90 protein-coding genes, 1 rRNA gene, 1 pseudogene and 1 riboswitch are annotated in these 109,555 nt (G+C 72.0%); of the genes and pseudogenes, 38 read left to right on the forward strand and 54 right to left on the reverse strand.

The genetic code is table 11. From position 1 onward, the window contains the following. The 4 genes from ACIRSU_RS13065 to thyX all read right to left on the reverse strand — a co-directional run. Nucleotides 1-87 (reverse strand): 16S ribosomal RNA (locus ACIRSU_RS13065); the annotation flags it as partial. A gap of 514 nt (nucleotides 88-601) precedes the next feature. Next, nucleotides 602-2,287, reverse strand: coding sequence for a ribonuclease J (locus tag ACIRSU_RS13070; protein WP_403791518.1), 1,686 nt, complete (start codon nucleotides 2,285-2,287; stop codon nucleotides 602-604). 110 nt (nucleotides 2,288-2,397) lie between these two features. Further along, on the reverse strand, nucleotides 2,398-3,297 hold the full coding sequence (gene dapA, locus ACIRSU_RS13075) for a 4-hydroxy-tetrahydrodipicolinate synthase (protein ID WP_403791520.1): 900 nt from the start codon (nucleotides 3,295-3,297) through the stop codon (nucleotides 2,398-2,400). Between the two features lie 203 nt (nucleotides 3,298-3,500). Beyond that, nucleotides 3,501-4,241, reverse strand: coding sequence for an FAD-dependent thymidylate synthase (gene thyX, locus ACIRSU_RS13080; protein ID WP_403791522.1), 741 nt, complete (start codon nucleotides 4,239-4,241; stop codon nucleotides 3,501-3,503). A gap of 165 nt (nucleotides 4,242-4,406) precedes the next feature. Between thyX and ACIRSU_RS13085 the strand changes: the two genes are divergently transcribed. Both ACIRSU_RS13085 and ACIRSU_RS13090 read left to right on the forward strand, forming a co-directional pair. After that, complete coding sequence (locus ACIRSU_RS13085; protein ID WP_403791524.1) at nucleotides 4,407-4,646, forward strand: hypothetical protein; 240 nt, start codon at nucleotides 4,407-4,409, stop codon at nucleotides 4,644-4,646. 53 nt (nucleotides 4,647-4,699) lie between these two features. Further along, entirely contained in the window at nucleotides 4,700-5,281 is a 582-nt protein-coding gene (locus tag ACIRSU_RS13090) for a hypothetical protein (protein WP_403791526.1), read from the forward strand. A 31-nt stretch (nucleotides 5,282-5,312) separates the two neighbouring features. Here ACIRSU_RS13090 and ACIRSU_RS13095 read toward each other — a convergent pair whose 3' ends face one another. The 6 genes from ACIRSU_RS13095 to eccD all read right to left on the reverse strand — a co-directional run bounded on the left by ACIRSU_RS13095 (nucleotide 5,313) and on the right by eccD (nucleotide 12,380). Further along, complete coding sequence (locus ACIRSU_RS13095) at nucleotides 5,313-5,753, reverse strand: hypothetical protein (protein ID WP_403791528.1); 441 nt, start codon at nucleotides 5,751-5,753, stop codon at nucleotides 5,313-5,315. A 5-nt stretch (nucleotides 5,754-5,758) separates the two neighbouring features. Further along, complete coding sequence (gene dapB / locus ACIRSU_RS13100; RefSeq protein ID WP_403791530.1) at nucleotides 5,759-6,511, reverse strand: 4-hydroxy-tetrahydrodipicolinate reductase; 753 nt, start codon at nucleotides 6,509-6,511, stop codon at nucleotides 5,759-5,761. A gap of 42 nt (nucleotides 6,512-6,553) precedes the next feature. Next, a complete protein-coding gene (locus ACIRSU_RS13105) occupies nucleotides 6,554-7,933 on the reverse strand; it encodes a M16 family metallopeptidase (protein ID WP_403791532.1) in 1,380 nt (459 codons plus the stop codon). Continuing rightward, on the reverse strand, nucleotides 7,930-10,140 hold the full coding sequence (locus tag ACIRSU_RS13110) for a polyribonucleotide nucleotidyltransferase (RefSeq protein WP_403791534.1): 2,211 nt from the start codon (nucleotides 10,138-10,140) through the stop codon (nucleotides 7,930-7,932). The genes ACIRSU_RS13105 and ACIRSU_RS13110 overlap by 4 nt, the downstream gene beginning before the upstream one ends. Nucleotides 10,141-10,412: 272 nt before the next feature. Beyond that, nucleotides 10,413-10,703: a 30S ribosomal protein S15 gene (rpsO, locus tag ACIRSU_RS13115; protein WP_389209153.1), complete on the reverse strand. Its 291-nt coding sequence runs from the start codon at nucleotides 10,701-10,703 to the stop codon at nucleotides 10,413-10,415. 201 nt (nucleotides 10,704-10,904) lie between these two features. After that, a complete protein-coding gene (gene eccD / locus ACIRSU_RS13120; protein ID WP_403791536.1) occupies nucleotides 10,905-12,380 on the reverse strand; it encodes a type VII secretion integral membrane protein EccD in 1,476 nt (491 codons plus the stop codon). Nucleotides 12,381-12,551: 171 nt separating this feature from the next. Between eccD and eccCa the strand changes: the two genes are divergently transcribed. The 8 genes from eccCa (at nucleotide 12,552) to ACIRSU_RS13160 (ending at nucleotide 22,558) form a co-directional block, all read left to right on the forward strand. Then, the gene (gene eccCa, locus ACIRSU_RS13125) at nucleotides 12,552-16,502 is read left to right on the forward strand and encodes a type VII secretion protein EccCa (protein WP_403791538.1); all 3,951 of its coding nucleotides are present in this window, start codon (nucleotides 12,552-12,554) and stop codon (nucleotides 16,500-16,502) included. 126 nt (nucleotides 16,503-16,628) lie between these two features. Next, on the forward strand, nucleotides 16,629-17,318 hold the full coding sequence (locus tag ACIRSU_RS13130) for a hypothetical protein (RefSeq protein WP_403791540.1): 690 nt from the start codon (nucleotides 16,629-16,631) through the stop codon (nucleotides 17,316-17,318). 7 nt (nucleotides 17,319-17,325) lie between these two features. After that, nucleotides 17,326-17,736, forward strand: a complete 411-nt coding sequence (locus ACIRSU_RS13135; protein ID WP_403791542.1) for a hypothetical protein — start codon at nucleotides 17,326-17,328, stop codon at nucleotides 17,734-17,736. A 22-nt stretch (nucleotides 17,737-17,758) separates the two neighbouring features. After that, nucleotides 17,759-19,930, forward strand: a complete 2,172-nt coding sequence (locus ACIRSU_RS13140; RefSeq protein ID WP_403791544.1) for a hypothetical protein — start codon at nucleotides 17,759-17,761, stop codon at nucleotides 19,928-19,930. Continuing rightward, nucleotides 19,899-20,567, forward strand: a complete 669-nt coding sequence (locus ACIRSU_RS13145) for a hypothetical protein (protein WP_403791545.1) — start codon at nucleotides 19,899-19,901, stop codon at nucleotides 20,565-20,567. The genes ACIRSU_RS13140 and ACIRSU_RS13145 overlap by 32 nt, the downstream gene beginning before the upstream one ends. A 246-nt stretch (nucleotides 20,568-20,813) precedes the next feature. Continuing rightward, the gene (locus tag ACIRSU_RS13150) at nucleotides 20,814-21,326 is read left to right on the forward strand and encodes a hypothetical protein (RefSeq protein WP_403791547.1); all 513 of its coding nucleotides are present in this window, start codon (nucleotides 20,814-20,816) and stop codon (nucleotides 21,324-21,326) included. A gap of 145 nt (nucleotides 21,327-21,471) precedes the next feature. Then, the gene (locus ACIRSU_RS13155) at nucleotides 21,472-22,179 is read left to right on the forward strand and encodes a hypothetical protein (RefSeq protein ID WP_403791549.1); all 708 of its coding nucleotides are present in this window, start codon (nucleotides 21,472-21,474) and stop codon (nucleotides 22,177-22,179) included. A gap of 145 nt (nucleotides 22,180-22,324) precedes the next feature. Next, a complete protein-coding gene (locus ACIRSU_RS13160; RefSeq protein ID WP_389209133.1) occupies nucleotides 22,325-22,558 on the forward strand; it encodes a DUF397 domain-containing protein in 234 nt (77 codons plus the stop codon). Between the two features lie 65 nt (nucleotides 22,559-22,623). Here the strand turns inward: ACIRSU_RS13160 and ACIRSU_RS13165 are convergent, their stop codons facing one another. The 7 genes from ACIRSU_RS13165 to eccB all read right to left on the reverse strand — a co-directional run bounded on the left by ACIRSU_RS13165 (nucleotide 22,624) and on the right by eccB (nucleotide 29,361). After that, nucleotides 22,624-22,932 carry a WXG100 family type VII secretion target gene (locus ACIRSU_RS13165; RefSeq protein ID WP_403791550.1) on the reverse strand — a complete coding sequence of 103 codons (309 nt, stop codon included), beginning with the start codon at nucleotides 22,930-22,932 and terminating at the stop codon, nucleotides 22,624-22,626. A gap of 20 nt (nucleotides 22,933-22,952) precedes the next feature. Then, nucleotides 22,953-23,282: a hypothetical protein gene (locus ACIRSU_RS13170; protein WP_403791551.1), complete on the reverse strand. Its 330-nt coding sequence runs from the start codon at nucleotides 23,280-23,282 to the stop codon at nucleotides 22,953-22,955. Between the two features lie 31 nt (nucleotides 23,283-23,313). Further along, nucleotides 23,314-24,480, reverse strand: coding sequence for a S8 family serine peptidase (locus tag ACIRSU_RS13175; protein ID WP_403791553.1), 1,167 nt, complete (start codon nucleotides 24,478-24,480; stop codon nucleotides 23,314-23,316). 67 nt (nucleotides 24,481-24,547) lie between these two features. Next, on the reverse strand, nucleotides 24,548-25,939 hold the full coding sequence (locus ACIRSU_RS13180) for a hypothetical protein (protein WP_403791555.1): 1,392 nt from the start codon (nucleotides 25,937-25,939) through the stop codon (nucleotides 24,548-24,550). Nucleotides 25,940-25,957: 18 nt separating this feature from the next. Beyond that, nucleotides 25,958-26,428 (reverse strand): hypothetical protein, encoded by a 471-nt coding sequence (locus tag ACIRSU_RS13185; protein ID WP_403791557.1) that lies wholly within the window; start codon nucleotides 26,426-26,428, stop codon nucleotides 25,958-25,960. Between the two features lie 99 nt (nucleotides 26,429-26,527). Further along, a complete protein-coding gene (gene mycP / locus ACIRSU_RS13190) occupies nucleotides 26,528-27,757 on the reverse strand; it encodes a type VII secretion-associated serine protease mycosin (RefSeq protein WP_403792521.1) in 1,230 nt (409 codons plus the stop codon). Nucleotides 27,758-27,813: 56 nt separating this feature from the next. Continuing rightward, nucleotides 27,814-29,361 (reverse strand): type VII secretion protein EccB, encoded by a 1,548-nt coding sequence (eccB, locus tag ACIRSU_RS13195; protein WP_403791558.1) that lies wholly within the window; start codon nucleotides 29,359-29,361, stop codon nucleotides 27,814-27,816. A 212-nt stretch (nucleotides 29,362-29,573) separates the two neighbouring features. Here eccB and eccE point away from each other — a divergent pair, with 212 nt between their 5' ends. From eccE to ACIRSU_RS13235, 8 genes are all read left to right on the forward strand, one after another. Further along, nucleotides 29,574-30,923: a type VII secretion protein EccE gene (eccE, locus tag ACIRSU_RS13200; RefSeq protein WP_403791560.1), complete on the forward strand. Its 1,350-nt coding sequence runs from the start codon at nucleotides 29,574-29,576 to the stop codon at nucleotides 30,921-30,923. 248 nt (nucleotides 30,924-31,171) lie between these two features. Then, the gene (locus ACIRSU_RS13205) at nucleotides 31,172-31,984 is read left to right on the forward strand and encodes a hypothetical protein (protein ID WP_403792523.1); all 813 of its coding nucleotides are present in this window, start codon (nucleotides 31,172-31,174) and stop codon (nucleotides 31,982-31,984) included. A gap of 252 nt (nucleotides 31,985-32,236) precedes the next feature. Beyond that, nucleotides 32,237-35,647, forward strand: coding sequence for an SCO5717 family growth-regulating ATPase (locus tag ACIRSU_RS13210; protein WP_403791561.1), 3,411 nt, complete (start codon nucleotides 32,237-32,239; stop codon nucleotides 35,645-35,647). Between the two features lie 191 nt (nucleotides 35,648-35,838). After that, complete coding sequence (locus ACIRSU_RS13215) at nucleotides 35,839-37,695, forward strand: ABC transporter substrate-binding protein (protein WP_403792525.1); 1,857 nt, start codon at nucleotides 35,839-35,841, stop codon at nucleotides 37,693-37,695. A gap of 78 nt (nucleotides 37,696-37,773) precedes the next feature. Continuing rightward, nucleotides 37,774-38,817 carry an ABC transporter permease gene (locus tag ACIRSU_RS13220; RefSeq protein WP_403792527.1) on the forward strand — a complete coding sequence of 348 codons (1,044 nt, stop codon included), beginning with the start codon at nucleotides 37,774-37,776 and terminating at the stop codon, nucleotides 38,815-38,817. Further along, entirely contained in the window at nucleotides 38,814-39,758 is a 945-nt protein-coding gene (locus tag ACIRSU_RS13225) for an ABC transporter permease (RefSeq protein WP_403791563.1), read from the forward strand. The genes ACIRSU_RS13220 and ACIRSU_RS13225 overlap by 4 nt, the downstream gene beginning before the upstream one ends. Then, nucleotides 39,704-40,729 (forward strand): ABC transporter ATP-binding protein, encoded by a 1,026-nt coding sequence (locus ACIRSU_RS13230; protein WP_403791565.1) that lies wholly within the window; start codon nucleotides 39,704-39,706, stop codon nucleotides 40,727-40,729. Before ACIRSU_RS13225 ends, ACIRSU_RS13230 begins: the two co-directional genes overlap by 55 nt. Beyond that, the gene (locus tag ACIRSU_RS13235; RefSeq protein WP_403791566.1) at nucleotides 40,726-41,715 is read left to right on the forward strand and encodes an oligopeptide/dipeptide ABC transporter ATP-binding protein; all 990 of its coding nucleotides are present in this window, start codon (nucleotides 40,726-40,728) and stop codon (nucleotides 41,713-41,715) included. The genes ACIRSU_RS13230 and ACIRSU_RS13235 overlap by 4 nt, the downstream gene beginning before the upstream one ends. Before the next feature lie 53 nt (nucleotides 41,716-41,768). Here ACIRSU_RS13235 and ACIRSU_RS13240 read toward each other — a convergent pair whose 3' ends face one another. The 8 genes from ACIRSU_RS13240 to rimP all read right to left on the reverse strand — a co-directional run bounded on the left by ACIRSU_RS13240 (nucleotide 41,769) and on the right by rimP (nucleotide 53,331). Continuing rightward, complete coding sequence (locus ACIRSU_RS13240) at nucleotides 41,769-42,734, reverse strand: bifunctional riboflavin kinase/FAD synthetase (protein WP_403792529.1); 966 nt, start codon at nucleotides 42,732-42,734, stop codon at nucleotides 41,769-41,771. 3,645 nt (nucleotides 42,735-46,379) lie between these two features. Further along, complete coding sequence (truB, locus tag ACIRSU_RS13245) at nucleotides 46,380-47,279, reverse strand: tRNA pseudouridine(55) synthase TruB (protein WP_403791568.1); 900 nt, start codon at nucleotides 47,277-47,279, stop codon at nucleotides 46,380-46,382. Further along, nucleotides 47,276-47,716, reverse strand: a complete 441-nt coding sequence (gene rbfA / locus ACIRSU_RS13250) for a 30S ribosome-binding factor RbfA (RefSeq protein WP_403791570.1) — start codon at nucleotides 47,714-47,716, stop codon at nucleotides 47,276-47,278. The genes truB and rbfA overlap by 4 nt, the downstream gene beginning before the upstream one ends. A 29-nt stretch (nucleotides 47,717-47,745) precedes the next feature. After that, entirely contained in the window at nucleotides 47,746-48,039 is a 294-nt protein-coding gene (locus tag ACIRSU_RS13255) for a DUF503 domain-containing protein (RefSeq protein ID WP_403791572.1), read from the reverse strand. 155 nt (nucleotides 48,040-48,194) lie between these two features. Next, a complete protein-coding gene (gene infB, locus ACIRSU_RS13260; protein WP_403791574.1) occupies nucleotides 48,195-51,269 on the reverse strand; it encodes a translation initiation factor IF-2 in 3,075 nt (1,024 codons plus the stop codon). A gap of 148 nt (nucleotides 51,270-51,417) precedes the next feature. Further along, nucleotides 51,418-51,699: a YlxR family protein gene (locus ACIRSU_RS13265; RefSeq protein ID WP_403791576.1), complete on the reverse strand. Its 282-nt coding sequence runs from the start codon at nucleotides 51,697-51,699 to the stop codon at nucleotides 51,418-51,420. A 118-nt stretch (nucleotides 51,700-51,817) separates the two neighbouring features. After that, nucleotides 51,818-52,831: a transcription termination factor NusA gene (gene nusA / locus ACIRSU_RS13270; protein WP_403791578.1), complete on the reverse strand. Its 1,014-nt coding sequence runs from the start codon at nucleotides 52,829-52,831 to the stop codon at nucleotides 51,818-51,820. Nucleotides 52,832-52,833: 2 nt separating this feature from the next. Then, nucleotides 52,834-53,331 carry a ribosome maturation factor RimP gene (gene rimP, locus ACIRSU_RS13275; protein ID WP_403791580.1) on the reverse strand — a complete coding sequence of 166 codons (498 nt, stop codon included), beginning with the start codon at nucleotides 53,329-53,331 and terminating at the stop codon, nucleotides 52,834-52,836. A gap of 155 nt (nucleotides 53,332-53,486) precedes the next feature. On the opposite strand from rimP, the gene ACIRSU_RS13280 reads away from it, so the two are divergent. The 4 genes from ACIRSU_RS13280 to ACIRSU_RS13295 all read left to right on the forward strand — a co-directional run bounded on the left by ACIRSU_RS13280 (nucleotide 53,487) and on the right by ACIRSU_RS13295 (nucleotide 56,413). Continuing rightward, a complete protein-coding gene (locus ACIRSU_RS13280; RefSeq protein WP_403791582.1) occupies nucleotides 53,487-54,038 on the forward strand; it encodes a hypothetical protein in 552 nt (183 codons plus the stop codon). Then, entirely contained in the window at nucleotides 54,035-54,463 is a 429-nt protein-coding gene (locus ACIRSU_RS13285) for a ferritin-like domain-containing protein (RefSeq protein WP_403791584.1), read from the forward strand. The genes ACIRSU_RS13280 and ACIRSU_RS13285 overlap by 4 nt, the downstream gene beginning before the upstream one ends. Before the next feature lie 25 nt (nucleotides 54,464-54,488). Further along, nucleotides 54,489-55,382, forward strand: coding sequence for an aminoglycoside phosphotransferase family protein (locus ACIRSU_RS13290; RefSeq protein WP_403791586.1), 894 nt, complete (start codon nucleotides 54,489-54,491; stop codon nucleotides 55,380-55,382). Between the two features lie 80 nt (nucleotides 55,383-55,462). Beyond that, complete coding sequence (locus ACIRSU_RS13295) at nucleotides 55,463-56,413, forward strand: slipin family protein (RefSeq protein WP_403791588.1); 951 nt, start codon at nucleotides 55,463-55,465, stop codon at nucleotides 56,411-56,413. A 64-nt stretch (nucleotides 56,414-56,477) separates the two neighbouring features. Here the strand turns inward: ACIRSU_RS13295 and ACIRSU_RS13300 are convergent, their stop codons facing one another. From ACIRSU_RS13300 to ACIRSU_RS13335, 8 genes are all read right to left on the reverse strand, one after another. Beyond that, the gene (locus ACIRSU_RS13300) at nucleotides 56,478-58,178 is read right to left on the reverse strand and encodes a proline--tRNA ligase (protein ID WP_403791589.1); all 1,701 of its coding nucleotides are present in this window, start codon (nucleotides 58,176-58,178) and stop codon (nucleotides 56,478-56,480) included. A 69-nt stretch (nucleotides 58,179-58,247) separates the two neighbouring features. Next, on the reverse strand, nucleotides 58,248-58,790 hold the full coding sequence (locus ACIRSU_RS13305; RefSeq protein WP_403791591.1) for a GNAT family N-acetyltransferase: 543 nt from the start codon (nucleotides 58,788-58,790) through the stop codon (nucleotides 58,248-58,250). 54 nt (nucleotides 58,791-58,844) lie between these two features. Further along, nucleotides 58,845-59,687: a GNAT family N-acetyltransferase gene (locus ACIRSU_RS13310; protein WP_403792530.1), complete on the reverse strand. Its 843-nt coding sequence runs from the start codon at nucleotides 59,685-59,687 to the stop codon at nucleotides 58,845-58,847. 129 nt (nucleotides 59,688-59,816) lie between these two features. Next, on the reverse strand, nucleotides 59,817-60,974 hold the full coding sequence (gene ispG, locus ACIRSU_RS13315) for a flavodoxin-dependent (E)-4-hydroxy-3-methylbut-2-enyl-diphosphate synthase (RefSeq protein WP_403791592.1): 1,158 nt from the start codon (nucleotides 60,972-60,974) through the stop codon (nucleotides 59,817-59,819). Nucleotides 60,975-61,099: 125 nt separating this feature from the next. Further along, the gene (locus ACIRSU_RS13320; protein WP_403791594.1) at nucleotides 61,100-62,404 is read right to left on the reverse strand and encodes a M50 family metallopeptidase; all 1,305 of its coding nucleotides are present in this window, start codon (nucleotides 62,402-62,404) and stop codon (nucleotides 61,100-61,102) included. Beyond that, on the reverse strand, nucleotides 62,401-63,651 hold the full coding sequence (dxr, locus tag ACIRSU_RS13325) for a 1-deoxy-D-xylulose-5-phosphate reductoisomerase (RefSeq protein ID WP_403791596.1): 1,251 nt from the start codon (nucleotides 63,649-63,651) through the stop codon (nucleotides 62,401-62,403). The genes ACIRSU_RS13320 and dxr overlap by 4 nt, the downstream gene beginning before the upstream one ends. A 33-nt stretch (nucleotides 63,652-63,684) precedes the next feature. Then, nucleotides 63,685-64,938, reverse strand: coding sequence for a 3-phosphoshikimate 1-carboxyvinyltransferase (gene aroA / locus ACIRSU_RS13330; RefSeq protein ID WP_403791598.1), 1,254 nt, complete (start codon nucleotides 64,936-64,938; stop codon nucleotides 63,685-63,687). Nucleotides 64,939-65,037: 99 nt separating this feature from the next. Beyond that, nucleotides 65,038-66,966, reverse strand: coding sequence for an acyl-CoA dehydrogenase family protein (locus ACIRSU_RS13335; RefSeq protein ID WP_403791600.1), 1,929 nt, complete (start codon nucleotides 66,964-66,966; stop codon nucleotides 65,038-65,040). A 114-nt stretch (nucleotides 66,967-67,080) separates the two neighbouring features. On the opposite strand from ACIRSU_RS13335, the gene ACIRSU_RS13340 reads away from it, so the two are divergent. Continuing rightward, the gene (locus tag ACIRSU_RS13340) at nucleotides 67,081-67,383 is read left to right on the forward strand and encodes a putative quinol monooxygenase (RefSeq protein ID WP_403791602.1); all 303 of its coding nucleotides are present in this window, start codon (nucleotides 67,081-67,083) and stop codon (nucleotides 67,381-67,383) included. Between the two features lie 105 nt (nucleotides 67,384-67,488). On the opposite strand, the gene ACIRSU_RS13345 is transcribed toward ACIRSU_RS13340, so the two are convergent. The 4 genes from ACIRSU_RS13345 to ACIRSU_RS13360 form a co-directional block, all read right to left on the reverse strand. Then, nucleotides 67,489-68,934 carry an aldehyde dehydrogenase family protein gene (locus ACIRSU_RS13345; RefSeq protein ID WP_403791603.1) on the reverse strand — a complete coding sequence of 482 codons (1,446 nt, stop codon included), beginning with the start codon at nucleotides 68,932-68,934 and terminating at the stop codon, nucleotides 67,489-67,491. A 236-nt stretch (nucleotides 68,935-69,170) separates the two neighbouring features. Further along, nucleotides 69,171-70,133 carry an EamA family transporter gene (locus ACIRSU_RS13350; protein ID WP_403791605.1) on the reverse strand — a complete coding sequence of 321 codons (963 nt, stop codon included), beginning with the start codon at nucleotides 70,131-70,133 and terminating at the stop codon, nucleotides 69,171-69,173. A 90-nt stretch (nucleotides 70,134-70,223) separates the two neighbouring features. Continuing rightward, on the reverse strand, nucleotides 70,224-71,795 hold the full coding sequence (locus ACIRSU_RS13355) for a PucR family transcriptional regulator (RefSeq protein WP_403791607.1): 1,572 nt from the start codon (nucleotides 71,793-71,795) through the stop codon (nucleotides 70,224-70,226). Between the two features lie 92 nt (nucleotides 71,796-71,887). Then, nucleotides 71,888-74,707 (reverse strand): ATP/GTP-binding protein, encoded by a 2,820-nt coding sequence (locus tag ACIRSU_RS13360; protein WP_403791609.1) that lies wholly within the window; start codon nucleotides 74,705-74,707, stop codon nucleotides 71,888-71,890. 276 nt (nucleotides 74,708-74,983) lie between these two features. On the opposite strand from ACIRSU_RS13360, the gene gabT reads away from it, so the two are divergent. Further along, nucleotides 74,984-76,318 carry a 4-aminobutyrate--2-oxoglutarate transaminase gene (gabT, locus tag ACIRSU_RS13365; RefSeq protein WP_403791611.1) on the forward strand — a complete coding sequence of 445 codons (1,335 nt, stop codon included), beginning with the start codon at nucleotides 74,984-74,986 and terminating at the stop codon, nucleotides 76,316-76,318. A gap of 109 nt (nucleotides 76,319-76,427) precedes the next feature. Beyond that, nucleotides 76,428-77,162, forward strand: a complete 735-nt coding sequence (locus tag ACIRSU_RS13370) for a phosphatase PAP2 family protein (RefSeq protein ID WP_403791613.1) — start codon at nucleotides 76,428-76,430, stop codon at nucleotides 77,160-77,162. On the opposite strand, the gene ACIRSU_RS13375 is transcribed toward ACIRSU_RS13370, so the two are convergent. From ACIRSU_RS13375 to ACIRSU_RS13410, 8 genes are all read right to left on the reverse strand, one after another. Next, a complete protein-coding gene (locus ACIRSU_RS13375) occupies nucleotides 77,128-78,933 on the reverse strand; it encodes a chitinase (RefSeq protein ID WP_403791615.1) in 1,806 nt (601 codons plus the stop codon). The genes ACIRSU_RS13370 and ACIRSU_RS13375 overlap by 35 nt on opposite strands. An 86-nt stretch (nucleotides 78,934-79,019) precedes the next feature. After that, entirely contained in the window at nucleotides 79,020-79,514 is a 495-nt protein-coding gene (locus ACIRSU_RS13380) for a hypothetical protein (RefSeq protein ID WP_403791617.1), read from the reverse strand. A gap of 125 nt (nucleotides 79,515-79,639) precedes the next feature. Further along, nucleotides 79,640-81,067, reverse strand: a complete 1,428-nt coding sequence (locus tag ACIRSU_RS13385) for an NAD(P)/FAD-dependent oxidoreductase (protein WP_403791618.1) — start codon at nucleotides 81,065-81,067, stop codon at nucleotides 79,640-79,642. 54 nt (nucleotides 81,068-81,121) lie between these two features. Further along, nucleotides 81,122-81,916 carry an ABC transporter permease gene (locus ACIRSU_RS13390; RefSeq protein ID WP_403791620.1) on the reverse strand — a complete coding sequence of 265 codons (795 nt, stop codon included), beginning with the start codon at nucleotides 81,914-81,916 and terminating at the stop codon, nucleotides 81,122-81,124. Further along, nucleotides 81,916-82,848, reverse strand: coding sequence for an ABC transporter permease (locus tag ACIRSU_RS13395; RefSeq protein ID WP_403791622.1), 933 nt, complete (start codon nucleotides 82,846-82,848; stop codon nucleotides 81,916-81,918). Before ACIRSU_RS13395 ends, ACIRSU_RS13390 begins: the two co-directional genes overlap by 1 nt. Continuing rightward, nucleotides 82,845-84,014: an ABC transporter ATP-binding protein gene (locus ACIRSU_RS13400; RefSeq protein ID WP_403791624.1), complete on the reverse strand. Its 1,170-nt coding sequence runs from the start codon at nucleotides 84,012-84,014 to the stop codon at nucleotides 82,845-82,847. Before ACIRSU_RS13400 ends, ACIRSU_RS13395 begins: the two co-directional genes overlap by 4 nt. Before the next feature lie 50 nt (nucleotides 84,015-84,064). After that, on the reverse strand, nucleotides 84,065-85,312 hold the full coding sequence (locus tag ACIRSU_RS13405; RefSeq protein ID WP_403791626.1) for a spermidine/putrescine ABC transporter substrate-binding protein: 1,248 nt from the start codon (nucleotides 85,310-85,312) through the stop codon (nucleotides 84,065-84,067). Nucleotides 85,313-85,385: 73 nt separating this feature from the next. After that, nucleotides 85,386-86,903 (reverse strand): gamma-aminobutyraldehyde dehydrogenase, encoded by a 1,518-nt coding sequence (locus ACIRSU_RS13410; protein ID WP_403791627.1) that lies wholly within the window; start codon nucleotides 86,901-86,903, stop codon nucleotides 85,386-85,388. Nucleotides 86,904-87,078: 175 nt separating this feature from the next. Here ACIRSU_RS13410 and ACIRSU_RS13415 point away from each other — a divergent pair, with 175 nt between their 5' ends. Next, entirely contained in the window at nucleotides 87,079-87,621 is a 543-nt protein-coding gene (locus ACIRSU_RS13415; protein ID WP_403791630.1) for an NADAR family protein, read from the forward strand. A 24-nt stretch (nucleotides 87,622-87,645) separates the two neighbouring features. Here the strand turns inward: ACIRSU_RS13415 and ACIRSU_RS13420 are convergent, their stop codons facing one another. Continuing rightward, nucleotides 87,646-88,302: a DUF4190 domain-containing protein gene (locus ACIRSU_RS13420; RefSeq protein WP_403791632.1), complete on the reverse strand. Its 657-nt coding sequence runs from the start codon at nucleotides 88,300-88,302 to the stop codon at nucleotides 87,646-87,648. 85 nt (nucleotides 88,303-88,387) lie between these two features. Between ACIRSU_RS13420 and ACIRSU_RS13425 the strand changes: the two genes are divergently transcribed. From ACIRSU_RS13425 to ACIRSU_RS13445, 5 genes and pseudogenes are all read left to right on the forward strand, one after another. Then, complete coding sequence (locus ACIRSU_RS13425) at nucleotides 88,388-89,413, forward strand: adenosine deaminase (RefSeq protein WP_403791634.1); 1,026 nt, start codon at nucleotides 88,388-88,390, stop codon at nucleotides 89,411-89,413. Nucleotides 89,414-89,450: 37 nt separating this feature from the next. Next, on the forward strand, nucleotides 89,451-90,167 hold the full coding sequence (locus tag ACIRSU_RS13430; RefSeq protein ID WP_403791636.1) for a glycerophosphodiester phosphodiesterase: 717 nt from the start codon (nucleotides 89,451-89,453) through the stop codon (nucleotides 90,165-90,167). Nucleotides 90,168-90,298: 131 nt separating this feature from the next. Continuing rightward, nucleotides 90,299-91,345: a sensor histidine kinase gene (locus ACIRSU_RS13435; RefSeq protein WP_403792532.1), complete on the forward strand. Its 1,047-nt coding sequence runs from the start codon at nucleotides 90,299-90,301 to the stop codon at nucleotides 91,343-91,345. Beyond that, nucleotides 91,342-92,048: pseudogene (locus ACIRSU_RS13440) on the forward strand (response regulator); the annotation flags it as partial. The gene ACIRSU_RS13435 and the pseudogene ACIRSU_RS13440, both read left to right, overlap by 4 nt. Before the next feature lie 102 nt (nucleotides 92,049-92,150). Beyond that, nucleotides 92,151-93,326: a serine hydrolase domain-containing protein gene (locus ACIRSU_RS13445; protein WP_403792534.1), complete on the forward strand. Its 1,176-nt coding sequence runs from the start codon at nucleotides 92,151-92,153 to the stop codon at nucleotides 93,324-93,326. Here ACIRSU_RS13445 and ACIRSU_RS13450 read toward each other — a convergent pair. The 4 genes from ACIRSU_RS13450 to ACIRSU_RS13465 form a co-directional block, all read right to left on the reverse strand. Beyond that, entirely contained in the window at nucleotides 93,292-93,828 is a 537-nt protein-coding gene (locus tag ACIRSU_RS13450) for a hypothetical protein (RefSeq protein WP_403791637.1), read from the reverse strand. The two genes, ACIRSU_RS13445 and ACIRSU_RS13450, sit on opposite strands and share 35 nt — an antisense overlap. Nucleotides 93,829-93,904: 76 nt before the next feature. Then, a complete protein-coding gene (locus ACIRSU_RS13455) occupies nucleotides 93,905-94,468 on the reverse strand; it encodes an HXXEE domain-containing protein (protein ID WP_403791639.1) in 564 nt (187 codons plus the stop codon). A gap of 11 nt (nucleotides 94,469-94,479) precedes the next feature. After that, on the reverse strand, nucleotides 94,480-95,643 hold the full coding sequence (locus ACIRSU_RS13460; RefSeq protein WP_403792536.1) for a PotD/PotF family extracellular solute-binding protein: 1,164 nt from the start codon (nucleotides 95,641-95,643) through the stop codon (nucleotides 94,480-94,482). Between the two features lie 149 nt (nucleotides 95,644-95,792). Next, the gene (locus tag ACIRSU_RS13465; protein WP_403791641.1) at nucleotides 95,793-97,229 is read right to left on the reverse strand and encodes a gamma-aminobutyraldehyde dehydrogenase; all 1,437 of its coding nucleotides are present in this window, start codon (nucleotides 97,227-97,229) and stop codon (nucleotides 95,793-95,795) included. 206 nt (nucleotides 97,230-97,435) lie between these two features. Between ACIRSU_RS13465 and ACIRSU_RS13470 the strand changes: the two genes are divergently transcribed. The 6 genes from ACIRSU_RS13470 (at nucleotide 97,436) to ACIRSU_RS13495 (ending at nucleotide 103,432) form a co-directional block, all read left to right on the forward strand. Next, complete coding sequence (locus ACIRSU_RS13470) at nucleotides 97,436-97,927, forward strand: Lrp/AsnC family transcriptional regulator (RefSeq protein ID WP_403791643.1); 492 nt, start codon at nucleotides 97,436-97,438, stop codon at nucleotides 97,925-97,927. Beyond that, nucleotides 97,912-99,291 (forward strand): aspartate aminotransferase family protein, encoded by a 1,380-nt coding sequence (locus ACIRSU_RS13475; protein ID WP_403791645.1) that lies wholly within the window; start codon nucleotides 97,912-97,914, stop codon nucleotides 99,289-99,291. The genes ACIRSU_RS13470 and ACIRSU_RS13475 overlap by 16 nt, the downstream gene beginning before the upstream one ends. Nucleotides 99,292-99,504: 213 nt before the next feature. Then, nucleotides 99,505-100,245 (forward strand): ABC transporter ATP-binding protein, encoded by a 741-nt coding sequence (locus tag ACIRSU_RS13480; protein ID WP_403791648.1) that lies wholly within the window; start codon nucleotides 99,505-99,507, stop codon nucleotides 100,243-100,245. Beyond that, nucleotides 100,227-101,312 carry a hypothetical protein gene (locus tag ACIRSU_RS13485; protein ID WP_403791650.1) on the forward strand — a complete coding sequence of 362 codons (1,086 nt, stop codon included), beginning with the start codon at nucleotides 100,227-100,229 and terminating at the stop codon, nucleotides 101,310-101,312. The genes ACIRSU_RS13480 and ACIRSU_RS13485 overlap by 19 nt, the downstream gene beginning before the upstream one ends. A gap of 102 nt (nucleotides 101,313-101,414) precedes the next feature. Further along, on the forward strand, nucleotides 101,415-102,407 hold the full coding sequence (locus ACIRSU_RS13490) for a hypothetical protein (protein WP_403791652.1): 993 nt from the start codon (nucleotides 101,415-101,417) through the stop codon (nucleotides 102,405-102,407). After that, complete coding sequence (locus tag ACIRSU_RS13495; protein WP_403791654.1) at nucleotides 102,404-103,432, forward strand: hypothetical protein; 1,029 nt, start codon at nucleotides 102,404-102,406, stop codon at nucleotides 103,430-103,432. Before ACIRSU_RS13490 ends, ACIRSU_RS13495 begins: the two co-directional genes overlap by 4 nt. Here ACIRSU_RS13495 and ACIRSU_RS13500 read toward each other — a convergent pair. From ACIRSU_RS13500 to rlmN, 4 genes are all read right to left on the reverse strand, one after another. Beyond that, entirely contained in the window at nucleotides 103,429-104,451 is a 1,023-nt protein-coding gene (locus ACIRSU_RS13500) for an ABC transporter ATP-binding protein (RefSeq protein ID WP_403791655.1), read from the reverse strand. The two genes, ACIRSU_RS13495 and ACIRSU_RS13500, sit on opposite strands and share 4 nt — an antisense overlap. Then, nucleotides 104,451-106,064: an ABC transporter permease gene (locus ACIRSU_RS13505; RefSeq protein ID WP_403792537.1), complete on the reverse strand. Its 1,614-nt coding sequence runs from the start codon at nucleotides 106,062-106,064 to the stop codon at nucleotides 104,451-104,453. Before ACIRSU_RS13505 ends, ACIRSU_RS13500 begins: the two co-directional genes overlap by 1 nt. Nucleotides 106,065-106,102: 38 nt before the next feature. After that, nucleotides 106,103-107,176, reverse strand: a complete 1,074-nt coding sequence (locus ACIRSU_RS13510; protein WP_403792539.1) for a thiamine ABC transporter substrate binding subunit — start codon at nucleotides 107,174-107,176, stop codon at nucleotides 106,103-106,105. A gap of 97 nt (nucleotides 107,177-107,273) precedes the next feature. Beyond that, nucleotides 107,274-107,383, reverse strand: a riboswitch (TPP riboswitch). A 29-nt stretch (nucleotides 107,384-107,412) separates the two neighbouring features. Continuing rightward, nucleotides 107,413-108,519 (reverse strand): 23S rRNA (adenine(2503)-C(2))-methyltransferase RlmN, encoded by a 1,107-nt coding sequence (gene rlmN, locus ACIRSU_RS13515; RefSeq protein ID WP_403791657.1) that lies wholly within the window; start codon nucleotides 108,517-108,519, stop codon nucleotides 107,413-107,415. Nucleotides 108,520-108,657: 138 nt separating this feature from the next. On the opposite strand from rlmN, the gene ACIRSU_RS13520 reads away from it, so the two are divergent. Next, nucleotides 108,658-109,368, forward strand: coding sequence for a hypothetical protein (locus tag ACIRSU_RS13520; protein WP_403791659.1), 711 nt, complete (start codon nucleotides 108,658-108,660; stop codon nucleotides 109,366-109,368). Nucleotides 109,369-109,555 lie beyond the last annotated feature (187 nt).

A 109,555-nucleotide genomic window follows, 5' to 3' on the forward strand; every position in this document is an offset into this window, starting at 1 on the left:
CCACCCCGAAGGGCTTCATCGTTCGACTTGCATGTGTTAAGCACGCCGCCAGCGTTCGTCCTGAGCCAGGATCAAACTCTCCGTGAATGTTTACCCGTAATCGGGTCGACACCACGAGAGCGGAACAGTCAGACCGGAATATGGCCGACTGTTCACAGCGTCCTCGCTGTGCGCCACCCACAAGGGGTGGACTTTTTCAAAGGAACCTCGACCATCCGAAGATGGACGGGGTATCAACTAATCTGGCGTTGATTTTTGGCACGCTGTTGAGTTCTCAAGGTGCGGACGCTTCCTTTGTACTCACCCTCGCGGGCTTTCCTCCGGGCGCTTCCTTCGTTTCCGACTCTATCAGATCTTTCCGATCCGATTTCCTCGGTGCTTTCCGGTCCCGCTTTCCCGACTTTCGTCGTTCTTTCGGGGCCTTCCGGCGCTCTCCGACTTTATCAGAAGTTCTGAGTCGGATTTCCCGCCCTTCGGTTTCACTCTCCCGGCACACGGTGGTGCCCGGGGCTTCCCCTCTGGCGGAGCCGTAAACGTACTGGAGGGGGGCGCCCCGATGCAAATCGAGGCGCCCCCCTCCGTCCTACGGGCCGACGGTCCGTCAGACCTCCACGACCACCGGGAGGATCATCGGGCGGCGGCGGTAGGTGTCGGAGACCCACTTGCCGACCGTGCGGCGGATCAGCTGCTGGAGCTGGTGCGGCTCGACCACGCCGTCCTGGGCGGACTTGTTCAGGGCCTGGTCGATCTTCGGGAGCACCGCGTCGAAGGCGGAGTCCTCGATGCCGGAGCCGCGGGCGTGGACGTGCGGGCCGCCCACGATCTTGCCGGTGGAGGCGTCCACGACCAGGTAGACCGAGATGATGCCCTCCTCACCGAGGATCCGGCGGTCCTTCAGGGAGGCGTCGGTGACGTCGCCGACCGAGAGGCCGTCCACGTACACGTAACCCGCCTGGACCTTGCCGGTGATCCGGGCGCGGCCGTCGATCAGGTCTACGACGACGCCGTCCTCGGCGATGACGATGTGGTCCTTGGGGATACCCGTCATCGCGCCGAGCTCGGCGTTGGCGCGCAGGTGGCGCCATTCGCCGTGGACAGGCATGAGGTTCTTCGGCTTGCAGATGTTGTAGAAGTACAGCAGCTCGCCGGCCGAGGCGTGGCCCGAGACGTGGACCTTGGCGTTGCCCTTGTGGACGACGTTGGCGCCCCAGCGGGTCAGGCCGTTGATCACGCGGTAGACCGCGTTCTCGTTGCCCGGGATGAGCGAGGACGCCAGGATCACGGTGTCACCGGGGACGATCCGGATCTGGTGGTCGCGGTTGGCCATCCGGGACAGGGCGGCCATGGGCTCGCCCTGGGAGCCCGTACAGACCAGCACGACCTCGTCGTCCGGCAGGTCGTCGAGGCTCTTGACGTCGACGACGAGGCCGGCGGGGACGCGCAGGTAGCCCAGGTCACGGGCGATGCCCATGTTGCGGACCATGGAGCGGCCGACGAAGGCGACCCGGCGGCCGTACTCGTGGGCGGCGTCCAGGATCTGCTGGATGCGGTGCACGTGGCTGGCGAAGCTGGCCACGATGATGCGCTTCTGGGCGTTCGCGAAGACGTTGCGCAGCACGTTCGAGATGTCGCGCTCGTGTGCCGTGAAGCCCGGGACCTCGGCGTTCGTCGAGTCCGTGAGCAGGAGGTCGATGCCCTCCTCGCTCAGCCGCGCGAACGCGTGCAGGTCCGTGAGGCGGTTGTCCAGCGGGAGCTGGTCCATCTTGAAGTCGCCGGTGTGGACCACCATGCCCGCGGGGGTGCGGATGGCGACCGCCAGGGCGTCCGGAATGGAGTGGTTGACGGCGATGAACTCGCAGTCGAAGGGGCCGAAGCGCTCGCGGTTCCCCTCGGCCACCTCGAGGGTGTACGGGCGGATCCGGTGCTCCTGGAGCTTCGCCTCGATGAGCGCGAGGGTCAGCTTGGAGCCGATGAGCGGGATGTCCTGCTTCATGCGGAGCAGGTACGGCACGGCACCGATGTGGTCCTCGTGGCCGTGGGTCAGGACGATGCCCTCGATGTCGTCGAGGCGGTCCTTGATGGTGGTGAAGTCGGGCAGGATCAGATCGACGCCCGGCTGCTCCTCTTCGGGGAAGAGGACGCCGCAGTCGACGATCAGGAGGCGGCCGTCGTATTCGAAGACCGTCATGTTCCGGCCGATCTCACCGAGCCCACCGAGCGGGGTGACGCGGAGGCCGCCCTTGGCGAGCTTCGGAGGGGCGCCGAGTTCGGGATGCGGATGGCTCAAAAGTCTCTCCTCACCACACGCGCCACGTACCGCTCGGGCACGTGGCGCGCATGACAATCGTGCACTTGCTGTCGTTTTCAGTTACGGGTGTTCAGTTATGAAGTCTGGTGTCAGAGCTCTACCCCGCCGGCGGCCAGGTCGACCTTGAGCTGGGCGGTCTCCTCGGCGGAGAGCTCGACGAGCGGCAGCCGCAGCGGGCCGGCCGGGAGGCCCTGGAGGGCGAGGGCGGCCTTGGTGGTCATGACGCCCTGGGTGCGGAACATGCCGGTGAAGACCGGGAGCAGCCGCTGGTGGATCTCGGTGGCCTTCTGGACGTCGCCGGCCAGGTAGGCGTCGACCATGGTGCGCAGCTCGGGGGCGACGACGTGGCCGACGACCGAGACGAAGCCGCAGGCGCCGACCGAGAGCAGCGGCAGGTTGAGCATGTCGTCGCCGGAGTACCAGGCGAGTCCCGACCGGGCGATGGCCCAGCTGGCGCGGCCGAGATCGCCCTTGGCGTCCTTGTTGGCGACGATCCGGGGGTGCTCGGCGAGCCGGACGATGGTCTCGGTGTCGATCGGGACGCCGCTGCGGCCGGGGATGTCGTAGAGCATCACCGGGAGCTCGGTGGCGTCGGCGATGGCCGAGAAGTGCCGGTACAGGCCCTCCTGCGGGGGCTTGTTGTAGTACGGGGTGACGGCGAGCAGGCCGTGCGCGCCGTCGCGCTCCGCCGTACGGGCGAGCTCGAGGGTGTGGTGGGTGTCGTTGGTTCCGATGCCGGCGACGACGTGGGCGCGGTCGCCGACCGCCTCCAGTACGGCCCGTACGAGCTGCGATTTCTCCGCGTCGGTGGTGGTCGGGGACTCGCCGGTGGTGCCGTTGACGATCAGGCCGTCGTTGCCCGCGTCGACGAGATGGGTGGCGAGTCGCTGGGCGCCGTCGAGGTCGAGTGCGCCGTCCGCCGTGAAGGGCGTGACCATGGCGGTGAGGACCCGCCCGAAGGGGGTCTGCGGAGTGGAGATCGGAGCCATGGGTAACACGCTACTCGCTGCTCAGCGCCGGGTGTCCCCTCGGGGGACGCGATAAAGGGAGCCCGGCACTGCCTGCTCGGGGGTTCAAGCAGTGCCGGGTCCGTTTGATCAGCCTAGATGAACTTCACGAAACGTCGCAATACGGACACTTCGCTCGCGAACTTCGTACTTTTGTGCGTGGCGACGTGTGCGTTGCTACGGAGCTACGGAGCCACCCGGCCGTTCTTGTTGAAGGCGGCGTAGGTCAGCGGCATCAGCCGGGCCCACTGCTCCTCCATCTTCTCGCCGACCATCTCGATCTCCCGCTGCGGGAAGGACGGCACGGCGGCGAGCTCGTGCTGCGTGCGCAGGCCGAGGAAGTGCATCAGCGAGCGCGCGTTGCAGGTCGCGTACATCGAGGAGTAAAGGCCCACCGGGAGGACCGAACGGGCGACCTCGCGGGCGACGCCGGCGGCCAGCATCTCCTGGTACGTCCCGTACGCCTGGCGGTACGAGTCCTCCATGGCCCGGCTGGTGAGCTCGTGCTGCGCCTGGGTGCCCTCGACGAAGACGTACTTGCCCGGGCGGCCCTCCTGGACCAGCTTGCGCGAGGTGTCGGGGACGTAGAAGACCGGCTCCAGCTCCCTGTAGCGGCCCGACTCCTCGTTGTACGACCAGCCCACCCGGTGCCGCATGAACTCGCGGAACACGAAGATCGGGGCGCTGATGAAGAAGGTCATCGAGTTGTGCTCGAACGGGCTGCCGTGGCGGTCCCGCATCAGGTAGTTGATCAGGCCCTTCGAGCGCTCCGGGTCCTTCTGGAGCTCCTCCAGGGACTGCTCGCCGGCCGTGGACACCCGAGCCGCCCAGAGGACGTCGGAGTCGGCCGCCGCGCTCTTGACCAGCTCAACGGTGACGTCGCTCCGTAGTTCGATCTTGACGTTCTCTGCAGGGGTGTCGGTCACCGGCGGTCCTTCCAGTCAGTGCGGGTGGCGTCGTCCACTCTAACGACGTCCTCCCTGAGGATGAGATTCGGCCGCTTTGATGAAAAAACGGCACCTAAGCGCCGCTTCCGTCGTCTGTAGAGAAGACAGGCACCTTTCAGCATCGAATCCCAGGAGAGTGGCCCCATGCCCAGCCGGCGAGAAGCCGTACCGTTCGCGTTCGTCGCGGAGTCCGACAGCTTCCGCAGTAACGTCACTCCGCCGCCGCGGGAGCGGCTCAGGCCCGGCCAGGTCCTGGGCCGTACGCTGATCGGACTGACCGTGGTCGCCGGCCTCGTGGGTTCCCTCGTCCTCGGTATGCCGTCCCTGGACTCCCAGCACGCGAACGGGCACCAGCAGCAGTCCGAGGCTTCCGACGGGCGCTGAGGTAGCCTCACCGGGCACAGCCCACCGAACGTGCTTGTGAGTGAGGACCCGTCGTGCCCCTGCCCTTTCTGACGGCCGACCGTGATTTCGGCGCCGACGACGTCGCCCTGCCGTTCGACGACCACGACGTGTGGCGTCGGCCGTACCGGCCCGGGCCGTGGCGGGTGGGGATCGCCGCGCTGGCGCTGCTGCTCGCCTCGTTCGTGCTGATCGCGGCCGTCGTCATCGCCGCCGCCGGCGCGCTGGGCGGGGCCGGGCTCACCTTCGGGTTCGCCGCGATCATCATCTGCAGCGCGCTGCGCCTGCTGCGCATGGGTGTCTGGGTGAGCCGGGCGGGCCTGCGGCAGGTCTCCTTCCTGAGGACGCGGACCGTGCCGTGGCGGCAGGCCGCCGCGGTGCGCACCGCCCAGCAGCCGGTGCGCTGGCTGGGACTCCCCCGCACGGTCCAGGGCCAGGCCCTCGTCCTCGTACGCCGCGACGGTGAGCAGACCCCGCTGCTCACCGATCACAACGCCGACTTCCTCTCCCGCGTCGAGGCGTTCGACCGCGCCGCGGACACGGTCGAGGCCTGGAGCGCCGAGTACGGCGAGCACGCGGAGCAGGCGGAGAGCCCGGCGTACGCCGGAGCGCGCTGACCCCGGCGTACGGCCGCCCCCGGCGTACGGCTCAGGCCGCCTCGTGCAGCGCGATCGCGCGCTGCATGGCCTGGCGGGCCCGCGGGGTGTCGCGGGCGTCGTGGTAGGCCACCGCGAGGCGGAACCAGCAGCGCCAGTCGTCCGGTGAGTCCTCCGTCTCGGCCTTGCGCCGGGCGAAGACCTCGTCGGCCGAGTCGCGGTCGATGCGGCCGCCCTCCGTGCGCTTCAGCTCGTCGACGGGCAGGCCGCCCTCGGCCTCGAGCAGCGCGGCCAGCCGGTTCGCGCGGCGCGCGAAGCGGGTGTTCTTCCAGAGGAACCAGGCGCCCACCACCGGCAGCACGAAGGCGACGGCACCCATGCCCATCGCCGCCGGCTCGCCGGTCAGCAGCAGCAGGACGCCCTCCATCCCCACCACGCCGAAGACGAGGACGAGGACGGTGGCCAGGAAGACGTACGTGATCTTTCCGCCCATGACCGTCAGCCCAGGTCCAGGAAGTGTTCCAGGCCGAAGGTGAGGCCCGGGGTGGTCACGACGCGGCGGGCGCCGAGCAGGATGCCCGGCATGAAGCTGGAGTGGTGCAGCGAGTCGTGCCGCACGGTGAGGGTCTCGCCCTCGCCGCCGAGCAGCACCTCCTGGTGGGCGAGCAGACCCGAGAGGCGTACGGAGTGCACCCGGACGCCGTCCACGTCGGCGCCGCGGGCGCCCTCCAGGCCCTGCGTGGTGTTGTCCGGCTGGGCGCCGAGGCCGGCCTGGGCGCGGGCGGCGGCGATCAGCTGGGCGGTGCGGGTGGCGGTGCCGGAGGGGGCGTCCACCTTGTGCGGGTGGTGCAGCTCGACGACCTCGACGGACTCGAAGTACGGGGCCGCGAGCTGCGCGAACTTCATGGTGAGGACCGCGCCGATGGAGAAGTTCGGCGCGATCAGCACACCGGTCTGCGGGGACTGGTCGAGCCAGCCCCCGAGCTGCGCGAGGCGCTCCTCGGTCCAGCCGGTGGTCCCGACGACCGCGTGGATGCCGTGGCGCACGCAGAAGTCGAGGTTGCCCATGACCGAGCCGGGGGTGGTCAGCTCGACGGCGACCTGGGCATCCGCCTCGACGAGGGACTCCAGCTTGTCGCCGCGGCCGAGGGCGGCGACCAGTTCCATGTCCTCGGCGGCCTCGACGGCCCTGACCGCCTCGGAGCCGATGCGGCCCTGGGCTCCGAGGACCGCCACGCGCAGCTTGCTCATCTGATTCCTTAGGTGCGGGACTTGGGTGCGGGAACGGGGTGCTCAGGCGACCACGGAGTGGAGGCGGTCGGCCTGCTTGTCCTTCAGCGGTCCTATCACCGAGAGCGAGGGCCGCTGCTCCAGTACATCGCGGGCCACCGCGCGCACTTCCTCGGGGGTGACGGCGGCGATGGTGGCCAGCATGTCGTCGACCGACATCTGGGTGCCCCAGCACAGCTCGCTCTTGCCGATGCGGTTCATCAGCGCGCCGGTGTCCTCCAGGCCGAGCACGGTGGAGCCGGAGAGCTGGCCGACGGCACGGGCGATCTCCTCGTCGGTGAGCCCGTCGGAGGCCACCTTCTCGAGCTCGTCCCGGCAGATCTTCAGCACGTCGTGGACCTGGCTGGGCCGGCAGCCCGCGTACACGCCGAAGAGGCCGCAGTCCGCGAAGCCGGAGGTGTACGAGTACACGCTGTAGGCCAGGCCGCGCTTCTCCCGTACCTCCTGGAAGAGGCGGGAGGACATGCCGCCGCCGAGGGCGGTGTTCAGCACGCCGAGCGCCCAGCGGCGCTCGTCGGCGCGGGCCAGGCCCGGCATGCCGAGCACCACGTGTGCCTGCTCCGTCTTGCGGCCGAGGACCTCGACCCTTCCGGCCGTCCTGATCGTGCGGTGTCCGTCGCGCGGGGCGACGGGGACGGCGGCGGTACGGGTGAGGGCACCGGCCTTCTCGAAGGCGCGGCGGACCTGGCGTACCACCGTGGCGTGGTCGACGTTGCCGGCGGCGGCGACGACCAGGTGGGTCGGGTCGTAGTGCTTCTTGTAGAAGCGGGCGATCCGGCCGCGGTCGAGGGCGCTGACGGTCTCGACGGTGCCGAGGACCGGGCGGCCCAGCGGGGTGTCGCCGAACATCGTCTTCGCGAACAGGTCGTGGACCACGTCGCCGGGGTCGTCCTCGGTCATCGCGATCTCTTCGAGGATCGCGCCGCGCTCGACGTTGACGTCCTCTTCGAGGATGAGCGAGCCGGTGAGCATGTCGCAGACGACGTCGATCGCCAGCGGCAGGTCGGTGTCGAGGACCCGGGCGTAGTAGCAGGTGTACTCCTTCGCCGTGAAGGCGTTCATCTCGCCGCCGACCGCGTCGATCGCGGCGGAGATGTCGAGGGCGGACCGCTTCGCGGTGCCCTTGAAGAGGAGGTGCTCCAGGTAGTGGGTGGCGCCGTTGAGCGCCGGGGTCTCGTCGCGGGAGCCGACGTGCGCCCAGATGCCGAAGGTGGCGGAGCGCACCGAGGGCAGGGTCTCGGTGACGATGCGGAGGCCGCCGGGGAGCGTCGTGCGGCGGACCGTGCCGATGCCGTCGCGGCCCGGGAGAAGCGTTTGGGTACGGGCGACGGCCCGCCCCTCGGAGGAGGGGCGGGCCGTCGTCGCGGAACTGCGGGACGTCACTGGTCGGCAGCGTCCTTCTCAGTCTCCTCGCCCTCGATCACGGGGATCAGGGAGAGCTTGCCGCGCTGGTCGATCTCGGCGATCTCGACCTGCACCTTGGCGCCGACCGCGAGCACGTCCTCGACGTTCTCCACGCGCTTGCCACCGGCGAGCTTGCGGATCTGCGAGATGTGCAGCAGGCCGTCCTTGCCCGGCATGAGGGAGACGAAGGCACCGAAGGTGGTGGTCTTGACGACCGTACCCAGGTAGCGCTCGCCGACCTCCGGCATGGTCGGGTTGGCGATGCCGTTGATCGTGGCGCGGGCGGCCTCGGCCTGCGAGCCGACCTGGGCACCGATGTAGATGGTGCCGTCGTCCTCGATCGTGATCTCGGCGCCGGTGTCCTCCTGGATCTGGTTGATCATCTTGCCCTTGGGGCCGATGACCTCGCCGATCTTGTCCACGGGGATCTTCACGGTGATGATCCGCGGGGCGTTCGGGGACATCTCGTCCGGCGTGTCGATCGCTTCCATCATCACGTCGAGGATGTGGAGGCGGGCGTCGCGGGCCTGCTTGAGGGCCGCGGCCAGGACGGAGGCCGGGATGCCGTCCAGCTTGGTGTCGAGCTGGAGGGCGGTGACGAACTCCTTCGTACCGGCGACCTTGAAGTCCATGTCGCCGAAGGCGTCCTCCGCACCGAGGATGTCGGTGAGGGCGACGTAGTGCGTCTTGCCGTCGATCTCCTGGGAGATCAGGCCCATGGCGATACCGGCGACGGGGGCCTTGAGCGGCACACCGGCGTTCAGCAGCGACATGGTGGAGGCGCAGACCGAGCCCATGGACGTCGAACCGTTGGAGCCGAGGGCCTCGGACACCTGGCGGATCGCGTAGGGGAACTCCTCGCGGGTCGGGAGGACCGGCACGATCGCGCGCTCGGCGAGCGCGCCGTGGCCGATCTCGCGGCGCTTCGGGGAGCCGACGCGGCCGGTCTCGCCGACGGAGTACGGCGGGAAGTTGTAGTTGTGCATGTAGCGCTTGCGGGTCACCGGGGAGAGGGTGTCCAGCTGCTGCTCCATGCGGAGCATGTTGAGGGTGGTGACGCCCAGGATCTGGGTCTCGCCACGCTCGAACAGCGCCGAGCCGTGCACGCGCGGGATGGCCTCGACCTCGGCGGCGAGGGTACGGATGTCCGTGATCCCGCGGCCGTCGATGCGGACCTTGTCCTTGATGACGCGCTCGCGCACCAGGGCCTTGGTCAGGCTGCGGTAGGCGGCGGAGATCTCCTTCTCGCGGCCCTCGAAGGCCGGGAGGAGCTTCTCGGCGGCGATCTCCTTGACGCGGTCCAGCTCGGCCTCGCGGTCCTGCTTGCCCGCGATGGTCAGCGCCTGGGAGAGCTCGCCCTTGACGGCGGCCGCGAGGGCCTCGTACACGTCGTCCTGGTAGTCCAGGAAGACCGGGAACTCGCCCTGGGGCTTGGCGGCCTTGGCGGCGAGGTCCGACTGGGCCTTGCAGAGGACCTTGATGAACGGCTTCGCGGCCTCGAGGCCGGCGGCGACGATCTCCTCGGTCGGCGCCTCGGCGCCGCCCTTGACGAGGGCGATGGTCTGCTCGGTGGCCTCGGCCTCGACCATCATGATCGCGACGTCGCCGTCCTCCAGGACGCGGCCCGCGACGACCATGTCGAAGACGGCGTCCTCGAGCTCGGTGTGCGTCGGGAACGCGACCCACTGGCCCTTGATCAGGGCGACGCGGACGCCGCCGATCGGGCCGGAGAAGGGCAGGCCGGCCAGCTGGGTGGACGCGGACGCGGCGTTGATCGCGACGACGTCGTACAGGTGGTCGGGGTTGAGCGCCATGATCGTGGCGACGACCTGGATCTCGTTGCGCAGGCCCTTCTTGAAGGACGGGCGCAGCGGGCGGTCGATCAGGCGGCAGGTGAGGATCGCGTCCTCGGAGGGGCGGCCCTCACGGCGGAAGAAGGAGCCGGGGATCTTGCCGGCGGCGTACATCCGCTCCTCGACGTCCACCGTGAGCGGGAAGAAGTCGAGCTGGTCCTTGGGCTTCTTCGACGCGGTGGTCGCGGAGAGGACCATCGTGTCGTCGTCCAGGTACGCGACGGCGGAGCCGGCGGCCTGGCGGGCCAGGCGGCCCGTCTCGAAGCGGATGGTGCGGGTGCCGAAGGCGCCGTTGTCGATGACGGCCTCGGCGTAGTGGGTCTCGTTCTCCACTAGCGGTTTCTCCTACGTGTTCGTCTTTGCGTCCGCGGACCCGTGTGGTCCGGGACGGTGCGGGAGAAGCACTGTGATGGCGGGCCGGTCTTCGATCGAAGCCTCCGGGAGCACTGCCCGGGGACCACTACCGAGGACCGGCGGCGGGCCGGCTGCTTCTCGCGCGTTGATGTGGCGTTGTGCGACCAGACTAAGGTCCGGTGGCACCTTCGCGCACGTACAGCAAAGGGAGCGGCCCCCTGAAAGTGGGAACCGCTCCCTTCACGGCGTCCTTACTTGGCACCGCCGGCCGCACCGCGGCGGATGCCGAGGCGGTCGACCAGCGCACGGAAGCGCTGGATGTCCTTCTTGGCCAGGTACTGCAGCAGACGGCGGCGCTGACCGACCAGGATCAGCAGACCACGACGGGAGTGGTGGTCGTGCTTGTGGGCCTTGAGGTGCTCGGTCAGGTCCGAGATGCGGCGGGACAGCATCGCGACCTGGACCTCGGGGGAGCCGGTGTCGCCCTCCTTGGTGCCGAACTCGGCCATGATCTGCTTCTTGACGGCGGCGTCGAGAGCCACGCGGATCTCCTCTTGGTTCGTGCGCCCACGAGTGCCCCTGGTCTAGGTCTCAGGGGAAACTTCCGTGACTCGGGAGCGAAGGTCCGATGAGCGCTGCTTCCAGAGGTTCGAAGCTTCCGGGAGCGCGTACACAAACGGCCGTCACACAGCGTACCAGCTCGCCTCGGGGTGCCGGAGGGCGCCCTTCGTACGGGCCCGGGCTCAGCCGGTGAGCGAGCGGGCCCGCATGAAGACGTCGAGGACGGCGAGGCACAGCGGGACCAGCGCGAGCAGGACGAAGCCCTCGGTGAGGTCGAGCAGCCTCCCCCAGAAGGGTGACAGGCCCTTGCGCGGGATGATCAGGCCGATCGCGGTGACGAGGGCGGCACCGGCGGCGACGGCCGCGGTGAGCCAGATCGTACGGATGTCGAGGCCGCCGCGGTCCCCGTACATCACGAGGTCCGCGACCAGGTCGGTCGGCGGGTTCAGGGAGAGGCCCAGGATCAGCAGGGCGATCGCGGCGAGGCCGGCCACCAGGACGCAGGCGACCTGCGAGGTGTAGCGGAAGAGGCGGGCGCGCAGCAGCATCGCGAGGCCTGCGGCGAGGGCGAGGAGCTGGCCCCAGACGTTCCCGGCGAAGCCGAGCACGGCGCAGGAGCCGACGACGACGGCCGCGCAGCCGCCGACCAGGCCGAGCAGCATCTCGTGGCCGCGGCGGGCCTGCAGCGCGATCCGCTCGGCGTCGACGGGCTGGGCCTCGGCGAGCACGGGCTGGTGCGGGTCGGCGGCGAAGTCGTCGTCGGTGGCGCTGCGCGGGGAGGCGTAGCCGATGGGGAGGCGGGCGAAGCGGGCCGAGAGGCCGGGCAGGAAGGCGACCAGGCCGATGGCGGCGGGCACGCAGACGGCGGCGGTCTCGGTGGCGGACGCCTCGGTGAGGATCGCGGCGAAGGTGGCGAGGGTGCCGACGGTGGCCAGGAAGGTCGCGGCGACGAAGGGGGCGTCGCCGCTCGGGGTGAGCGCGACGAGGGTGACGGCGGCGACCAGGACGGTGACGCAGCCGAGCAGGAACTGGAGCCGGCCGGGGCCGTGGCCGGCCTCGGGGGCGATGATCCCGGAGCCGGCGATGAGCAGCAGCGGCAGCGCGCCGAGGCCGAGGGCGACGGCGGTGGCCCGGTCCCCGTACACCCGGGCGCGGACGCCGGCGAAGGCGGTGAGGAGCACGCCGGCGGCGCCCGCGATGATGCCGGGGAGGCTGTGCATGTCGTGGCGGACCGGGTCGGCGAACCAGAGCACGAAGCCCATGAGGACGAGCAGCAGCACCGCGCCGACGAGTCCGGCGCCGCGCAGCAGCTCGTCGCTCCACAGGTGCCGGTCGCGGGTGACGGCGGAGGCGACGGCGTCCGAGACGTCGTCGAAGACGGCGGGCGGCAGGGACTCGGCGAACGGGCGCAGGCTGAGCACCTCGCCGTCGAGGACCTGCTGGGCGGCGAGCGTGCGGGCGCCGTCGAGGACGGTGCCGTCGCGGCGGACGAGGTGGTAGCCGGTGGGGGCGCCGGCCGGCTGGGTCTGTCCGGTGAGCCGCAGGATCTCCGGGTAGACGTCGGCGACGGCGATGTCCTCGGGGAGTGCCACGTCGATGCGGCTGTCCGGCGCCACGACGGTGACGCGGCAGAAGCCGGTCGCTGCGGTCGTACTCACGTTTCTGGACCCCCTGATTCGCGGTTGCGCACGGTGCGGGTCACCCTACCGGGGTCCTGTGTCAGTGGCTGCAAGTAGGATCCTTTGCTCTCGGGGGGAGACCGTCGCGAACGGGGCGCCGGTGCGGAAGCTCCCTCACGAGCCCGCCCGTAACGAGGGATTGATGCGCCGGTGAGCCAGATCGTCGTCAAACGCCCGCCGAGGTCCCTTCCTCCGGAAGTCCCCAGCGAGGAACTGGTCCTGGAGTCGCCGCCGGAACTGCCGCGGGGGCAGCAGGAGTCCGCGCTGATGCAGCTTCTGCCGATGCTCGGCATGGGCTCCTCGGTGGTGTTCTTCTTCATGACGCCGTCCCCGATCATGAAGATCATGGGCACGCTGATGCTGGCGTCGACGGTCGGCATGGCGATCGCCCAGTTCGTCAGATTCCGCCGGGGTGCGCAGGGGCAAATGGCCGATGTCCGGCGGGACTACCTCAAATACCTCGCCCAGACGCGGCGTGCGGTGCGGCGCACCGCGCGCAAGCAGCGCGACGCGCAGCTGTATCTGCACCCGGCGCCCGAGCAGTTGTGGTCGGTGGTCGCCGAGGGCTCGCGGGTCTGGGAGCGGCGGGTCGGCGACAACGACTTCGCGCAGGCGCGGATCGGGCTCGGCGCCCAGCAGTTGGCGACGCCGCTGGTGGCGCCGGACACGGCTCCGGTGGACGAGCTTGAGCCGCTGTGCGCGGGCGCGATGCAGCAGTTCCTGGCGGTGCACGGCACGCTGGACGGGCTGCCGATGGCCGTGTCGCTGCGGGCCTTCTACCACGTGACGGTGTCCGGCGACCCGGAGGCGGCGCAGTCCGCGGCGCGCGGTCTGGTGGCCCAACTGGTCACGCTGCACTCCCCCGACGACCTGATGGTGGCCGTGGTGGCGGCGCGGGGCGCGCAGGAGCGCTGGGACTGGACGAAGTGGCTGCCGCACACGCAGGTGCCGGGCGCGGTCGACGGGGCCGGCACGAAGCGCCTGTTCGGCGACGACCTGGGCGAGCTGGAACAGCTGCTCCGGTCCCGGCTGGACGGGCGGCCGCGGTTCAGCCGGGACAGCCAGCCGGTCCTGGACCAGCCGCACGTGGTGGTCGTCCTCGACGGCGGGATGGTGCCGCCGGACTCGCTGTTCGCGGCGGCCGAGGGGCTGCAGGGCGTGACCATCGTCGAGGTGGTGTCGGGCGAGCTCGACGAGCCGCGCGGCGGTCTGTCGGTGGTCGTGCGGCCCGGGCGGCTGCGCCTGGAGTCGGGCGGCGGTTTCGCGTACGAGGGCGTGCCGGACGTCATGTCGCTCCAGGCCGCCGAGGCGCTGGCCCGGCAGCTGGCGCCGCTGCGGATGGGCGGCGGGGACGGCGACGAACCGCTGCTCGCCAACCTGGACTTCACCGATCTGCTGAACCTGGGCGACGCGGCGTCGGTGGACGTGGCGCGCACCTGGCGGCCGAGGTCGGTCGCGGAGCGGCTGCGGGTGCCGATCGGCGTCGGCGAGGACGGCGGGCCGGTCATGCTGGACCTGAAGGAGGCCGCGCAGGAGGGCATGGGCCCGCACGGCCTGTGCGTGGGCGCGACCGGTTCCGGCAAGTCGGAGCTGCTGCGCACGCTGGTCCTCGGCCTCGCGGTGACGCACTCCTCGGAGACGCTGAACTTCGTCCTCGCGGACTTCAAGGGCGGCGCGACCTTCGCCGGCATGTCGCAGATGCCGCACGTGGCGGCGGTCATCACCAACCTGGCGGACGACCTGACACTGGTCGACCGCATGGGTGACGCGATCCGCGGCGAGCTGCAGCGGCGCCAGGAGCTGCTGCGCTCCGCGGGCAACTACGCCAACATCCACGACTACGAGAAGGCGCGGGCGGCCGGCGCTCCCCTGGAGCCGCTGGCCTCGCTCGTCCTGGTCATCGACGAGTTCTCCGAACTGCTCACCGCCAAGCCTGACTTCATCGACATGTTCATCCAGATCGGCCGCATCGGCCGCTCCCTGGGTGTGCACCTGCTGCTCGCCTCGCAGCGCCTGGAGGAGGGCAAGCTGCGCGGCCTCGACACGTACCTCTCGTACCGGATCGGTCTGCGGACCTTCTCGGCGGCGGAGTCGCGCACGGCGATCGGTGTGCCGGACGCCTACCATCTGCCGTCGGTGCCGGGTTCGGGCTATCTGAAGTTCGGTACGGACGAGATGACCCGCTTCAAGGCGGCGTACGTCTCCGGCACGTACCGCACCGGCGGGCCGCGTCTCGAGGCCGGGAACATGCCGATCGAGCGGCGTCCGGCGCTGTTCACGGCGTCGCCGGTGCCGGTGGTGTACGCGGCGCCGGACCCGGCGTACCTGACGGCGCAGCGCTCCGAGGAGGACGACGCACTCGCGGACACCGTCCTCGACGTGATCGTGCGCCGCCTGGAGGGGCAGGGCGTGCCGGCCCACCAGGTGTGGCTGCCGCCGCTCGACCAGGCGCCGTCGCTCGACCAGCTCCTGCCGGGGCTCGCGCAGACGGCGGACCGCGGGCTCACGGCGACCGAGTACACCCGGCCGGGCGGGCTCACCGTGCCGCTGGGCCTCATCGACAAGCCGTTCGAGCAGCGGCGTGAGGTGCTGTACCGGGACTTCTCCGGCGCGGCGGGCCACATGATGGTGGTCGGCGGTCCGCAGTCCGGCAAGTCGACCCTGATGCGGGCGCTGATCTCGTCGTTCGCGCTCACCCACACCCCGGCCGAGGTGCAGTTCTACTGCCTGGACTTCGGCGGCGGCGGCCTGTCCGCGATCGCGGAGCTGCCGCACGTCGGCGGGGTCGCGTCCCGGCTCGATCCGGAGCGGGTGCGGCGCACGGTCGCCGAGGTGCTCGGCGTGCTCAACCGGCGTGAGGAGTTCTTCCGTTCGCAGAACATCGACTCCATCGCCACCTACCGGCGCAAGCGGGCGGCCGGCGAACTGCCGTCGGAGGCCTGGGGCGACGTCTTCCTGGTCATCGACGGCTGGGGCGGCTTCAAGAACGAGTACGAGGGTCTGGAGGCGTCCGTCGCGGACATCGCCTCCCGCGGCCTCGGCTACGGCATCCACGTCGTCATCACCGCCGCCCGCTACATGGAGGTGCGCGCCGCCCTCAAGGACCAGATGCTGGGGCGTCTGGAGCTGCGGCTCGGTGACGTCATGGACTCCGAGTTCGACCGCAAGGTCGCGGCGAACGTGCCGACGGGCGTGCCCGGGCGCGGCCAGGTCCCGGAGAAGCTGCACTTCATGGGCGCGCTGCCGCGCATCGACGGATCGAGCTCGGCGGGCGACCTCGCGGAGGGCACGGCGGCCTTCGTCGAGGCCGTGCGCAGCGCCTGGCACGGGCCGTCGACCCCGCCCGTACGGCTCCTGCCGCACAAGCTGTCGGCGGACCGGCTGCCGAAGGGCTTCGAGTTCCCGCAGCACGGCATCGCGATCGGCATCGACGAGACGCGCCTGGAGCCGGTGTTCATCAACTTCGACACCGACCCGTTCTTCCTGATCTTCGGCGAGAGCGAGTCCGGCAAGACCAACCTGCTGCGGCTCATCGCCAAGCAGATCGGCGAGCGCTACTCGCCCGACGAGGCCAAGCTCGTCGTCGGCGACTACCGGCGGTCGCTGCTCGGCAGCCTGCCGGAGGAGCACCTCCTGGAGTACGCGCCGATGGCGGGCGCCATGCAGATGCACATGGAGGCCCTGTCGGGCGTCTTCGCACGGCGCCAGCCGCCGCAGGACGTGACGCCGCAGCAGCTGCGCGACCGCAGCTGGTGGTCGGGCCCGCAGGTCTTCATCATCGTGGACGACTACGACCTGGTCGCGACGAGCGCCGGCAACCCGCTGGCCCCGCTCGCCGAATTCCTCCCCTTCGCCCGTGACACGGGCGTCCGCTTCATCATCGCCCGCAACAGCGCGGGCGCCTCGCGCTCGATGTACGAGGCGTTCATGCAGCGCATCAAGGAACTGGGCGCGCAGGGCGTGGTCCTGTCCGGCGACCCCTCGGAGGGCGACCTGCTGGGCAACGCGCGGCCGCGGCCGATGCCGGCGGGGCGTGGCCTGTTCGTGTCGCGGCGGGGTCAGGCGTCGCTGGTGCAGACGGGGCAGATGCCGAAGGAGTGAGGCGGGGCGGTGGTGGGCGGCGTCGGGGAGCGGCGCCGCCCACCACCGTGAGCACAAGGGTCGAGGCGGTCGAAACGCGGTCGACGAGCCAGGACGTGACGAGACGAACGGGAGGGCGGACAGGCCATGAGAGTGCGCTTGCGCGCCTGGGGCGTGTGCGCTGCGGCGGCGGTCGTCGCGACGGCGCTGACCGGATGCGGCGCGGTCGGGGACGCGAACGACGCGATGCGTTCCTCGTCCTTCCACTCCTCCGGTGGCACGACGGCGTTCGCCGGCGGGTGGCAGGAGATGTGGTGGAACCCCGACCAGGGGCTGCGCGTCAAGGCCACGTGGGTCGGCGGCTCGGGCGAGATGTACTGCAAGGACGGCACGACGTACACCGGTGCCGCGCTCCTCGCCCGGGCCCTGGGCGAGAAGGGCGAGCGGGTCACGGTGCCGGACCGGCTGGCGGGGACGTACGTGACCTCCGAGCTGCCCGACGGTGCCGACTGCGACACGTACTTCAGGATCCCCGACCAGGCCGAACGCGCTTCCGAACGCGACCGCACCCTTCACGGCCGGGGCACCGAGGCCTTCACCGTCGAGGCGGCGGCCGACGCGTCGGACACGGCGTCCGGCACGTCCTCCGACACGTCCTCCGACACGTACTACGTGGAGAGCGACACCTCACGCCTCGTCCTGCTGGAGTCGACGCGGAACGGGCGCCACAGCACGACGACGTACGACTCCTTCGGGGGAGAGTTCACGATCACGTTGCCGGCGGCGGAACGGACGATGCCGCTGGAGGAGTTCCGTAGCCAGGTCACGGGAGGCTGAGATCACCATGGGATTCGACGACGAGTGGAACCGGCACAAGACCGTCGCGAGCACGCGGCTCAACCAGCTGCCCTCGGACCCCGGCGGAGGCGGCGGCGCCCCCGACCTGGCGACGACGCCGGCGAAGAAGAAGAAGGCCGCGGGCATCATCGAGACCGACATACAGCCCGGCGTGACGTCGGCGGCGGACGCCGCGGACGAGGGCACCAACGGTGCCGTCGCCGAGTTCAAGGGCTGGGACACCGCGGCGGGCCTGAAGCAGGCCCACGAGCACTGGGACAGCCAGGTCAAGCGGCTGATGGCCCGGCTCGACTCGGAGAAGAAGGCGCTGCGCGGCGCGTCGACGCTGTTCAAGAACAACGACTTCGAGACGGGCTTCAGCTTCGCCCCGACGCAGTCGAAGGTGTCGGGACTGTAGGGCGGAAGAGGGGGACATCGCGATGCCGACGTACCAGGAGATCATGCAGACCGACCTCGGCAAGCTGAGCACGGCCGCCGACGGCTGGAAGAGCATGGCCGAGAAGTTCAAGAAGGTCGAGGACCTGTACGAGAAGGAGGTCCAGGGCGTCGCCACGGACAACCCGCTGTGGACCGGCCAGGCCCAGCAGGTCAGCGCCACGAACTTCGCGATCACCCGCAAGGAGCTCGACTCGGCGCAGAAGGAGGCGCTCGCCATGGAGTCGCTGCTCCGCGACGCCCACGGCACCTTCACCGAGCTCAAGGGGCGGGTGAAGGCGGCGGTCGACGAGGCGATCGCCGCCGGCATGAAGGTCTCCGAGTACGGCAACGCGAGCTACGACTTCAGCAAGGTCGACGCCCAGGAGGCCAACGCCATCCGGCACGACCCCGATCTCCACGAGACGGAGCTGTCGTACACGCGCAAGATCAGCGACGCGGTCAAGGCGGTCACCGACTTCGACGCCGACGTGAAGGTCGCTCTGCTCAACGCCTCCGGCGCGGACGGCAGCGCGCCGCTCGGCTTCAACTCCAAGCCCGTCAACGACGTCGAGGCCGTCGAGGCGCTCAAGCTCTCGGAGAAGGTCCGCGACGGCAAGGCGTCGAAGGAGGAGCTGGAGCACTACCGCGACATCCTCGCCCACAACTCCAAGGACCCGCACTTCAGCGAGGCTTACCTGGACGGCCTGGGCGCCAAGGACACGCTGAAGATCGCGGACCGGATGAACCTGGCGGCGAACGAGCGCGGCATCCCGGCCGACCAGAAGAAGCTCTACGAGTCGATCAACGCGGGCCTCGCGGACACGATCGCCTCGGGCACGAAGGACCCGGACAGCTACGCGTACCGCCCGTTCGTCAACGGCCTGAAGGAGCTGGGCGGCCAGAACCTGGCCAGCAACACCCAGCCGACGCTGGGCTACCAGATGCTCGTGACGCTGATGGAAGCGGGCGAGCCGAAGGGCTTCGGCAAGGAGTTCCTGAACGAGATCGGCGACGACATGATCTCGATCGAGAAGAAGAAGCCCGAGGTCTGGCTCCACTTCTTCGACGGCCGGCGCCCGAACATCGTGCACGACCCGCTCGACGGCCTGCTCGACATCATGAGCAAGGACCCCGCCGACGCCGAGTACTTCCTCGACCCCAAGGCCCCCGGCAACGCGAACGAGCACCTGAAGTTCCTGCTCACGGACCGCAAGTGGCCCGACCCCCTGATGAACACGCTCTACTCCGCACCGATGGAGATGGACGACCCCTTCAAGGCGACGGGCCTGGGCAACGCGATCCAGGCGGCGGCGACGGGGCACGCGCCGGGCGAGAAGCTGGGGGAGGTGGGCCTGCACAGCGCAGGCCAGGCAAGGGTCATGCACGGCGCCATCAAGCTGCTCGACTCGGAGATGGGCGGAGACGAGTTCCCCGAAGACCTCGCGAACCTCCGACAGCCGATGGCCAGGGCCCTCGCGGACTACGTGGCCGACACCCATGTGATCCTCAACGGCGAGGACCCGGCATACGGCGGGGTCGCCGGCAGTGACTCCATCAACACCCGTTCGGGGCCAGGTGACACCTCGAACATCGCCGTGGGCCAGGGCAGCCTCATACGCGTCATGCGCGGTATCGCCGACGACGGTCCGGCCTTCGCCCTGCTCTACGAAGCGGAACGGGGATACTCCGCCGAACAGCTGGCTGAGGCCCCTCCGTTCAAGGGTGACGAGACGCACGATCAGAGCGCCGACTGGAACAACCGCGCGCGGCACGTCGGCATGGCGATGGGTGCCCTCAACGGGATCGGAGCCGATGTCTACATCGACAAGGAGGACGACAAGGTGGACTGGGCCGAGGGCCTGTCGGAGCACTCTGCCGCAGCGGTCAATGGACTGATCGGAGAGGTTCCCATCCTCGGCACCGCAGGAGGGTCACTGATCGACGCCGCGAAGTACGACTGGGTCAAGGACGTCACCGATGCCGCGGAGGAACAGGGCAAGCAGGATTCGAGCAACAACTACGCCCGCGGCAAGGACGGTCTGAACACGCTCATCCGGTCGTGGGGAGAGCAGAAGGGAACGCTGGGCAGTGGTGCGTATAACTCGGCCCAAGCCGCTACGAATTCGGGATATGAGGACGGTCGTGGAGCTGCGGCGGCGCACCTGGGCAACTGAACGCAGGAGGACCTTCTCGTGCGCGGCCGGTGCGATCGCGCTGGCGCTGGCCGCGACCGGCTGCTCCTCTGGGGGCTCCGGTGCGCAGGCCGAGGGGCTGTGCGGTCCGGCAGCGGACTCCGCCGCCGGCAAGGCGCTGCGCGATGTTCTCGGTACGGACGACTTCACGTCCGAGGCCATGATGCCGGACCAGCGGTTCGTGTCACAGCTCAAGGACGACCTCAGGGAGAGGCAAGGAGAGCGGTCGTCTCCTCCTGCCTATCTCTGCCGGTACCTTCCGGACGGCAGCAAGGAACGCGTGGTGCTCGACTTCACGTGGGCTCCTGCCGACGAATCGGTGAACCGGCGTGCCCAGGCAGGCACGTTCTACGACGTGAACGGCGCCATGGGAGAAGCCGGCAGCCTCTCTGCGGGCCTCTACGTCAAGTGCGACCTGGGCGGCGACCTGAGCGCACCTGCGAGCAAGGCCGTACTCCGCGCCAGCGCCTCCCTCACGGTGAACCGGGGTAAGGACGTGGACAAGGAGAGAGAAACCCGGGAGGTCTCTTTCCTTTATCTGATGACGCGCGGAGTCACGGATGCCCTCGGCTGCGAGAACAAGCCGCTGGCGAAGGACCCCGTTGTCACGTCGCGCTGACCGCTCACCGGCCGCGCACGGCCCCGCACGGAGTTCGTCCACCGCACGGCGCGGCGGGCCACAGAGGCCTGGGCCGCGAGAACGCACCGCCGGCGAAGGAGCCGCGGTGAGATCTTGGGCCGGACGTCCTCCATGCGCCCACGGGCGAACTGAGCGCCCCGGCAGGCAAGGCCATGACAGCGTCCTGGGAAACTTCCAGGACTTCCTGCGCACACTGCGCCCGAACAGAGGGACGGAGGCCTGACGATGGGTCTGCTGGACAGGTTCACCGGAACCCAGTACCCGGACAGGGGTGTCGCACCGCTGTCCGCCATGGAGGTCCGGGGTGCGCTGCTCGCGGTCAACAGCGCGGACAAGCCGTACGTCGTACGCAACGGCCGCCCGGCGGAGAAGGCCGACCTGGTGGCGGAGTGGCGGATCCTGGAGCCTGCCTGGCGGACCTTCTTCCTGGAGTCCCGACCGGAGCAGAGCCTCAAGATCAAGCTGCGTCTGGTCGCCGACAAGCACGAGGTGCGGGCGCTCGACGAGCAGTTGGAGATCAACTGGGTGGAGGGCACGCCCAGGCTGGCCACCTCGGCCGAGTACAGCCGTGGGCAGGTGACCACGACGTCCAAGCGGTGGACGATCGAGCGGGGTGCCGATGGCCGTCGGCACCTGGTCGAGGACTTCGCCTTCGACACGCGGCAACTGAAGGATCCCCTGCGCGAGGCGGTCCTCGGCGCGGGATGGACGTGGCGGGGAATGCTGGTCAGGCTCTGACCGCCTCGCGGGACACGAAGACCGGCGAAGCGTGCCGACCGCTCGGGGCCGGCTGACAGCTCGAACATCGCCCCGGGCCCAAGCAGTCAGCTGACCGCTCCCGCCGACCACGCACCGCCCCTCCACCGACGGGAACCCGAAACGCATGCACCATCTGACGCGACGCACGGTCGCCACCCCGGCGCGTCTGGCCGTCGCCGCCCTCTCCCTGTTCACCGCGACCGCCTGCGGCTCCTCTGAGGAACCGCAGGCGGAGCACCCGGACGACTACGTCTGCGACATCGCCTCGGGGTCCCCCGAGGACAAGATCCTGCGCCACGTGCTGCGGGCGGACACCTTCACGACCCTGCACGGGTACCGGACACCCAAGTTCCTCGAACACATGCGGACCGAACTGCGCGAGCAGCCTGGGCACCGGACCACGTACTCCGTACGTCAGTGCAGCTTCTTCCCCGACGGCCGGCGCGGCATGGGTCAGGCCAACATCGATTACATGTGGTCCCCGCTGTCCGACGCGAAGAGCAATGCCCTCGTGGAGGGCACCCGCTCGTATGCGCTGAACGAGGCGACCGGCACGTCCAACGACGTCTCCACCCATCTTTACGTGCCGTGTGCCCTGCCTGACACACCTGGTCCCGCGAAAGGACTGCTGCTCCACGCGGAGGGCTCGTTCACCGTGAACCTGGGGGCGGTCAAGGACCACGGCACCCAGGACCAGCAGATGGAGTTCGTCTACCGCATGACGCGACGGGCTGCGGAGGCCCTGGGCTGCCAGAACGGACCGCTGAAGAAGACTCCCTTGGTCACACCGCTGGGGGCGACCACCAACCCTCCGATTGGAGGAACCCCGTAATGAAGCGCGTCGCACGGACGGTGGCCGCACCGCCTTGCAGGCGGAGTGATTCCGCGGGATCCGGATGACAGGCGCAGGCCCGGCCGCCCATCATTGAGCTGCAACGTTGTTGCGCCGCCGTCGACGCACGAAGGAGCAGAGCCAGATGGGCACTCAGCAGGAGAAGGACGAGCTGTACGCGCTCGACATCAGCGGTGTCGAGTGGCAGGGCGCCCCCGGCACGAGCCCCGACGAGGAGCGGGTGGAGATCGCGCACCTGCCGGGCGGGGGCATCGCGATGCGCTCGTCGCTCGACCACGACACGGTGCTGCGCTACACGAAGGCGGAGTGGGACGCGTTCGTGCTGGGCGCGAAGGACGGCGAGTTCGACCTGATGTGAGGACGCGGGCACATGAGCTGAGGCCCGCCCCGGAAGGGGCGGGCCTCAGCTCATGTGGTGACCGGTCAGAAGGACTCGGTGAACAGGCGCGACGCCTTGACGTCCGTGGCGCGGTAGTTGTCCTTGCCCTGCTCGACGATCTGGGCCACCTTCTCCAGGCGGTCCTTCATGTCCGTGGCGCGCTTCTTGTACTTGCCCTGGAGGGTCTCGTACTCACGGTGCGCGTCACCGTCCCACGTGTCGGTGACGACCCGCAGCGCGGTGTCCATCTCCTCAAGGTCCTTGATGATGTGCTGCGAGACCGTCCGGATACGGTTCGCCATCTCCTGGACGCTCTCGTACCGAACCTTGGTGCCGGCGCTGTCGACAGACATGCTTCAGTCCCCCTACTTCGTCAGATGTTGTTGAGCGCGGAGTTGTTGACGGCGGCGAAGGTGGCACGCACGTCGTCGTCGTTCGCGTTGCTGAGGTTCTTCGTCTCGCCGACGGCGTGGAGCAGCACGTTCAGCAGGCGACGGATGGTGTCGTGGTCCTCGTTGACGAGGGTCTGGGCCTGCTTGAAGCCGGCCGCTCCGACACCGGTCCAGCCGGCGCTGCAGGTCTCCAGGATGTCGGCGAGCTCACGCGCCTGCTTAGTGACCGCCTCGCCGGTCTCCATGATCTTGTTCTTCGCCTTGACGATCGGATCGTCTGCGAGTCCGAACCCGCCTGCGGGAGTGCTCATGTGATGCTCCTCTTGTTGTCGATGGCGTTGCTCATGCGTCTGTCGACGCTCTCCTGCGTACGACCACCGCGACGACGATGCCGACGAGGGCAACGACGGCGATGGCACTCGCGGCGACGGCCCAGAGCGGGAAGCCGCTCTCGTCGGGCTCTGCTGCCGCTGCCCCCGTGTTCTCAGGAGAGGGGGAGGTCTGGGGTGACTGGGATGCCGGCGACTGGCTCGCTACGTGACTCGGTGCCGCACTCGCCTGCGCGGCGAGCAGCGGGTCGACGTTCGGGTCGCCCGGGTCGCCCTTGCCTTCGAGGAGGACCTGGGCGGGGCGGACGGAGCCGTAGCCGATGTACTTGCTGGGGACCGGCCCGTTGTGGCCGGCGGTCTCCAGCATGACGCGGAGGACCTGGTTGCCGGTCCAGTCGGGGTGCGCGGACCAGATGAGGGCGGCTACGCCGGAGGCGATGGCGGTGGCGCCGCTGGTGCCCTCGAAAGCGCAGTACTTGTTCTTGTCGCTGGTGCAACGGCCGGGCATCTCGACGCCTGGGGCGGCAAGAGCGAGGTGGGGACCGTAGTTGGAGAACTTGGCGACCTTGCCCTTGGTGTCGAGGGCGCCGACGGCGACCACTCCGGGGATGGCGGCCGGATAGACCGGGTTTCCTTCCCCATCGTTTCCGGAACCAGCGAAGATCAGGGCACCCTTTTTGCGGGCGTAGTCCACCGTCGCCCGCCAGGCAGCCGTATCCTCGTCGTGCGCGGGACCCGCCTGGGAGATGTTGATCACGCGAGCGCCATTGTCTGCGGCGTAGCGAACGGCCTTGTACGTCGTCTCCCAATCGATGCCATAGAAGGCACCTGTCCTTACGGGAAGAATCGTCGCGCCGGGGGCAATGCCCTTGACCCCGCCATTGACGCCGCTACCGGCGATCGCGAGGGCCATATTCGTGCCATGGCGGTCGGTGTCCTTGTCGTCCACCCGCCCCGGTCCCCCCAGGTCGAAGTCGCGTCCGGACAGCACGTTTCCGTGAAGCTCCGGCAACGTCGAGTCGACTCCGGAGTCGACCACGGCCACGGTGATGCCCTTGCCGGTGGCCACCTTCCAGATGTCGTCGGCCTTCATCGCGTCCAGGTACCACTGGCGCGACCGCATGTCGTCCGCATGCGCCGCCGGCGCCGCGACGATCCACGTCGCGACGACGGCGGTCATGGCGCCGAGCACGCCCACAGCTCGGCTGCGAACGACCCGGGTGAGGGGGGACATCAGGACATAACTCCTAGTCGATGACGGGCGGGACGATCCGGCGCTGACCCGCGGTCCACGTCTCCTCGTCTTCGGACAGGTAGTCGGGGCGGTGGCCGGACGTGCGCTCAGTCTCGTGGTCCTGTCCGGTCGATGCGGACGGGCGAACGAGCCCCGTTCCCCCCGGAGTGAACGCCGAGCGCCCAACTCCTCGGGACGCGGAGGGCGTTCCTACGGTTCCACCCTGCTCCATCGCCAGGCGGCGGCCAGAGGACCCACCGGACACGCCGGAGGGCCCGTGCATACCGCCGCCAGGACCGTGCATGCCCGCGGCGCCACGGCCGTACGGAGTGGAAGACCGCTGCTCCTCGCCGATGACCGTGCCCATCGACATCCGGGGCGGCCGCATGCCACCAACCCCCGGCCGGGTCGACGGCACCTGACGGCCGCCGACGATCCCCTCGGCGGTCCGGGGGCCGCTGCCCAGCGGGCCGGGCGTCTGGAGTCCGGCGCGTCCTGTCGGGCCCGGCAGGCCCGGCATGGCCGTACGAGGCAGGCCACGGCCGACCTGAGGGCCGGTCGGCGGAGTCACCGGCGGCAGCGGGACCGGCGGCGGGCCGACCGTCGTCACCGGCGGTGCCGTGGGCGGCTGCACGGTGGGCGGTTGTACCGGGGGACGCGTCGGGGCGTCCGGGACGAGGGTCGTCGAGTCGAGGTTCGTGTTCACCTCGGGCAGCGGCGGCCTCGTCGGTGAAGTCGGAGGCAGCGATACCGGGTCCTGGATCTGCCGCACTGTACCGCTCGGGGTTGTCACGTCAGCGCGCCGAAGAGACGCATGGTCCGTCGTAGCGGTGCCCGCGCCCGTGCCCGTATTCGTGCCAGAGCCAGTGCTGCCGCCGCTCCCCGTGCCGTATTCGCGCTCCCCAATGAAGACGTCACCGGGCGTCATCGGCTTGAACTCCGGCTGCCGCTCCGCCGCGATCCGCGTGCTCGTCGCGTCGTAATACGACGACAGCCGCTCCATCGCGCTCACCGCCTCCCGGAGCTTCGGGCCCGTCTCCGCCTCGATCCGGGCCTTCTCCTTCTCCGGGTCCGCGAAGCACATGCCCGCCGGCTTCGGCAGCGCCGCCTTCGCCTCGGTCAGGGCGCTGCCCGCGCGCTTCATCTCCTCGGAGACGACCTTGGTGAAGTCGCCGAGGACCAGCGTCTCGGACACCATGCCGGCGCCCCAGGTGCGGAACGCCTCGGCTCCCTCGCCCTCCCACTTCACGCGGGAGATGTAGTGACGAAGGTCCGCGGCGATGTCGAGGATCTTCGGCACGGCGGCCGCGAGCGCCTCGCCCGCGCCCGTGACGTCCTCCGGCTTGGCGGACGCGATCATCGCGTACAAGGCGTCCAGGGACTTGCCCTCGAACTCTCCAGACATCGTGCTGCACTCCCCCGCTTAGCTGAATCCGCCGGAGTCACCGGTGTCGGTCGTCGGCTTCGGCGCCGGCTGGCCGGGCTTGGCCGCGCCGCCCTGTCCGGCGTCGCCGTTGTGCTTCTTGTAGTCGTCCTCGGTGCGCTTCTGGATCTCCGCGAAGCGATGCCGCTCGTCTGCGTCCACGCCCGCGTAGCCCTTGTCGGCGATCTGCGCGCGGATCCCCATCGCCTCGATCGTCTCGCCGAAGATCTTCGTCAGTTCTTCGAGCCGCGTGCGCACCTTGTCGTACGCCCCGTGCAGCTCGGTCGCCGCGCTGAAGCCCGTGCCGTACGAGTCCGGCGTGACCTTCTGCTCGCCGATCTTCGTGTGTTCGGCCGGTGAACCCTTCAGATCCTCGACCAGCTTCTGCATGCGCGACTGGAAGGTCAGGAGCGTCACGTCTCCGACTTCCAGGCCGTTCTGCTTGCCGCCGTCCCCGTTCGGCCCTGCCACGTCAGTTCCCCCTCGTCCCGCTCGTCACGCGTACGAACTCGCCTACTCTAACCACCTGGTACGACAGTTCCAACTGCAAAGTCACCTAGGTACTCGTACTCATTCGCCGGCTCGCCGCACCGTCCCGCGCCGCCGCCTGCTGTCGCGCATCACCGTGGCCGTGCCTGCCACCACGGCGACCAGTACGGCGCCGATCCCCAGGGCGTACGTGGCGAGGCGCTCCGTGCGCTCCTGCGGGGTCTCCGCCAGGGAGATGTGGGCCGGTTCGGGGGCCGGGGCCTTTGAGGGGCCCGGGTCCGGGGTGGGGCCGGTGAGCGGGGGCTCCGGGCCGTCGGCGAGGGCACGGACGGGGTCGACGACGCCCCAACCCACGTGGTTGTCATGGCCGTTGACGGAGCGGATGGCGGTCTGCTCGATCCGGGTGACGATCTGCGCGGGCTTCCACTTCGGGTACTTGGCGCGCAGCAGGGCCGCCACTCCGGACACGTACGGGGCGGAGAAGCTCGTACCGTTGTCGACGCACTGGCCGCCGCCCGGCACGGTGGAGACCATGTCGACACCGGGTGCGGCGACTCCGACGAAGGTGCCGGACTGGGAGAAGGCGGCGCGTTCGTTGTTGCGATCGGAGGAGGCGACGGCGAGGACGCCCGGGAAGGCCGCGGGGTAGGTGTTCTTGAGTTTGCCGTCCATGCCGTCGTTGCCCGCGGAGGCGACCACGACCACGTTGGCGCGAATCGCTCGGGCCACCGCCTGACCCAACTTCGACTCAGGGCTCAGCGGCTGCGTCGTGTCCTGGGAGATGTTGATGACCTGGGCGCCCTTGCTCACCGCGTAGTCGATGGCCAGCGCCATGGTGTCGGACTTGCCGCTGTTCTTCTCGTCGTTCTGCCGGATCGGGATGATCGTGGCCTCGGGCGCCAGGCCGACGAATCCGGTGCCCTTGCGGGGGCGGGCGGCGATGATGCCGGCGACCTTGGTGCCGTGGCCGACCTCGTCGACCGTGCCGTCGGTCTTGCCGCGCTTGTCGTCGCCGGGTCCGGGGTTCTTCTTGTCGGGCTGGAGGTAGTCCTTGCCGGCCTTGGCGTCGACGGCGTGCGTGAGCTGCGGGTTGACGTCGTCGACGCCGGTGTCGATGACCGCGACCCGGACGCCCTTGCCCTTGGTGTCCTGCCACAACTCGTCGAGGAGCACCCGCTGGAGCGCCCAGGGCGTGCCCTCGATCTGCTTCTTCATCGGGAAGGTGCACTCGCCGCTGCCGTTTATGTCCACCGGCTGGTCCGGGTCCGTGTCGGCGTACGCCGCCGGGGCCGCGGCCAGCAGGCCCGCCATCGCCGTCGCCGCGAGCAGGGAGAGCCCTCGGTACGTCCTCACCAGCGTCACGCCCCTCACGAACCCTGCGGCTGGCGCGCGCTGTTGGTGTCCAGGCGCGGGCCCTTGGACAGGAACTCCGACCATTCGAGCGGTACGAGCACGGGGGTGACCCGTTCGTATCCGAGGCGCTTCTGGGCGTCGCTGGGTTCCGGGCGCCCGTCGTTCTGCTGCTGGTCGGGGGCGCCGATATCGGAGCGGTTCTTGTCGCTGTCGCCGTTGGCCTGGACGGCGTAGCGCAGTCCGGTGTCGGTGACGAGGAAGAGCGAGCCGTCGGGGCGGGCCTGCTTGCCGCCGCCCTGGAACTGGGTGTAGAGCAGGCCGGTGCCGGGGGTGACGTACGTGCTGGTGCCGCCGGCGGTGATCTCGGCGGGGTACTTGGCGCCGGCCCAGGTGGACAGCGTCGTACGGCCCTTGGAGTCCACGCTCTCCAGGACGGAGCAGATGGTGTCGCGGGAGCCGGCGTCGCCCACCGAGTTGACCTGGGTGGACTTCGCCTTGGGCCACTTCAGGCCGCCGCCGAACTCCTGCGAGTCGGGGGTGAGCGAGACCAGGTCGACCGCGGGTGCCTCGCCGGCCATGTCCAGGCTGTTGGTCTGCGGGGAGTTGATGATCAGCCAGGCGGTGAAGTCGGAGACCGGCTGCACCTTGCCCTGGAGAACGACGTAGTGCTGCATTCCGGAGCCCGTCGAGGCGCGGAGCACCATGCCGACCCGGTCCTGCTCGGGCTTCAGCCCGCCGTCGACGCCCGCGTCGGCGCCCACCTGACCGGGGATCAGGGGGTAGTCGACGGGGTCACCCGTCTTGAGGGTCGCCAGCCAGTCGTCGGTGACCTGCTGCGGCTCGCGATTGACGCCGAACAGGGCGGTGGTGAGGTTCTTGGCCTGCTCGTTGACGCGGTACTTGGTTCCGGTGTCGTCGACCAGGTACTGCGTCTTCCCCGTCTGCCCCTGCACGTACAGGATCTGACCCGGCTTCAGCTTGCTCTTGTTCTCGATGCGGTCGGTGTCGCGCTGCGCGAAGAGGAAGGTGGCCTTCTGCACGCTGCCGCCGTTGCCGCCGCCCGGCTGCTCGCACACGGCCCAGCGCTTCGCGGTGCCGGCGTCGGTGTCGCCGGGGAGGCGGTCGGGGGCGTACGGGATGCCGAGGATGGGGCCGCGCGGCGGCTTGCCCTTGTCGAGTTCGGCGTCGTCGACCTGGACGACGTGGAAGTCGTCGGGGTTCAGCAGGAGCCGGGCGGAGGCCAGGTTGAGCACCGGGTGGAGCAGGGTCTTCTTGTCCTTGCCCTTGCCGGTGGTGAGGACGACGTAGCGGGTGGTGGACTGCTTGCCGATGATCACGTTGGTGCCGGGCTTGTCCCAGCCCTTGGGCGCGGTGGGCCGGAACATGCCCCAGGCGCCGAACCCGGCGATCACGAGCGCGCCGATGACGAGGCCCGGGACGACCGCGCGCAGCGGCCTGGGCGCGCCCTCCTCCGTGCCCGTGGGCGAGGGTTGGAGGAATGCCGCCACCGTGCGCTTCTTCGCAAAGGTGTACGCGTTGAGCTCGTCCCGCCGTGATGCCATGAGTCCCCATTTTCGTCAGGCGCGGTCTTCGCGCGGCAGTCCACGGCAGCCCGGGGAGCATGGCGCCCGGGCCCCGGCTGTCGGACCGGCCCCCTACTATGCCTGCTGTTCGCCCGCGTTCGTGGGGCGGGTAGGGTGATCCGACCGCCAGAGGCCTGCCAAAGGGCCGGTGGGGCACGGTGATCGGGACGAATTGAGGGGGATTCTCCATCATGGCTTCCGCGACGCGGACGCGGCCCAGAGCGGCCGCGCCCCCTTCCGCACCCTCCGCGAACCCGCCCTCGGGGCCTGGTTCGAGCGCTTCCTCCGCGGTCCCGTCCTCGGTTTCGTCCTCGGTCTCACCGAGGCTGCAGGCACGCCCCGGACACTTCGGTGCGTTCCGATTGCAACAGCTCGTACTGATCGAGGTGGCGGCCGCGTTGCTGTTCGTCGCCGCGGTCGTCGACAAGCTGCTCCTGGTGCCCGCCGGCGTCGTCGCGGCGGTGCTCGTCCTGCTCGCGGTGGTGCGCCGGCACCGGCGTTCGCTGCCCGAGTGGCTCTCCACCTTCCTCGCGCTGCGCGCCCGTACCCGCCGCGCCGCCTCCTTCACCGTGCCGGAGGGCACGGAGCCGGGGCTCGCCCCGGTCGTGGAGTGCGACCCGGCGCTGCGCACGTACACGTACAGCGACCGTGAGCGGCGGCCGATCGGGATGATCGGCGACGGCACCTTCCTGACGGCGGTGGTACGGGTCGAGTCCGAGGGTTCGGCACTGCGCCCCGACCGCGGGGCGCGACCGCTGCCGGTCGGGCTCGTCCGGGACGTGCTCGAAGTCGACGGCATCCGCCTGGAGTCCGCGCAGATCGTGCAGCACACCCAGCCCGCGCCCGCGCCGCACCTGCCCGCGCAGTCGATGGCCGCGCGCAACTACGGGCCGCTGCAGGCGCAGACGGGTTCGCCCGCGCTCCGCGTCACCTGGGTCGCGCTCAAGCTGGACCCGGAGCTGTGCCGGGAGGCGGTCGAGGCGCGTGGCGGTGGTCTGAAGGGCGTGCAGAAGTGCCTCGTACGGGCGGCGGACCAGTTGACGAGCCGGCTCGCCGGGGCCGGTTTCCGGGCCGTCGTGCTGAGCGAGCAGGAGCTGACCGCGGCCCTCGCCACGTCCACCTGCGCCAGCCCCATGGCGATAGCGCAGGCGGGCCGCGGCCACGCCCCGGGCCGGCGCACGCAGGAGACCGCGCGCACCTGGCGGGTCGACGACCGGCGCCACACGACGTACTGGGTGGGCCGCTGGCCCCAGTTGGGCACCGCGGGCGGCGCGGGCGCGTCGATGCCGCAGCTGGTGGCGCTGCTGACGTCGCTGCCGGCGCTCGCGACGACGTTCAGCCTGACGCTGAGCGGGGGTGACCGCCAGGAGGTGACGGTCACCGGACACGTACGGATCACCGGGCGCAGCGACGAGGAGCTCGTGACCGCGCGGCACGAACTGGAGCGGGTGGCGCGCGGCGTGAAGACGGGTCTGGTGCGGCTCGACCGCGAACAGGTCCCGGGCATGCTGGCGACGCTGCCGCTGGGGGGTGCGCGCTGATGACGATGCCGGTGACGGGAGGCGCGGGGCCGGTGGCGGGAGGCGCGGTGCCCGGCGGGGGTGGAGTGCCCATGCCTGCTGGGGGTGGGGTGCCTGTGCCCGGCGGGGCGCAGGGGCCGGTGCCGGGTGGGATGCCGGTGGCAGGCGGATTGCCGATGCAGGGCAGTGCGCCGATGGCGGGCGGAGCAGCCGTGCAAGGCGGGGCTCCCGTGGCCGGTGGAGTGCCCGTGGCGGTGCCGGCCGCCGGCATGGCCGGCAACGGACCGGCGGGCGGTACGCGTGCCCGGCGGGGCGGCGGGCGGCGCGCCGGCGGCCGGGGCGGGCAGGGTGGCGCAGCGGCTCGTACGGGACGGGGCACGAAGGCCCGGTTCGGCTTCGGGCTCATCGGGCCGCGCCGGGACCGCCACTCCGTCCCGGTCGACCAACTCGACGCGCTGGCCCTGCCGGTGGGCGACGACGGCATGGTCATCGGCGTGGACGCCGAGGGCCGACCGGCCGTGCTCGGCATCAACCAGCCGAGCCCGTACGACGTCACGCTCATCGGCGGCCTCTGGACCGCGCAGGTCCTCGCGCTGCGCGCGGCGGCCACCGGTGCCCGCGTCGCCGTGGAGACCGGGCGCGCGCCCGCCTGGACGGCCCTTGCCCAGGCGGCCGGCGGCGGCCAGCCCTGCGTCACCCTGCACGACGTGGGCCGGGTGCCGCCGCAGGGCGCGTCCGCGGGCAGTCCCGTGGTCGTCATCCGCGACTGCGGCATGCGGCCGCCGCGCGGGCGCGTGGTGTCCGGGCCGTGGCAGTCGGTCCTGACGCTCCTGCCGTATCTGAGCCCGGTGGCTCCGCGGCTGCTCGAGAAGTCCTCGCTCGTCGGCGTCCAGCGGGTCTCCCCCGACGAGGCGGCGCAGATCGGCCGCATCATGGGCCTGCAGCGCGCGGAGTGGGAGGCGCTGTCCACGCTGGCGGACGGCGTGACGCTGTGGTGCACGCCGGGCGACCGTCAGTTCGTGATGACCCAGGCGACGGACGCCGAGACGGGGCTGCTCGGCGGCGCCCGCCGGATGGACTGAGGCATCGAGGGACTGAAGCACTGAAGGACTGAAGGCGGGCTTGGCTCGGTTGCCAAATCTGCCCGGTTTTAGACACATTGAGCGCATTTGGATCACCGGGCGGTTCACTGTCCGGTACCCGCAGGTCACTTGAGGACCGGATGTGACGCTGTGGTGGGCTGTCGGCCCTGCCCGGGGGGCGCGGTTGGCGTTTAGGGTGGGATGTGCCCGCCCACGACTGCACACGGGTGCGCGACCACACCAGGAGGCAAAGTGAACCGCGATCGGGACGAGGTCCAGGGGGGTTGGAATCCTCCCGTCGACGATCAGTCCGACGCAGATCCCGCCGAGATGACGGGTGAGTTCACCATCGACTACACCCCTCCGGCCTGGTACACGCAGAACGCGGCCGGCGGCGGCGGTACGGGCTCCGCGCCCACCCCTCCCCCGCCCAGCGGCGCACCCCTCGCCGTCCCCGGCGCCTGGGCGTCGCCGCCCGCCGCTCCGGCGGCCTCCCTTCCGCCGGCGTCCGTTCCGCCGGCTCCTGTTCCGTCGGCCCCTGCTCCTCCGGCCGTGACTGCGGCACCGGTGGCGCCCGCGGCCGAGCCGTTCGGCGGCGGGGACGTGGAGAGCGGCGCGACGATGCGGTTCTCTCCGGCGGCGCTGAAGCGGGAGTTCGCGGAGCGGGACGCGGCGGCAGCGGCCGGCGCTCCGGCGGCGGGGCCTGCGGCCCCGGTGCCGGGCACGGACGCGGGCACTGCTGCGGGCTCTGCTGCGGGCACGGCTGCTGGTACGGACCCGGGTGCCGCGGCGGCTGTGACTTCCACGCCTGAGGCCGGTGGGTGGTCCGCCACCGCCGGGGCGCCCGTCGGCACGGCGGGCCCGCTGCCGGGTGCGCTCCCGGAGGGCTTCGTCGGCGCGACGGAACCCACTGCGCCGCCTCAGGCGAACGACGATGACGTGCGGGCGGCCGCCGCCGCGCCGGAGGGTTCTGCCGACGCGGAGGTTCCGGCTGAGCCGTCCGTGAGTTCCGTGAGTTCCGTACGTTCCGTGAGTGACGCCGCCGCGCCGGAGGCCGGTGCCGGCACCGGGCTTGCGGCCGACGGTGCTTCCGCCGCGCCGGAGGCCGTTGAGACTTCCCTCGCGTCCGAGGAGCACGTCGACACGGCCTCGGCGCTGGAGACGGCGGAGGCGCCGGTTGCCGAGGCCCCCGCGGGCTCGGCCCCGGGCGTGGGCGGTACCGAGCCGGAGGCCGACGACGACTCGGCCTCCGAGGTGAAGACGCCCGTCGGTACCTCCGTCGAGGCAGGCGAGGCGGGCGTTGCAGCCTCCTCCGCGACGACCGGCGCCGATGACGAGGCGGCGAGCGCGGCGACCGGGGACAGCTCCCCGGCCCCGCTCGACACCGGCGGTGTGGACACCGCCGCCGCCTCCGACGACGCGGCCGCGCAGACCGCTCCGGAGGGCGACGCGCCCGCGAGCGGCGACGACGACGCACCTCTCGCCGGCTCCGAGGCCACGCCGGGTTCGGACCCGGCCGCCCCCGTCGGCGCGGACGCCGTCCCCGGATTCCCGGCACCCGCAGGCAACCCGGCTTCCGTCCCCGCGCCCGCCTCCGCCCCGCAGGACGCCGTCCCCGGCGGGCTGCCGCCCGCCGCGCCCGGGCCGATGCCCGGTCAGGGCGGTGCGCTGCCGCCGCTCCCGCCGTCGTTCCAGCCGGCGACGCCCGCGGGCGCGCCGCAGTGGCCCGCGCAGGGCGCGCCCGGTGAGCAGCCGGTGCCGCCGGCGGCCGGGCCGATGCCCGCCGCCGCCTCGTGGCCGGCGCCGCCCGGACCCGTACCGCAGCAGGCACCGCAGGGCGGTTACGGCTTCCCGCACCCGGGACAGCCCGCTCAACCCGCCCCGGTTGCCCAGCCCGGCCACCAGCCCCAGCCCCCGGCACCCCAGGCCGGTTACGGCTTCCCGCACCAGCCCGGCCAGCAGTCCCAGCCCCAGCCCCCGGCCCCCCAGGGCGGATACGGCTTCCCGCACCCCGGTCAGCCGCCGCTCCCGCCCCAGGAGCCCCAGCCGTCCCAGCCGCAGCCCCAGGGTTACGGCTTCCCGCAGCAGGCACAGCCTCCGGCCGCCCCGCAGGGCGGCTACGGCTTCCCGCACCCGGGACAGCCCGCCCAGCCCGCCTCGGCTGCCCAGCCCGGTCAGCAGCCCCACCAGCCCCAGCCGCCGCAGGCCCCGGAGGCCGGCTACGGCCAGCCCACCCCGCCCTCGGCTCCCCAGGCCGGCTACGGCTTCCCTCAGCAGCCCCAGCCCCCCGCGCCCGTCGACCCCCGTACCGGTGCCGCGTGGCCCACCGCCGTGACGCACGATCAGCGCGAGCGGTCCGTGCCCGGCGCGCCGCTCGGGTACAACGCGGCGGTCGAGCTGTCGTCGGACCGGCTGCTCCGCAACACCAAGCAGAAGGCGAAGTCGTCCCGCAACCCCGGCTCCGCCGCGCGCTTCAAGCTCGGCGGCAAGCGGGAGGAGGCGGAGCGGCAGCGGAAGCTGGAGCTGATCCGGACGCCGGTGCTCTCCTGCTACCGGATCGCGGTGATCTCGCTCAAGGGCGGCGTCGGCAAGACGACGACCACGACCGCGCTCGGGTCGACCCTCGCGACCGAGCGGCAGGACAAGATCCTGGCGATCGACGCGAACCCGGACGCCGGCACGCTGGGCCGCCGGGTGCGGCGCGAGACCGGGGCGACGATCCGCGACCTCGTGCAGGCGATCCCGTACCTGAACTCGTACATGGACATCCGCCGGTTCACCTCGCAGGCGCCCTCCGGTCTGGAGATCATCGCCAACGACGTGGACCCGGCCGTGTCGACGACGTTCAACGACGAGGACTACCGGCGGGCGATCGACGTCCTGGGCAAGCAGTACCCGATCATCCTGACGGACTCCGGAACCGGCCTGCTCTACAGCGCCATGCGCGGGGTGCTCGACCTTGCCGATCAGCTGATCATCATCTCGACGCCGTCCGTCGACGGCGCGTCCAGCGCGTCGACGACGCTGGACTGGCTGTCGGCGCACGGGTACGCGGAGCTGGTGCAGCGGTCGATCACGGTCATCTCCGGGGTCCGTGAGACCGGAAAGATGATCAAGGTCGACGACATCGTGCAGCACTTCCAGACGCGCTGCCGCGGTGTGGTCGTCGTGCCGTTCGACGAGCACCTGGCGGCGGGCGCCGAGGTCGACCTCGACATGATGCGGCCGAAGACCCGGGAGGCGTACTTCAACCTCTCGGCGATGGTGGCCGAGGACTTCGTACGGGCACAGCAGGCGCAGGGCCTGTGGACCGCCGCGGACGGGCAGGGCGGGATGCCGCCGCACATGGCCCCGCCCATGCCGGGCCAGCCGCAGCCGTACCAGGGCCAGCCGTATCCCGGCCAGCCGTATCCGGACCAGCAGCAGCCGTACGGAGCGCAGCCCGCACCCGGCCAGTCGGTGCCCGGCCAGCCCTACCCGCCGCAGCCCGCGCCCGGCCAGCCCTACCCGCCGCAGCCCGCGCCGGGACAGCCGTACGGAGCGCAGCCCGCGCCCGGGCAGATGTACGGGGCGCAGCCGGGCCAGCCGCCCGTGCCGCAGGGCTGGCAGCAGCCTCCGGCCGCCCCGCAGCCTCCGCAGGCGCCGCCAGCCCCTCAGCAGTAGGGCGTCACAGGATGAGACCAATGAGACCCCGTACCGGTGTTCCGGTACGGGGTCTCGTGGCATTCACGCAGTCCACAAGGGGTTTGATGCATCGTTGACGACGGGAGATCACCGCTGATACACCTTCGCTTCGTCCGTCGTCAGCCCAAGATCCACGGCACAACTCCTACGTGAGGTCACGTCCCATGGTCATGGTCACGAAGGTTCCACCCCGCTCCAGAGCAGCCCGCCCCCTACGTTCCCTCCGCCCCCTCCGCCTCCTCGTCGCCGCCGGGCTCACCGCCGCCTCCCTGGCCGCCGTCCCGGGGACGGCGCAGGCCGAGGACGGCAAGGCGGACTCCGGTTCCACCCTCACCGTCGCCGTCTCGCAGAGCGTCGACTCGCTCTCGCCGTTCCTGGCCCAGAAGCTCGTCTCCACCAGCATCCACCGGCTGGCCTACGAGTACCTGACCAACTACGACGCGAAGGACGCGCACCCGGTCCCGGGCCTGGCCACCGCCTGGAAGTCCTCGCCGGACAAGCTCACCTGGACGTACACCATCCGCAAGGACTCGTACTGGTCCGACGGGCAGCAGGCCACCGCCGAGGACGCGGCCTGGACCTTCGACAAGATGATGACCGACCCGAACGCGGCCACCGCCAACGGCAGCTTCACGGCCAACTTCAAGAAGGTCTCCGCGCCCGACCCGCAGACCCTGGTCATCGAGCTGAAGCAGCCGCAGGCGACCATGACGGCGCTCGACGTGCCGATCGTGCCGAAGCACGTGTGGGAGAAGGTCTCCGACTTCTCCAAGTTCAACAACGACCAGCAGTTCCCGATCGTCGGCAACGGCCCGTTCGTCATCACGGACTTCAAGGTCGACCAGTACATCAAGCTGAAGCCGAACAAGCGGTTCTGGCGCGGTGCACCCAAGTTCGACGAGCTGGTCTTCAAGTACTACAAGGACGGGGACGCGGCCGTGGCCGCGCTGCAGAAGGGCGAGGTGTCCTTCGTACCGAACCTGACGCCCGCCCAGGCCGCCGCCCTGAAGACGCAGCGGAACATCAAGGTCAACGACGCCCCGGGCCGCCGCTTCTACGCGCTCGCCACCAACCCGGGCGCCCGTGCCAAGGACGGGAAGACCTTCGGCAACGGCAACAAGGCGCTGCTCGACCCGGAGGTGCGCAAGGCGCTGTTCCTGGCCGTGGACCGGGCGACGCTGGTCGACAAGGTGTTCCAGGGCCACGCCGTCGAGGGCCAGGGCTACATCCCGCCGCGCTTCGCCTCGTACTTCTGGCAGCCGGCCGACGCGCAGAAGCGCTCGTACGACCCCGCGAAGGCCGAGCAGGTCCTGGACGCGGCCGGATACCGCAAGAACGGCGACGGCAAGCGGCTCGGCAAGGACGGCAGGCCGCTGGAGTTCCGCATCCTGTGCCACGCCACCGACCCGAACGACAAGGCGGTCGGCAAGTACCTGCAGGAGTGGTGGGGCAGGCTCGGCATCGGGCTGAAGGTCGAGTGTCTGGACAGCGTCTCCGACCCGTGGGTGAAGGGCGACTACGACCTCGCCTTCGACGGCTGGTCGGTCAACCCCGACCCGGACTACGTGCTGTCCATCCACACCTGCGGCACGCTGCCCGCGACGCCGAAGGACACCGGCGCCACCGACAACTTCATCTGCGACCCGGCCTTCGACGCGCTCTACGCGCGGCAGGCCGTCGAGTACGACGCCGCCAAGCGCACCGACCTGGTCAAGCAGATGCAGTCGCGGCTCTACGACACCGGGTACATGAACGTGATGGCGTACCCGAACGCCCTGGAGGCGTACCGCACCGACCAGATCCGCTCCATCACCACCATGCCCGAGGCCGGCGGCAACCTCTACGGCCAGGACGGCTACTGGAGCTGGTGGTCGGCGGTGCCGGCCGCGCAGGCGTCCGACGACGCGGCGTCCGGCGGCTCGTCCACCGGCGCGGTCATCGGGATCGGCGCGGCGGTCGTGGTCGTCGTCGGCGCCGGGATCTTCCTGATGATGCGCCGCCGCTCCACCGCCGACGACCGCGAGTAGCCAGTGACCAGCGCAAGCACACCCAGCGCAGGCACGCCCGGCGCGAGCACGCACAGCGCGGGCACGCCCGCCTCCTCGGTGGTCCCGGCCGACGCGGCCCGGGCCACCGAGGGCGGCGCCCCCCGCAGCCGTACCGCCGCCGCCCTGCCGTATCTCCGCCACGCGGCGACGAAGGCCGCCGGCGCGGCCGTCTCGCTGCTCGCCGTCCTGGTCACCAGCTTCTTCCTGTTCCGGATCATCCCGGGCGACCCGGTGAAGACGATGACCCACGGCATGCCCACGACGGCCGAGCAGCTGGCGACCCTGCGCCACCAGTTCGGGCTCGACCTGCCGCTGTGGCAGCAGTTCACCGACTACTGCGGCAAGGCGCTGACCGGCGACCTCGGCACCTCCTTCCAGTTCCGCGCGCCGGTCGGCGACCTCATCGCGCAGAAGCTGCCGGCGACGCTGCTGCTCACCGGCACGGCCGTCGTCCTCTACTCGGCGCTCGGCCTGTGGCTGGGCACCCGCTCCGCCTGGCGGCACGGCAGCCTCGGCGACCGGGTGAACACGGGCGTGGCGCTGACCCTGTGGTCGGTGCCGTCGTTCTGGCTCGGGCTGCTGCTCATCATCGTGTTCTCGGTCGGCATGGGGCCGGTCCCGGGGCTGTTCCCGACCGGCGGCATGGAGTCCGGCACCGGGCAGACCGGCTTCGCGTACGTGCTCGACGTCGCTCACCACATGGTGCTGCCGGTGCTCACGCTGGTCGCGGTCGGGTACGCGCAGACGCTGCTCGTCATGCGCTCCTCGCTGCTCGACGAGATGGGCGGCGACTATCTGACCACCGCCCGGGCGAAGGGGCTGCGCGACGACGCGGTGCGGCGCCGGCACGCCGTGCCGAACGCGCTGCTGCCCACCGTCACCATGGTCTTCATCAACCTCGGCCATGTGGCGGCCGGTTCGATCCTGGTGGAGACGGTGTTCTCCTGGCCGGGCCTCGGCGGGCTGTTCTACCAGGCGCTGAGCGTGCCCGATCTGCCGCTCGTGCAGGGCCTGTTCGTGGTGTTCGCCGGCGCGATGATCGTGATGAACCTGGTCGCCGACCTCCTCTATCCGCTGCTCGACCCCCGGGTGGGCCGATGACCTCTCCGACGACCTCTCCCACGCCTTCTCCCACGCCCCCTCCCGCCTCCTCAACCACCACCTCTCTGGCCTGGCAACGCCGGCGCGGCAGCGTCGCCCGCTTCTGGAAGCAGTACCGCACCCACCGCGCCGGGCTCTGGGGCCTGGCCGGGCTCGCCGTCATCGGCCTGATCGCGCTGGCCGCGCCGCTGCTCGTCGGCGCCGACGTGCAGTCGGTGACCCACGCGCCGGGCACCGCCCTGGAGTCGCCGAGCGCCGAATTCCCGCTGGGCACCGACCAGTTCGGACGTCCGCTGCTCGGGCTGCTGGTCTGGGGCGCGCGGATCTCGCTGCTCGTGGGGCTGCTTGCGGCGGCGCTCTCGGTCGCCATCGGCACGCTCGTCGGGATCCTCGCCGGGCACTACGGCGGCTGGTTCGCCACGGTCGTCATGCGGATCACCGACTGGTTCCTGGTGATGCCGACGCTGGTCCTGGCGATCGTGCTCGCGACGGTGATGTCCCGCTCGATGTGGACGGTGATCCTGGCGATCGGGGTGACCAGCTGGCCGACGACCGCCCGCCTGGTGCGCGCGCAGACGATCGCGGTCGAGTCCCGCCCGTACATCGAGCGGGCCACGGCCCTGGGCGGCGGGCACGGGCACGTCATGGCCCGGCACGTGCTGCCGAACGTGATGCCGCTGGTGCTCGCGCAGACCACGCTGGGCATCTCGACGGCCATCCTCACCGAGGCGACGCTCGCCTTCCTGGGGCTCGGCGACCCGGCCGTGGTCTCCTGGGGCGGGATGCTCCAGGACGCGCGCGAGGCGGGCGCGGTCTCGTCGGGGCACTGGTGGTACCTGGCCCCGCCCGGGATCGCCATCGCGCTGGTAGCGCTCGCGTTCACGCTGTGCGGGCGGGCCGTCGAGTCCGTCCTCAACCCGAAGCTGGGGGTGGGGCGTTGAGCACGCCACCGCTGTTGGAGGTACGGAACCTGAGCGTGACGTACGGGTCCGGGCCGGCCGCCGTCCCGGCCGTACGGGGCGTCGGCCTCACCCTTCCCGCCGGGCAGAAGCTCGGGATCGCGGGCGAGTCGGGCTGCGGCAAGTCGACGATGGCGCTCGCGCTGCTCCGGCTGCTGCCCGCCTCGGCCCGTCTCACCGGCGAGATCCTGCTCGACGGCGAGGACGTCCTGGCCATGAAGTGGGGCCGGCTGCGGGCGGTGCGCTGGGCGGGGGCGTCCATCGTCTTCCAGGGCGCGATGCACTCGCTGAACGCCGTGCGCCGGATCGGCGACCAGATCGCCGAGCCGCTGCTCGTGCACGGCATCGCCACCCCGGCGGCGGCCCGGAAGCGGGTCGGCGAGCTCCTGGAGCACGTGGGCCTGCCGGCCGCGCGGGCGGCGGCGTATCCGCACGAGCTGTCCGGCGGGCAGCGGCAGCGCGTGATGATCGCGATGGCGCTCGCCTGCGATCCGCGGCTCATCGTCGCGGACGAGCCGACGACCGCGCTCGACGTGATGATCCAGGCGCAGATCCTGCGGCTCATCGAGCAGCTGGTCGCGCAGGAGGACATCGGTCTGCTGATGATCAGCCACGATCTGGCGGTGCTCGCCGACACCTGCGACCGGCTGGCCGTGATGTACGCGGGGCGGGTGGTCGAGGAGGGTCCGGCGAAGGCGGTGTACGAGGCGGCCGCGCACCCCTACGGGCGGGCGCTGTCCTCGGCGTTCCCGCGCATCGGCGATCCGGCGTCCCGGCGCGCCCCGCGCGGCCTGCCGGGCGATCCGCCGGACCCGGCGGCCCTGCCGGGCGGGTGCACCTTCCATCCGCGCTGTCCGGTGGCGGAGGCGCGGTGCGCGGTGGAGGACCAGGAACTGCGGGACGCGGGCGCGGGGCGCCGGGCGGCCTGCGTACACGTGGGGAGCACGGCATGAGCGCTTCGGCACCACTGCTTTCGGCCCGGGACCTGCGGGTGGAGTTCCCCGGGCGGCGGGGCGCCCCGGTCGCCCGGGCCGTGGACGGGGTGGACCTGGACATCGGCGCGGGTGAGATCGTGGCGCTGGTCGGCGAGTCGGGCTGCGGCAAGACGACGCTGGCCCGCTCGCTGCTCGGCCTGGTCCGCCCCGGCGCGGGGTCGGTGCGGTTCGCGGGCGCGCCGCTGTCGTACACGGGCAGGGCGCTCAAGGCGTACCGGAAGCGGGCCCAGTTGGTGCTCCAGGACCCGAGCGGTTCGCTGAACCCGCGGCACACGGTGTACGACGCGGTGGCGGAGGGGCTGCGGATCCACGGGTACGGGGGTGACGAGCGGGCGGCGGTCGCGGAGGCGCTCTCGCGGGCCGGACTGCGGCCGCCGGAGCGGTTCTTCCTGCGCTATCCGCACGAGCTGTCCGGCGGGCAGCGGCAGCGCGTGGTGATCGCGGGCGCGCTGGTCCTGGAGCCGGAACTGATCGTCGCGGACGAGCCGGTGGCCTCGCTCGACGCGTCGGTGCGCGGCGAGATCCTGGCGCTGCTGCTGCGGCTGCGCGACGAACTGGGCCTCTCGGCGCTGGTCGTGACGCACGACCTGGGGCTCGCGTGGAACATCGCGGACCGGGTGGCGGTCATGTACCTGGGCCGGATCGTGGAGACCGGCCCGGTGGAGGACGTACTGACGAACCCTCGGCACCCGTACACGCAGGCGCTGTTGTCGGTGCTTCCGGAGTCCGGGGGCGAGCCGGTGGTGCTGACCGGCGAGCCCCCGGACCCGGCGCGCATCCCGTCCGGCTGCCGCTTCCACGCCCGCTGCCAGGTCCTCGCCTCGGGCACGGCGGCGGAGGTCGCGGACCGCTGCCGCACGGAGGACCTGCCGGTGCTCGGCGGTGGCGGCGGGGAGCGGGCGGTGGCCTGTCACTGGGCGCACGGAGCGGCGGTACGGGGCTGAGGCCCGTACCGCCGCCGGGTCGGTGTGCGCGAGGTGTACGTGACGGGTGAGCGTTACGCGGAGGGGTGCGCCGCGTCGTAGGCGGCGGTCAGCTCCCGGCACTTCTTGACGTCGTCGGCCATCGCCACGAGCAGGTCGTCGAGGGTGTCGAACTTGAGCATCCCGCGCACGTAGGCGAGGAAGTCGACGGCGACGTGGAGGCCGTACAGGTCCAGGCCCTCGCGGTCGATCGCGTACGCCTCCACGGTCCGCTCGGTGCCGTCGAACTGCGGGTTGGTGCCCACCGAGATCGCGGCGGGCATCCGCTCGCCGGCGGCGGTCAGCCAGCCCGCGTAGACGCCGTCGGCGGGGATCGCGGTGTGCGGCAGGGTCTCGACGTTGGCCGTCGGGAAGCCCAGCTCGCGGCCGCGCTGGGCGCCGCGCACGACGACGCCCTCGACGCGGTGCGGGCGGCCGAGGATCTCGGCCGCGCCCGCCATGTCGCCCTCGGCGACGAGGCGGCGGGTGAGGGTGGAGGAGAACGGCTCGCCGCCGCCGGCGGCACCGGTCACCCGCAGGTCGATGACCTCGACCTCGTAGTCGTAGGTGGCGCCGAGCTCGGCGAGGTACGCGACGTTGCCCGCGGCGCGGTGGCCGAAGCGGAAGTTGGGGCCCTCGATGACGCGCTTGGCGTGCAGCTTGTCGACGAGGACCTTCACGATGAAGTCGGCCGGCGACAGCTGCGAGAACTCCGCCGTGAACGGCAGGACCAGGACCGCGTCCACGCCGAGCTCGGCCATCAGCTCGGCACGCCGGTGGTGCGGGGCGAGCAGCGGCGGGTGGCTGCCGGGACGGACCACCTCGGAGGGGTGCGGGTCGAAGGTGACGACGACGGAGGGGACGCCGAGATCGCGGGCGCGCTCGACGGCCCGTCCGATGATCAGCTGGTGCCCGCGGTGCACCCCGTCGTAGGAGCCGATGGTGACGACGCTGCGTCCCCAGTCCTCGGGGATGTCCTCCAAGCCACGCCAGCGCTGCACTGTGACCGCTCCTCGTCCGCCTGTACCCATGTCCACGTGTACGCCCGCGCCTGTCGGCGCTGGTCTAAGACTGCCATGAGCATGCGGCTTCGTCGGCATCGGCATGGTGTTGGCCATGTCTCTCAGCTCCCCGCGAATAAAGCGGGAGGCGCCGGTTCCGGGGGCGGCGAGCACGGGGGCGAGGGCGGCGCGGGGCGCGGGGAGGCGCAGCAGGCCGGTGACGAGGGGGTGCAGGACGCAGCGCACCTCCGGCCCGTCCTCCAGCCGCCGGTCGACGAAGGCGGCGACGAGCGGGGCGCCTTCGGGGTGCGCCTCGGCGTACTCGGCGACGAGGGCGGCGGCGCGGCGGGCGAGGCGTGGGGTGTCGATTTCGGCGAGGACGCGCAGGACGGCGGCGGGTTCGTCGCCGAGGAGCCGGCGGCGCAGGGCGTCGAGTACGGGCTCGGGGTGGGTCGGGAGCGCGGCGGCGAGGGCGGCCACGGGCACGTCGGGGTCGGCGGCCGCGCGCGGCAGGAACCGCCCCCGGCAGTCCGGGTCCCGTACGAGGAGGCCGAGCGCGGCCCCGTGCAGCGCCCGGTCGCCGGGCCGGGCGAGCAGCGCGAGGGCCGCGTAGCGCAGGGTGCTCCGGTCGGTGGCGGCGGTGGCGTACGGGGCGACCAGCTCGCCGTACGCCGCTGCCGCCGCCCGGCGCTCGGGCCGCCCGTCGTCGTGCGCCCACCGGTCCACGGCCCGGCACAGCGCCGCCGGCTCGTCCTCGGCGAGCGCCCTGAGCAGCCCCTCGGCGAGCGGGTGCGCGGTCGTGACGAGCGCCTCGCACAGGTCGTCCACGGCCGCCGCCCGGTGGGTGTGCAGCAGCGCCTGGGCGGCGGCCCCGACGGTGGCGCCGGGCGCCCCGGCCAGCGCCCGCTCGTCGCCGAACCAGCGGCACAGCAGCGGCTGCACCCCGCGCGGGTCGGCCACGAGACGTTCCGCGACCAGGTCGAGGAAGCGCTCGTCGGGCACGGGGTCGGCGCCGACGAGCCGTCGCAGCAGATCGAGCCGCTCGTCCTCGGCGACCTTCAGTCCCCGCCAGAACCCGACGCCGAGTCCGGGCAGCGCGCCCACCGCCCCGACGCGGTCGGCGATCCGGCGCAGCACCGGCAGATACGGCCGCGGGTCCGCGGTCCCGTCGAGGAACCCGGCGAGGAGCCGCGAGGCCCACCAGGCGCCTTCGGAGACCGCGCCGGCCCGGCCCTCGGGCGCCTGCTGTCGCCCGCCGGCGGCTTCGGGAGCTTCCGGGCCGCCGGATTGCGGGCCGCCGGATTCCGGTCGGCCGGATTGCGGGCCGCCGGATTCCGGGCCGCCGCGCGGCGCGGCAGGCCGGTCGGGCCCCGTCGGCGCCTCCCCTCCCCCGGTCGCCGCGAGCGCGTCCGCCAGCCACTCGAGGCGGGGCGTCAGGCCCTCCGGGCCGTGGTCGCGGTGCAGGTGGTGGAGGGCCTGGAGGACGGGTCCGATGCGGTGGCGGGGGACGGGGAGCGGGGTCGGCGGGTGGACGAGGGTGGGGAGGGCGCGGTCGAGGTCGAGGTGGACGGCCTGGAGCCAGTCGGCGAACTCCTCGTGGGCGAAGCGGTAGCCGGGGCCGGCGGGGACGAGGAGCGATTCGGTGAGCACGGCGGGGGCCCAGCCCGTGGCCCAGGGGAAGAGCTCCTCGAAGGACTCCCGGTCGAGTTCGCCCTGGCCGGGGCCGAGGCAGCGGCGGGCGGCCTCGTGGACCTGGCCGCAGACGCGGGCGGCGAGGCGGCGGACGGCGGTGCCGCGCAGCACGGGACGGCGGGCGGCGGCGATGCGGACGGCGACGCGCAGGCACATCAGGTCGAGGTGGGCGGCGAAGATCTCGTCGCGCCCGGGCCGGCCCGGCAGGTCGCCGCGGGCCGCCGCGCGCAGCTCGCCGAGAAGCCGGAGGGCGAGCGGGTGCCGGGCGTCCGCCTCGGCGATGCCGTCGTCGGGTACGCCGTGCCGGCGCCGCGCGTCCGCGGCCTCCGCCTCGGTGAGGTCGCCGAGGCGGACGGTGGCCGGCTCGGTCCCGTACAGCGTGCTCGCCTGCTCCCAGTGCTCGGGCCGGCAGGCGACGACCATGCGCGCGCCGTGGGCGGTGAGCCACTCCTCGGTCGCGGTGGTCCAGGCCGCGAGGCGATGGGCGAGCAACGGCGGCATCTCCTCGGGCGCGTCGAGGAGTACGAGCAGCGGCCCGAGTGCGGCGGCCTGCTCGGGCGTGACACCGGCCGGATCCCCGGGCACTCCGGACGCGGCGGCGATCCGCCCGGCCCGCCGCAACGCCCGCCCCACGGCATCGGCCACGCACCGGTCACCGGCCCGCAGATCGGCCCCGCGCAGCCACAGCGTGGGCGCGGGCACCGGCCCACGGGCGCGGCGCGCGGCGAGCGTGGCGAGCGCGGTGGTCCGCCCGCTGCCGGGCACGCCGACGACGGCCGTGACGGGAGCGTGGCCCGGCTCCCCGGGACACCCGGCGCGATCCGGGCCGGGCACCGTGATCCGACCTCTGTCCGAGCCCTCGCCAAGCCCACCGGGCCGCCCGTCGACGAATCCCCCGGCCGAACCGGGCGCCGTGGTCCGACCGCCGCCCAGCGGTTCGTCCGGGTCCGTGGACCGCTCATCGCGGAACCCCTCGGCCGGGCCGAGCGTGGTCGGCCGGGCCCCGTCGGGGCCGCCGGGTGGATCCCCGGCGGGTCCGACGGTGCCCGTGGCCTCGTGCCGCCCGCGGGGGAAGCCTCCGGCCGGGCCGGCCTCCGCCGTCCAGGCCGCCGCCAGGGCCTCGCCCAACTCCCCCAGTCTCCCGTCCGGGTACTCCTCGGTCTGACCGAGCGTGGTCGCCGTCAGTTCGAGTACTCCCGCCAGGTTCAGGTCCTGGCCGTAGCAGGGCGCGGCCGAGGCGTTGTGGTGGAGCAGGGGGGCCAACGGGCCGTGTGGGGGGATGGGGAGGGCGTGGCCGGCGGCGCGGTGGTTGCCGTGGCGGGCGGTGCCGAGGACGGCGAGGACGGCGCCGGTGGCGGGGTCGAGGACAGGGCCGCCGGCGGCCGGGCCGCCGGCGCGGAGGGCTTCGGCGCCCTCGGTGCCGATGGCCAGTTCGAGCGCGGGCCCGGCGGTCGGGCCGAGCACCCGGGCCTCGCGCCAGCCGTGCGCGGAGATCCGTACGTACGCGCCGGGTTCGAGATCCCGGCGCTGGGCGAGCGGCAGCGGGCGGCAGCCCAGGCCCTGGCTGCGGACGAGGGCGAGGCCGGTGCCGGGCAGCGGGGTGATGTCGCGGGGGCCGGTCCGGCAGGTGCGCCCGTCGGGGGCGCGCAGGAGCAGGGTGGCCTGGCCTTCGACGACCTCGTGGCCGGTCAGCAGCGTGCCGTGGAGGTCGACGGGGAAGCCGGTGCCGACCGGTCGCCCGGTCGGATCCTCGATCCGCACCAGTGCCGCCCGGTCCCCGCTCCCCATGGTTCGCAACGGTAGGGCGGCGATGATCGCCGAGTGAAGCGCGCGAGTCGAACGCGCCCCCTCTCACTCCCCCCTTTCGCTTCGAGCGCCTACCCGGGAGGGTGAAAAAACCCGAAGGGGCGGGCACGCCTGCGCGTGCCCGCCCCTTCGACGGTCCGACGGAGCTCAGCCGAAGACGGCCAGGCTCTTCGCCTTCCCCCGCTGGTCCTCGACCAGCGCGAGCAGCTTCCCCTCCGGCCCGAAGACCGCGACGGGCCCCTTCGGGTACTCCGGCATCTCCAGGCGTACGCCGTTGAGCAGCAGCCGGGCCCGCCTGGCGTCGACGTCCCAGCGCGGGAACGCCGCCTCGGCGGCCTCGGCGACCGGCATGACCGTCAGGTCCTCCTGGAGCTGGTCCAGGGTCCGGGCGCTGTCCAGCTTGTACGGGCCGACCCGGGTGCGGCGCAGCGCGGTCAGATGGCCGCCCACGCCGAGCCCGGCGCCCAGGTCCCGGGCGAGCGCCCGGATGTACGTACCGGAGGAACAGACGACGGAGACCACCAGGTCCACGACCGGAGTGCCGTCCTCCGCGCTGGCCTCGCGCACGTCGTACACACGGAAGGAGGAGACGGTGACCGGCCGGGCCGGGATCTCGAACTCCTCGCCGCCGCGCACGCGCGCGTACGAACGCTTGCCGTCGATCTTGATCGCGGAGACCTTCGACGGCACCTGCATGATCTCGCCGGTCAGCTCGGCCACGCCCGCGTCGATCTGCTCGCGGGTGACCTTCGACGCGTCGACCGACGCCGTGATCTCGCCCTCGGCGTCGTCGGTGATGGTGGTCTGCCCGAGGCGGATCGTGCCCAGGTACTCCTTCTCGGTCAGCGCGAGGTGACCGAGCAGCTTGGTCGCCCGCTCCACGCCGAGGACGAGGACGCCCGTGGCCATGGGGTCGAGCGTGCCGGCGTGGCCGACGCGGCGGGTCTTGGCGATCCCGCGCATCTTGGCGACGACGTCGTGCGAAGTGAAGCCCGACGGCTTGTCGACGATGACAAGGCCGTCGGGCGTCTTGCCTACGGTGCTCATTCGGCGGCTTCGTCCTCGCCCGGCTTCTTGTACGGGTCGGCCTCACCGGCGAAGCGGGCGCCCGAGGACGCCTCGCGCACCGCGGCGTCCGAGGCGCGCGCCCGGTCGAGGAGGTCCTCGATGTTCTTGGCGGTCTCCGGGAGGGCGTCCGCCACGAAGGTCAGCGTCGGGGTGAACTTGGTGCCCGCGGCCTTGCCCACGGCCGAGCGCAGGATGCCCTTGGCGCTCTCCAGGCCGGCGGCGGCGCTCGCGCGCTCCTCCTCGTCGCCGTAGACCGTGTAGAAGACCGTGGCCTCCCGCAGGTCACCGGTGACGCGGGTGTCCGTGATGGTCACGTGCGTACCCAGGCGCGGGTCCTTGATGCCGCGCTGCAGCTTCTCGGCGACCACCTCCCGGATGAGGTCCGCCAGCTTCTTCGCCCGCGCGTTGTCGGCCACTGGTCCGTCTCCTTCTTTGCCTTGCTCATTCAGTCTTCATCAGTGTGGAGCCTGCGTCGCACCGAGAGCAGCTCCACCTCGGGCCGGGCCGCGACCAGCCGCTCGCAGCGGTCCAGCACGTCCGACACGAACCCCGCGTCCCCGGACACCAGCGCGACCCCGAGCTGGGCCCTGCGGTGGAGGTCCTGGTCGCCCACCTCGGCCGCGCTCACGGAGAACTTGCGCTGGAGCTCGGCGACGATGGGCCGGACGACGGAGCGTTTCTCCTTCAACGAATGAACGTCGCCGAGGAGCAGATCGAAGGACAGAGTCCCCACGTACATGCGGTGCCGGATGTCCCGCCGGTTCGGGTTCGACGTCCCACCGGGCCGACGCCCGGCGGGGGAACATCAAAACCGTACACGCAACGGCCGGGGCCGATCGACGGAATACTTTCCGCCGACCGGCCCCGACCCGAGTCGCGACTCAGCGTTGCGTGTTACACGCGCGGCTTCTCGCGCATCTCGTACGTCGCGATGACGTCGTCGATCTTGATGTCGTTGAAGTTTCCGAGGTTGATACCACCCTCGAAGCCCTCGCGGATCTCGGTGACGTCGTCCTTGAAGCGGCGCAGACCCTCGATGTTGAGGTTCTCCGCGATGACCTTGCCGTCGCGGATGAGGCGCGCCTTGGTGTTGCGCTTGACCTCGCCCGAGCGGATGAGGACACCGGCGATGTTGCCCAGCTTGGACGAGCGGAAGACCTCGCGGATCTCCGCCGTACCGAGCTCGACCTCTTCGTACTCCGGCTTGAGGAGGCCCTTGAGCGCCGCCTCGATCTCCTCGATCGCCTGGTAGATGACCGAGTAGTACCGGACGTCGACGCCCTCGCGCTCCGCCATCTGCGCGGCACGGCCGGCCGCACGGACGTTGTAGCCGATGACGATGGCGTCGGAGCCCATGGCCAGGTCGATGTCGGACTCGGTGACCGCACCCACACCACGGTGCAGGACGCGGATGTCGACCTCTTCACCGACGTCGAGCTGGAGCAGCGAGGACTCGAGAGCCTCGACCGCACCGGACGCGTCGCCCTTGATGATGAGGTTGAGTTCCTGGACCTGACCGGCCTTGAGCACCTTGTCGAGGTCCTCGAGGGACACCCGGCGGACGCGCTTGGCGAAGGCGGCGTTGCGCTCACGCGCGGCGCGCTTCTCGGCGATCTGGCGGGCGGTGCGGTCCTCGTCGACGACGAGGAAGTTGTCGCCCGCACCCGGGACGTTGGTGAGACCCAGGACCAGGACGGGAGTCGACGGGGTCGCCTCCTCGACGTTGTTGCCCTTGTCGTCGAGCATCGCGCGGACACGGCCGTACGCGTCGCCGACGACCATCGTGTCGCCGATGCGCAGCGTGCCTCGCTGGACGAGGACGGTCGAGACCGCACCGCGGCCGCGGTCGAGGTGGGACTCGATCGCGATGCCCTGCGCGTCCTGGTTCGGGTTGGCCCGCAGGTCGAGCGAGGCGTCGGCGGTGAGGACGACGGCCTCGAGCAGGGAATCGATGTGCAGACCCTGCTTGGCGGAGATGTCGACGAACATCGTGTCGCCGCCGTACTCCTCGGCCACCAGACCGAACTCGGTGAGCTGACCGCGCACCTTGACCGGGTCGGCACCCTCGACGTCGATCTTGTTGACCGCGACGACGATCGGGACGCCGGCGGCCTTGGCGTGGTTGAGCGCCTCGATCGTCTGCGGCATGACGCCGTCGTTGGCCGCGACCACGAGGATCGCGATGTCGGTCGACTTCGCACCACGGGCACGCATGGCGGTGAACGCCTCGTGACCCGGGGTGTCGATGAAGGTGATGCGACGCTCTTCGTCGTTGACCTGGGTCGCGACCTGGTAGGCACCGATGTGCTGGGTGATGCCACCGGCCTCGCCCGCGATCACGTTGGTCTTGCGGATCGCGTCGAGGAGTCGGGTCTTACCGTGGTCGACGTGACCCATGACGGTCACGACCGGCGGACGGGAGACCAGGGCCTCTTCGCCGCCCTCGTTCTCGCCGAACTCGAGGTCGAAGGACTCGAGCAGCTCACGGTCCTCCTCCTCGGGGGAGACGATCTGAACCTGGTAGTTCATCTCGTCACCGAGGAGCTGCAGCGTCTCGTCGGAGACGGACTGCGTGGCCGTGACCATCTCGCCGAGGTTCATCATGACCGCGACGAGCGACGCCGGGTTGGCGCCGATCTTCTCCGCGAAGTCGGTGAGGGACGCACCGCGCGACAGGCGAATGGTGTCGCCGTTGCCGCGAGGCAGCATCACGCCGCCCACGGACGGGGCCTGCATGGCCTCGTACTCCTGGCGCCTCTGACGCTTCGACTTGCGACCGCGACGCGCGGGACCGCCGGGACGACCGAAGGCGCCCTGCGTGCCACCACGGCCACCCGGACCGCCGGGACGGCCACCGAAGCCGCCGGGACGACCGCCGAAGCCGCCGCCACCGCCGCCGGGACCACCCGGACGACCGCCGCCGCCACCGGGACCACCGGGACGGCCGGCGAAGCCGCCGCCGCCACCGCCGGGACCGGCCGGACGGCCGGCGAAGCCGGGACGACCGCCGCCGCCGGGACCGGCCGGACGACCGCCGGGACCACCGGGGCCACGACCGCCGGGGCCGGGACGCGGGCCGGCAGCGGGACGCTGCGGCATCATGCCCGGGTTCGGACGGTTACCGCCGGGCGCGCCACCGGGACGCGGAGCCTGCGGACGGGGCATGCCACCCGGGGTCGGACGCGGGCCCTGACCCTGCGGACGCGGGGCGCCGGGAACGCTGCCCGGACCCTGCGGACGCGGGGCACCGGGGGCACCGGGGCCGCCGGGACGCGGCGCGCCACCCTGCGGGCGGGGCGTCTGCGGGCGCGCCATGCCGGTGGAGCCACCGGACGTGAAGGGGTTGTTGCCCGGACGCGGGCCGGCCGGACGAGCGCCCGGACGCGGGGCCTGCTGGCCGGGACGGGGGGCCTGCTGACCCGGACGCGGCGCCTGCTGCCCCGGACGGGCAGAGGTCGGACGCGGGCCGGGGGTGGCGCCACCGGGGCGCGGACCGGCGGCCGGGGCCGACGGAGGCGCGGTGAACTCCGGGGTGGTCGGAGCCGGGGCGGCCGGCGCCGGCTTGGGCGCGGGCTTCGGACCCGGACGGGGACCGGACGCGGCCGGAGCCGGGGACGGGGTGCTGCTCGCGGGCGCGGCCGGGGTGACCGGGGCCGCAGGCGCGGCGGGGGCCGGCTTGGGGGCCGGGGCGCCGGGCTTGGGGGCAGCGGGACGTGCCGCGGCGGCCGGAGCCGGTGCCGCGGGCTTGGGGGCGGGCGCCGCCTTGCGGGGCGCGCCGGGCTTGGCAGCGGCCTTGCCGGCGGAACCGCCGGGACCCTGCAAAGCGTCAGTCAACTTGCGCACGACCGGCGCCTCGATCGTCGAGGACGCCGAACGGACGAACTCACCGAGTTCTTGGAGCTTGGCCATGACGACCTTGCTCTCCACACCGAACTCCTTGGCGAGTTCGTATACCCGGACCTTAGCCACTTCGCTCCTTTTAGGTCCGGTTACCGCCGGACCGTCGCTACTTCATGGGCGTACTCATCGCGTACTCATCGAGTGCTCATCGCAATCTCGACCTACTTCCAACTCGCGAGGTACCTGACCGCACGGGGTTCCGTGCCGTACTTCTTTTTCACTGCGGTGCCGTCTCCTCGACGTGACGGCGCAACGCCGCCGTGTCGAGCGGTCCCGCGGTCCGGAAGGACCTCGGGAACGCCCGGCGGCGGACCGCCAGGTCGAGACAGTGCAAGGCGGGGTGCACATACGCACCCCGGCCGGGCAGCGTACCGCGATGATCGGGAACGCACTCGTCCTTATTCACCACGACCCGCAGCAGGTCGCTCTTGGCCGCTCGCTCCCGGCATCCCACACAGGTTCGCTCAGGGCACACGCGGGCATGCGTCCGGCCAGACACGATTAAGTCTACCTCCCCGTTCCGACCTCACCCGTTTGAGGCAAAAATCGAACAGTTGTTGGCCAAAAACGATCTCCGCCTTGCGGCGGGATCCCCAGGACCTCGGTCTCCCGGGCCCTCAGCCCTCCCGGCCGGAGGACTGGGCGGACTCGGCCGGCTCCGTGTCGGGACGGATGTCGATCCGCCAGCCGGTGAGCCGCGCGGCGAGGCGGGCGTTCTGGCCCTCCTTGCCGATCGCGAGCGACAGCTGGTAGTCCGGCACCGTCACGCGGGCGGAGCGGGCGGCCAGGTCCACGACCTCGACCTTGGACACACGCGCCGGGGAGAGCGCGTTCGCCACCATCTCGGCCGGGTCGTCCGACCAGTCGACGATGTCGATCTTCTCGCCCATCAGCTCCGCCATCACGTTGCGCACCCGGCTGCCCATCGGGCCGATGCAGGCGCCCTTGGCGTTCAGGCCCGAACGGGTGGAACGGACGGCGATCTTGGTGCGGTGACCGGCCTCACGGGCGATGGCGGAGATCTCCACCGAGCCGTCGGCGATCTCCGGCACCTCCAGGGCGAAGAGCTTCTTCACCAGATTGGGGTGGGTGCGCGACAGGGTGACGGACGGACCGCGGACACCCTTCGCCACCCGAACGACGTACGTGCGCAGCCGCAGCCCGTGCGTGTACTCCTCGCCCGGCACCTGCTCCTGCACCGGCAGGATGGCCTCGAGCTTGTCGTCCAGCTTGACCAGGACGTTCTTCGGGTCCTTGCCCTGCTGCACCTGGCCGGCCACGATGTCGCCCTCGCGGCGCGCGTACTCGCCGAAGGTGACGTCGTTCTCGGCGTCGCGCAGCCGCTGCTGGATGACCTGGCGGGCGGTGCTCGCCGCGATCCGGCCGAAGTCCGACGGCGTGTCGTCGAACTCCTTGGGCTGCTGCCCCTCCTCCAGGTCGGCGGGGTCTTCCTTCGCCCACACGGTCACGTGACCGGTGTGCCGGTCCAGCTCGACGCGCGCGTGGCGGCGGGCGCCGGGGACACGGTGGTAGGCGATGAGGAGGGCCGACTCGATCGCCTCGACCAGCATCTCGAAGGAGATTTCCTTCTCCTGTGCCAAGCCCTTCAGGAGCTTCACGTCGATGTCCACGGCTACGCCTCCTCTTCCTTCTTGTCCTTGCGGTTGAACTCGATCTCGACACGCGCCTTCGCGATGTCCGCGAACTCGACCCGGCGGGCGGTGGCCTTGCGTCCCTTCACGCCCGGCACCTCGGTGTCGAGGCCGTCCTCGTCCACGGCGATGATCCGGGTGACCAGCTCGCCGCCCTCGGTCAGCTGCAGCTTCACCAGGCGACCGACGGCGCGCTCGTAGTGGCGGTGCTGGGTGAGGGGGCGGTCGGCGCCGGGCGAGCTGACTTCGAGGACGTACTCGCCCTCGCCCATCACGTCCGTCTCGTCGAGCTTCTCCGAGATGACGCGGCTCAGCTCGGCGCAGGCGTCCAGCTCGACGCCCTCGTCCGAGTCGACGATGACCCTCAGCAGTCCGCGGCGGCCGGCCCGGGACACCTCGATCTCCTCGAGGTCGAGATCCTTCGCGGAAACGAGCGGTTCCAGAAGACCGCGCAGCCGTTCGCTCTGGGTGGTGCTCATCCGGGTGACTCCTCGGCCGCGTGTGCTGTTGTGGGTTCGTCGCGTGTCAGATCAAAGGGTATCCGGTCCCGGAGGGTGTTGCCGTCCACCGGGCGGGGCACGCGGGTACGCTCGCCTGCGGTGATCTTCGAAAACGTGAACGCGAGGGAGTGGCGTTGACAACGGTGAACAGACGCACGCTTCTCACCGCGGGCGCGGCGGGCACGGCGGCGGCCCTGACCGGGTGTACGGCCTCCCCCGACACCGGTCCGAGGAAGCCGGCCGCCGCCGAGCGGGCGGCGGCCGAGGAGGCGGCGCTGCGCCGGCGCTCGGCGACCGCCAGCCGCGACCTGCTGCTGCGGTACGACGCGGTCACCGGCGCGTTCCCGGCGCTGACGGCCCGGCTCGCACCGCTGCGGGCGGCGGTGGCGGCGCACGTGAAGGCGCTCTCCGAGGGCGGTACGGCCCCGGCGCCCGGCCCGTCCCGCTCGGCCTCCCTCTCCCCTTCCCCCGCTCCCTCCCGCTCGCCGGCGACGATCCGCGTCCCGGCCACTCCGGCCGCCGCGCTCAGCGACCTGGCCGCCGCCGAACGGGCGACCGCCGACACCCATGCGGCCGCACTGCTCACCGCGCCGCCCGAGTACGCCCGGCTGCTCGCCTCCGTCGCGGCCGCCGGGGCGGCGCACGCCTTCCTGCTGGCCGAGCCGACCGAAGGGAACCCGGGATGACCACGCTCGACGCCGCGCAGGCCGCGCTCGCCGCCGAGCATGCCGCCGTGTACGGGTACGGGGTCGTCGGCGGCCGCATCGGCCCGGCCCGGCGCGCCGAGGCCACCGACGCGTACGAGGCCCACCGGGCGCGCCGGGACGCGCTGCGCCGGACCGTGCGGGACCTGGGCGGCGAGCCGGTCGCCGCGGCCGCCGCGTACGAGCTGCCGTTCCCGGTGCCGGACCGGGCCGCCGCCGGCCGCCTCGCCGCCGTCCTGGAGGAGCGGGTGGCCGGCGTCTACTCCGACCTGGTGCGTTCCGCCGAGGGCCCGCTGCGCCGGGACGCGGCGGCGGCGCTGCGCGAGGCGGCGGTCCGCGCCGTCCGCTGGCGCGGCAGCGACGTAACCTTTCCTGGGCTCGCCGAACGGGCCACGGGCAGGGCCTGAGCCGATCTTAAGGAACAACGCACGCATGGGTTTCGAACCGCCGCAGCGACTGGTGCGCGTGCTCGGCGAGACATACGGGGACGCCGCCGCGGCCGCCTGGCTCGGCACGCTCCCGGAGCTCGCCCGGGACACGCTGGAGCACGCCGGTCTGGTCGCCGAGCGCGTGGTGGCCCCCGGCGGGCGCAGCAGCCTCGTCGTCCTCGTCCAGGGCGCCGTCCTGAAGCTCGCCCCGCCCTTCGCCCGCCCCGACCTGGAGCGGGACGCCCTGGCCCACTGGAACGGCTGGGGCGCGGCGAGGCTGCTCGGCGAGACCGCGCACGGCGGGCTGCTCCTGGAGCGGCTGCAGCCCGAGGTGTCGCTGCGCTCCCTGCCGGAGGCGAAGGCGCTCCTGGAGGCCGCGGGGACGGTGCGCAAGCTGTGGGTGGAGCCGGCGGCCGGGCACGGCTTCGAGTCGGTGGCGGAGCGCACGGCACGGCAGGCGGAGGGCATGCGGCGGTACGCCGACGGGGCCGAGACCGGCGCCCTCGTCACCGAGGCCCTGGCGGCCCGCACGGAGCTGATCTCCGGGACCGGGCCCGCCGCCGAGGACTTCCTCCTGCACGGCAACTTCCGGCAGGGCAAGGTGCTGGCCGCCGAGCGCGCCCCGTGGCTCGCGGTCGGCCCGGAACCGCTGGTCGGCGAGCGCGCCTACGACCTGGCCCGGCTGGTACGGGACCGGGTCGAGGACCTGGTCGCCGCCTCGGCCGGTGCCTCGTCCGCCCGCCGCCGGGTCAACAAGCTCGCCGACTCCCTGGAGCTGGACCGGGAGCGGCTGCGCGGCTGGACCCTGTTCCGCGCCGTCGAGTCCGCGACCCGCGCGCTGACGGCGGGGCGGCGGACGGACGCGGAGCTGCTGCTCGAGTTCGCGGGCTGGCTGTAGGGGAATACCCTTTTTGTAACCTTTGGGTTCCGTAGCCCTCGGATCGGCTCGACAGCCAGCCTCGACAGCAGGGGGCCGTGATGATCCAGGAAGTGTTGACGGCCGTCATCGCGGGCGGCGCGGTGATCGCGGTGTACGCGGGCGCGGCGGCGCGCGTGGTGAAGCAGTACGAGCGCGGGGTGGTGTTCCGCTTCGGAAGGCTCGTCGGTGAGGTGCGGCCGCCCGGGTTCACGATGATCGTGCCCGTGGTGGACCGGCTGCACAAGGTGAACATGCAGATCGTCACGATGCCGGTGCCGGCCCAGGAGGGCATCACCCGGGACAACGTGACGGTGCGGGTGGACGCGGTCGTCTACTTCAAGGTGGTGGACGCGGCCGAGGCGCTGGTGCGCGTCGAGGACTACAAGTTCGCCGTCTCGCAGATGGCGCAGACCTCGCTGCGGTCGATCATCGGCAAGAGCGACCTCGACGACCTGCTGTCCAACCGGGAGAAGCTCAACCAGGGGCTCGAACTCATGCTGGACTCGCCCGCGATCGGGTGGGGCGTGCAGATCGACCGCGTCGAGATCAAGGACGTCTCGCTGCCCGAGACCATGAAGCGCTCCATGGCCCGGCAGGCGGAGGCGGACCGCGAGCGGCGGGCGCGGGTCATCAACGCGGACGCGGAGCTGCAGGCGTCGAAGAAGCTGGCGGAGGCGGCGCGGCAGATGGAGAGCACGCCGTCGGCGCTGCAGCTGCGGCTGCTGCAGACGGTGATGGCCGTGTCGGCCGAGAAGAACTCGACGCTGGTGCTCCCGATCCCGGTCGAGCTGCTCCGCTTCCTGGAACGTGGCGCCCCGCTGACGCCGCCCGCCTCGACGTCGGCCTCGACGTCGACGCCGCATCTGCCTCCCGCCCAGGAGCCCATCCCGGGGCTCCCGACGCCGGCGTACCTGGCGGGGCGGGCGGACGCGGCGGAGGCGGTGGAAGCGGTGGAGGACCTGACGGGAGCGTCGGTGGAGCCGTCGGCCCCGACGGACGGCGAGTCCTGACCCGACGCCCAGAGGGGGCGCGGGTCCGGGTGGACCCGCGCCCCCTCTGGGCGTTCTGCCGCCGTCAGGCGGACAGGCGGGCGATCGCTTCCGCGACCGGGAGTTCTTCGCGCTCGCCCGTACGGCGGTCCTTCAGTTCCACGACGCCCTCGGCCGCGCGGCGGCCGGCGACGAGGATCTTGGGGACGCCGATGAGCTCGGAGTCGGTGAACTTGACACCCGGGGAGACGCCCGCGCGGTCGTCGACGAGGACGCGGAGTCCGGCGGCGGCGAGCTTGTCGGAGACCTCGAGGGCGAGTTCGGTCTGGAGCGCCTTGCCGGCGGCGACGACGTGGACGTCGGCGGGGGCGACCTCGGCGGGCCAGCACAGACCCTTGTCGTCGGCGGTCTGCTCGGCGAGCGCCGCGACCGCGCGCGAGACGCCGACGCCGTACGAGCCCATGGTGACGCGGACGGGCTTGCCGTTCTGGCCGAGGACGTCGAGCTTGAGCGCGTCGGCGTACTTGCGGCCGAGCTGGAAGATGTGGCCGATCTCGATCGCGCGGTCGAGCTTCAGGCCGGTGCCGCACTTGGGGCAGGGGTCGCCGTCCTGGACGACGACCACGTCGACGTACTCGGAGACCTCGAAGTCACGGCCCGCCACGACGTTCTTGGCGTGCGTGCCCTCCTTGTTGGCGCCGGTGATCCACGCGGTGCCGGGGGCGACGCGCGGGTCGGCGATGTACGTGATCTTGTCGAGGCCCTGCGGGCCGACGTAGCCGCGGACCAGGTCGGCGCGCCCGGCGAAGTCGGTCTCGGTGACCATCTCGACGGCGGCCGGGGCGAAGTGCGCCTCGACCTTGTCCATGTCGACCTCGCGGTCGCCGGGGACGCCGACGGCGACGATCTCGCCGTCGACCTTCACCAGGAGGTTCTTGAGCGTCGCGGAGGCCGGGACGCCGAGCGAGGCGGCGAGCGTCTCGATGGTCGGCGTGTCGGGGGTGGGGATCTCCTCGGCGGCCGGGACGGCGGAGCCGTCGACCGTCGCGAGCTCGTAGTACACCGCCTCGGTGTTGGCGGCGAAGTCACAGTTGGGGCAGTCGGCGAAGGTGTCCTCGCCGGCCTCGGCGGGGGCGAGGAACTCCTCGGACTTGGAGCCGCCCATGGCGCCGGCGGTGGCGGCGCAGATGCGGTAGTCGAGGCCGAGGCGCTCGAAGATGCGCTGGTACGCCTGGCGGTGCAGGCCGTAGGAGGTGGCGAGGCCCTCGTCGTCGAGGTCGAAGGAGTACGAGTCCTTCATGAGGAACTCGCGGCCGCGCAGGATGCCGGCGCGGGGCCGGGCCTCGTCGCGGAACTTCGTCTGGATCTGGTAGAGGGTGACCGGCAGGTCCTTGTAGGAGGACGCCTGGTCCTTCACCAGGAGGGTGAAGATCTCCTCGTGCGTGGGGCCGAGGAGGTAGTCGCCGCCCTTGCGGTCCTGGAGGCGGAAGAGCTCGGCGCCGTACTCGTCCCAGCGGCCGGTCGCCTCGTAGGGCTCACGGGGCAGCAGGGCGGGCAGGGAGACCTCCTGGGCGCCGATGGCGTCCATCTCCTCGCGGACGATGCGCTCGACGTTGGAGAGCACCTTCTTGCCGAGGGGCAGCCAGCTCCAGATGCCGGCGGCGGTGCGGCGGACGTAGCCCGCGCGGACGAGGAGCTTGTGGCTGAGGACCTCGGCGTCCGCCGGGTCGTCGCGCAGCGTCTTCGCCATCAACTGGGACATGCGCTGGACCGGTGCGTTGGCCATGGTTCTCGTACTCCTGCCGGGTAAGGGTGATGGCCCCGAGGTTAGCCGGGCGCCCCCGGCTCGGAGAAATCAGTTCCGGCGCTTGAGCGGCAGCGGGGCGCCCATGACCGCGTACGGGCGCGGTGCGCTCGGGAACAGGACGCGGCGGGCGAGGTCGGTGTAGCCGAGGGAGCGGTAGAGGCCGCGGGCCGGGCTCTCGGTGTCGATGGCGGAGAGGATGGAGCGCGGCAGGGCGGACTGGTCGGTGATGGTGGTGATCAGTCCGCGGCCGAGGCCCCGGCCCTGGTAGCCGGGGTGGACGTGGAGCTCGGTGATGACGAAGGAGTCGTCGAGCCAGCCCTCGTGCCCGCCGGCGCGCAGATACGGTTCGACGACCGTGGACCACCAGTGGGTGCGGTCGTTGGGCATCCCGTAGACGAAGCCGACGAGCCGCCCGTCGGGCGTGGTGGCCCCGTAGGCGCGGGCGCCGGGGTTGAGCAGGTGGCGCACGACGATGTGGCGGCGTACGGCGATCTCGGCGGCGTCGAGACCGAAGGCGAGGGCCTGTACGGCGAGGGCTTCGTCGACCCGGGCGGCGAGGTCGACGGGAGCGATCACGACCGTGTCATCCATGCGCTCATCCATGCGCCGCACCCTACAAGCACCCCTGGGAGTTCAGAACAGGGTTCAGAACAGCACGCTCATGAAGGCGCCGACCTCCTGGAAGCCGACGCGGTGGTACGCGGCCCGGGCGGGGGCGTTGTAGTCGTTCACGTACAGGCTGACGACGGGCGCGACGTCGGCGAGGGCGTACTGGAGGACGGCGGCCATGCCGGTCTCGGAGAGGCCCTTGCCGCGGTGCTCGGGTGCCACCCAGACGCCCTGGATCTGGCAGGCCTGGCGGGTGGCGGCGCCGATCTCGGCCTTGAAGACGACCTTGCCGTCCTCGATGCGGGCGAAGGACCGGCCGGAGCCGACGAGCTCGGCGACCCGGGCCTGGTAGAGCAGTCCGCCGTCGCCGGACATCGGGGAGATGCCGACCTCCTCGGTGAACATGGCCACGCACGCGGGCATGATCACCTCCATCTCGTCCTTGCGGACCCGGCGGACCAGCGGGTCGGGCCGCACGGTCGCGGAGGGCGCCTCGGCGGTCATGAGCGGCTGGTGGGCGCGGACGTCGCGGGCGGGGCCCCAGCCGGGTTCGAGGAGGCGCCAGAGCTGGGCGGTGGGTCCGGCGGGGCCGACGATGGAGGAGCAGCGGCGGCCGATCCGGCGGGCCCGGTCGGCGAAGGCGCGGACGGCCTCGGGGGTGGCGCAGATGGGGACGAGGTTGGCGCCGGAGTAGCAGAGCGAGGTCAGCATCCCGTCGCTGTACCAGCCCCACATCTCGCCGCCGAGCCGCCAGGGGTCGAGCCCGGCCATCTGGACGCGGGCGGCGACGAAGGCGTTCTCGACGGGCGCGCTGTCGAGCACGGCGAGCGCGGCGCCGAGGTCGGCGGGTTCGAGGACCCGCGTCGATGATTGCGTCAACACGTGGGGCCTCACCGTACGGTTCTGCTGGTCCTGGCACTGTACCCCCGTTTCCCGCCGCCGAGGGGTACGAAAAAAGCCCCTCCGTGGCGGAGGGGCTTCTTCGCTCGGGCGGTGCGGGCGGGCCGGTCAGCCGGCGACGGAGACGGTCGGCTCGCCGCTCATGACGCCGTCCTTCTCCATCTGCTCGGCGATCTTCAGCGCCTCTTCGATGAGGGTCTCGACGATCTTCGACTCGGGGACGGTCTTGATGACCTCGCCCTTGACGAAGATCTGGCCCTTGCCGTTGCCGGAGGCGACGCCGAGGTCGGCCTCGCGGGCCTCGCCGGGGCCGTTGACGACGCAGCCCATGACGGCGACGCGGAGCGGCACCTCCATGCCCTCGAGGCCGGCGGTGACCTCCTCGGCGAGCTTGTAGACGTCGACCTGGGCGCGGCCGCAGGACGGGCAGGAGACGATCTCCAGGCGGCGCTGGCGCAGGTTGAGCGATTCCAGGATCTGGATGCCGACCTTGATCTCCTCGGCCGGCGGGGCGGAGAGGGAGACGCGGATGGTGTCGCCGATGCCCTCGGAGAGCAGCGCGCCGAAGGCGACGGCGGACTTGATGGTGCCCTGGAAGGCGGGGCCGGCCTCGGTGACGCCGAGGTGCAGCGGGTAGTCGCACTGGGCGGCGAGCTGGCGGTAGGCGTTGACCATCACGACCGGGTCGTTGTGCTTGACCGAGATCTTGATGTCGTGGAAGCCGTGCTCCTCGAAGAGGGACGCCTCCCAGAGGGCGGACTCGACGAGCGCCTCGGGGGTGGCCTTGCCGTACTTCGCGAGGAGTCGCGCGTCGAGCGAACCGGCGTTGACGCCGATGCGGATCGGGGTGCCGGCCGCGGAGGCCGCCTTGGCGATCTCCTTGACCTTGTCGTCGAACTGCTTGATGTTGCCGGGGTTGACGCGGACCGCGGCGCAGCCGGCGTCGATGGCGGCGAAGACGTACTTCGGCTGGAAGTGGATGTCGGCGATGACCGGGATCTGCGACTTCTTCGCGATGGTGGCGAGGGCGTCGGCGTCGTCCTGGGTGGGGCAGGCCACGCGCACGATCTGGCAGCCGGAGGCGGTCAGCTCGGCGATCTGCTGGAGCGTGGCGCCGATGTCGGACGTGCGGGTGGTGGTCATCGACTGCACCGACACGGGGGCGTCGCCTCCGACGGCCACCGATCCGACCTGGATCTGGCGGCTCTTGCGCCGTTCGGCGAGCCGGGTCGGAACGGTCGGGATACCGAGAGAGATCGCGGTCATCAGCTGTACAACCCCAAGGTGTGGTTCATCGGGCTCAGGTCTCCGAGATTACCGTCCCGGCGGCGGGTGGCCGGACACCGCACGGCTTCCGGCCACCCGGCGTCGCCGGGACGCGGCACGGCCGGTCAGGTGATCTTGACCGGGTTGACGATGTCGGCGACGAGGACGAGCAGGGTGAAGCAGACGAACACGCCTGCGACGACGTACGCGGCCGGCATCAGCTTGGCGACGTCGAACGGGCCCGGGTCGGGCCGCTTGAAGATCCGGGCGACGTGCCGGCGCAGCGACTCCCACAGGGCGCCGGCGATGTGGCCGCCGTCGAGCGGGAGCAGCGGGAGCATGTTGAACAGGAACAGCGACACGTTGAACATGACCAGCAGGTTCATGAACCAGACCAGGATGGTCTTCTTCGGCGCGTCCAGGGTCATCAGCTCGCCGCTGAGGCGGGCGGCGCCGACGACGCCGACGGGCGAGTCGGCGGCGCGCTTGCCGTCGCCGAAGGCGGCGTCCCACAGGCCGGGGATCTTGCCGGGCAGGGCGATGACGGACTTGACGCCGGCCTTCATCTGCTCGGTCATCCGGTCGGCGGACTGGCCGAAGGTGAGCGGCAGGACCTCGGTCTTGGAGGCGAAGCCGAGGTAGCCGGCGGGGACGGTCTGGAGCGGCTGGACGACCCGGCCGTCGGCGTCCTTCTTGTAGACCTCGTTCTTCATGAGGACGGGGTGGAGGTCGATCCGCTGTCCGGCGCGTTCGACGGTCACCGTGGCGGGGCCGATGGTGGCGCGGATGCGGTCGGAGAGGGTGTTCCAGTCGGCGACCGGGGTGCCGTTGAAAGCGACGATCTTGTCGCCCTCCTTGAGCCCGGCGGCGTACGCGGGCGAGACCGGGTCGCCGGCCTGGCACTTCTCGCGCTTGCTGTCGGCGGCGATGACGCACTTCTGGACGCCGGCGACCTTGGTCGTCTGGGTCTCGAAGCCGATGGCCATGGCGCTGCCGAAGAACAGCACGACGGCGAGGACCAGGTTCATGAAGGGCCCGGCGAACATGACGATGACGCGCTTCCACGGCTTGCGCGTGTAGAAGAGCCGGTCCTCGTCGCCGGGCTGCAGTTCCTCGAAGGAGGCCTCGCGGGCGTCCTCGATCATGGAGCGCCAGGGGGAGGTGGAGCGGGCCTCGATGCGGCCGTCCTTGCCGGGCGGGAACATGCCGATCATGCGGATGTAGCCGCCGGCCGGGATGGCCTTGAAGCCGTACTCCGTCTCGCCCTTCTTCCGCGACCAGACGGTCGGGCCGAAGCCGACCATGTACTGCGGCACCCTGATGCCGAACAGCTTGGCCGTGGAGAGGTGGCCCAGCTCGTGCCATGCGATGGAGACGAGCAGTCCCAACGCGAACAGCACGATGCCGAGGACGGTCAGGAGTGTGGTCATGCGCGCGCCTCCGCGATTGCCTTCGCCGCGAGTTCCCGGGCCCGGGCCCGTGCCCAGGTCTCCGCTTCCAGGACGTCCGACACCGTGAGCGAGGTTCCCGTGCCGGGGTCCCCGTGCTCGGTGACGACTGCGGTGACCGTATCCATGATTCCGTTGAACGGCAGCTTTCCGGCGAGGAAGGCGTCCACGCACTCCTCGTTGGCGGCGTTGAAGACGGCGGGCGCGGTGCCGCCGAGCGTGCCGACGTGCCGGGCGAGGTTCACGGACGGGAAGGCGTCGTTGTCGAGGGGGAAGAACTCCCAGGTGGACGCCGTGGACCAGTCGAAGGCCGGGGCGGCGTCGGGGACCCGCTCGGGCCAGCCGATGCCGATGGCGATCGGGCCGCGCATGTCCGGCGGGGTGGCCTGGGCGAGGGTGGAGCCGTCGGTGAACTCGACCATCGAGTGCACGTACGACTGCGGGTGGACGACGACCTCGATGCGGTCGAACGGGATGTCGTAGAGGAGATGGGCCTCGATGACCTCCAGGCCCTTGTTGACCAGGGTCGCGCTGTTGACCGTGATGACCGGGCCCATGGCCCAGGTGGGGTGCGCGAGCGCGTCCTCGCGGGTCACGTTCGCCAGCTGGTCGCGGGTCCGGCCGCGGAACGGGCCGCCGGAGGCGGTGACGACCAGCTTGCGGACGTCGGCCCGGGTGCCGGCGGCGAGCGCCTGGAAGAGGGCCGCGTGCTCGGAGTCGACCGGGATGATCTGGCCCGGCTTGGCCAGCGCCTTCACCAGCGGGCCGCCGACGATCAGCGACTCCTTGTTGGCGAGCGCGAGGGTCCGGCCGGCCTCCAGGGCGGCGAGGGTGGGCGCGAGGCCGATGGAGCCGGTGATGCCGTTGAGGACGGTGTGGCACGGGGACGCGGCGAGCTGGGTCGCCGCGTCCGGGCCGGCGAGGATCTCGGGCAGCTGCTCGGAGCCGTACAGCGCCTTCAGGGCCGTACGCAGCTCCTCGGCCGCGTCCTCGCGGGCGACCGCCACCGCCTCGACCTTCAGCCGGTGCGCCTGCTCGGCGAGCAGCCCGATCCGGCCGCCGGAGGCGGCGAGGGCGGTGACCCGGAACCGGTCGGGGTTGCGCAGGACCAGGTCGATGGCCTGGGTGCCGATGGACCCGGTGGAGCCGAGGACGACGATGTCCCGGCGTCCTTCCGATACGTCGAAGGCGATGTGCGGGTCGGCGAGAGGAGAGGGGCGGTCGCTCATGCCCCCATTGTTGCCGCAAAGCCGGAGCGCCTTTCACAGCCCCCGGGCGAAGTCGCCGAAGACCTGGTGGAAGTCCGGGAAGGTCTTCTTCACGCAGCCGGGGTCGTCGTAGGTCACGCCGGGGGTGCGCAGCGCGGTGACCGCGAAGGACATCACGATGCGGTGGTCGCCGTGGGTGGCGATCTCCACCGGTCCGCGCGGGGTCCCGGGCCGGATCTCGATCCAGTCGGGGCCGGTCTCGACGTCGATGCCGAGCCGGCGCAGGTTCTCGGCGCAGGCGTCGAGCCGGTCGCACTCCTTGACCCGGGTGTTGGCGACGTCCTCGATGCGGACCGGCCCGTCGGCGAAGGGGGCGAGGGCGGCGAGGGTCGGCATGGTGTCGGAGATGTCGCGCATGTTGACGGTGAGGCCGCGCAGGGTGCCGGTGGAGCGGACGGTGGTCCGGTCCTCGGCGACCGTGACGTCGGCGCCCATGCGGGCCAGCACGTCGACGAAGCCGAGGTCGCCCTGGAGCGCGCCGGCGCCCAGGCCGGGGACGGTGACCTCGGCGCCGGGGACGAGGGCGGCCGCGGCGAAGAAGTACGAGGAGGTGGAGGCGTCCGGTTCGATGGCGTAGGTGGTGGCGCGGTAGCCGGTGGGCGCGACGGTGTACGTACGGGTGCGGCCGTCGGCGCCGTCCTCGCGGGTGATCTCGGCGCCGAAACTCCGCATCATCGCGAGGGTGATCTCGACGTACGGCTCCGAGACCAGGTCCGTGACGGTGATCGCGAGGCCCTCGGCGGTGAGCGGGCCGAGCATGAGGAGCGCCGTCAGGTACTGGGAGGACTGGCCGGCGTCGAGGCGGAGCGCGCCGCCCTTGATGCCGCGGCCGGTGACGGTGAGCGGGTGGTGGCCCTCGCGCTCGCCGTGCGCGAGGTCGACGCCGAGCTCGCGCAGCGCGGTCGAGAGCGGGCCGAGCGGGCGGCGGCGCATCTGGGCGGAGGCGTCGAAGCGGAAGGTGCCGTGCCCGGCGGCGGCGAGCGCGGGCAGGAAGCGGGCGGTGGTGGCGCCGTCGCGGCAGTAGACGTCGGCCTCGGCGACCCCGGGCCCGGCGGGCCGGCCCTCGATGTGCCAGGCGCCGGGCTCCTGGCGTACGGCGTAGCCGAGGGCCTTGAGCCCCTCCACGAAGCCTTCGCTGTCGTCGGAGTGGAGCGGCCGGAGCAGGGTGGTGGTGCCTGCGGCCGCGGCGGCGAGGAAGAGGGCGCGGGCGGTGACGGACTTGGAGCCGGGGATGTCGATGACGGTCACGCCGGTCATCCTGCCGTGGCGGGCGGAACGGCGGGGGTCCCGTCCGGAAACTGGACGGGACCCTGACGTTCTTCTGTAGGACGGTCCTCTTCGGGCCGGTCAGGCGATCGGGCGGTGCACGTTCTCCTTGGTCGACGGTCCTGGGGTGGTGTCGGCGATCCAGGGGCCGTCGTCGCTGGGGTCGAGGATGCCCTCCTCCAGCCAGGTGTACGCGCCGGCGAGCACGCCGTCGACGACCTTGCGGTCCACGTCGTCGGTGTTGGCCCAGAGCCGGCCGAACAGCTCGGCGATCCGCAGCCGGGCCTGGCGGCAGAAGACGTCGGCGAGCTGGTGGGCCTCGCGGCCGTGCTCGCCGGTGGTGCGCAGGAGTTCGGCGCGCACGCAGGCGGCGCTCATCGCGAAGAGTTCGGCGCCGATGTCGACGATCCGGCCGAGGAACGCCTGCTTGAGCTCCATCTTCCCCTGCCAGCGGGACATGGCGTAGAAGGTGGAGCGGGCGAGCTTGCGGGAGGCGCGCTCGACGTACCTGAGGTGGCCGGCGAGGTCGCCGAACTCCCCGTACGCACCCGGCAGTTGGCCCTGCCCGGTGACGAGCTGCGGCAGCCAGCGGGCGTAGAAGCCGCCGGCCCGGGCGCCCGCCTTCGCCTTGTCGGCGAGGGCCTTGTCCGGGTCGATGATGTCGCCGGCGACGGCGAGGTGGGCGTCGACGGCCTCCCGTGCGATCAGCAGGTGCATGATCTCGGTGGAGCCTTCGAAGATCCGGTTGATGCGCAGGTCGCGCAGGAGCTGTTCGGCGGGGACCGCGCGCTCGCCGCGGGCGGCGAGCGAGTCGGCGGTCTCGTAGCCGCGGCCGCCGCGGATCTGGACGAGTTCGTCGGCGATCTTCCATGACATCTCGGAGCCGTACAGCTTGGCGAGGGCGGCCTCGATGCGGATGTCGTTGCGGTCCTCGTCGGCCATCTGGGAGGCGAGGTCGACGACGGCCTCCAGGGCGAAGGCGGTGGCGGCGATGAAGGAGATCTTGGTGCCGACGGCCTCGTGCCGGGCGACCGGCTTGCCCCACTGCTCGCGTTCGGCGGCCCATTCGCGGGCGATCTTCAGGCACCACTTGCCGGCGCCGGCGCAGGCGGCGGGCAGCGAGAGCCGGCCGGTGTTGAGGGTGGTCAGCGCGATCTTGAGGCCGGCACCCTCGGGGCCGATGCGCTGCGCGGCCGGGACCCTGACCTGGTGGAAGCGGGTGACGCCGTTCTCCAGGCCGCGCAGGCCCATGAAGGCGTTGCGGTGCTCGACGGTGATGCCGGGCGAGTCCGCCCCGACGACGAAGGCGGTGATGCCGCCCTTGTGGCCCTCGGAGGCGGGGACGCGGGCCATGACGACGAGCAGGTCGGCGACGACGCCGTTGGTGGTCCACAGCTTCACGCCGTCGAGGAGGTAGGCGTCGTCGCCGTCGGGGACGGCGGTGGTGGCGAGCCGGGCGGGGTCGGAGCCGACGTCGGGCTCGGTGAGCAGGAAGGCGGAGATGGCGCCGGCGGCGAGCCGGGGCAGGAAGGCGTCCTTCTGCTCCTGGGTGCCGAAGATCTTCAGCGGCTGCGGTACGCCGATCGACTGGTGCGCCGAGAGCAGCGCGCCGAGCGCGGGGCTGACCGAGCCGACGAGGGCGAGGGCCCGGTTGTAGTACAGCTGGGTGAGGCCGAGCCCGCCGTACTTCGGGTCGATCTTCATCCCGAAGGCGCCGAGTTGGCGCAGGCCGGCGATGGTCTCGTCGGGGATGCGGGCCTCGCGCTCGATGCGGGCGCCGTCGACCTCGCTCTGGCAGAAGGCGCGCAGCCGGTCGAGGAACGCCTCGCCGCGCCGGACGTCCTCGTCGGCGGGCAGCGGGTGCGGATGGATGAGGTCAAGGCGGAACCGGCCGAGGAAGAGTTCCTTGGCGAAGCTGGGTTTGCGCCAGTCCTGCTCGCGCGCTGCCTCGGCGACCTGCCGGGCCTCGCGTTCGCTGACCTTGGGGGGCCGCTGGGTGGGTGCGGACATGAGGAGGCTCACCTCGCCGCTCGTCGGGGCATGGGGCTACTCCCCGTCGTACCCGATATCCCAGGGTTCGGAAAGACGAGCGGAGCGGGTGCGGACCCGGCTAGGGTCCGCGGCATGTCACAGCCGATCAAGCTCGTCGTCCACATCACCACGCTGCCCGGCCGGGGCGCCGACCAGGTGGCCGCCTTCGAGCGGCTCGCGCCGCTGGTGCGCGCCGAGGAGGGGTGCCTGCAGTACGACCTGCACCGGGTCGCCGACGACCCGGACCGGTTCGTCATCCTGGAGCGCTGGGCCTCGGCCGAGGCGCTCGCCGCGCATGACGCGGCCCCGCACATGGCGGAGGCGGCCGTGGCGAACAAGGCCTTCCGGGCGGGCCCGGCGGAGGCGTTCCGGCTGGTGGACGAGCCGGTGGCGTAGCCGCCCCGCGGGCCGGAAAGGAGACGGCCCGAGCCCCCGCACAGTGGGCTCGGGCCGTCGGCCTGTTGCGTACGGAGTCGTTGCTCCGTACGGGTGGCTACGAGATCAGAGCGCCAGGCCCGTGAGGACCATGACCCGCTCGTAGGTGTAGTCGTCCATGGCGAACCTGACGCCCTCGCGGCCCACGCCGGAGCGCTTGGCGCCGCCGTACGGCATCTGGTCGGCGCGGTAGGACGGGACGTCGCCGACGATCACGCCGCCGACCTCGAGGGCGCGGTGGGCGCGGAAGGCGGTCTGCAGGTCGTGGGTGAAGACACCCGCCTGGAGGCCGAAGTCCGAGTCGTTGACCGCGGCGAACGCCTCGGCCTCGCCGTCGACCTTGGTGACCGTGAGGACCGGGCCGAAGACCTCGGCGCGGGCCAGGGTGACGCCGGCCGGGAGCTCGGTGAGGACGGTCGGGGCGTAGGTGGCGCCCTCGCGCTTGCCGCCGGCGAGCAGCTTGGCGCCGGCCGCGACGGCCTCGTCCACCCAGGACTCGACGCGCTTGGCGGCGTTCTCGTCGACGAGCGGGCCGACGTCGGTGGCGTCGTCCGCCGGGTCACCGGTGACCTGGGCCTCGACCGCGGCGACGATCTTCGGCAGCAGGCGGTCGTAGACGGAGGCGTCGGCGATCACGCGCTGCACGGAGATGCAGGACTGGCCGCCCTGGTAGTTGGAGAAGGTCGCGATGCGGGTCGCGGCCCAGTCCAGGTCGGCCTCGGAGGACCAGTCGGACAGCACGACGGCGGCGGCGTTGCCGCCGAGCTCCAGGGTGCAGTGCTTGTGCGGCACGGACTGCTGGATGGCGTAGCCGACGGTGTCGGAGCCGGTGAAGGAGATGACCGGGAGGCGCTCGTCCTGGACCAGGGCGGGCATACGGTCGTTCGGCACGGTCAGGATCGACCAGGAGCCGGCCGGCAGGTCGGTCTCGGCCAGGATCTCGCCCAGGATCAGCGAGGAGATCGGGGTCGACGGGGCCGGCTTGAGGATGATCGGGGCGCCGACGGCGATGGCCGGGGCGACCTTGTGGGCGCTGAGGTTCAGCGGGAAGTTGAACGGCGCGATGCCGAGCACGACACCCTTGGGGATACGACGGGTCAGCGCGAGGCGGCCCACGCCGCCGGCCTCGGTGTCGAGACGCTGGGCCTCGCCGGCGTTCCAGCGGCGCGCCTCCTCGGCGGCGAAGCGGAACACGGACACGGCACGGCCGACCTCGCCGCGGGCCCACTTGATCGGCTTGCCGTTCTCGGCGGAGATCAGCTGGGCGATCTCCTCGGTGCGCTCGGCGAGCCGCTTCGACACGTGGTCGAGGGCGGCGGCGCGGACGTGCGCCGGGGTCGCGGCGAACTCGTCGACGACGGCGTGCGCGGCGGCGACGGCCTCCTCGACCTGGGCCTCGGTGGGCACGCTGACCTTGCCGACCAGACGTCCGTCGTACGAGTTCGTGACGTCGAAGGCGGCTTCGCCGGTGGCCTCACGGCCGGCGAGCCAGAAGGCGTGGGTGGTCGTCATTGCGTCCCGGCCCTTTCCGTATCGGGGTGCGAGCGGTTGCTCTGGTGACACCGTAGGGCCGGGCGGGCTTCCGGACGCTTGTCCGGTGTGGAGTGGTGTGCGGGGCGCTCCTGTCCGCTTTGGCCGAAGCGGACAGGCGGCGCGTCGGCGTTCACCAGCGTTCGTACGCGGAGGGCCGCCCGCTTCGGGTCACCGGGTCGGCCGCTCGAACGGCCCTCAGGGCAGGGGACCGTTGATCATCCGCGCCGCTCCGTCGAGACGATCAGACCCACCCCGACCACGACGATCGCGCCGCCGAGGACGATCGGCCAGCTCAGCGCCTCGTTCAGGATCAGCGCGCCGAGGGCGACGGCGACGACCGGGTTCACGTAGGCGTAGGTGGCGACGAGCGAGAGCGGCGCGGTCTGCAGGAGCCAGGCGTACGCGGTGAAGGCGATCAGCGAGCCGAACACGATCAGGTACGCGAGGCCCACCCAGGAGCGGGTGGACACCGCGGCCAGGTCGAGGCCGTGCTGCTCGCCGCGCAGCAGGCCGACGCCGAGGCCGGCGAGGCCGCCGGCCAGCATCTCGTACACGCTGGCGGCGAAGGGGTTCGCGGGCATCGGCAGCCGGGACGACGAGAAGGAGCCGATGGACCAGCTGAGGGCCCCGACGATCACCAGGACCACGCCGCTCACCTTCACCTCGCCGCTGAGCCCCGGCAGCGTCAGGACGGCGAGCCCGCCGAGCCCGACCAGCACCCCCACGATCCCGCCCGCCGTCGGCCGCTCCCCGGCCAGCGCTTTCAGCAGCACCACGAACACGGGCACGACGGCGATGAGCAGCGCGGCGAGCCCGGACGGCACGGACATCTCGGCGAGCACGACGAACATGTTGCCGCCGAGGAGCAGCAGCAGGCCGACCGCCGCGGCGGACGCCAGATGCCGTGGGCTCACCTTGAGCGCCCCGATCCCCTGCCGCCAGGCGATGATCCCGGCCAGGACGAGCCCGGCGACCACGAACCGCGCCCCGGCCGACAGGAACGGCGGCAGCGTCTCGACCACGACCCGGATCGCGAGGTACGTGGAGCCCCACACGACGTAGACGATGGCGAGCGCGGCCCAGACGGCGGTGGGGATGCGGCGGGGCGCGGGGGCCGTGGGGAGGGGAGCGGAGGGCTGGGTCCTGGAAGCCGGGGCGTCGGCGGCGGGGCTTGTCATGACCAGGAGATTAGGCGCTTCGGCGGCCGTTGATCCAGAAATCTGCCCGGGATCGGGCAGGATCAAGGGAATTCGTGCTCTCGCGAGCGCTTACTCCGTGCCCGTCCCCGTCGCCTTCAGCGCAAGCCACAGCTCCATCCGCACGTCCGGGTCGTCCAGCGAGCGGCCCAGGATCTCCTCCACGCGCCGCATCCGGTAGCGCAGCGTGTGGCGGTGGACGCCCAGGTCGGCGGCGGCCGCGTCCCACTGGCCGTGGCGGGAGAGCCAGGCGCGCAGCGAGGCGACGAGGTCGCCGCGGCCCGTGGCGTCGTGCTCGTAGAGGGCGCGCAGCAGGCCGTCGGCGAAGGCGCGGACCGCGTCGTCGGCGAGGAGGGGGAGCACCGAGCCGGCGGCGAGCTCCTCGTGCTCTACGAGGGAACGGCCGCGGCGGCGGGCCACCGACAGGGCCTGCTCGGCCTGCTTGTAGGCGGCGGACGCGGCGATGGGGCCGGTCGGGGCGGAGAGGCCGACGACGAGTCCGGTCTCCTCGGCCTCGCGGTTGGCGTACGCCTCGCACGCGGTGACCACCGCTCCCCCGTCGCCCGCCAGGACGACCAGCCGTTCGCCGCCCTCCGGGCCGTCCGGCACGGTGAGGACGGACTCGCCCGCCCGGGCCGCCGCGGCCTCCAGGGACTCCGCGAACACCGCGAGCGGCGTCTCGCCCTCCCGGGCCGCCGCCTCCGTGGTCGCCGGCTCGGCGATGAGCAGCCGGAACGGGGCGTCGAGCAGCCCGCCGTACAGATCACCCGCCACCGCGCGGGCGTGGTCGGGCTGCCCGGCGAGGAGCATCCGCAGCACGGCCGCGCCGAGCCGCTGCTCGGCGGCCTGGAGCGAGCGGGACCGCTCCGTCGTCAGCGTGAGCAGCGCGATCGCGGAGTGCACGGCGTAGCGCTCGGCGGTGCCGAGGGGCGCGCCGGTGCCGACCGCGAGCGCCCCGCGCACCCGCCGCCCGGTGCCGAGCGACTGGAGCTCGACCCGGTCGTCGGTGCCGCCGACGACGGCGCTGGCGGGCGCGGGCCGTTCCCGGAGGCGTTCGACGTCGGGGGTGAGCCGGGCGGCCCGGCGCGCCGCCCATTCGGGCGACACGGCGAGGACGGTGCCGGAGGTGTCGTACAGCGCGGCCCAGCCGTCCACGTGCGCCGCGAGCCGCGCGACGACGGCGTCCGGCCCCTCGGCGAGCGCGGCCCGGGTCAGTTCGCGCTGCGCCTCGAAGCCGGCGGTCACGGCCCGGTACTGGTCGGCGGCGATGGCCGCCGACACCGCCTTGCTGATGGCGAGGAACGGCGTCCGCCGCGGCACTTCCAGCAGCGGCAGGTGCTCCTCGCGGGCCGCTTCGAGCAGCGCCGCCGGAATGGCCTCGTGGTTGACGCCGACCGCGAAGCCGAGCCCGACCACTCCGGCGCCGAGCAGCCGCCGCACGTAGCGCCGCATCGCCTCGGGGTCCTCGGCGTCGAGGGTGAGCGCGGTGGTGAGCAGCAGTTCGCCGCCCTCCATGTAGGGGACGGGGTCGGCGAGCTCGCTGACGTGCGCCCAGCGCACGGGCGTGTCGAGGCGGTCCTCACCGGCGCGGACGGTGAGTTTGAGCGCCGAGTGCTGGACGAGCGAAGCGAGGGTGGGCGGCATTGGGGACCGTCGGACCTTAAGGGGAGGGGAGGGCGCGCCGCCCGTCGGAGCGGCGCGCCCCCGATTCTGCCAGCCCGGCCGGGAGCCCGCGCTCAGCCGCGTGCGCCGGCGTCCCGCAGGTCCACGAGGAGCGGCGGGGTGTGCTCCCCGCGCACGTCGGTGAGCGAGAGGACCGCGTGCCCGGGCGGCACGGCGTGCGCAAGGTCGGAGGCCGACCAGCGCTCGCGCTCCACCTCCCGTACGGTCACCGCCTCCGTCGTGACGGCCTTGCCGGTGACCAGCTTGCGCAGCGCGTGGAAGGCCCGGGTCATCGGCTGGTCGGCGAAGACGGTGTGGTGGGCGACCTCGGTGGTCTCCACCCGTTCGGTGCCCCACGCCTCGGCGAACGCCCGGCCGTCCCAGGTGGGGATGCCCGAGAACGCCATCCGGCAGCCGACGGCCGCGAGCAGCGGCCCGTGCAGCGGCTCGGGGACCTCGGCGAAGGTACGGAGGGCGAGCACGACGCCGGCGTTCTGCGGGCGCAGCCGCTGCAGGCCGCGCACGGTCCCCGGGGTGAGCGCGCCGGCCGCGTCGTCGAGGACGAGGCAGGCGAAGTGGGACCCGGGGCCCTCGGTCCGGCCCGGACGGTCCCGTACGACGGTCTGGAACTGGGCGAGCAGCAGCCGGTTGAGCAGCCGGGCGGCCTCCTCGTGGGCGCCTTCCGGGAGGCTGACGCGGACCCGCATCGGGTGCCGTACGACGGCCCGCAGCGCGAAGGCGTTGTCCTCGCCGCCGCCGCCGAAGAAGCCGGCGAAGACGGGCCGGTCGAGCGCGGCGAGCCGGTCGGCGAGCCCGGGGCCGAGGTCGGTCGCGGTGCCGACCTGCCGGATCCGCGACTCCAGCTCGCGACGCATGGCCGTGGCGGCGCCGTCCTCGGGGAGCCGGTCGAGCAGGTCCCGCAGGGTCTCGGGGCGGGCCTCGAGGAGCTCGCGCAGCACCGGGACGGTGGGGAAGCGCCCGTGCGCGGCCCGGTAGGGGCCGATGAGCTGCGCGAGCACGGTGGCGGCCCGCCGGGTCTCGACGCCCTGCATGTCGCCGACGAGTCCCTCCGCGAGCAGCGCGGCGGCCTCGTCCGGGTCGGTGGCCCCGGCGTACAGGTCGAGGTCGTGCCGGGAGGCCGGGTCGCCGAGGCGGATCACGACGTCGTACGCCTCGTCCGGGCCGAGCGGCGCCCCGGCCGCGCCGACGGCGACGACGGCGCAGCCGCCGGTGAGGGCCTGGAGGGCGAGCGACTCGACGACGGGCGCGACGAGGGCGCGGGTCTTGCCGGATCCGGACGGGCCGACGGCCAGCAGCGAGGTGCCGAGCAGCGCGGGGTCGAGGGCGAGGCCGGCGCCGTGGTAGGCGGCGGGGGTGCGCTCGGCGGGCGCGTACCGCCCGACGCGGACCTGGCCGAGGAGCAGGTCGTGGGCGGCGGTGCGGCGGCCGGGCAGGTCGCGCTCGCCGGACGGGTGGCCGGCCGCGGCGGCGCCCTGCTCGACGACCGCGTCGACGAGCGCGGCCCGGCGCATCCCGTCCCGGGCGGACTGCGCCCAGGCCCGCCGCACGCGCGCGATGTCGACGTCGTTCATCCGCCCGCCGGCCACCTCCGCGGCGAGCACGTCGGCGGCGCGCTGCTCACCGGCCGCGCGGAGCTCGGGCCACTGGGAGGGCGGCAGGACGGGCCCGGCGGCGACGGTCTGCGGCTGGGGGGCCTTGCGGGCGCGGTGGGTACGGAGCAGGCCGGCCCAGTCGCCGACGCGGGCGAACGGCCACAGGACGAGGGCGGTGATCAGCGCGTACAGGGTGTAGACGAGGACGGGCGAGGCGAACACCTCGAACCCGCCGGTGACCAGGGCGACCAGCGAGAGCACGGCGGACACGACGGGCAGCGGGTCCCAGCCCAGGCCGAACGCCTCGGGCCAGACGAGGGTGAGGGCGGCGAGCGCCATCACCCCGGCGAGGGCGGCGCGGCCGGGCGGCCGGAACCGGTCCAGGTAGTGGCGGGTGATCTTGCCCCAGGAGCCGAGGAAGCCGACGGCGCACACGAGCAGCACGAGGAACGCGCTGTCGTAGAGCGCGCGGGCGGCCTGGCCGTGCCAGTCCACGGGCGAGGTGGTGAGCGGGTACCACCACTCCTTCGGGGTGAGGAGCAGCAGGATCTCGACCTTGTACGGGAAGACGTCGCGGCGCCACGCGGCCCACACGAGCAGCCCGACGACCAGCGGGATCAGCATCCCGACAAGCGTCACGGGCGCCATGCGCCTGCCCTCCTCCCCCCGCGCGGGCAGATGCCGGAACCGCCACACCCCGAGCCCGGCCTCCGGCCGCGGCGCGTCCAGCCACTCGGCGACGGGCGCGCGCGGCGGGGCGGCCGGCGAAACGCCGGGCGCGTGGGTGGGCGGCGCGGCCGCCGGGGCGGCGGGCCCGCCGGCGAGTGGGCTGCCCGGCCCCGCGGGAGCGCCGGGCGAAGGCGCGCCCGCGTACGCCCCGGGCGCGGGCGGCACGACGGACGGCGAAACGCCGGGCGCGTGCGCCGGTGGCGGAGGTACGACCGGCTGCGCCGGTGGGCGGGCCGGGAGCGACGGGGCCGACGGCGCTTCGCCCGCCTGCGGCCGGGACGGCGGCACGCCGCCCGCCGACGGCGGAGCCGGGGCCAGGTCGCCCCCCTGCGGCCGGGACGGCGGCACGCCGCCGGCCGACGGCGGGGCCGGGGGCAGGTCGCCACCCTGCGCCGCGGCCGGAGGCAGGTCGCCGCCCTGCGGCGCGGCCGGAGGCAGTCCGCCGTCCTGCGGCGCGGCCGGTGCCAGGTCGCCCGGCGGCGGTGCGGCCGGGTGGGGGACGGCTCCGGTTCCCCGGGTGTCGCTCGACTCGTACGTGCCGTCGGTCTCCATGAACCCCTGCCCCCTGACCAGCCAGGTCGCCGCAACTGTGCCACCGTCAATCTAGTGGGCGCGGGCCCGCCCGGAGGGGTTTCGCCCACCCGTTCGGCCGATCACCGGCGGTCCGCCGGCCCGCGCCGCCGAGCCCCGCGGAAGCAGCCACCATGTCCATCTCGGACAACGAGCCACCCGCCACCACTCCCGATCGGCGCATGCCCGACCCCCTTCCCCGCGCCTAGCCTGCGGAGGAAACCCGCAAGAGCGTCCAGAACATCCCAGGAGCCCCGCATGAACGCTGTCCCGCAGGAGCGGCGCGTCGTCACCGCCATCCCCGGCCCGAAGTCGCAGGAGCTTCAGGCCCGCCGTCTCGACGCGGTCGCCGGTGGCGTGGGCTCCACGCTGCCGGTGTTCACCAAGCGGGCCGGCGGCGGCATCATCGAGGACGTCGACGGCAACCTGCTGATCGACTTCGGTTCCGGCATCGCCGTGACCTCCGTCGGCGCCTCCGCCGAGGCCGTCGTGCGCCGCGCCTCCGCGCAGCTGCAGGACTTCACCCACACCTGTTTCATGGTGACCCCGTACGAGGGTTACGTGGAGGTCTGCGAGGCCCTCGCCGAGCTGACCCCGGGCGACCACGCCAAGAAGTCCGCGCTGTTCAACTCGGGCGCCGAGGCCGTCGAGAACGCCGTCAAGATCGCCCGCTCGTACACCAAGCGCCAGGCCGTCGTCGTCTTCGACCACGGCTACCACGGCCGCACCAACCTCACCATGGGCATGACGGCGAAGAACATGCCGTACAAGCAGGGCTTCGGCCCGTTCGCGCCCGAGGTCTACCGCGTCCCGGTCGCCTACGGCTACCGCTGGCCCACCGGTGCCGAGAACTGCGGCCCCGAGGCCGCCGCCCAGGCGATCGACAACATCACCAAGCAGATCGGCGCCGAGAACGTCGCCGCGATCGTCATCGAGCCGGTCCTCGGCGAGGGCGGCTTCATCGAGCCGGCCAAGGGCTTCCTGCCGGCGATCGTGAAGTTCGCCAACGACAACGGCATCGTCTTCGTCGCGGACGAGATCCAGGCCGGCTTCTGCCGCACCGGCCAGTGGTTCGCCTGCGAGGACGAGGGCATCGTCCCGGACCTCATCACCACCGCCAAGGGCATCGCGGGCGGTCTGCCGCTCGCCGCCGTGACCGGCCGCGCCGAGATCATGGACTCCGTGCACGGTGGCGGCCTCGGCGGCACCTACGGCGGCAACCCGGTCGCGTGCGCCGGTGCGCTGGGCGCCATCGAGACCATGAAGGAGCTCGACCTCAACGGCAAGGCCAAGCGCATCGAGGAGGTCATGAAGGGCCGCCTCACCGCGATGCAGGAGAAGTTCCCGGTCATCGGTGACATCCGTGGCCGTGGCGCCATGATCGCCATCGAGCTGGTGAAGGACCCGGAGACGAAGGTGCCGGCCCCGGAGGCCGCCGCCGCGCTCGCCAAGTACTGCCACAACGAGGGCGTGCTCGTCCTGACCTGTGGCACCTACGGCAACGTGCTGCGCTTCCTGCCGCCGCTGGTCATCGGCGAGGACCTCCTCAACGAGGGCCTGGACGTCATCGAGGCCGCGCTCGCCACGATCTGACGATCGGACGGCGTCTTCTGACACTCTGTGTGAAGAAGCTGTGGGGGGCCGATGGCGGGATGGAGTTCCCGCTGTCGGCCCCCCGTTCCGTGCCGTACGGTTTCCACAGATGAGAGAAACACCTCGGGTCGAGCCTCCCCAGCCCTGCCCGAACCGTGCCGCAGCGCACACCGCTGGAGCCCTGGGCTCCGGAACTCCTCACCGATCGGATGGCCGCCCGCCCCACACCCCCCGGGGCGCGCGGCAGCCCGGTCAAGGCGACCGCCCCGGAACCACCCCCCCTGTTCCGGGGCGGTCGGCTGCGTTCTGGGCGCTCATCGTCCTCGCCGTCACCACCTGGCAGGTCCTGGTGCACGGCCCCCTCACCCGCCTCGACGAGCGCGTCTCCCGCGCCCTGGTGGACACCGTGCCGCGCGGTCTGAGCGAGGCCGCCTCCGACCTCGGCAACATGACGGTCGCCCTCCCCGTCCTGGCCTGCGCGCTCGCGTACGCGATCCGGCGCGGCCGCCGCGCCCAGGCCCTCCGGGCCGCCCTCGCCATGGCCGCCGTCCCGCTCCTCGTCGTCCCCCTGAAGACCTGGACGGCCCGACCGGGGCCGCTGGAGCCCTGGGCGCACGGCTACTTCCCGTCGGGCCACACGGCGACGGCGATGGTGGCGTACTTCGGCGCGGCCTTCCTGGTGTCCGGACGCCTGGTGCCGGTCGCCGCCGTGCTCACGGCGGTGACCGGCACCGGACTGGTCCTGCGGGGCTACCACTGGCCGCTGGACGTGCTCGCCAGTCTCTGCCTCGGGGTGCTGATCCTGTTCGTCAGCTCCACGTGTATGCGTCGAAGTTCCGGCTGAACTCGCCGCCGTTGTAGCGGTCCCAGTTGACCGACCAGGTCATCAGGCCGCGCAGGCCCGGCCGGCTGCCGTGGGGCTGGTAGGAGCCGCAGTTGCTCTTCTTCGTCAGGCAGTCGAGGGCCCTGGTGACCTCGGCCGGGGCGGTGTAGCCGTTGCCGGCCTGGGTGGAGGCGGGCAGGCCGATGGCGACCTGGTCGGGCCGCAGCGGCGGGAAGACGCGGTCGGTGTTGCCGGCGACCGGGAAGCCGGTGAGGAGCATGTCGGTCATGGCGATGTGGAAGTCGGCGCCGCCCATGGAGTGGTACTGGTTGTCGAGGCCCATGATCGAACCCGAGTTGTAGTCCTGGACGTGCAGCAGGGTGAGGTCGTCACGCAGCGCGTGGATGACCGGCAGATAGGCGCCGGCGCGCGGGTCCTGGCCGCCCCAGGGGCCGGAGCCGTAGTACTGGTAGCCGAGCTGGACGAAGAAGGTCTCCGGGGCCATCGTCAGGACGAACTTCGCGCCGTACCTGGCCTTGAGGGTCTTCACCGCCGAGATCAGGTTGACGACGACCGGGGTGGTGGGGTTGCGGAAGTCGGTGTCGCCGCTCTGCAGGGAGAGCGAGTGTCCCTCGAAGTCGATGTCGAGGCCGTCGAGTCCGTACTCGTCGATGATCTTCGAGACCGAGGAGACGAAGGTGTCGCGGGCGGCGGTGGTGGTGAGCTGGACCTGGCCGTTCTGGCCGCCGATGGAGATGAGGACCTTCTTGCCGGCGGCCTGCTTGGCCTTGATGGCCGCCTTGAAGTCGGCGGCGGACTCCACGTTCGGGCACTCGGTCGCCGGGCACAGGCTGAAGCGGATGTCGCCGGACGTCACCGAGGTCGGCTCGCCGAAGGCCAGGTCGATGACGTCCCAGGAGTCGGGTACGTCGGCCATCCGGGTGTAGCCGGAGCCGTTGGCGAAGCTCGCGTGGAGGTAGCCGACGAGGGCGTGCGCGGGCAGCGTGCCGCCGGGGTTGCCGCCGCCCGAGGAGGTGGTGGTGGCGGTGACGGCGGCGGACTTCGCGGACTCGCCGGCGCTGTTGGCGGCCGATATCTGGAAGGTGTACGAGGTGGCGGCCGTCAGCCCGGTCGCGGTGTACGAGGTGCCGGTGACGGTCGCGACGAGGGCGCCGCCCTGGTAGACGCGGTACGAGGTGGCGCCGGCGACCGCCGGCCAGCCGAGGGTCACGGTGGTGTCGGTCGCGGAGCCGGCGGTGAGTCCGGTGGGGGTCGCCGGGGTCTGGACGGGGTCGCCGCCGGGGCCGAGCAGGGACAGGTCGTCGGCCTGATAGGCGCCGGTGCCGTACCAGCCGTGGGTGTAGACGGTCACCGAGGTGGTCGAGGCGCCGGTGGTGAAGGTGGTGGCGAGCCGCTGCCAGTCGGGGGCGGACTGGGTCCAGGTGGAGACGTCGGTCGTGCCGGTGCCGGACGCGCCGAGGTAGACGTAGCTGCCGCGGACCCAGCCGCTCAGCGTGTACGTCGAGTTCGGCTTCACCGTCACGGTCTGGGCGCACCGGGCGTTGTCGCTGCCGGCCGGGGTCGCCTGCAGGGCCTTCGTCCCGCTGTGCACGGGGGAAGCGACGACGGCCCCGCTGCCGGCCGTACAACTCCAGCCGTCCAGGCCGGACTCGAAGCCGCCGTTGCGGGCGAGTTCGGTGTCGGCGGCGTGGGCGAGGGGGGTCAGCGCCACGAGGCCGCCGACGGCGAGCGCGCCTGCCAGTGCCAGCGCGAGGGGTCTGGTGCGGTCCACAACTGCCTCCGGGGGTGGGGGAATCGAGGTGGAGCGCGCCACAGCATGGTCCAGACCAATCAACTGGTCAAGACCTCTGCCGGGCGTCAGCTCCCGGCTCCCCCTCCCCCGCGCGCCAGTCGCCCCGCCGCCTCGTGCATGGCCAGCTCCAGCAGCGCGGCATCCGTGAGGGTGCCTGCTGCGTCGGGGGCCACCAGCCAGCGCACTCCGCCGGTCGCGCGACCCGGATGGGGGACGGCGATCCAGGTGCCGCGGCCGGCGCCGCGCACGCCGGTGCCGAGCCAGCGGGCGGCGGTGCCCGGGGGCACGAAGAAGCCCGTCCGGGCGTCGCCGGGGTCGGCGAGCACGGGGCCGGGGCGGTCGACGAGGCGGGTCAGGACGTCGAGGGTGGGATAGCCGAGCTCGGCCGGCAGGATCAGCACGTCCCAGCGGCGCCCGGCGGGCAGCAGCGCGACGCCGTGCGGGTTGCGCTCCCATTCGAAGCGGCAGGCGCCGGGATCCGGCGCCGCCGACGCCAGCCATTCCATCGCGGCCTTGGCCTCCGGCGTTCCCGACGTGCCCGAGGTCCCCGAAGCGTTCATCGTCACAGTCCCCTCTCCGTGCGGACCCGCCCGGTGCGGTGTCCACACGGAGAGAGGAGGCGGCCCCGCGGCTATGACGCGGGTTCACCTTCCAGGGACTGTGACCTGCGTCACATCACGATGGCTCAGCTGTCGAAGCCGAGGCCCAGCTTGTCCATCGCCTTCAGCCACAGGTTCCGCCGGCCGCCGTTCTCGTCGGCCCGCGCGAGCGACCACTTGGTCAGCCCGATGCCCGCCCAGGCGATCGGCTCCGGCGGGAACGGCAGCGGCTTCGAGCGGACCATGCCGAGCCGGGTGCGCTCGGTGTGCTCCCCGGCCAGCAGGTCCAGCATCACGTCCGCACCGAAGCGGGTCGCGCCCACGCCGAGGCCCGTGTAGCCCGCCGCGTACGCCACCTTGCCCTGGTGCGTGGTACCGAAGAAGGCGGAGAAGCGGGAGCAGGTGTCGATCGCGCCGCCCCAGGCGTGGCTGAAGCGGAGCCCCTCCAGCTGCGGGAAGCAGGTGAAGAAGTGCTGGGCCAGCTTCAGATACGTCTCCGGGCGGTGGTCGAGCTCGGCCGCGACCTTGCCGCCGAACCGGTAGACCGCGTCGTAACCGCCCCACAGGATGCGGTGGTCCGCGGTGATGCGGAAGTAGTGGAACTGGTTGGCGCTGTCGCCGAGGCCCTGCCGGTTCTTCCAGCCGACCGAGGCCAGCTGCTCGGGGCTGAGCGGCTCGGTCATCAGGGCGTAGTCGTAGACCGGGACGGTGTAGTGCCGCAGCCGCTTGACCAGCGACGGGAAGACGTTGGTGCCGAGGGCGACCTTGCCGGCCGCGACCCGGCCGTACGGGGTGCGCACGGCCATGCCGCCGCCGGCGCCACCCGCCGGCACCAGGTCGAGCGCCGGGGTGTTCTCGAAGATCCGCACGCCGAGCTCGGCGCAGGCCCGCTTGAGGCCCCAGGCCAGCTTCGCCGGGTGCAGCATGGCGACGCCGCGCCGGTCCCACAGGCCGCCCTGGAAGGTCGGCGAGGCGACCTCGGCCCGGACCGCGTCCCGGTCCAGGAACTCCAGGCCGTCGGCGAGACCGAGCCGGCCGGCCTCCTCGTACCACTCGTGCAGCTCGTCGACCTGGTAGGCCTCGGTGGCCACGTCGATCTCGCCGGTGCGCTCGAAGTCGCAGTCCATGCCGTAGCGGGCGACGGTGGCCTCGATGGCGTCGAGGTTCTCGGCGCCCATGCGCTCCAGCGTCGGCAGCTCCTCGGGCCAGCGGGCCAGGCCGTTGCCGAAGCCGTGGGTGAGGGAGGCGGCGCAGAAGCCGCCGTTGCGGCCCGAGGCGGCCCAGCCCACCTCGCGGCCTTCGATCAGCATGACGTCCCGGGAGGGGTCGCGCTCCTTGGCGAGGAGCGCGGTCCACAGGCCGCTGTAGCCGCCGCCGATGACGAGCAGGTCGCACCGCTCGGTGCCGGTGAGGGCGGGCAGGGCCGTGGGCTTGCCGGGGTCTTCCAGCCAGAAGGGGACGGGCTGGGCGTCGGAGAGAGATTGTGCAGCGAGACGCATGGCGACTGGGGCCATGGTTTCCAACTCCTTCGGTGCCCGGCCGGCGGCGTCCGCCGGCCGGGCGCTCATTCAGGCTGTTGCTGTTTTCTTGCGCCGGTTCGTGATGATCTGTCCGGCCGCGACCATCAGTACCGCGATGACGAACATCGCCGTGCCGATGACGTTGATCTGAACGGGGGTTCCTCGCTGTGCCGAGCCCCAGACGAACATGGGGAAGGTCACGGTGGAGCCCGCGTTGAAGTTGGTGATGATGAAGTCGTCGAACGAGAGCGCGAAGGCGAGCAGCGCGCCGGCCGCGATGCCGGGCGCGGCGATCGGCAGCGTGACCCGCAGGAAGGTCTGCACCGGCCCCGCGTAGAGGTCCCTCGCGGCCTCCTCCAGGCGCGGGTCCATGGACATCACGCGCGCCTTGACCGCCGTCACGACGAACGACAGGCAGAACATGATGTGGGCGATGAGGATCGTCCAGAAGCCCAGCTCCGCGCCCATGTTGAGGAACAGGGTGAGCAGCGAGGCGGCCATGACGACCTCGGGCATCGCCATCGGCAGGAAGATCAGCGAGTTGATCGCGCCGCGCGCCCGGAAGCGGTAGCGGACGAGCGCGAACGAGATCATCGTGCCGAGGACCGTGGCGCCGAGCGTGGCCCAGGTGGCGATCTGCAGCGACAGCGACAGCGAGCCGCACATGTCGGCGACGCCGCACGGGTCCTTCCAGGCGTCCAGGGAGAACTGCTGCCACGCGTAGTTGAAGCGCCCGTTCGGCTTGTTGAACGAGAACACCATCACGACGACGTTCGGCAGGATCATGTACGCGAGCGTCAGCAGGCCCGCGATGACGACGAGGTGCTGTCGGATCCAACGCATCAGACCAGGTCCTCCGTTCCCGCTCGGCGGATGTAGACGGTGACCATGAGCAGCACGATCGCCATGAGGATGAACGAGAGGGCGGCGGCCGTCGGGTAGTCCAGGACCCGCAGGAACTGCGACTGGATGACGTTGCCGACCATCTTGGTGTCGGTGGAGCCGAGCAGTTCGGCGTTGACGTAGTCACCGCTCGCCGGGATGAAGGTGAGCAGCGTGCCGGAGACGACGCCCGGCATGGACAGCGGGAAGGTCACCTTGCGGAAGGTGGTCGCCGGGGAGGCGTACAGGTCCTGCGCGGCCTCGTGCAGCCGGCCGTCGATCCGCTCCAGGGAGGTGTAGAGCGGCAGGATCATGAAGGGCAGGAAGTTGTACGTGAGACCGCAGACCACCGCCATGGGCGTGGCGAGCACCCGGCTGCCCTCGGTCCAGCCGAGCCAGTTGGTCACGTCGAGGACGTGCAGGGTGTTCAGGGCGGAGACCACGACGCTGTCGTCGGCGAGGATCGTCTTCCAGGCCAGCGTGCGGATGAGGAAGCTGGTGAAGAACGGCGCGATGACGAGGACGAGGACGAGGTTGCGCCAGCGCCCGGCCTTGAAGGCGATCAGGTACGCCAGCGGGTAGCCGAGCAGCAGGCAGAGCAGCGTGGCGGTGCCGGCGTAGAGCAGCGAGCGGACGAACTGCGGCCAGTACTCCTGGAAGGCGTCCCAGTAGGTCTGGAAGTGCCAGGTGACCTGGAAGCCCTGCTCCAGGGAGCCGGTCTGGACCGACGTCGACGCCTGGTAGACCATCGGCAGCGCGAAGAAGACGAGCAGCCAGACGATGCCGGGCAGCAGCAGCCAGTACGGGACGAGCCGCTTGCGGGTGGAGGGCTTGCGGACGACCGGCTCCCCGGCCGGCGCCGCCGCCTGCTCCTTCACGAGGGTGGCGGTCATGCGGCGTCCTCCACCGTCTCGACGCCCGCGTCGATGTCCTGGGTCGCGTCGAGGCCGAAGGTGTGGTCCGGGTTCCAGTGCAGGACGACCTCGGCGCCGGGGACGAGCCGGGAGTCGCGCTCGATGTTCTGCTCGTACACCTGGAGCTCCGCGCCGGCCGGCGAGTTCACCACGTACTGGGTGGAGACGCCGATGAAGGACGAGTCGGCGATCCGGCCCGTGACCCGGTTGCGGCCGTCGGGGATCCGGCCGGCGTCGTCGGCGTGCGCCAGCGAGATCTTCTCGGGCCGTACGCCGACGAGCACCTTGCCGCCCTGGCGCACGGCGGACGTACAGCGGTCGCCGGGCAGCCGGAGCTTGCCGCCGCCGGCCGTGACGATCACCTCGGAGCCGGTCTCGACGACCTCGGCCTCGATCAGGTTCGAGGTGCCGAGGAAGTTGGCGACGAAGGTGGTCTGCGGGTTCTCGTACAGGTCCTCGGGCGCGCCCAGCTGCTCGACCCGGCCGCCGTTCATCACCGCGACCTGGTCGGCCATGGTCATGGCCTCCTCCTGGTCGTGGGTGACGTGCACGAAGGTGATGCCGACCTCGGTCTGGATGCGCTTGAGCTCCAGCTGCATCTGGCGGCGCAGCTTGAGGTCGAGGGCGCCGAGCGGCTCGTCGAGGAGCAGCACCTGCGGGTGGTTGATGAGGGCGCGGGCGACGGCGACGCGCTGCTGCTGGCCGCCGGAGAGCTGGTGCGGCTTCTTGTGGGCGTGCTCGCCGAGCTGCACGAGCTCGATCATCTCGTCCACCTGCGGCTTCACCGACTTGATGCCGCGCCGGCGCAGGCCGAAGGCGATGTTCTCGAAGATGTTCATGTGCGGGAACAGCGCGTAGGACTGGAAGACCGTGTTCACCGGCCGCTTGTACGGCGGGAGGTCGGTGACGTCGCGGTCGCCGAGGAAGACGGTGCCGGTGGTCGGCTCCTCCAGGCCGGCGATCATGCGCAGCGTGGTCGTCTTGCCGCAGCCGGAGGCGCCGAGGAGGGCGAAGAACGAGCCCTGCGGCACCGTCAGGTCGAGCGGGCGCACGGCGTGGAAGGAGCCGTAGGACTTGCTGATGCCGGTGAGACGGACGTCGCCGCCGCCATTGTTCTTTTCGGTGTGAGCAGTCTTGTCAGTCATGGGGTGAGGTCCCGGGGTTCGTGAAGGGGAGGCGGAGGGCGTGCGGCCGGTCAGGCGCCGATGAGCTTGGCGAACTTCTCCTCGTACGCCGTCTCCTCGGCGCTGCTCAGCGAGCGGAAGGCGTGCGACTTCTTCGCCATCGCCTTGTCCGGGACGATCAGCGTGTTGTTCGCGAGGGCCGGGTCGATCTTGGCGAGCTCGTCCTTCACGCCGTCGACGGGGCACACGTAGTTGATGTACGCGGCGAGCTGGGCGGCCACCGGGAGCTCGTAGTAGTAGTCCATGAGCTTCTCGGCGTTGGTCTTGTGCCGGGCCTGGGCCGGGATCAGCAGGTTGTCGCTGGAGGTGAGGTAGCCGGCCGCCGGGATCGCGTACTTGATGTCCGGGTTGTCCGCCTGGAGCTGGATGATGTCACCGGCCCACGCCAGGCAGGCGGCGATGTCGCCCTTGTCCAGGTCCGACGTGTAGTCGTTGCCGGTGAAGCGGCGGATCTGCTTCTTGTCGACGCCCTTCTGGAGCCGGCCGATGGCGGCGTCGTAGTCGGCGTCGGTGAACTTCCCGGGGTCCTTGCCCATGTCGAGCAGGGTCATGCCGACCGAGTCGCGCATCTCCGTCAGGAAGCCGACCCGGCCCTTGAGCGCGGGGTCGTCGAGGAGCTGGGTGACGGAGTCGACCTTCTTCCCGCCGGTCGCCTTCTGGTTGTACGCGATGACGGTGGAGATGCCGGTCCAGGGGTACGTGTAGGCGCGGCCCGGGTCCCAGTCGGGCCGGCGGAACTGCGGCGACAGGTTGGCGTAGGCGTTCGGCAGGTTGGCCGCGTCGAGCTTCTGGGCCCAGCCGAGGCGGATGATGCGGGCGGCCAGCCAGTCGGTGACGACGATCAGGTCGCGGCCGGTGTCCTGGCCGGCCGCGAGCTGCGGCTTGATCTTCCCGAAGAACTCGACGTTGTCGTTGATGTCCTCGGTGTACTTGACGTCGATACCCGTCCGTCTGGCGAACGCCTCCAGCGTCGGACGGTGCTTCTCGTCGTCGCTCACGTCCATGTACTCGGTCCAGTTGGAGAAGTTCACGGTCTTCTCCTTGGCCGAGAAGTCCGTCGACGCCGGCCCCTGGCCCTCCCGCTTGGCGGGCGGGATGCCGCAGGCGCTCAGGGAGGCGAAGCCGCCGACGGTGAGCGCGCCGACGCCTCCGGCGCGCAGCACCGAGCGGCGGGTGACGGCGCCCCGGCCGCTCGTGAGGCTGCGCCGTATCGCCGCCAGCTGGGGGCCCGACAGGCTGTCGGACTCGTACTGCTCCATGCGCTGTGCCCTTTCGGAATGGATTCGCCGCTGGTCGGACGGCTGGCTTCACGCGGCGGTAGCCGCATATCGATTACAGGCGGTCCCCGAAGATCGTGCGGTGCCAGTCCTTGGCCGCCACCGCCGTGTTGTCGTACATCACGTGCTTGACCTGCGTGTACTCCTCGAAGGAGTACGCCGACATGTCCTTTCCGAAGCCCGAGGCCTTGTAGCCGCCGTGGGGCATCTCGCTGATGATCGGGATGTGGTCGTTGACCCAGACGCAGCCGGCCTTGATCTCCCGGGTGGCCCGGTTCGCCCGGTACACGTCACGGCTCCAGGCGGAGGCGGCGAGGCCGTACGGGGTGTCGTTGGCCAGCCGGATGCCCTCGTCGTCGCTGTCGAAGGGCAGGGCCACCAGGACCGGTCCGAAGATCTCCGACTGCACGACCTCGCTGTCCTGGGCGGCGCCGGTGATCAGGGTGGGTCGGTAGTATGCGCCGTTCTTGAGCTCGCCACCAGGGGCTTCGCCGCCGGTGACGACGGTCGCGTAGCCCCGCGCCCGCTCGACGAAACCGGCGACGCGGTCGCGCTGGGCGTGGCTGACGAGCGGCCCGAGGTCGGTGGCGGGATCGAACGGGTCGCCCAGGCGGACGGTCTCCATGAGTTCCGCGACCCGCGCCACGAAGGCGTCGAACAGCGGCCGCTGCACATAGGCCCGGGTGGCGGCCGTGCAGTCCTGCCCGCTGTTGATGAGGGAGGCGGCGACGGCGCCCTGCGCGGCGGCCTCCAGATCGGCGTCGTCGAAGACGACGAACGGAGCCTTGCCGCCCAGCTCCAGGTGCAGCCGCTTGACGGTGGCGGTGGCGACCTCGGCGACCCGCTTGCCGACGCCCGTGGAGCCGGTGAACGAGGTCATGGCCACGTCCGGGTGCCCGACCAGGTGCTCGCCGGCGACCCGGCCGGCGCCGTTGACGATGTTGACGACACCGTCCGGAATCCCGGCGTCGCTCGCCGCCTGGGCGAACATCAGGGACGTGAGCGGCGTCAGCTCGGCCGGCTTCAGGACGATCGTGTTGCCGGCCGCGATCGCCGGGAGGATCTTCCAGGCCGCCATCTGGAGCGGATAGTTCCAGGGCGCGATCGAGCCGACCACGCCGATCGCCTCACGCCGCACGTACGAGGTGTGGTCACCGCTGTACTCGCCCGCCGACTGCCCCTGGAGGTGCCGTGCGGCACCCGCGAAGAAGGCCGTGTTGTCCACGGTCCCCGGCACGTCGAACTCGGTCGTCAGCCTGATGGGCTTGCCGCACTGCAGCGACTCGACCCGGGCGAAGTCCTCCGCCCGCTCGGCGAGCACACCCGCGAACCGGTGCAGCGCCTCGGAGCGCTCGCCGGGCGTGGCGCCCGCCCACTCCGGGAAGGCGTCCCTGGCGGCGCCGACGGCCTCGTCCACGTCGTGAGTGGAAGCGAGCCGGTAGGTGTGGACACCCTCCCCGGTCGCCGGGTCGATGACGGTGTGGTCCTGCTCCGAGGTCCCGGGGCGGAGCCGCCCCCCGATGTACTGCGCGCCGTCCGCGAAGCGATCCGACACCTGGAAGCGGTTGCCCATGACGCTCTCCGTTGTTCCAGCTCGAGTTGAGTGCCGATCCTGACAGAGCACCTCAGGTGCAACAAGTGATTCCGTTGTTGCCTTTTGGTTACGCGACGGATTCGGTCGACCATGTGTCGAGAGCGGCGGGAAATTGCCGTACGGAGTGTCAGTGGCGGGTGAAAAGGTGGCGTGCATGAGCGATCTCGAGGTGCTGAAGGAGCAGGTCAAACGGGGGGAGACGGTGAAGTGGCTGCACTTCTGGGGCCACCGCCCGCGCCCTGACGGGCAGCTGTCGGCGAGCTGTCTGAGCCAGTGGTGGCCGTCACCGTTCGTGGTGGACGGCGTGCGGTACGCGACGGCCGAGCACTGGATGATGGCCGAGAAGGCGAGGCTCTTCGGCGACGCCGAAGCGGTCGAGGCGGCCCTCGCCGCGCCCGGCCCGGCCCAGGCCAAGAAGGCGGGCCGGCTGGTGCGCGGCTTCGACGAGACGGTCTGGCAGCGGGAGCGCTACGGGATCGTGGTGGCGGGCAGCGTCCACAAGTTCGCGTCCGACGAGTCGTTGCGCGCCTTCCTCGTCGGCACGGGGAGCCGCGTCCTCGTCGAGGCGAGCCCGCTGGACCGCATCTGGGGCATCGGCCTGGCGGCGGACGATCCGCGGGCCACGGACCCGGAGCGCTGGCGCGGTCCGAACCTGCTGGGCTTCGCGCTGATGGAGGCGCGGGAGCGGCTGCGGTGAGTCGCCGCCCCCGCGCGGCGCGAGCTAGCGTGCGTCGACCACCAGGCTGGTGTCGAACGGGTCGTCGTAGGACGAGTCCGAGTGCTCCGGAGCGTTGACGACGGCCACGATCATCAGGGCCAGGAACACGGCGCTGATGAGGATGCCGACCGAACCCAGGACGACCCCCGCCATCGCCATGCCCCGGTTCGTCGCCTCGCCGCGCGAGGCCTTCTTCAGGCCGATGATGCCGAAGATCAGCGCGAGGATGCCGAGCAGCACGCCGAAGCCCCACATGCAGAAGCCGGCGACGGCGATGATGCCGAGCACCATCGAGGCCGTGCCCATGCCGTTGGACGGGGCCGGCTGGCCCCAGCCGGGCTGTCCGTAGCCGCTGCCGTAGCCGCTCGACCCGTAGCTGGGGTACGGGGACGCCGGCGGGTAGCCGTAGCCGGGCTGCTGCGCACCGGCCGGCGAGGTCGCCGGAGTCGTCGGGGTCGGGTAGCCGAAGGCGCCGCCGGGCGCGACGGGCGGCGGCGGGAGCTCCGCGCCGGGCATCGAGACGACGGTCTGCTGGTTGTGCACCGACGCGTCGTTCGGCGCGGGTGCCGGAGGCGTCGCGGGCGCGGGCTTGCTCAGTTCGACGCCGTCCTGGTTCGGCGGAGCCCACGGGTCCACCGGCTGGTCATGGTTCTCGGACATGGGCCTCCCCCATCGTGGTCACGCCATGCTACGGCCTCCCTCTTTTCGCGGACCCTGCCGGGGCGGCCCGGCCTACCATGACCCGATGACCGACCTGCATTCCTTCATCGCCGGGCTTCCCAAGGCCGAGCTGCACGTGCACCACGTGGGCTCCGCCTCGCCCCGGATCGTCTCCGAGCTGGCCGCCCGCCACCCGGACTCCAAGGTTCCGACGGACCCCGACGCCCTCGCCGACTACTTCACGTTCACGGACTTCGCCCACTTCATCGAGGTCTACCTCTCCGTCGTGGACCTCGTCCGCACCCCGGAGGACGTCCGGCTGCTCACCTTCGAGGTGGCCCGGGACATGGCCCGGCAGAACATCCGCTACGCGGAGCTGACCATCACCCCCTACAGCTCGACCCGCCGCGGCATCGACGAGCGCGCGTTCATGGCGGCGATCGAGGACGCCCGCAAGGCGGCGGAGGCCGAGCTCGGCGTCGTGCTGCGCTGGTGCTTCGACATCCCCGGCGAGGCGGGCCTGGAGGCGGCCGAGGAGACCGCACGCCTGGCGGTCGACCTGCGTCCGGAGGGCCTGGTGTCGTTCGGCCTCGGCGGCCCGGAGATCGGCGTGCCGCGTCCGCAGTTCAAGCCGTACTTCGACCGCGCCCGGGCGGCCGGTCTGCGCTCGGTGCCGCACGCGGGCGAGACGACGGGCCCGCAGACGGTCTGGGACTCGATCCGCGAGCTGGGCGCGGAGCGCATCGGCCACGGCACCAGCTCGGTCCAGGACCCGGAGCTGCTGAAGTACCTCGCCGAGCACCGGATCGCCCTGGAGGTGTGCCCGACGTCGAACATCGCCACGCGCGCGGTAGAGCGCCTGGAGGACCACCCGATCAGGCAGATGGTGGACGCGGGCGTGCTCGTGACCATCAACAGCGACGACCCGCCGATGTTCGGCACCGACCTGAACAACGAGTACGCGGTCGCGGCCCGTCTCCTCGGCCTGGACGAGCGCGGTCTGGCCGCGCTCGCGAAGAACGCGGTGGAGGCGTCGTTCCTGGACGAGGCCGGCAAGGCCCGCCTGACCGAGGAGATCGACACGTACACGGAGCAGTGGCTGGCGCGCTGAGCCGCTGCCGGCGACCGCGCGCCAGCAGAATGGGGTCATGGATCCCGTCACTGTCGTAGGCCACCGCGGCGACCCCTATCGCGTCCGCGAGAACACCGTCCCGTCGGTCCTGTCGGCGTTCCGGCGGGGCGCGGACGCGGTGGAGGTCGACGTCCGGCTCACCAAGGACCGCGTGCCCGTGCTGCTGCACGACGACACCCTGAAGCGCCTGTGGGGACACGACCGCCCGCTCTCCTCCGTCACCGTGAACCAGCTGAAGGAGCTGACGGCGGACGGCCCCCACGGCGCGGTGCCGACGCTGCGCGAGGCGCTCGTCGCGGCCGGCGCGCACCGGCTGATGCTGGACCTGCCGGGCGGTGACGCGGCGTCGGTGCGCGACATCATCGGCACGGTCCGCGAGTGCGGCGCGGGCGACCAGGTCTACTACTGCGCGGGCGGCGCGGCCATGCTGGACGTACGGGCGGCCGACCCGGGTGCGGAGATCGCGCTGACCTGGAACACGCTGGCGCCGCCCCGGCCCGTGCTGCTCGACGTGGTCCGCCCGAGGTGGCTCAACTACCGCTTCGGACTCGCGAGTCGGGAGCTGGTGGAGCGGGTGCACCGGGACGGCCTGCTGGTCTCGGTGTGGACGCCGGACACCCGCCGGTGGATGCGTAAGCTGATCCGCCACGGGGTCGACTCGATCACGACCAACCGCATCGACGCGCTGGTCTCCGTGCGGGAACGCGAACGGGAACGGGAACACGGGGCTTGACGGGTATACGGGGGATACAAGGGATACGGGGCCGGGGCAGGCGGACGCTTCGGGAGCTGCGGTCCTGGTGGGAGGCCCATCCGTGGGCCGTGGACATCGGCATCGCGCTGCTGGTGCAGGCGGCGGTGACCATGCCGTTCGTGGTGCCGCGCGGGCCCGAGCTCGAACCGGCGACCTGGCCGGCGTACGGGCTGACGACGCTCACCGTCGTCCCGCTGGTGTGGCGGCGGCGGGCGCCGCTCGCGGTGCTGCTCGCCGTCATGGCGGCCAGCGCGCTCTACAAGCTCGCCCTTGAGGGACCGGGGCAGCCGCTGCCGTACACGGGGCTGCTCAGCCTCTACACGATCGCCGTGCTCTCCCCGCCGTGGAAGCGGCTCGTGTCGGGGCTCCTGATGCTGGTCGCGGTGCCGGTGTCGGTGTGGCTCAACACCCAGTCGGTGCGCGAACTGACCTTCTCGCTCTTCGTGTTCGGCGCCGCCTACGCCTTCGGGCGGCTCGCGGACGCCCGGCAGCGGGCGCACCGGGTCGAGGCGGAGCAGGCCGCGGCCCGCGAACGGGCCAGGATCGCCCGGGAGATGCACGACATCCTGTCGCACGCGGTGAGCCTGATGATCGTGCAGGCGGAGGCCGGGCCGCTCGCGGTGCGGGCCGCGCCCGCGCGGGCCGAGGCGGCCTTCGAGGCGATCTCGGCGACCGGCCGCGACGCCATGGTCCAACTGCGCCGGATGCTGGGCGTGTTGCGCGACGAGCAGGACTCCGCCGGGTCGTCGCCGCGCGCGCCGCAGCCCGGTCTCGGCGAACTGCCGGAGCTGCTCGCGCGGGTGCGCGGCGGCGGGCTCGACGTGCGGTACGCGACCGAGGGCGCCGAGCGGCCGCTGCCGGAGGCGACCGGGGCGACCGTCTTCCGGATCGTGCAGGAGGCGCTGACCAATGTGGTCAAGCACGCCGGGGCCCGCTCGGTGGCGGTGCGGCTCGGGTACGGGCCCGGCGGGTTGGAGGTCCGGGTGACGGACGACGGGCGCGGGCCGCACGGCGAGCCGGCCGCGGGCTCCGGAGGCCACGGGCTGCTCGGGGTGCGCGAGCGGGCGGCGGCGCACGGTGGCACGGCGTCGGCCGGGCCGGGCCCGGACGGGCGGGGTTTCGAGGTGCGGGCAGTGATTCCCTGGGAGGCGGGATGACGATCCGGGTGGTCGTGGCGGACGACCAGGAGCTGGTGCGCAGCGGTTTCGCGCTGATCCTGGACGTGCAGGCTGACATCGAGGTGGTCGCGGAGGCCGGCGACGGGGCCGCGGCGGTCGAGGCGGTGCGCCGGCACTCCCCCGACGTGGTGCTGATGGACATCCGGATGCCGGTGATGGACGGCATCGAGGCGTGTCGGACGATCTCCGCCGAGTCGGCCTGCCGGACGGTGATCCTGACGACCTTCGACACCGACGAGTACGTGTACGAGGCGCTGCACGCGGGCGCCAGCGGCTTCCTCCTGAAGGACGTGCGCCGGGACGACCTGGTGCACGCGGTGCGGGTGGTCGCGGCGGGCGAGGCGCTGCTCGCGCCGACGGTGGCGCGGCGGCTGGTGGAGCAGTACACCTCGGCGCCGGCGGCCGGCCCGCGCCGCGTCGATCCGCGGCTCGACGCGCTCACGACCCGGGAGCGGGAGACGCTGCTGCTGCTCGCGCGCGGCCTGTCGAACGCGGAGATCGCGGCGGAGCTGGTGGTGAGCGACCACACGGTGAAGACGCATGTGGGGAACGTGCTGGCGAAGCTGGGGCTGCGCGACCGGATCCAGGCGGTGATCTGCGCGTACGAGACGGGCCTGATCACGGCGGGCGCTCCCCCGGCCGGGGGAGCCTGAGGCCGGGCGGCTCCCCCGCGCGGGCGAGGAGTCGGGGCGGCGAAGACCGCCGGTGCGGGCGATCCGTGGATCGCCGCTGGTCAGCAGGATGGAGTCATCGAGAACGGCCCGTCCGAACCACGGAGTTGACCATGAAGAACACCACCCGCACGCTGCTCGCCGCCGCCCTGGTCCTGGGTGTCGCGGCGGGCCCGCTGGCCCTCCCGGCCGCCGCGGCCCCGGCGCCCGCCGCCACCGCCGCCCAGGCGCCCGCCGACCCCAGTGGTCTCGCGTCGGTGATCGCGAACCTCCCCTCCAAGGACGCGACGGCGGCGCTGGTCCGGGTCGGCGGCACCGAGGGCGCCTGGCAGGGCAGCGCCGGCGTGCACGACCTGCGCACCAACCGCCCGGCCGATCCGGCCGGCCGCTTCCGGGCCGGTTCGGTCACCAAGGTGTTCACCGCGGCGGTCGTCCTCCAGCTCGCGGCCGAGGGCCGGATCGACCTGGACCGCCCGGCCCGCGCGTACCTCCCGGAGCTGATCCCGGCGAAGTACGACGAGGTGACGGTGCGCCAGCTGCTGAACCACACGCACGGCATCCCGGCGGCCGAGCTGCCCGGCGACACGGTCGAGGAGTGGTACGCGAGCCGCTTCGTCACCTACGACCCGCGCGACCTGGTCCGGAAGGCGACCGCGCAGCCGCGCGAGTTCGCGCCCGGCACCCGGCAGCACTACCTGAACATCGGCTACACGATCGCCGGGCTCATCGTGGAGCGGGTGACGGGCGACTCGTACGAGCACCAGGTGGCCGTACGGATCCTCCGCCCGCTCGGCCTGCGCGACTCCTACTTCCCCGGCACCAGCCCGCGGATCGAGGGCCCGCACAACCACGGCTACCAGGTCATGAAGCTGGACGACGGGACGACCGGGCTGCGGGACGTGACGGCGTGGGGCCAGACCTCGGCCTGGGCGGCCGGTGACCTGATCTCGACCACCGCCGACCTGGAGCGGTTCACGCGGGCCCTGTTCGCGGGCCGGGTGGTGCGCGGACCGCTCCTGGAGGAGATGTTCACGCTGCCGAAGGTGGCGGACCTCGAGAGCGGCGACCCGGCCGCGTACTCGGTCGGCCTCTCGATGAAGAAGCTGGGCGGGCGCGAGGTGTGGGGCAAGACCGGTGGCCGCTACGGCTACAACACGGCCATCGCCTCGACCCGCCACGGCGAGCGCACCCTGGTCTACAGCGTCAACGCGACGGACGCGAAGGGCGAGGGCATGAACAAGGTGGCCATGGGCCTCATGCTGGCGACGTTCGGAACGCCGTCGGCGTGACCGCCTCCAGGCGCTTGATCAGCCGGCGCACGACGAGCAGCGGCAGGATGCCGAACACCCCGAACGACATGTCGATGACCGACCACCAGAAGGGGATGCCGCGGACCGGCCCGCAGATCAGGGCGAGGGGGATGATGCCGACGCAGGCGATCATGCCGAACTCGATCACCCAGATGTTGCGGACCGGGTCACGGTAGGGCCCGTAGAACGCGACGGCGATGACGAGATGCGCGAACGCCAGCCAGTCGGTGCCGTAGAGCAGGTACGGCGCCTGCGCGTCGGCCCCCTCGACGCCGCTCCGCACCCGGTCGAGCCACTCGACGAGCACCGGGAAGGCGTCGCCGACGGGCGCCGCCCACGAGGCCAACGCCTCGTGGGCCAGGCGGAGTTCGGTGACCAGCGGGAACGCGGTGGCGCCGCTGAGCACCAGACAGACGATGAAGACGACCAGCCAGACGCGGATGCGCTTGAGGAGGGCTCTGGGCCCGTTCGTGTCGCTCATGACGGCAGCGTACGCCCCTCATGAACACGTTCAAAAACCACCCCCGACCTGCGTACCCGGCCCTACGCCCTCGCCGTCACCTTCCCCGCCCCCTCCCCGTCACCTTCCCCGCCACCGTGTGCGACACGGCCGTCGCCCCCGCCGCTATCGCGAGCCCGGCCACCACGTCCCTGGCCCGCGTGGGCCGCAGCACCCCGGCCCTGCGCAGCCGGCCGCGCGCCCAGAGAGTGAAGGGGATGACGAGGAGCGGCGAGGTGACCGAGCCCGGGGTGACCCCGCGTACGGCGGCGGCCTGCGCGAGGTGGACCAGGCCGTGCAGCCCGAAGCCGTTCAACGCGCCCTGGTAGAAGGCGGATCGGCCGCCGGAGCGGGCGCCGGTGACGGCGGCCGCTCCGACGATCGTGGCCATCACGGCGACGGCGGCCCGGAATTCGCGGTCGTCGACGGAGCCGAGGGCCTGCCACACCCGCTCGGGCACGGCGGGAAAGCGCTCGCGCAGCCGCGGCAGGTTCTCCCGCATCCAGCGGGGACCGAAGACGACCTCCTCGGCGTCGTGCAGCGCCCAGGCGGCGAACAGCCCATACGTGACGAGGGCGTTGGGGTTGGGGTCGGAGTCGGGGTTGGCGAGATCGTTGTCCATACCCCGCCAACTCACAGGCCGACGATCGAGTTCCACCGCTTCGCGAACTCGGCGCGCTCCTCCGGCCGAATGTCCCGCGCGATCTGGAGCCGCTTGCGCATCACGTCGTCCGGGAAGATCAGCGGGTCCTCGGCGAGCGCGGCCAGCTCCTCGTCGCCGGAGTCGGCGAGCACGTCACGGGCGGCGGGGACCGGGCAGACGTAGTTGACCCAGGCGGCGAGCTCGGCGGCGACCTCGGGCTCGTAGTAGTAGTCGATCAGCCGCTCGGCGCTGGCCTTGTGCTCGGCCAGGTTGGGGATCATCAGGGACTCGGCCCACAGTTCGGCGCCCTCCTCGGGCACGACGAAGGCGATGTCCGGGTTGTCGGCCTGGAGCTGGATGACGTCGCCGGAGTAGGCCTGGCAGGCGAGCACGTCTCCGGTGGAGAGGTCCTTGATGTAGTCGTTGCCGGTGAAGCGGCGGATGTGCTTCTTCCGTACGAGCCCCTCGATCCGCTCGCAGACCCGGTGGAAGTCGTCGGCGGTCCAGCGGGTGATGTCGACGCCGTCGCCCTGCATGAGCAGCGCGAAGGACTCGTCGAGCCCGGACAGCAGGGTGACCCGGCCGCGCAGGTCGCCGGCCCACAGCTCCTTGGTGGAGCGGATCTCCCGGCCGAGCTTCCTGCGGTTGTACGCGATGCCGGTGATCCCGGACTGCCAGGGCACCGAGTGCAGCCTGCCCGGGTCGAAGGAGGGCGTGCGCAGCAGCGGGTCGAGGTGCTTGGCGACGTTGGGCTGCCGGTCGCGGTCCATCTCCTGGACCCAGCCGAGGCGGACGAAGCGGGCGGCCATCCAGTCGCTGATGACGACGAGGTCGCGGCCGGTCTGCTGGTGGTTCATCAGGGACGGGCTGATCTTGCCGAAGAACTCGTCGTTGTCGTTGATCTCCTCCGTGTAGCGCACGGAGATCCCGGTCCGCTTCGTGAAGCCGTCCAGGGTGGGCCGCTTCGACTTGTCCCGGTCGTCGGTGTCGATGTAGAGCGGCCAGTTGGCGAAGGTGAGCCGCCGGTCCCGCGCGGACAGGTCGCGGCCGGCGCGGTCGCCCGGCTCGACGTACGCGGGCGGCACCCCGCACCCGGCGAGGAGCGCCGCGGCGCCGGTACCGCCGAGCCCGCGCAGCAGCGCGCGGCGCGACATGGTCTTCCTGGACGTCCTGGTCGTCTTGGTCACCCGTACAGCTTTCCGGCGGGCGCCGGCCAGGGGCAATGGACGCTCCGTCGACCCGACGGGCGCGGCCCCGACACCCTGTCGATCAAGGTGCCGGGGCCGCGCGGGGGCCGGTCGGATCAGCCGAGGGACGTCATCACGTGCTTGATGCGCGTGTAGTCCTCGAAGCCGTAGGCCGACAGGTCCTTGCCGTAGCCGGACTTCTTGAAGCCACCGTGCGGCATCTCGGCGACGAGCGGGATGTGGGTGTTGATCCACACACAGCCGAAGTCGAGCACCTTGGACATGCGCATGGCGCGCGCGTGGTCCTTCGTCCAGACCGAGGAGGCCAGGGCGTACTCGACGCCGTTGGCGAACTCGACGGCCTGGGCCTCGTCGGTGAAGGACTGGACGGTGATGACGGGGCCGAAGACCTCGTTCTGGATGATCTCGTCGTCCTGCTTGAGGCCGGAGACGACGGTCGGGGCGTAGAAGTAGCCCTTGTCGCCGACCCGGTGGCCGCCCGCCTCGACCTTGGCGTGGGCCGGGAGGCGGTCGATGAAGCCGGTGACCTGCTTCAGCTGGTTGGCGTTGTTCAGCGGGCCGTAGAGCACGTCCTCGTCGTCCGGCTGACCGGTCTTGGTCTCGGACGCGGCCTTGGCGAGCGCGGCGACGAACTCGTCGTGGATGGACTCGTGGACGAGCACGCGGGTGGCCGCGGTGCAGTCCTGGCCGGCGTTGAAGTAGCCGGCGACGGCGATGTCCTCGACGGCCTTGGCGATGTCGGTGTCCTCGAAGACCACGACCGGGGCCTTGCCGCCGAGCTCCAGGTGGACGCGCTTGACGTCCTTGGACGCCGACTCGGCGACCTGCATGCCGGCCCGGACCGAGCCGGTGATGGAGGCCATCGCCGGGGTCGGGTGCTCGACCATGGCCTTGCCCGTCTCGCGGTCGCCGCAGACGACGTTGAAGACGCCCTTGGGGACGATCGAGCCGATGATCTCGGCCATCAGGACCGTCGACGCCGGGGTGGTGTCGGACGGCTTGAGGACGACCGTGTTGCCCGCGGCGAGGGCCGGGGCGAACTTCCACACGGCCATCATCATCGGGTAGTTCCACGGCGCGACCTGGGCACACACACCCACCGGCTCGCGGCGGATGATCGAGGTCATGCCCTCCATGTACTCGCCGGCCGAGCGGCCCTCGAGCAGCCGGGCGGCACCCGCGAAGAAGCGGATCTGGTCCACCATCGGCGGGATCTCCTCGCTCGCGGTGAGCGCGACCGGCTTGCCGGTGTTCTCGACCTCGGCGGCGATGAGCTCCTCGGCCCGCTCCTCGAAGGCGTCGGCGATCTTCAGGAGCACCTTCTGGCGCTCGGAAGGCGTGGTGTCACGCCAGGCGGGGAAGGCGGCCGCGGCGGCCTCCATCGCGGCGTCGACGTCGGCCTGGCCGGAAAGGGGGGAGGTGGCGTACACCTCGCCGGTGGCCGGGTTGATCACGTCGATCGTGCGGCCGTCGGCCGCGTCCCGGAACTCCCCGTTGATGTAGTTGCGCAGCCGGCGCAGCTCGGTGGTCACTTGCCACCCCTCCTGTCACGTTCTGTCTCCGCACTGCGTCGTGCGGTGTCCCGATGGGCGAGACACCCCAGCCTAATCGGTTCACTGACGCTTTCAACAGCCCCGACCCCCCGCAACTTCGGATTCAGCATGATCGAGACCCGAGAACAACGAATTTCATCGATCTGGGGTTGCCAGACGGACGAGGTTCGGTGCACAGTGAAGTCGTGGCCAGTCAAAGCACCCACTCCAGAACCGGAACCGGTTCGTCCCCGACGATCGATGCCGTCTCCCTGGCGATCATCGAACAGCTCCAGGAGGACGGCCGCCGCCCCTACGCCGCCATCGGCAAGGCCGTCGGCCTCTCCGAGGCAGCAGTGCGGCAGCGCGTCCAGAAGCTGCTCGACCAGGGCGTCATGCAGATCGTCGCCGTCACCGACCCGCTCACCGTGGGTTTCCGTCGGCAGGCGATGGTCGGCATCAACGTCGAGGGTGACCTGGATCCGGTCGCGGACGCTCTGACCGCCATGGCCGAGTGCGAGTACGTGGTGATGACCGCGGGCTCGTTCGACCTGATGGTGGAGGTCGTCTGCGAGGACGACGACCACCTCCTGGATGTGATCAACAAGCGCATCCGCACCCTCCCCGGGGTGCGCTCCACCGAGAGCTTCGTCTACCTGAAGCTCAAGAAGCAGACCTATATGTGGGGAACCCGATAGCCGTGAGCCAGGACCTCTCCAAGACCGCCTACGACCACCTGTGGATGCACTTCACCCGCATGTCGTCGTACGAGAACAACCCCGTCCCCACCATCGTCCGCGGTGAGGGCACCTACATCTTCGACGACAAGGGCAAGCGCTACCTCGACGGCCTCGCCGGCCTGTTCGTGGTGAACGCCGGTCACGGCCGCCAGGAGCTCGCCGAGGTCGCGTACAAGCAGGCCCAGGAGCTCGCGTTCTTCCCCGTGTGGTCGTACGCGCACCCCAAGGCCGTCGAGCTCGCCGAGCGTCTCGCGGGCTACGCCCCGGGCGACCTCAACAAGGTGTTCTTCACCACCGGTGGCGGCGAGGCCGTCGAGACCGCCTGGAAGCTGGCCAAGCAGTACTTCAAGCTCCAGGGCAAGCACACCAAGTACAAGGTCATCTCGCGTGCGGTCGCCTACCACGGCACCCCGCAGGGCGCCCTGTCGATCACCGGCCTGCCGGCCCTGAAGGCCCCCTTCGAGCCGCTGGTCCCCGGCGCGCACAAGGTGCCGAACACCAACATCTACCGCGCCCCGATCCACGGCGACGACCCCGAGGCCTTCGGCCGCTGGGCCGCCGACCAGATCGAGCAGCAGATCCTCTTCGAGGGCCCCGACACCGTCGCGGCCGTCTTCCTGGAGCCGGTGCAGAACGCCGGCGGCTGCTTCCCGCCGCCGCCCGGCTACTTCCAGCGCGTCCGCGAGATCTGCGACCAGTACGACGTGCTGCTCGTCTCGGACGAGACGATCTGCGCCTTCGGCCGCCTCGGCACGATGTTCGCCTGTGACAAGTTCGGCTACGTGCCGGACATGATCACCTGTGCCAAGGGCATGACCTCGGGCTACTCCCCGATCGGCGCCTGCATCGTCTCGGACCGCATCGCGGAGCCGTTCTACAAGGGCGACAACACCTTCCTGCACGGCTACACCTTCGGCGGCCACCCGGTCTCCTCGGCCGTGGCCCTGGCGAACCTCGACATCTTCGACAAGGAGGGCCTGAACCAGCACGTGCTGGACCAGGAGGGCAACTTCTTCTCGACGCTGCAGAAGCTGCACGACCTGCCGATCGTCGGCGACGTCCGCGGCAACGGCTTCTTCTACGGCATCGAGCTCGTCAAGGACAAGGCCACCAAGGAGTCGTTCAACGACGAAGAGGTCGAGCGCGTCCTGTACGGCTACCTCTCCAAGGCGCTGTACGACAACGGCCTGTACTGCCGCGCCGACGACCGTGGCGACCCGGTCATCCAGCTGGCTCCGCCGCTGGTCGCGGACCAGTCCACGTTCGACGAGATCGAGCAGATCCTCCGCACCACCCTCACCGAGGCGTGGACGAAGCTCTGAGCTGATCCCGTAGGACCTCACGCCGCCCTCACGGCGTGACCACGGCCCGGGCATGCCGCCATCCGAGTGGATGACGGGGTGCCCGGGCCGCGTGCTGTCCGTACGACCCGATGCGAATCCTTACGGTGCCCAGTGACCCACCGGCCCGTAGCGTCGTTCCCCCGTCCAGGGGAACGGACACTGTTTTCGGCTTCGACATTCGAGGTGTACGCGATGGCCCCACCGGACAACGACGTGCTCTGGGCGCGTTCCCTGCGCTGCGCGCTGGGCGGGCGCGAGGGCGCCACCGACGTGCTCACCGGCGTCTCCGTCGGCGTGCGCGAGGGCGAGATCCTCGGCGTCACCGGCCCCCGCGGCAGCGGCAAGACCACCCTGCTGCGCTGCCTGTCCGGCCAGCTCGTCGCCCAGGAGGGCGAGGTCTGGTTCAACAGCGCCCCCGTCCACACCCTCAACCGCGCCCAGCGCGAACGGCTGCGCCGCGACCGCTTCGGCTGGATCGACCCCGAGCCCGGACTCGTCCCCGAGCTCACCGGCTGGGAGAACGCCGCCCTCCCGCTCCTGCTGCGCGGGATCTCCCACCGGGCGGCGAAGACCACGGCGACCGAATGGCTGGAGCGCCTCGACATCGGCGCGGCCGCCCGCAAACGGCCGGCCGCCCTCCCGCACTCCCAGCGCCAGCGCATCGCCATCGCCCGCGCCCTCGTCACCGCCCCCACCGTCCTCTTCGCCGACGAGCCGACCGCCGCCCTGCACCGCGCCGACGGCGCGCAGGTGCTGCGCACCCTCACCGCGGCCGCCCGCTCGCACGGCATCACCGTGCTCCTCGCGACCCACGACCCCGAGGTCGCCGCGCTCGCCGACCGCACGGTCGCACTTCTCGACGGACGCCTCGCCGGCTCCGTACCGCCGGCCACCGGGGCGGAGGGCGTCACCGCGTGCTCGCTCTCCGTCTAGTCCGCGGGACCCACCCGGTCGTCCAGCTCCGCCGTCTCCTCGTCGCCGCGGCCGCCGCCGGGGTGGGCTTCCTCCTGCTGTGCGCCCTCGGCTACGCGGTCGGCCACCCGGCCGGCTCCGCCGAGGCCGTGCTTCGCCTGCTGTGGTGCGTGCCGCCGCTCGCCGCGACGGTGCAGTTCGCCGTGGCCGTGGCCCGTACCGACCCCAGCACCCGGCCGCGCCCCGGACTCTCCGCGATCGGTCTCGGCCCGGCCCGCCTCACCGCGATCGCCGCCGCCTCCACGGCCGTCGCCTGCACCCTCGGCTCCGCGCTCGCCCTGCTGTTCTACCTCCACCTGCGCGGCGACATCACGGGCCTGCCCTTCGACGGCGCCGCGGCCGGTCTCCTCGCCGCCGACCAGCCCCTCCCGCTGGCCGCCGCACTCACCCTCCTGGCGATCCCGCCGGTCACGGCGGCGACGGCCGCGGGCCTGTCCCTGCGCCCCCGGAAGGCACGCACGGAGGAACCGTCCCCGGTCTCCGCCGTCCCCTGGGGCGTCTCCCTCCTCGCGGTGGGCCTGGCCGTGGAGACGTACGCGGCCCGGGGCAGCGGCAGCGGAGTGCTGGCGGGCTGGTTCATCACCACGGTGGGCCTCGCCCTGATGGGCCCCGGCCTCACCCACTGGTGCGGCGCCCTCCTCCAGACGGTCCGCCCCGGCGCGGTCCGCCTCCTCGCCGGCCGGGTCCTCATGGACGAGTCCCGGCGCCTCGGCCGCCCTCTGGGCGTCGTCTGCGCGGTCGGCTCCGCGGCGATCGCGGTGGTCACCGCGTACGACGGAGCGGCCCTCGGCCCGCTGACCTGGCTCGGCGTCACCGTCGTCGTCGGCTGCACGACGGCCACGCTGTTCACCGCCGCCCTGGAGTCGAAGCAGTCCCGCACCCACACCACCGAGGCCCTGCGCCGTCTGGGCGCGCCGCCGACCGTGCTGCGCACGACGGCGCTGCTGCGGGCGGGCGCGCTGCTCGCGGTCTTCGTCCCGCTGACCTGTGCCGTCGGCGTCCTGGCGGCGGTCCCGCTGCGGGGCTGACGGCCGCCCGACCCGGTGCGTAGCGCCTCTCCGCCGCGCGGCGGAGCGGCTGCCGACCGCAGGCTGACGCGGTGCGGGCAGGCCGCGCGCGAGGCTCGGGCCATGACCGTCATGTCTATGAAGAACTGGCCGGCCTGGGCCGGCCGCGCCGCCCTCGCCTGGTCCCTGCTGTACGCGGCGGGCGCGGCCCTCGCCGCCGCCACCGGCCCCGCGTTCGGTTACGCGCTGCTCGGCAAGGGAACCGGCACGGGCGCCGAGACGGCGACGGCCGGACTGTACGCGGCTGCGGCCGTCCTCGCGTACGTCATGCCGAGGCGGCCGGCCGGCCGATGGCTCCCGGTCGCCGCGTGGGGTGTGGTGGGCCTGTGCCTGTCCTCGGGCTTCGGCTTTCTGCTCGCCCCGATGCACCTGCTGTTCTTCCTGTCGCGCAATCAGCCGCCGGTGGACTGGGCGGCCCTGGCCAACCAGGGCGTCGCCGTCCTCGGCGCCGTGCTGTGGGCGTGCGCGGCCCTCGCCCACCGCCGCCACCGCCTCGGAACCTGCCCGCACTGCGGCGGCCGTGCCCCTGCCGTCCCGGCGGACGCCCGGCGCACGGGCCTGGTCGCGGTCGCCGCGCTCGTCCCGTACACGACCCTGAAGACGGCGTGGGCACTCGGCCTCACCCCCGGCTACACCGGCACCGGACGGCCCGGCGCGGACCCCACGTACACGAGTGATCTGGGCCTGTGGCTGTACGACCACGGCGTGGACGTCACCGCCGTCCTGGCCCTCGTCGGCATGTCCCTGGCGCTCGCCCTGACCCGCCCCTGGGGCCGCCGGCTCCCCCGCCCCGTGCTCCTCGCCCTCGGCTGGGCGGGCGCGGGCGCCCTGGCCCCGTTCGGCCTCTTCCTGGTCGTCATCGGCCTCCTGACCTGGGCGGGCCTCATCACCACCGCCGCCATCCCCGACCACGCGCCGTGGGTGGTCGCGGTCGCCTACGGCGGCTTCTGCCTCTTCGGCCTGGCCCTCGGCCGCGCGACCCGGCTCTACCAGCGGGCGACGCGGAAAAACTGCGCGCGCTGCCGAGCCCGTCCGGGTGAGAATCCGGGGCGATGACGAGAGTGACGGACGTGTTCGTGTGCGCGGGGTGCGAGACGGTGCTGACGGTGCCGGTGGCGCGGGTCCCGCTCCCTCCGGAAGCCCACCACACCTACGGGCACGAGTTCATGCCTCCGCTGATGGCACCGGGCACGTACGCGGTCGATCCGCTGCCCTCGGGACCTCCGTACCGCGCGTGGGAGGAGGTCTCGGAGGCGGAGGCGGCGGCCCAGGGGGTGTTCGCGCCGGTCCACGGAGTGTCCTTCGGGCCGCGCGGCCGGGTCGTGATCGCGCCGGGAGACGTCCGCGGCACCGTGCTGGTCCCCGAGCAGTGCAACGCGTACTGCTGCTGTGGCATCGCGGGCGGGCCCGAACCCAACATGGCGTGCGCGGCGTGCCTGCTGCCGGTGGGTTCCCGAGAGGACGACTGCGGGCTGTGGTCGGCCGTGTGGTTCGAGCCGCACGCGGTGCGCCGCGTGTCCACCGGCGCTCCCGCTCCCGTACGGGAGTCGGAGCGGCTGTCCCCGATCGATCCACGCGGCGGCTGGAACCCGCGCTGGGAGGCGGCCGCCGGCGCGGCCCTGGCCCATCTGCTGGCCGCCTCGGGCGGCGGGCCGCTGACCCTGCCCGGCGGGCTCGTCACCCAGGTGTTCGGCCCAGCGGTGAAGACGCTGCTGCCGGCCGAGGGCCCGGTCAGGCGGGTCGGCCTCGCCGGTCCGGGGGTGCAGGCCGACGGCCTCGACATCGCGCTCGTCCCGTACGGCACACCGCCGCCCGGCGACGTGGCGGCCGTGCCGCTGGCCGACGGGGCCTGGGCGTGGCTGGCTCTGCCCGGAGAGACCCGGCCGATACCGGCGTCCGGCACGCTGCCGGGCGGCGTGCTGCGGGACGATTATCCCCTGCCGGACCACCCCTGGCGCGTCCTCCGGCCCGACCGCGGCGCCTTCCTGTACACGCTGGCCCGCCTGCCCGGGGTGCGTTCGCCGTGGCTGCGTGCGCTGTACGACCGGGCGCGGACCGCCCCGTACGGCTCCGTCTTCTAGTCGGCGTCCAGCACCACCACGTCCTCCGCGTCGAACACCACGTCCACCTCCGCGCCCTCCTCCGGAACGTCCCGCAGCGCGAACTCCGCCTCCAGGGGCGGGCCTTCGGACGGACGGAGGGTGACGGCCACGTGGTTGCCCCGGAACGTCACCGTCTCGACCCGGCAGGCCAGGCCCTCGCCCGTGCCGGCGAGGCGGACGCCCGCCGGGCGGACGAGGAGGCGGCGCTCGCCCTGGGGGGAGCCGTCGGGGACCGGGATCTTGCCCCAGACGGTGGTGGCGGCGGCGCCGCTCACCGTCGCCGCGACCACGTTGTCGAAACCGAGGAAGCGGGCGACGAACTCGGAGGCGGGGCGCTGCCAGACGTCGAGGGGGGTGCCGGACTGGGCGATGCGGCCGTCGCGCATGACGACGACCCGGTCGGCGAGGGCGAAGGCCTCGCCCTGGTCGTGGGTGACGGCGAGCACGGTGGTGCCCAACCGGCCGAAGAGCCTGCGGAGTTCGACGACGAGACGTTCGCGCAGGCCCCGGTCGAGCTGGCCGAGCGGCTCGTCGAGCATGAGCAGCCGGGGGCGGGGCGCGAGCGCGCGGGCGAGGGCGACGCGCTGCTGTTCGCCACCGGAGAGGGCGGAGACGGCGCGGCGCCCGGCGCCGGGAAGGCCGACCAGGTCGAGCAACTCGGCGACCCGGGCCGCCTGTTCGGCCTTGGACGCGCCGCGCATGCGCAGCCCGAAGGCGACGTTGCCGGCGACGTCGCGCTGCGGGAAGAGCTGGTGGTCCTGGAACATGAGGCCGACACCGCGCCGGTGCACGGGCACGCCGGCCTGGTCGGCGCCCCCGAGCGACACCCGTCCGCCGTCGAGCGGCTGGAGTCCGGCGACGGCGCGCAGCAGCGTGGACTTGCCGCTGCCGCTCGGCCCGAGCACGCACACGATCTCGTGCTCGGCGACCTCCAGGTCCACCGCGTCGAGGACGGCACGGTCCCCGAAGCGCACGGTCGCCGCGGTCAGCGTCAGCATCAGAACTCCCCCGAGGTCCGGTCGGAGCGCAGCCGTTCGAGGAGCAGCAGGGACACCGCGCACACCACCATGAGAATCGTCGAAAGGGCCATGGCCTGGCCGTAGTTGAGCTCGCCCGGCCGGCTCAGGAGCCGGGCGACCGCGACCGGCAGGGTCGGGTTGTCGGGGCGGGCGATGAAGACCGTCGCGCCGAACTCGCCGAGCGACACGGCGAAGGCGAAGCCGGCGGCAATGAGCAGCGCCCGCCGCACGAGCGGCAGGTCGACCTCCCGCCACGCCCGCCGCGGCGACGCCCCGAGCACGGCCGCGGCCTCCCGCAGCCGCTCGTCGACGGCCCGCAGCACTGGCAGCATGATCCGTACGACGAAGGGCACGCCGACCAGGGCCTGCGCGAGCGGTACGAGGATCCAGCTGGCCCGCAGGTCGAGCGGCGGCTCGTCGAGGGTGATGAGGAAGCCGAAGCCGACGGTGACGGCGGACACCCCGAGCGGCAGCATGAGCAGCGCGTCGAAGCCGCGCACGAGCCGGCCCGCGCGCCTGGTGAGCGCGGCGGCGGCGAGGCCGCCGATGACGACGGCGATGCCGGTGGCGGCGAGCGCGTACTGGAGCGAGTTGACGATGGTGTCGGTCATCGGCACCAGGAAGGTGCCGTTCTCGTCGACGGACTGCAGCGCCCGGTAGTAGTCGAGGCCGTAGCCGCCGGGCGTGGCGAAGGAACGTTCGACGAGAACGCCGAGCGGCGCGAGGATCAGCAGCGCGACGGAGAGCAGCACGCCGCCGAGCAGCGCCCACTGCCCGGCGCCGCGCGGCCGGCGCGCGGTCCGCTCGGCCGGCACCAGCTTCAGCGCCGTCTCCCGGCGCCGTACCGTCCGCGCGTGCACGGCGAGGACCGCGCCGACCATGACGAACTGCACCATGGTGAGCACGGCGGCGGTGGACAGCTGGAGCCGGTCCGCGGTCTGCCGGTAGATCTCGGTCTCCAGCGTGGAGTAAGCGGGGCCGCCGAGGATCTGCACGATGCCGAAGGAGCTCGCCGTGAACAGGAAGACCATGAGCCCGGCGGCGGCGACCGACGGCGCGAGCGCGGGCAGCGTCACCGTCCGCCAGGCCCGCCAGCGGGAGGCGCCGAGGACCCGGGCGGCCTCTTCCTGGCGCGGGTCGAGCTGGGACCAGAGGCCGCCGACGGTGCGGACGACGACGGCGTAGTTGAAGAAGACGTGGGCGAGGAGGATCGCCCACACACCGGTGTCGAGCCGGACGCCCCACCACTCGTCGAGCAGGCCGCGGCGGCCCACCAGGGCGAGGAACGCGGTGCCGACCATGACGGTGGGCAGCACGAACGGCACGGTGACGACCGCGCGCAGCAGCTTCTTGCCGGGGAAGTCGAACCGGGCGAAGACGTACGCGCCGGGCAGCGCGACGAGCAGGGTGAGCGCGGTGGAGGCGAGCGCCTGCCACAGCGTGAACCACAGCACGTCGAGGATGTCCGGCCGGCTCAGCGTCTCGCCGAACCGGCCGAGCTCCCAGTGGCCGTCGGGCCGGAGCCCGCGCTCGACGATCGAGACGACGGGCCAGGCGAAGAACACCGCGAAGAACGCGACGGGCAGCACCATCAGCCCGAGCCGCGTCGCGCTCTGCCTGCGGCGGGCGACTACTTCAGGACGAGCGAGGTCCACTGCTGGATCCACTGGTCACGGTTGTCGGCGATCTTCTTCGGCGCCATCGTCTCCGGCTTGTCGACCACCACGCCGTGCTTGGTGAACAGCTCCGGCAGCGACGCGTCGTTCGCGACGGGGTTGACGAACATCTGCAGCGGCATGTCCTCCTGGAACTTCTTGGAGATCATGAAGTCGATGAGCGCCTTGCCGCCCTCGGGGTTCTTCGCCCCGTTCAGCAGGCCCGCGAACTCGATCTGCCGGAAGCAGGTGCCGGTGGACACACCGGTCGGCGCGACCTTCGGCTGCGGCTCGGAGTAGAGCACCTCGGCCGGCGGGGAGGAGGCGTACGACACGACCAGCGGCCGGTCGCCCTTGGCCTTCTTGCCGCCGGACGAGCCGGAGAACTCCTGGTTGTAGGCGAGCTCCCAGCTGTCGACCGTCTTCACGCCGTTGGCCTTGAGCTTCTTCCAGTAGTCCTGCCACCCGGCGTCGCCGTACTTCGCGGCCGTGCCGAGGAGGAAGCCGAGACCCGGGGAGGACCGCTCGGGGTTCTCGACGACGAGCAGGTCCTTGTACGCCGGCTTCGCCAGGTCGTCGAAGGTCTGCGGCGGCGCGAGCTTCCTGTCCGCGAAGTACTTCTTGTCGTAGTTGACGCAGATGTCGCCCGAGTCGACCGGGGTGACCCGGTGCTCCGCCTTGTCCAGCTGGAACGCATCGGGGACGCGGTCCAGGCCCTTCGCCTCGTACGAGGTGAAGATGCCGTTGTCGAGGGCGCGGGACAGCAGCGTGTTGTCGACGCCGAAGAAGACGTCGCCCTGCGGGGCGCCCTTGGTCAGGATCTCCTTGTTGACGGCCTCGCCCGCGTCACCGCTCTTGAGCACCTTGACCGTGAATCCGGTCTCCTTGGTGAAGGCGGCGAGCACCTCCTTGGAGGCGGCGAAGGAGTCGTGGCTGACGAGCGTGACGGTCTTCGGCGCGGGGCCCTCGGCGGCGGGCTTCGCCGTGCCGCCGCCGCACGCGGCGAGGGTGGTCACGCCGAGCGCGCTGACGAGCGCGACGGCGGCCATCTTCTTGATGCTCACTGGTTTTCCTCCTGGGGGTGACCAGGAAGAGACGCGGCCCTGCCCGCGACCGGGAAGACCGGGCGCGGGCAGGGCGCAACAGCTCGAGTTACGACCGAACTTCCTACCCAGAATGACCTGGGCGAGGTTCAGAGGGTCTGCGGCCTGACGGTGCCGCACTCTCAGCGCTGTGGCGCTCCCCTGTCGGAATATGCATTTGTGTTCGAGCTCAGACTACAAGGTCAGCGTTCCGCCGCGGCGAGCTGTCCACAGGCGCCGTCGATCTCCTGTCCACGGGTGTCGCGGACGGTGACCGGTACGCCGTGGGCGGCGATGGCCTCGACGAACGCCTTCTCGTCCTCCGGCCGGGACGCGGTCCACTTGGAGCCCGGGGTCGGGTTCAGCGGGATCAGGTTGACGTGCACCCGCTTGCCCTTGAGCAGCCGGCCCAGCAGGTCGCCGCGCCACGCCTGGTCGTTGATGTCCCGGATCAGGGCGTACTCGATGGAGATCCGGCGGCCGGACTTCTCCGCGTACTCCCACGCCGCGTCGAGGACCTCACGGACCTTCCAGCGGGTGTTCACGGGCACCAGGGTGTCGCGCAGCTCGTCGTCCGGGGCGTGCAGCGACACGGCGAGGCGGCACTTGAAGCCCTCGTCGGCGAACCGCAGCATCGCCGGGACCAGGCCGACCGTGGAGACGGTGATGCCGCGCTGCGACAGGCCGAGGCCGTCGGGCTCGGGGTCGGTGAGCCGGCGGATGGCGCCGACGACCCGCTTGTAGTTCGCGAGCGGCTCGCCCATCCCCATGAAGACGATGTTCGAAAGCCGGGCCGGGCCTCCGGGCACCTCGCCGTCGCGCAGCGCGCGCATGCCGTCGACGATCTGGTGGACGATCTCCGCCGTGGACAGGTTGCGGTCGAGCCCCGCCTGGCCGGTGGCGCAGAACGGGCAGTTCATGCCGCAGCCGGCCTGCGAGGAGATGCACATGGTCACCCGGTCCGGGTAGCGCATGAGCACCGACTCCACGAGCGTGCCGTCGTGCAGCTTCCACAGCGTCTTGCGGGTCGTGTCGTCGTCGCACGACACGTGCCGCACCACCGACATCAGATCGGGCAGCAGCTCGCCGGCGAGCTTCTCGCGCGAGCCGGCCGGGATGTCGGTCCACTCGGCCGGGTCGTGCGCGTACCGCGCGAAGTAGTGCGTGGACAGCTGCTTGGCGCGGAACGGCTTCTCGCCGATCGCGGCGACGGCCTCCTTGCGCTCGGCGGGCGAGAGGTCGGCGAGGTGCCGCGGGGGCTGCTTGGCTCCGCGCGGGGCGACGAAAGTGAGTTCTCCGGGCTTCGGCATGGTCCTACCAGTGTCGCAGACGATTCCGGCGAGGCCGCGCCCCGCGAATCGGCCGATCGCACAATTGGCCGATCACCCGCTCGATGATGTTGGGTGTCCATGCCAATGGATCATGATCAGGTCATCGGAGGACTCGGTATGAAGGCAGTGGTACGGGGGGCCGCCGTCGCGGCGGTGCTGGCGCTCGCGCTGACGGCGTGCAAGGACGGGAGCACGACGGCGGGAGGCACACCGGCGGACCGGTCGACGGTGGAGGCGCCCGCCAAGGGAGGCCAGGAAGGCGGCGCGTCGTCGGCTCCCGCCGACCAGCAGAGCATCACGCCGAACTTCCCGCCGGTGACGATCAACGCGACCGACATGCACGCCGCGCTCCCGAGCGACGGCAGCCTGGAGTCCATGTCCAGCGGCGAGAGCATCGTGGGCCAGGGCGCCGACGTCCTCAAGGGCTGCGCCCAACTGACGAAGACGCCGTGCGCCGCCGGGGCCGAGGTCATCGGGCACAAGGACATGGAGTCGCGCAACCCGGACGGCGCGCGCGTCGAGTTCAGCCTCATCACCTTCTCCTCCGCGGCCGAGGCCGCCGCGGAGACGAAGACCCTCGCGGAGGCGAAGCGGAAGCCCGGTGAGGGGGACGAGCACCCGGTGCAGTCGCTGACGATGGACACCGGCGCCGAGGAGACCCAGGCGTTCCAGCACGACAACAGCATCCACGTCGTCATGCGCGTCGGCTCCGTCGTGGCCTACGTCATGACGAGCGACACCACGCCCGAGAACACGACGTACGCGGCGAAGCTCCAGATCGCCCGCGTACAGGCGGTCGCGGCCGGGCTCAACCCGGACCGCGGCTGACCGACAGGCGGTACGGGCCTGCGCGAAGGGCCCCCGGCCCGCACCCGAAGGTGCGGGCCGGGGGCCCTTCCGCGAACCCGGGGGAACCGCCGGTCAGCCGCTGCCCACGAACAGCACGAGGAGCAGCCACACCACCGGCGCCGTCGGCAGCAGCGAGTCCAGACGGTCCATACTGCGTCCATATGCG

This window comes from Streptomyces sp. NPDC101160 (genome assembly GCF_044768205.1).
Classification (GTDB): Bacteria; Actinomycetota; Actinomycetes; order Streptomycetales; family Streptomycetaceae; genus Streptomyces.

Bases quoted from the DNA above. Each gene is read 5' to 3' on its own strand.
- dapA (WP_403791520.1), bottom strand. From the start codon at position 3,297: ATGGCTCCGATCTCCACTCCGCAGACCCCCTTCGGGCGGGTCCTCACC.
- ACIRSU_RS13085 (WP_403791524.1), top strand. From the start codon at position 4,407: ATGCCCAGCCGGCGAGAAGCCGTACCGTTCGCGTTCGTCGCGGAGTCC.
- ACIRSU_RS13095 (WP_403791528.1), bottom strand. From the start codon at position 5,753: ATGGGCGGAAAGATCACGTACGTCTTCCTGGCCACCGTCCTCGTCCTC.
- dapB (WP_403791530.1), bottom strand. From the start codon at position 6,511: ATGAGCAAGCTGCGCGTGGCGGTCCTCGGAGCCCAGGGCCGCATCGGC.
- ACIRSU_RS13130 (WP_403791540.1), top strand. From the start codon at position 16,629: ATGAGAGTGCGCTTGCGCGCCTGGGGCGTGTGCGCTGCGGCGGCGGTC.
- ACIRSU_RS13135 (WP_403791542.1), top strand. From the start codon at position 17,326: ATGGGATTCGACGACGAGTGGAACCGGCACAAGACCGTCGCGAGCACG.
- ACIRSU_RS13140 (WP_403791544.1), top strand. From the start codon at position 17,759: ATGCCGACGTACCAGGAGATCATGCAGACCGACCTCGGCAAGCTGAGC.
- ACIRSU_RS13150 (WP_403791547.1), top strand. From the start codon at position 20,814: ATGGGTCTGCTGGACAGGTTCACCGGAACCCAGTACCCGGACAGGGGT.
- ACIRSU_RS13155 (WP_403791549.1), top strand. From the start codon at position 21,472: ATGCACCATCTGACGCGACGCACGGTCGCCACCCCGGCGCGTCTGGCC.
- ACIRSU_RS13160 (WP_389209133.1), top strand. From the start codon at position 22,325: ATGGGCACTCAGCAGGAGAAGGACGAGCTGTACGCGCTCGACATCAGC.
- ACIRSU_RS13165 (WP_403791550.1), bottom strand. From the start codon at position 22,932: ATGTCTGTCGACAGCGCCGGCACCAAGGTTCGGTACGAGAGCGTCCAG.
- ACIRSU_RS13170 (WP_403791551.1), bottom strand. From the start codon at position 23,282: ATGAGCACTCCCGCAGGCGGGTTCGGACTCGCAGACGATCCGATCGTC.
- ACIRSU_RS13175 (WP_403791553.1), bottom strand. From the start codon at position 24,480: ATGACCGCCGTCGTCGCGACGTGGATCGTCGCGGCGCCGGCGGCGCAT.
- ACIRSU_RS13180 (WP_403791555.1), bottom strand. From the start codon at position 25,939: ATGTCTGGAGAGTTCGAGGGCAAGTCCCTGGACGCCTTGTACGCGATG.
- mycP (WP_403792521.1), bottom strand. From the start codon at position 27,757: ATGGCGGGCCTGCTGGCCGCGGCCCCGGCGGCGTACGCCGACACGGAC.
- eccB (WP_403791558.1), bottom strand. From the start codon at position 29,361: ATGGCATCACGGCGGGACGAGCTCAACGCGTACACCTTTGCGAAGAAG.
- eccE (WP_403791560.1), top strand. From the start codon at position 29,574: ATGGCTTCCGCGACGCGGACGCGGCCCAGAGCGGCCGCGCCCCCTTCC.
- ACIRSU_RS13205 (WP_403792523.1), top strand. From the start codon at position 31,172: ATGGCCGGCAACGGACCGGCGGGCGGTACGCGTGCCCGGCGGGGCGGC.
- ACIRSU_RS13215 (WP_403792525.1), top strand. From the start codon at position 35,839: ATGGTCACGAAGGTTCCACCCCGCTCCAGAGCAGCCCGCCCCCTACGT.
- ACIRSU_RS13225 (WP_403791563.1), top strand. From the start codon at position 38,814: ATGACCTCTCCGACGACCTCTCCCACGCCTTCTCCCACGCCCCCTCCC.
- ACIRSU_RS13235 (WP_403791566.1), top strand. From the start codon at position 40,726: ATGAGCGCTTCGGCACCACTGCTTTCGGCCCGGGACCTGCGGGTGGAG.
- truB (WP_403791568.1), bottom strand. From the start codon at position 47,279: ATGAGCACCGTAGGCAAGACGCCCGACGGCCTTGTCATCGTCGACAAG.
- ACIRSU_RS13255 (WP_403791572.1), bottom strand. From the start codon at position 48,039: ATGTACGTGGGGACTCTGTCCTTCGATCTGCTCCTCGGCGACGTTCAT.
- rimP (WP_403791580.1), bottom strand. From the start codon at position 53,331: ATGAGCACCACCCAGAGCGAACGGCTGCGCGGTCTTCTGGAACCGCTC.
- ACIRSU_RS13285 (WP_403791584.1), top strand. From the start codon at position 54,035: ATGACCACGCTCGACGCCGCGCAGGCCGCGCTCGCCGCCGAGCATGCC.
- ACIRSU_RS13290 (WP_403791586.1), top strand. From the start codon at position 54,489: ATGGGTTTCGAACCGCCGCAGCGACTGGTGCGCGTGCTCGGCGAGACA.
- ACIRSU_RS13295 (WP_403791588.1), top strand. From the start codon at position 55,463: ATGATCCAGGAAGTGTTGACGGCCGTCATCGCGGGCGGCGCGGTGATC.
- ACIRSU_RS13300 (WP_403791589.1), bottom strand. From the start codon at position 58,178: ATGGCCAACGCACCGGTCCAGCGCATGTCCCAGTTGATGGCGAAGACG.
- ACIRSU_RS13305 (WP_403791591.1), bottom strand. From the start codon at position 58,790: ATGGATGACACGGTCGTGATCGCTCCCGTCGACCTCGCCGCCCGGGTC.
- ispG (WP_403791592.1), bottom strand. From the start codon at position 60,974: ATGACCGCGATCTCTCTCGGTATCCCGACCGTTCCGACCCGGCTCGCC.
- ACIRSU_RS13320 (WP_403791594.1), bottom strand. From the start codon at position 62,404: ATGACCACACTCCTGACCGTCCTCGGCATCGTGCTGTTCGCGTTGGGA.
- dxr (WP_403791596.1), bottom strand. From the start codon at position 63,651: ATGAGCGACCGCCCCTCTCCTCTCGCCGACCCGCACATCGCCTTCGAC.
- ACIRSU_RS13335 (WP_403791600.1), bottom strand. From the start codon at position 66,966: ATGTCCGCACCCACCCAGCGGCCCCCCAAGGTCAGCGAACGCGAGGCC.
- ACIRSU_RS13340 (WP_403791602.1), top strand. From the start codon at position 67,081: ATGTCACAGCCGATCAAGCTCGTCGTCCACATCACCACGCTGCCCGGC.
- ACIRSU_RS13345 (WP_403791603.1), bottom strand. From the start codon at position 68,934: ATGACGACCACCCACGCCTTCTGGCTCGCCGGCCGTGAGGCCACCGGC.
- ACIRSU_RS13350 (WP_403791605.1), bottom strand. From the start codon at position 70,133: ATGACAAGCCCCGCCGCCGACGCCCCGGCTTCCAGGACCCAGCCCTCC.
- ACIRSU_RS13355 (WP_403791607.1), bottom strand. From the start codon at position 71,795: ATGCCGCCCACCCTCGCTTCGCTCGTCCAGCACTCGGCGCTCAAACTC.
- ACIRSU_RS13360 (WP_403791609.1), bottom strand. From the start codon at position 74,707: ATGGAGACCGACGGCACGTACGAGTCGAGCGACACCCGGGGAACCGGA.
- gabT (WP_403791611.1), top strand. From the start codon at position 74,984: ATGAACGCTGTCCCGCAGGAGCGGCGCGTCGTCACCGCCATCCCCGGC.
- ACIRSU_RS13370 (WP_403791613.1), top strand. From the start codon at position 76,428: ATGAGAGAAACACCTCGGGTCGAGCCTCCCCAGCCCTGCCCGAACCGT.
- ACIRSU_RS13380 (WP_403791617.1), bottom strand. From the start codon at position 79,514: ATGAACGCTTCGGGGACCTCGGGCACGTCGGGAACGCCGGAGGCCAAG.
- ACIRSU_RS13385 (WP_403791618.1), bottom strand. From the start codon at position 81,067: ATGGCCCCAGTCGCCATGCGTCTCGCTGCACAATCTCTCTCCGACGCC.
- ACIRSU_RS13390 (WP_403791620.1), bottom strand. From the start codon at position 81,916: ATGCGTTGGATCCGACAGCACCTCGTCGTCATCGCGGGCCTGCTGACG.
- ACIRSU_RS13395 (WP_403791622.1), bottom strand. From the start codon at position 82,848: ATGACCGCCACCCTCGTGAAGGAGCAGGCGGCGGCGCCGGCCGGGGAG.
- ACIRSU_RS13400 (WP_403791624.1), bottom strand. From the start codon at position 84,014: ATGACTGACAAGACTGCTCACACCGAAAAGAACAATGGCGGCGGCGAC.
- ACIRSU_RS13405 (WP_403791626.1), bottom strand. From the start codon at position 85,312: ATGGAGCAGTACGAGTCCGACAGCCTGTCGGGCCCCCAGCTGGCGGCG.
- ACIRSU_RS13410 (WP_403791627.1), bottom strand. From the start codon at position 86,903: ATGGGCAACCGCTTCCAGGTGTCGGATCGCTTCGCGGACGGCGCGCAG.
- ACIRSU_RS13415 (WP_403791630.1), top strand. From the start codon at position 87,079: ATGAGCGATCTCGAGGTGCTGAAGGAGCAGGTCAAACGGGGGGAGACG.
- ACIRSU_RS13420 (WP_403791632.1), bottom strand. From the start codon at position 88,302: ATGTCCGAGAACCATGACCAGCCGGTGGACCCGTGGGCTCCGCCGAAC.
- ACIRSU_RS13425 (WP_403791634.1), top strand. From the start codon at position 88,388: ATGACCGACCTGCATTCCTTCATCGCCGGGCTTCCCAAGGCCGAGCTG.
- ACIRSU_RS13430 (WP_403791636.1), top strand. From the start codon at position 89,451: ATGGATCCCGTCACTGTCGTAGGCCACCGCGGCGACCCCTATCGCGTC.
- ACIRSU_RS13435 (WP_403792532.1), top strand. From the start codon at position 90,299: ATGCCGTTCGTGGTGCCGCGCGGGCCCGAGCTCGAACCGGCGACCTGG.
- ACIRSU_RS13445 (WP_403792534.1), top strand. From the start codon at position 92,151: ATGAAGAACACCACCCGCACGCTGCTCGCCGCCGCCCTGGTCCTGGGT.
- ACIRSU_RS13450 (WP_403791637.1), bottom strand. From the start codon at position 93,828: ATGAGCGACACGAACGGGCCCAGAGCCCTCCTCAAGCGCATCCGCGTC.
- ACIRSU_RS13455 (WP_403791639.1), bottom strand. From the start codon at position 94,468: ATGGACAACGATCTCGCCAACCCCGACTCCGACCCCAACCCCAACGCC.
- ACIRSU_RS13460 (WP_403792536.1), bottom strand. From the start codon at position 95,643: ATGTCGCGCCGCGCGCTGCTGCGCGGGCTCGGCGGTACCGGCGCCGCG.
- ACIRSU_RS13480 (WP_403791648.1), top strand. From the start codon at position 99,505: ATGGCCCCACCGGACAACGACGTGCTCTGGGCGCGTTCCCTGCGCTGC.
- ACIRSU_RS13490 (WP_403791652.1), top strand. From the start codon at position 101,415: ATGACCGTCATGTCTATGAAGAACTGGCCGGCCTGGGCCGGCCGCGCC.
- ACIRSU_RS13495 (WP_403791654.1), top strand. From the start codon at position 102,404: ATGACGAGAGTGACGGACGTGTTCGTGTGCGCGGGGTGCGAGACGGTG.
- ACIRSU_RS13500 (WP_403791655.1), bottom strand. From the start codon at position 104,451: ATGCTGACGCTGACCGCGGCGACCGTGCGCTTCGGGGACCGTGCCGTC.
- ACIRSU_RS13505 (WP_403792537.1), bottom strand. From the start codon at position 106,064: ATGGTGCTGCCCGTCGCGTTCTTCGCGGTGTTCTTCGCCTGGCCCGTC.
- ACIRSU_RS13510 (WP_403792539.1), bottom strand. From the start codon at position 107,176: ATGGCCGCCGTCGCGCTCGTCAGCGCGCTCGGCGTGACCACCCTCGCC.
- rlmN (WP_403791657.1), bottom strand. From the start codon at position 108,519: ATGCCGAAGCCCGGAGAACTCACTTTCGTCGCCCCGCGCGGAGCCAAG.
- ACIRSU_RS13520 (WP_403791659.1), top strand. From the start codon at position 108,658: ATGAAGGCAGTGGTACGGGGGGCCGCCGTCGCGGCGGTGCTGGCGCTC.